77 protein-coding genes and 1 tRNA gene (1 of these 78 running past the window's edge) are annotated in these 85,058 nt (G+C 75.4%); 35 read left to right on the top strand and 43 right to left on the bottom strand.

The annotated features are described in order from the left end of the window. From SK069_RS15460 to SK069_RS15450, 3 genes are all read right to left on the bottom strand, one after another. The coding region (locus SK069_RS15460; protein ID WP_319955144.1) for an ATP-binding cassette domain-containing protein at positions 1 to 751 on the bottom strand (751 nt) is incomplete at its 3' end. A gap of 4 nt (positions 752 to 755) precedes the next feature. Further along, positions 756 to 1,553, bottom strand: a complete 798-nt coding sequence (locus SK069_RS15455) for an ABC transporter permease (protein WP_319955143.1) — start codon at positions 1,551 to 1,553, stop codon at positions 756 to 758. Positions 1,554 to 1,593: 40 nt separating this feature from the next. Next, positions 1,594 to 2,334, bottom strand: coding sequence for an MlaE family ABC transporter permease (locus SK069_RS15450; protein ID WP_319955146.1), 741 nt, complete (start codon positions 2,332 to 2,334; stop codon positions 1,594 to 1,596). A 395-nt stretch (positions 2,335 to 2,729) separates the two neighbouring features. On the opposite strand from SK069_RS15450, the gene SK069_RS15445 reads away from it, so the two are divergent. Then, positions 2,730 to 3,338, top strand: a complete 609-nt coding sequence (locus SK069_RS15445; protein ID WP_319955142.1) for a hypothetical protein — start codon at positions 2,730 to 2,732, stop codon at positions 3,336 to 3,338. Positions 3,339 to 3,567: 229 nt separating this feature from the next. On the opposite strand, the gene SK069_RS15440 is transcribed toward SK069_RS15445, so the two are convergent. Together SK069_RS15440 and SK069_RS15435 are read right to left on the bottom strand one after the other, a co-directional pair. Continuing rightward, positions 3,568 to 3,936 carry a P-II family nitrogen regulator gene (locus SK069_RS15440; RefSeq protein ID WP_319955141.1) on the bottom strand — a complete coding sequence of 123 codons (369 nt, stop codon included), beginning with the start codon at positions 3,934 to 3,936 and terminating at the stop codon, positions 3,568 to 3,570. A 3-nt stretch (positions 3,937 to 3,939) separates the two neighbouring features. Further along, on the bottom strand, positions 3,940 to 5,523 hold the full coding sequence (locus SK069_RS15435) for an ammonium transporter (RefSeq protein ID WP_319955140.1): 1,584 nt from the start codon (positions 5,521 to 5,523) through the stop codon (positions 3,940 to 3,942). A 272-nt stretch (positions 5,524 to 5,795) separates the two neighbouring features. Here SK069_RS15435 and SK069_RS15430 point away from each other — a divergent pair, with 272 nt between their 5' ends. Then, complete coding sequence (locus SK069_RS15430; protein WP_319955139.1) at positions 5,796 to 7,943, top strand: glutamine synthetase III family protein; 2,148 nt, start codon at positions 5,796 to 5,798, stop codon at positions 7,941 to 7,943. Positions 7,944 to 8,061: 118 nt separating this feature from the next. Here the strand turns inward: SK069_RS15430 and SK069_RS15425 are convergent, their stop codons facing one another. Beyond that, complete coding sequence (locus SK069_RS15425; RefSeq protein WP_319955138.1) at positions 8,062 to 8,508, bottom strand: DUF488 domain-containing protein; 447 nt, start codon at positions 8,506 to 8,508, stop codon at positions 8,062 to 8,064. 86 nt (positions 8,509 to 8,594) lie between these two features. On the opposite strand from SK069_RS15425, the gene SK069_RS15420 reads away from it, so the two are divergent. Further along, a complete protein-coding gene (locus tag SK069_RS15420) occupies positions 8,595 to 9,491 on the top strand; it encodes a DUF1963 domain-containing protein (protein WP_319955137.1) in 897 nt (298 codons plus the stop codon). Positions 9,492 to 9,519: 28 nt separating this feature from the next. On the opposite strand, the gene SK069_RS15415 is transcribed toward SK069_RS15420, so the two are convergent. Next, positions 9,520 to 10,239, bottom strand: coding sequence for an SDR family oxidoreductase (locus tag SK069_RS15415; RefSeq protein ID WP_319955136.1), 720 nt, complete (start codon positions 10,237 to 10,239; stop codon positions 9,520 to 9,522). 75 nt (positions 10,240 to 10,314) lie between these two features. On the opposite strand from SK069_RS15415, the gene SK069_RS15410 reads away from it, so the two are divergent. Beyond that, positions 10,315 to 10,797, top strand: a complete 483-nt coding sequence (locus tag SK069_RS15410; protein ID WP_319955135.1) for an RrF2 family transcriptional regulator — start codon at positions 10,315 to 10,317, stop codon at positions 10,795 to 10,797. Positions 10,798 to 10,810: 13 nt separating this feature from the next. Here the strand turns inward: SK069_RS15410 and SK069_RS15405 are convergent, their stop codons facing one another. Then, on the bottom strand, positions 10,811 to 11,560 hold the full coding sequence (locus SK069_RS15405; RefSeq protein ID WP_319955134.1) for a glutathione S-transferase family protein: 750 nt from the start codon (positions 11,558 to 11,560) through the stop codon (positions 10,811 to 10,813). A 72-nt stretch (positions 11,561 to 11,632) separates the two neighbouring features. Further along, positions 11,633 to 13,900 (bottom strand): catalase/peroxidase HPI, encoded by a 2,268-nt coding sequence (gene katG, locus SK069_RS15400; RefSeq protein WP_319955133.1) that lies wholly within the window; start codon positions 13,898 to 13,900, stop codon positions 11,633 to 11,635. 122 nt (positions 13,901 to 14,022) lie between these two features. Here katG and SK069_RS15395 point away from each other — a divergent pair, with 122 nt between their 5' ends. The 8 genes from SK069_RS15395 (at position 14,023) to SK069_RS15360 (ending at position 22,391) form a co-directional block, all read left to right on the top strand. Then, complete coding sequence (locus SK069_RS15395; RefSeq protein WP_319955132.1) at positions 14,023 to 17,667, top strand: methionine synthase; 3,645 nt, start codon at positions 14,023 to 14,025, stop codon at positions 17,665 to 17,667. Positions 17,668 to 17,750: 83 nt separating this feature from the next. Then, the gene (locus SK069_RS15390; RefSeq protein ID WP_319955131.1) at positions 17,751 to 18,110 is read left to right on the top strand and encodes an AAA family ATPase; all 360 of its coding nucleotides are present in this window, start codon (positions 17,751 to 17,753) and stop codon (positions 18,108 to 18,110) included. Positions 18,111 to 18,310: 200 nt separating this feature from the next. Beyond that, on the top strand, positions 18,311 to 18,937 hold the full coding sequence (locus tag SK069_RS15385) for a TetR/AcrR family transcriptional regulator (protein WP_319955130.1): 627 nt from the start codon (positions 18,311 to 18,313) through the stop codon (positions 18,935 to 18,937). A 50-nt stretch (positions 18,938 to 18,987) separates the two neighbouring features. After that, complete coding sequence (locus tag SK069_RS15380; RefSeq protein ID WP_319955129.1) at positions 18,988 to 19,836, top strand: hypothetical protein; 849 nt, start codon at positions 18,988 to 18,990, stop codon at positions 19,834 to 19,836. Next, the gene (locus SK069_RS15375) at positions 19,833 to 20,687 is read left to right on the top strand and encodes an MlaE family ABC transporter permease (RefSeq protein WP_319955128.1); all 855 of its coding nucleotides are present in this window, start codon (positions 19,833 to 19,835) and stop codon (positions 20,685 to 20,687) included. Before SK069_RS15380 ends, SK069_RS15375 begins: the two co-directional genes overlap by 4 nt. A 5-nt stretch (positions 20,688 to 20,692) precedes the next feature. After that, positions 20,693 to 21,532, top strand: a complete 840-nt coding sequence (locus SK069_RS15370; RefSeq protein ID WP_319955127.1) for an MlaE family ABC transporter permease — start codon at positions 20,693 to 20,695, stop codon at positions 21,530 to 21,532. 5 nt (positions 21,533 to 21,537) lie between these two features. After that, positions 21,538 to 22,116 carry a cytochrome c oxidase subunit 3 gene (locus SK069_RS15365; protein WP_319955126.1) on the top strand — a complete coding sequence of 193 codons (579 nt, stop codon included), beginning with the start codon at positions 21,538 to 21,540 and terminating at the stop codon, positions 22,114 to 22,116. Continuing rightward, complete coding sequence (locus SK069_RS15360) at positions 22,116 to 22,391, top strand: cytochrome C oxidase subunit IV family protein (protein ID WP_319955125.1); 276 nt, start codon at positions 22,116 to 22,118, stop codon at positions 22,389 to 22,391. The genes SK069_RS15365 and SK069_RS15360 overlap by 1 nt, the downstream gene beginning before the upstream one ends. A 43-nt stretch (positions 22,392 to 22,434) precedes the next feature. Here SK069_RS15360 and SK069_RS15355 read toward each other — a convergent pair whose 3' ends face one another. The 5 genes from SK069_RS15355 to SK069_RS15335 form a co-directional block, all read right to left on the bottom strand. Further along, a complete protein-coding gene (locus SK069_RS15355) occupies positions 22,435 to 23,376 on the bottom strand; it encodes an alpha/beta fold hydrolase (RefSeq protein ID WP_319955124.1) in 942 nt (313 codons plus the stop codon). 33 nt (positions 23,377 to 23,409) lie between these two features. Beyond that, complete coding sequence (locus SK069_RS15350; RefSeq protein WP_319955123.1) at positions 23,410 to 23,754, bottom strand: hypothetical protein; 345 nt, start codon at positions 23,752 to 23,754, stop codon at positions 23,410 to 23,412. A gap of 125 nt (positions 23,755 to 23,879) precedes the next feature. After that, on the bottom strand, positions 23,880 to 26,213 hold the full coding sequence (locus tag SK069_RS15345) for a lysylphosphatidylglycerol synthase domain-containing protein (protein WP_319955122.1): 2,334 nt from the start codon (positions 26,211 to 26,213) through the stop codon (positions 23,880 to 23,882). 273 nt (positions 26,214 to 26,486) lie between these two features. Beyond that, positions 26,487 to 27,818: a hypothetical protein gene (locus SK069_RS15340; protein ID WP_319955121.1), complete on the bottom strand. Its 1,332-nt coding sequence runs from the start codon at positions 27,816 to 27,818 to the stop codon at positions 26,487 to 26,489. A gap of 83 nt (positions 27,819 to 27,901) precedes the next feature. Then, complete coding sequence (locus SK069_RS15335) at positions 27,902 to 28,252, bottom strand: HesB/IscA family protein (RefSeq protein ID WP_319955120.1); 351 nt, start codon at positions 28,250 to 28,252, stop codon at positions 27,902 to 27,904. A gap of 224 nt (positions 28,253 to 28,476) precedes the next feature. Between SK069_RS15335 and SK069_RS15330 the strand changes: the two genes are divergently transcribed. From SK069_RS15330 to SK069_RS15310, 5 genes are all read left to right on the top strand, one after another. Continuing rightward, positions 28,477 to 28,698, top strand: a complete 222-nt coding sequence (locus SK069_RS15330) for a BolA/IbaG family iron-sulfur metabolism protein (protein WP_319955119.1) — start codon at positions 28,477 to 28,479, stop codon at positions 28,696 to 28,698. A gap of 10 nt (positions 28,699 to 28,708) precedes the next feature. Next, positions 28,709 to 29,104 (top strand): Grx4 family monothiol glutaredoxin, encoded by a 396-nt coding sequence (gene grxD, locus SK069_RS15325; protein ID WP_319955118.1) that lies wholly within the window; start codon positions 28,709 to 28,711, stop codon positions 29,102 to 29,104. Between the two features lie 23 nt (positions 29,105 to 29,127). Beyond that, positions 29,128 to 31,464, top strand: coding sequence for a M14 family zinc carboxypeptidase (locus SK069_RS15320; RefSeq protein ID WP_319955117.1), 2,337 nt, complete (start codon positions 29,128 to 29,130; stop codon positions 31,462 to 31,464). Between the two features lie 173 nt (positions 31,465 to 31,637). Then, on the top strand, positions 31,638 to 32,822 hold the full coding sequence (locus SK069_RS15315; protein WP_319955116.1) for a serine hydrolase domain-containing protein: 1,185 nt from the start codon (positions 31,638 to 31,640) through the stop codon (positions 32,820 to 32,822). A gap of 71 nt (positions 32,823 to 32,893) precedes the next feature. Beyond that, entirely contained in the window at positions 32,894 to 33,754 is an 861-nt protein-coding gene (locus SK069_RS15310) for a DegV family protein (RefSeq protein WP_319955115.1), read from the top strand. An 18-nt stretch (positions 33,755 to 33,772) separates the two neighbouring features. On the opposite strand, the gene SK069_RS15305 is transcribed toward SK069_RS15310, so the two are convergent. From SK069_RS15305 to SK069_RS15275, 7 genes are all read right to left on the bottom strand, one after another. Continuing rightward, entirely contained in the window at positions 33,773 to 33,994 is a 222-nt protein-coding gene (locus SK069_RS15305; protein ID WP_319955114.1) for a DUF3618 domain-containing protein, read from the bottom strand. Further along, a complete protein-coding gene (locus SK069_RS15300) occupies positions 33,991 to 34,455 on the bottom strand; it encodes a phage holin family protein (RefSeq protein WP_319955113.1) in 465 nt (154 codons plus the stop codon). The genes SK069_RS15305 and SK069_RS15300 overlap by 4 nt, the downstream gene beginning before the upstream one ends. Before the next feature lie 4 nt (positions 34,456 to 34,459). Continuing rightward, a complete protein-coding gene (locus SK069_RS15295; RefSeq protein WP_319955112.1) occupies positions 34,460 to 35,095 on the bottom strand; it encodes a hypothetical protein in 636 nt (211 codons plus the stop codon). Then, positions 35,092 to 35,226 (bottom strand): hypothetical protein, encoded by a 135-nt coding sequence (locus tag SK069_RS15290; RefSeq protein WP_319955111.1) that lies wholly within the window; start codon positions 35,224 to 35,226, stop codon positions 35,092 to 35,094. Before SK069_RS15290 ends, SK069_RS15295 begins: the two co-directional genes overlap by 4 nt. Positions 35,227 to 35,330: 104 nt before the next feature. Then, the gene (locus tag SK069_RS15285) at positions 35,331 to 35,939 is read right to left on the bottom strand and encodes a TetR/AcrR family transcriptional regulator (RefSeq protein ID WP_319955110.1); all 609 of its coding nucleotides are present in this window, start codon (positions 35,937 to 35,939) and stop codon (positions 35,331 to 35,333) included. Further along, positions 35,939 to 36,832, bottom strand: a complete 894-nt coding sequence (locus SK069_RS15280; RefSeq protein WP_319955109.1) for a carbon-nitrogen hydrolase family protein — start codon at positions 36,830 to 36,832, stop codon at positions 35,939 to 35,941. Before SK069_RS15280 ends, SK069_RS15285 begins: the two co-directional genes overlap by 1 nt. A gap of 54 nt (positions 36,833 to 36,886) precedes the next feature. Then, complete coding sequence (locus tag SK069_RS15275; RefSeq protein ID WP_319955108.1) at positions 36,887 to 37,648, bottom strand: MerR family transcriptional regulator; 762 nt, start codon at positions 37,646 to 37,648, stop codon at positions 36,887 to 36,889. Positions 37,649 to 39,061: 1,413 nt separating this feature from the next. Between SK069_RS15275 and SK069_RS15270 the strand changes: the two genes are divergently transcribed. Both SK069_RS15270 and SK069_RS15265 read left to right on the top strand, forming a co-directional pair. Beyond that, complete coding sequence (locus SK069_RS15270; RefSeq protein ID WP_319955107.1) at positions 39,062 to 39,853, top strand: ParA family protein; 792 nt, start codon at positions 39,062 to 39,064, stop codon at positions 39,851 to 39,853. Next, a complete protein-coding gene (locus SK069_RS15265; protein ID WP_319955106.1) occupies positions 39,853 to 40,641 on the top strand; it encodes a hypothetical protein in 789 nt (262 codons plus the stop codon). Before SK069_RS15270 ends, SK069_RS15265 begins: the two co-directional genes overlap by 1 nt. A gap of 244 nt (positions 40,642 to 40,885) precedes the next feature. Here the strand turns inward: SK069_RS15265 and SK069_RS15260 are convergent, their stop codons facing one another. Then, positions 40,886 to 41,683, bottom strand: coding sequence for an enoyl-CoA hydratase/isomerase family protein (locus SK069_RS15260; protein ID WP_319955105.1), 798 nt, complete (start codon positions 41,681 to 41,683; stop codon positions 40,886 to 40,888). Positions 41,684 to 42,009: 326 nt separating this feature from the next. Between SK069_RS15260 and SK069_RS15255 the strand changes: the two genes are divergently transcribed. The 4 genes from SK069_RS15255 (at position 42,010) to SK069_RS15240 (ending at position 45,891) form a co-directional block, all read left to right on the top strand. Continuing rightward, positions 42,010 to 43,194 (top strand): acyl-CoA dehydrogenase family protein, encoded by a 1,185-nt coding sequence (locus SK069_RS15255; protein WP_319955104.1) that lies wholly within the window; start codon positions 42,010 to 42,012, stop codon positions 43,192 to 43,194. A 9-nt stretch (positions 43,195 to 43,203) separates the two neighbouring features. Next, on the top strand, positions 43,204 to 44,487 hold the full coding sequence (locus tag SK069_RS15250) for an acyl-CoA dehydrogenase family protein (protein WP_319955103.1): 1,284 nt from the start codon (positions 43,204 to 43,206) through the stop codon (positions 44,485 to 44,487). A gap of 76 nt (positions 44,488 to 44,563) precedes the next feature. Beyond that, entirely contained in the window at positions 44,564 to 44,989 is a 426-nt protein-coding gene (locus SK069_RS15245) for a hypothetical protein (RefSeq protein ID WP_319955102.1), read from the top strand. A gap of 74 nt (positions 44,990 to 45,063) precedes the next feature. Further along, positions 45,064 to 45,891, top strand: coding sequence for an SDR family NAD(P)-dependent oxidoreductase (locus tag SK069_RS15240; protein WP_319955101.1), 828 nt, complete (start codon positions 45,064 to 45,066; stop codon positions 45,889 to 45,891). A gap of 11 nt (positions 45,892 to 45,902) precedes the next feature. On the opposite strand, the gene SK069_RS15235 is transcribed toward SK069_RS15240, so the two are convergent. From SK069_RS15235 to SK069_RS15225, 3 genes are all read right to left on the bottom strand, one after another. Further along, a complete protein-coding gene (locus tag SK069_RS15235; protein ID WP_319955100.1) occupies positions 45,903 to 46,514 on the bottom strand; it encodes a hypothetical protein in 612 nt (203 codons plus the stop codon). A gap of 663 nt (positions 46,515 to 47,177) precedes the next feature. Then, positions 47,178 to 48,656, bottom strand: a complete 1,479-nt coding sequence (gene glpK / locus SK069_RS15230; protein WP_319955099.1) for a glycerol kinase GlpK — start codon at positions 48,654 to 48,656, stop codon at positions 47,178 to 47,180. Continuing rightward, positions 48,653 to 49,732: an alpha/beta hydrolase gene (locus SK069_RS15225; RefSeq protein WP_319955098.1), complete on the bottom strand. Its 1,080-nt coding sequence runs from the start codon at positions 49,730 to 49,732 to the stop codon at positions 48,653 to 48,655. Before SK069_RS15225 ends, glpK begins: the two co-directional genes overlap by 4 nt. Positions 49,733 to 49,806: 74 nt before the next feature. Here SK069_RS15225 and SK069_RS15220 point away from each other — a divergent pair, with 74 nt between their 5' ends. Continuing rightward, positions 49,807 to 50,622: an exodeoxyribonuclease III gene (locus SK069_RS15220; RefSeq protein ID WP_319955097.1), complete on the top strand. Its 816-nt coding sequence runs from the start codon at positions 49,807 to 49,809 to the stop codon at positions 50,620 to 50,622. Positions 50,623 to 50,699: 77 nt separating this feature from the next. On the opposite strand, the gene SK069_RS15215 is transcribed toward SK069_RS15220, so the two are convergent. Further along, a complete protein-coding gene (locus tag SK069_RS15215) occupies positions 50,700 to 52,022 on the bottom strand; it encodes a mannosyltransferase family protein (protein ID WP_319955096.1) in 1,323 nt (440 codons plus the stop codon). A 123-nt stretch (positions 52,023 to 52,145) separates the two neighbouring features. On the opposite strand from SK069_RS15215, the gene SK069_RS15210 reads away from it, so the two are divergent. The 3 genes from SK069_RS15210 to SK069_RS15200 all read left to right on the top strand — a co-directional run bounded on the left by SK069_RS15210 (position 52,146) and on the right by SK069_RS15200 (position 54,972). Next, positions 52,146 to 52,769 (top strand): TetR/AcrR family transcriptional regulator, encoded by a 624-nt coding sequence (locus SK069_RS15210; protein ID WP_319955095.1) that lies wholly within the window; start codon positions 52,146 to 52,148, stop codon positions 52,767 to 52,769. A 120-nt stretch (positions 52,770 to 52,889) separates the two neighbouring features. After that, complete coding sequence (locus SK069_RS15205) at positions 52,890 to 54,332, top strand: DHA2 family efflux MFS transporter permease subunit (RefSeq protein WP_319955094.1); 1,443 nt, start codon at positions 52,890 to 52,892, stop codon at positions 54,330 to 54,332. Positions 54,333 to 54,435: 103 nt separating this feature from the next. Beyond that, complete coding sequence (locus SK069_RS15200; RefSeq protein WP_319955093.1) at positions 54,436 to 54,972, top strand: hypothetical protein; 537 nt, start codon at positions 54,436 to 54,438, stop codon at positions 54,970 to 54,972. 115 nt (positions 54,973 to 55,087) lie between these two features. Here the strand turns inward: SK069_RS15200 and SK069_RS15195 are convergent, their stop codons facing one another. Beyond that, entirely contained in the window at positions 55,088 to 55,252 is a 165-nt protein-coding gene (locus SK069_RS15195; protein ID WP_319955092.1) for a rubredoxin, read from the bottom strand. Positions 55,253 to 55,336: 84 nt separating this feature from the next. Here SK069_RS15195 and SK069_RS15190 point away from each other — a divergent pair, with 84 nt between their 5' ends. Further along, positions 55,337 to 55,978: an NUDIX hydrolase gene (locus SK069_RS15190; protein WP_319955091.1), complete on the top strand. Its 642-nt coding sequence runs from the start codon at positions 55,337 to 55,339 to the stop codon at positions 55,976 to 55,978. Positions 55,979 to 56,017: 39 nt separating this feature from the next. Here SK069_RS15190 and SK069_RS15185 read toward each other — a convergent pair whose 3' ends face one another. The 5 genes from SK069_RS15185 to SK069_RS15165 all read right to left on the bottom strand — a co-directional run bounded on the left by SK069_RS15185 (position 56,018) and on the right by SK069_RS15165 (position 61,400). Continuing rightward, positions 56,018 to 56,449 carry an SCP2 sterol-binding domain-containing protein gene (locus SK069_RS15185; RefSeq protein WP_319955090.1) on the bottom strand — a complete coding sequence of 144 codons (432 nt, stop codon included), beginning with the start codon at positions 56,447 to 56,449 and terminating at the stop codon, positions 56,018 to 56,020. A gap of 331 nt (positions 56,450 to 56,780) precedes the next feature. Next, positions 56,781 to 57,968: a beta-ketothiolase BktB gene (bktB, locus tag SK069_RS15180; RefSeq protein WP_319955089.1), complete on the bottom strand. Its 1,188-nt coding sequence runs from the start codon at positions 57,966 to 57,968 to the stop codon at positions 56,781 to 56,783. Between the two features lie 277 nt (positions 57,969 to 58,245). Further along, positions 58,246 to 59,067 (bottom strand): MBL fold metallo-hydrolase, encoded by an 822-nt coding sequence (locus SK069_RS15175; protein WP_319955088.1) that lies wholly within the window; start codon positions 59,065 to 59,067, stop codon positions 58,246 to 58,248. 149 nt (positions 59,068 to 59,216) lie between these two features. Further along, a complete protein-coding gene (locus tag SK069_RS15170) occupies positions 59,217 to 60,224 on the bottom strand; it encodes a glycosyltransferase family 2 protein (RefSeq protein ID WP_319955087.1) in 1,008 nt (335 codons plus the stop codon). Positions 60,225 to 60,335: 111 nt separating this feature from the next. Beyond that, positions 60,336 to 61,400 carry a TerC family protein gene (locus SK069_RS15165; RefSeq protein WP_319955086.1) on the bottom strand — a complete coding sequence of 355 codons (1,065 nt, stop codon included), beginning with the start codon at positions 61,398 to 61,400 and terminating at the stop codon, positions 60,336 to 60,338. A gap of 201 nt (positions 61,401 to 61,601) precedes the next feature. On the opposite strand from SK069_RS15165, the gene SK069_RS15160 reads away from it, so the two are divergent. After that, the gene (locus SK069_RS15160) at positions 61,602 to 63,464 is read left to right on the top strand and encodes a nicotinate phosphoribosyltransferase (RefSeq protein WP_319955085.1); all 1,863 of its coding nucleotides are present in this window, start codon (positions 61,602 to 61,604) and stop codon (positions 63,462 to 63,464) included. Between the two features lie 88 nt (positions 63,465 to 63,552). Here SK069_RS15160 and SK069_RS15155 read toward each other — a convergent pair whose 3' ends face one another. From SK069_RS15155 to SK069_RS15130, 6 genes are all read right to left on the bottom strand, one after another. Then, positions 63,553 to 64,107 (bottom strand): methylated-DNA--[protein]-cysteine S-methyltransferase, encoded by a 555-nt coding sequence (locus SK069_RS15155; RefSeq protein WP_319955084.1) that lies wholly within the window; start codon positions 64,105 to 64,107, stop codon positions 63,553 to 63,555. Then, entirely contained in the window at positions 64,104 to 65,633 is a 1,530-nt protein-coding gene (locus SK069_RS15150; protein ID WP_319955083.1) for a DNA-3-methyladenine glycosylase 2 family protein, read from the bottom strand. The genes SK069_RS15155 and SK069_RS15150 overlap by 4 nt, the downstream gene beginning before the upstream one ends. Positions 65,634 to 65,668: 35 nt before the next feature. Continuing rightward, positions 65,669 to 66,751 carry a nitronate monooxygenase gene (locus SK069_RS15145; protein ID WP_319955082.1) on the bottom strand — a complete coding sequence of 361 codons (1,083 nt, stop codon included), beginning with the start codon at positions 66,749 to 66,751 and terminating at the stop codon, positions 65,669 to 65,671. 95 nt (positions 66,752 to 66,846) lie between these two features. Continuing rightward, a tRNA-Pro gene (locus SK069_RS15140) sits at positions 66,847 to 66,920 on the bottom strand. Between the two features lie 118 nt (positions 66,921 to 67,038). Further along, positions 67,039 to 67,320, bottom strand: coding sequence for a hypothetical protein (locus SK069_RS15135; protein ID WP_319955081.1), 282 nt, complete (start codon positions 67,318 to 67,320; stop codon positions 67,039 to 67,041). Next, positions 67,313 to 69,190: a sigma-70 family RNA polymerase sigma factor gene (locus SK069_RS15130; RefSeq protein ID WP_319955080.1), complete on the bottom strand. Its 1,878-nt coding sequence runs from the start codon at positions 69,188 to 69,190 to the stop codon at positions 67,313 to 67,315. The genes SK069_RS15135 and SK069_RS15130 overlap by 8 nt, the downstream gene beginning before the upstream one ends. A gap of 163 nt (positions 69,191 to 69,353) precedes the next feature. Between SK069_RS15130 and SK069_RS15125 the strand changes: the two genes are divergently transcribed. From SK069_RS15125 to SK069_RS15100, 6 genes are all read left to right on the top strand, one after another. Beyond that, a complete protein-coding gene (locus tag SK069_RS15125; protein WP_319955079.1) occupies positions 69,354 to 70,124 on the top strand; it encodes a Nif3-like dinuclear metal center hexameric protein in 771 nt (256 codons plus the stop codon). 125 nt (positions 70,125 to 70,249) lie between these two features. Then, positions 70,250 to 72,028, top strand: a complete 1,779-nt coding sequence (locus SK069_RS15120) for an AMP-dependent synthetase/ligase (RefSeq protein WP_319955078.1) — start codon at positions 70,250 to 70,252, stop codon at positions 72,026 to 72,028. A gap of 54 nt (positions 72,029 to 72,082) precedes the next feature. Continuing rightward, positions 72,083 to 72,547: a hypothetical protein gene (locus tag SK069_RS15115; protein WP_319955077.1), complete on the top strand. Its 465-nt coding sequence runs from the start codon at positions 72,083 to 72,085 to the stop codon at positions 72,545 to 72,547. 1 nt (position 72,548) lies between these two features. Further along, a complete protein-coding gene (locus tag SK069_RS15110; RefSeq protein ID WP_319955076.1) occupies positions 72,549 to 73,649 on the top strand; it encodes a pyridoxal phosphate-dependent aminotransferase in 1,101 nt (366 codons plus the stop codon). Continuing rightward, positions 73,646 to 74,755, top strand: a complete 1,110-nt coding sequence (locus tag SK069_RS15105) for an adenylate/guanylate cyclase domain-containing protein (protein WP_319955075.1) — start codon at positions 73,646 to 73,648, stop codon at positions 74,753 to 74,755. The genes SK069_RS15110 and SK069_RS15105 overlap by 4 nt, the downstream gene beginning before the upstream one ends. 52 nt (positions 74,756 to 74,807) lie before the next feature. Beyond that, entirely contained in the window at positions 74,808 to 76,109 is a 1,302-nt protein-coding gene (locus SK069_RS15100; protein ID WP_319955074.1) for a D-alanyl-D-alanine carboxypeptidase/D-alanyl-D-alanine-endopeptidase, read from the top strand. A gap of 407 nt (positions 76,110 to 76,516) precedes the next feature. On the opposite strand, the gene ligA is transcribed toward SK069_RS15100, so the two are convergent. The 5 genes from ligA to SK069_RS15075 all read right to left on the bottom strand — a co-directional run. Then, positions 76,517 to 78,739, bottom strand: a complete 2,223-nt coding sequence (gene ligA / locus SK069_RS15095; protein WP_319955073.1) for an NAD-dependent DNA ligase LigA — start codon at positions 78,737 to 78,739, stop codon at positions 76,517 to 76,519. Between the two features lie 53 nt (positions 78,740 to 78,792). Next, complete coding sequence (gene surE, locus SK069_RS15090) at positions 78,793 to 79,653, bottom strand: 5'/3'-nucleotidase SurE (RefSeq protein ID WP_319955072.1); 861 nt, start codon at positions 79,651 to 79,653, stop codon at positions 78,793 to 78,795. Positions 79,654 to 79,711: 58 nt separating this feature from the next. Beyond that, positions 79,712 to 83,737, bottom strand: a complete 4,026-nt coding sequence (locus SK069_RS15085; RefSeq protein WP_319955071.1) for a pentapeptide repeat-containing protein — start codon at positions 83,735 to 83,737, stop codon at positions 79,712 to 79,714. A gap of 79 nt (positions 83,738 to 83,816) precedes the next feature. Next, positions 83,817 to 84,602 carry a tRNA pseudouridine synthase A gene (locus SK069_RS15080; RefSeq protein ID WP_319955070.1) on the bottom strand — a complete coding sequence of 262 codons (786 nt, stop codon included), beginning with the start codon at positions 84,600 to 84,602 and terminating at the stop codon, positions 83,817 to 83,819. 84 nt (positions 84,603 to 84,686) lie between these two features. Then, positions 84,687 to 85,058, bottom strand: the 3' portion of a protein-coding gene (locus SK069_RS15075; protein ID WP_319955069.1) for a DUF1707 SHOCT-like domain-containing protein. 90 nt of this gene lie beyond the right edge of the window; only the last 372 of its 462 coding nucleotides appear in the window; the start codon falls outside the window, past its right edge; its stop codon occupies positions 84,687 to 84,689.

Genomic DNA, 85,058 nt, shown 5'->3' with positions numbered 1-85,058 from the left:
CCTTGTCGGTGTGCTGCCGCAGCGGGAACGCGACGTTGTCGAAGATGTTCATCGACCCGAACAACGCGCCGTCCTGAAACAGCACCCCGAACTTCTTGCGCATCTCCAACAACGGCTCCAGCGGCATCGACGGCACCGAATCGCCGTGCACCAGCACATCACCCTCATCGGGATAGAGCAGGCCGACCATGTGCTTGATGCACACGCTCTTCCCCGTACCGGACGGGCCGAGGATCATCGAGATCATGCCCTCCGGCAGGCCCATGTTCAGACCACGAAGGATCCGGTTGCGCCCGAACGCCTTGTGCGTCTCCACGAACTCCACCGCATCCGGCTGACCCGTCGGATGCCGCACCCCCGTATGCCACGCGTACTCGTCGTCCGGGTCCACGGGGACCTCCTCGCGGACCACGGAGACGCCACCGGCCGGCGGCGCGCCCGTCGGCGCGTTCGTGGCGGCGGCCACGACGGGCTGCTCCTCGCGCTCGGCGGCCACCTCGACGCGCTCCTCCTCGGCCTCGTCGAAGCCCCAGGACACGGGATCCTTCGCCGGCTCGTCGGGCAGGTCGAGCTCGGTCTCCGACGTGTCCTGCGACACGGCCGGAGCGGCCTCGGCCGGCGCGGCGGCCGCCGGCTGCTCGACGGTCTCGTCCTGCGCGGCGGCCGAGGGCTGCTCGACGGTGTCGCCGGCGACGGCCTCGGGCCGGTCCTCCGGCTCCTCCTGGCGGCGACGGCGGGGGATGAACGGCATGGGCCTAGCCTCCGATTGGGGCTCGTGGGTTGGCGCCCCAGAAGAGCTGCGTACCGAGCATGCCCACCAGGTGCACCAGGATGAGGTTGACGACCATCGACTTCGCGGTCGCGGTCCCGACTCCGACGGGACCGCCACCCGCGTTATATCCGTAGTAGCAGCCGACGAGCACGATCAAGGTCGCCATGGTCATCGCCTTGGCGAGGCTGTACAGCAGGTCCGGCGGGTTCTGGAACATCCAGAAGATGAGCAGGTAGCCGCCCGAGGACACGTCGCCGATCTGCTCGACGACGGTGAGGTAGCTGGCGAAGAACCCGGCGCCGATCGACGCCACGTACATGAACGGCAGCACGAGCCAGGCGGCGAGCAGCCGCGTGGCGCAGAGGAAGAGGACGGAGTCGAAGCCCATGACCTCGAGGGCGTCGATCTCGTCCGAGATCCGCATCGACCCGAGCTCGGCGACGATGCCGGTCCCGACCTTCGCGGCCATCATGTAGCCGAAGGCGTAGGGCACGAGCTCGCGCAGGTCGCACCATGCGGCGAAGACGCCGGCGTAGGCGGGCGAGCCGATCGAGCGCGTGAAGTACGCGCCCTCGAGCCCGCACTGCAGGCCGATCACGAAGACGAGGCCCCAGATGACGGCCGTGGACCCGGTGATGAGGACGCCGGACTGCCGCAGGCCCTCGCCGAGGAACCGCAGCACGCGCAGCGAGACGACCTGCCCCACGACGCGGGCGGAGAACTTGCCCATCTCGCCGGTGACGGCGAGCAGCTCCTTGGGCTGGTTGAGCCAGGTGCTCATCGGCGGGCCTCGTGGGCGCGGCGCGCGGTCGACGACGTGCTCACTTGATCACCAGCATCTCGGGGTTGGTGGCCAGGAGCGTCTGGGTGAAGACGTAGTTGAAGGCGAAGACGCCGAGCATCGCGATGACGACCGCCTGGTTGACCGCGCGTCCGACGCCCTCGGCGCCGCCCTTCGCGGTCATCCCCTTGTAGCAGCAGATGACGGCGATGATCGCGCCGAACAAGGTGCATTTGACGAACGACCCCCAGAGGTCCGTCACCGACGCGTTCGAGAAGAACGTCGCCCAGAACGGCCCGAGCGGGGCGCCGTTGACGAGCGTCGCGACGATGCCGCCGAAGATGCCGAAGAGCAGGGCGTAGACGTCGAAGAGGCCCGTGACGATCATGAGCGCCAGGAAGCGCGGCACGACGAGGCTCTTCACCGGATCGACGCCGAGGACCTGGAGCGCGTCGAGCTCCTCGCGGATCTTCCGGGCGCCGAGGTCCGCGGTGATCGCGGTGCCCGCCACGCCGGCCATGACGATCGCCGTCACGAACGGCGCGAACTCGCGGATCGACGCGAGCACGAAGAAGCCGCCGAGGCGATCGAGCGCGCCGAACAGCACGAGGAAGTTCGCGGCCTGCAGGCCCGGTGCGCCGAAGCCGAAGGCGACGGTCGAGACGAGCAGCGGGAACCAGCAGAGCCGGAGCGCGAACAGGAACTGATGGACGAACTCGTCGCCGTAGGAATACGGTGGGCGGACGGCCGAGACCAGCACCTTGCCGGTCAGGATCATCACGTCGCCGATCTCCTCCAAGGCGCTCTTGGCGGGATCGAAGACGCGATTGGCGACGGTGCTGACCATGGACTCCTCGGGGCCTCCCAGTGCCCGGCCGCGGTCAGCCGGGCAGGTGCGCAGCCTACGCCATGCGGCGGGTGTGTGCCAGCGGCCACACTCCCGCTGCGGCGCGGGCGACGCGCAAACCCTACCGACGGTCGCGGAACCCTCGGACCCCGAGCGCCCGCCCGACCCCGGCCTCACCCGGGTGAGCCCCCGGGATGCCCCGGCGCGCCCCCGCTCGACCGCGCGTCGCGCGCCCCCGCGCACGCACGCGCGAGGACCGTTCCCCGCCACCCGGCGTTGACCGGACGACGGGTCCAGCGGGCTGGACGCCCTGTGTTAGCCTGCCGCGCGTGATGGAGGGGATCCGGGGCACCACGCGATATCGAGCGTCGACGCTGGCCCTGGCCGCCGGCCTGGCCCTGGGCGTCTCCGCCTGCGGCGGCGACGACCCGGAGATCGAGGACGCCGCGAAGGGCGAGCCGTTCCGCGTCGCCGTCAGCGCCTCCTTCCCGGAGCGCCAGCGCCTCGCCGACCAGCGGACGCTCGAGATCACGGTCCGCAACCAGGACAGCCGGCCCCTGCCGGACGTCGCCGTCGTGCTGAACGGCCTCGAGCGGCGCGTCGCCGGCGAGGACAACGGCGCCGGCCGGATCGCCGATCCGCGGCGCCCGATCTGGATCGTCGATCAGCCGCCGGCCGGCGGCCAGACCGCCTACGTCGACACGTGGGCGCTCGGGTCGCTGCCCGCCGGGGCCGAGCGGACGTTCCGCTGGAAGCTCACGCCGACGGTCGCCGGACGCCACACGGTGCGCTGGCGCGTCGCCGCCGCCGTCGAGCAGAACGGCGCGGTCCGGGCGAGCGGGGGACGCGCGTCGGGCACCTTCGACGTGCGGATCGACGGCAAGCCGGAGGAGACGACGATCGACCCGGACACCGGGAAGGTCGTCCCCGCCACCTGAGCCGCGCGCGCCGCGCGGCGCGCCACCGAGTCTCCGACGGCCGCCCACGAGGCGGCCGTCCGCGTTCCGGGGGCCGTGGCCGCCCCGAGGGCATGACCGGACCGGAGCGAGGCGAGGCGAGGCCGGAACGACGAAGCGCCGCCGGCTCGAGAGCCGACGGCGCGCGTCACGGAGTCCGGTCGGCCGCCCCGGAGGGCGACCGTGGGGCGTCAGCCCCGGTCGGCCGCCCTCAGGACGGCAGGTCCTCCGGGGAGTGCGTCTGGAGCGTCTCGGACCCCGACTCGCCGGTCCGGATCCGGTACGACTCCTCGATCGGCGCGACGAACACCTTGCCGTCGCCGACCGCACCGGTGCGGGCGTGCTTGAGGATCGTGTCGACGACCGTCTGCACGTCCGTGTCGTCGACGACCGTCTCGAGCTTCACCTTCGGCCGCAGGTAGTTCGTGATCTCGGCGCCGCGGTAGCGCTCCGTCACGCCCTTCTGCCGGCCCGAGCCCTTGACCTCGGAGATCGAGAGGCTCGGGAACCCGAGGCTCAGGAGCTCCCCACGGATGGGCTCGAAGGCCTCGTGGCGGATGAACGCGATGACCATCTTCATGACTCAGGCTCCCGTCTTGATCGGCGCCGGGGAGTAGCCGACGAGCTCGGCCTCCGGGATGAACTGCTCCGGGTAGCCGTACATGCCGTGCTCCGAGATGTCCAGTCCGGCGATCTCCTCCTCCTCGGAGACGCGCAGGCCGACCGTCTTCTTGATGAGCCAGAAGACCGCGAAGGAGGTGGCGAAGACCCAGAGGAAGGTCACGATCACCACGACCGCCTGGACGGCGAGCTGGTCGACGCCGCCGCCGGTGAACAGGCCACCGCTCGGGTCGCCGCCCAGGGCGTTGTACGCCTGGAGCTTCGGATCGAGGAAGAGGCCGACCGCGAGGGTGCCCCAGATGCCCGCCAGGCCGTGGGCCGACGTGGCGCCGACGGGATCGTCGATGCCGATGCGGTCGATGAAGAGGACGCCGAAGACGACGATCAGGCCGCCGATGAAGCCGATGATCGGGGCCGCCCACATCGCGACGTAGCCGGCGGGGGCGGTGATCGCCACGAGACCGGCGATCGCGCCGTTGCCGAGCATGCCGACGTCGAAGGTCTTCGTCTTGAGCCACATCGCGAGGCCGGCGCCGATGACGCCCGCCGCGGCCGAGAGGTTCGTCACGGCGATGACGTGGCCGAAGACGCCGCCGTCGGTGTTCAGCGTCGAGACGCCGTTGAAGCCGAACCAGCCGAGCCACAGGACGAGGACGCCGATGCCGAAGATCGGCATGGAGTGCCCCGGGATCGCCCGCGGCTTGCCGTCGGGACCGTACTTGCCCCGGCGCGGCCCGAGCACGAGGGTCGCGGCGAGGGCGGCGGTCGCACCGCAGAGGTGGACGACGCCGGAGCCGGCGAAGTCCAGCGCGCCGGCCGCGTCGCCGATCGTCAGGCCGTTGTCGCCGCCGAAGATGCCGACGCCCGACCACGTCGCGTGGGCGACCGGCGGGTAGATGATCGCGATGAAGACGAACGCGAAGATCGGGTAGGCGATGAACTTGATCCGCTCGAGCGTCGAGCCCCAGACGATCGCGAGCGAGACGGCCGCGAACGTGAACTGGAAGAAGAAGAACGGCCAGCCGCTCGCGTCGGGGACGCCCTCGCCGTCGAAGGTCAGCGAGTAGAAGAAGTCGCCCGAGCCGAGGATCTTGCCGCCGTCCGCGCCGAACGCGAAGGAGTAGCCGACGGCCCACCACACGACGGCGGCCACCGCGATGTTCACGATGATCTTCGCGACGCCGGAGCCGACGTTCTTGCCGCGGGAGAACCCGAGCTCGAGGCCGAGGAAGCCGACCTGCATGAAGAACACGAGCGCGGCGCCGAGGATGAGCCAGACGTAGTTCAGCTCGTTGACGAGGCCGAGGAGGTCCGTCGGGACCTTCCCCGCGTCGGCGCCGGTGTAGCCATTGTCGGGCGGGTAGAGCGCCCACGACGCGGCTGGCATCGCGATGAGCGACGTGATGATCGTGGTCAGCGCCGCGAAGCCGAGGCGCTTGCGCGACGGCATCTTCCAGCCGGCGGGCGGTCGGACGCGCGATGCGCGCTCCTGGGGCGGGGCGCCCGGCGCGTCGGTCGCGCCGTGCCCCCGAAGGGTCCGTGACATCCGTGATTCCTCCTTGATCGGACGAGACGGAAGGTTCGTGAGCAGGAGCGGCGGCGCGCCTGTCCGGTTGGCGAAAGACCGGATGTGCAGATGCTCCACATGGTGGGGCCCCCTCCGTTCCGGCGACCGCGGGCCCGGGACGTTTGGACATCGGGATAAGGTCCGGGTCGTCCGGGCCGACCTACGCTCGCCGCCGGTTCGCTTCCCGCGGGCGCGTCTTCCTGCGTCTCGACGACGGACCGGCCACTGAACCCGAGGAGCATCAGCACCCCATGACCCAGTCTCGCCAGAGGAACGTCTCCGCCGCGCGGTGGACCGCTGACGACGTCGCGTTCGGCGCCGACGACCTGACGCGTCCGCAGAACGTGGTGTTCGGCACGAACGTGTTCAGTCCGGCCGTCCAGCGCCAGCGCCTGCCGAAGGACGTCTACAAGCGCCTGCAGCGCACGCTCGAGCGCGGCGAGGCGCTCGACGTGAGCCTCGCCGACGCCGTCGCCTCCGCGATGAAGGACTGGGCCCTGGAGAAGGGCGCCACCCACTACACCCACTGGTTCCAGCCGCTGACCGGCCGGACGGCGGAGAAGCACGACAGCTTCTTCCGGCCGACCGGCGACGGCAACGCGCTGGCCGAGTTCTCGGGCAAGGAGCTCATCCAGGGCGAGCCCGACGCCTCCTCGTTCCCCAGCGGCGGCATCCGGGCGACGAACGAGGCCCGCGGCTACACCGCCTGGGATCCGACGTCGCCGGCGTTCATCCTCGAGAACCCGAACGGCGCGCTGCTCTGCATCCCGACGGCGTTCACGTCGTGGACGGGCGAGGCGCTGGACTCGAAGATCCCGCTCCTGCGCTCGATGGACGCGCTGAGCAAGTCCGCGATCGCGGCCCTCCGCGTCCTGGGCGACGACGCCCCGCAGCGGGTCTTCACCTCGATCGGCCCGGAGCAGGAGTACTTCCTCGTCGACGAGCAGTACTACTACGAGCGCCCGGACCTGCGGACCACTGGCCGGACGCTCTTCGGCGCGAAGCCGCCGAAGGGCCACGAGCTGGACGACCACTACTTCGGCGCGATCCCCGAGCGGGTCCTCGCCTACATGCTCGACGTCGAGCGCGAGCTCGCGAAGCTCGGCGTGCCGATCGTGACGCGCCACAACGAGGTCGCGCCGGGCCAGTACGAGATCGCCCCGCTGTACGAGGGCTCGAACATGGCCGCCGACCACCAGCACCTCGTGATGCAGGTGCTGGAGTCCACGGCGCCGCACTACGGGCTCGTCTGCCTCCTGCACGAGAAGCCGTTCGCGAACGTCAACGGCTCGGGCAAGCACAACAACTGGTCGATGACGACCGACCTCGGCGGGAACCTCATCGATCCGGGCGACACGCCGTACTCGAACCTCATCTTCCTGTTCTTCACGACGGCGGTCGTGCGGGCGGTCGACAAGTACGCGGGCCTGCTGCGCGCGACGGTCGCCAACATCGGCCAGGACCACCGGCTCGGCGCGAACGAGGCGCCGCCGGCGATCATCTCGATCTTCCTGGGCAGCGAGCTCGAGGGCGTCTTCGACGCGATCGTCCAGGGCGACGGCGACCCGTCGGCCCCCGGCTCGTTCCTCGGCCTCGGCACGCCGGTCCTGCCGCCGCTGCCGCGCCACGGCGGCGACCGCAACCGGACCTCGCCGTTCGCGTTCACCGGCAACAAGTTCGAGTTCCGCGCCCTGGGCTCCTCGCAGTCCCTGGGCCTGACGAACACCGTCCTGAACACGATCGCCGCCGAGTCGATCGACTACCTCGCCGGTCTCCTGAGCGAGAAGCTCGAGTCCGGCACGGAGCTCGCCGCGGCGGTGACCGAGCTCGTGCGCGAGGAGTACGCGAAGCACAGCCGCGTCGTGTTCGGCGGCGACGGCTACTCCGAGGAGTGGCAGGAGGAGGCGGCAAAGCGCGGCCTGCTGAACCTCCGCACGACGCCGGACGCCCTCCCGCAGATCGTGACGCCCGAGGCGATCGCGCTGTTCGAGAAGTACAACGTGCTCAACGAGCGCGAGACCGAGGCCCGCTACGAGATCCTCCTCGAGCAGTACGGCGTGAAGGTCAACATCGAGGCCGAGACGGCCGCGACGATGGCCCGGACGCTGATCTTCCCCGCCGCCACGCAGCACCTCACCGAGCTGCAGGTCGCCGGCCTCGACGGCCCCGCCGCCGAGACGAAGGCCCTCACCGAGGAGCTCTACGCGAAGATCCTGAAGCTCGAGGAGCTCAACGCGAAGGAGGGCGAGTTCACCGACCCCGAGTTCGTGACGTACCTCCGCGACGAGGTCCTCGTGGCGATGGACGAGCTCCGCGTCGTCGCCGACAAGCTCGAGAAGATCGTCAGCGACAAGATCTGGCCGCTCCCGCAGTACCAGGAGATGCTCTTCATCAAGTAGCGCTCGCCGCCGCCCTCCGAGGGCATCGGCAGGACCCGGAACCCCCGTCTGCGACGGGGGTTCCGCCGTCTCGGCCAGGGCGGCTCACCGATCGCGTCCCGGACGTGCGGCTCGCGCCTCAGAGGTCGACGACCTCGAGGTCCGGGATGCGGGCGGCGAGGGCCTCGGTGACGACCCGCCGGTGGCAGACGGCGGGGTCGTGCTCGAGGCAGAGCAGCGCGGTGCGCGGGCCCGGCGGGTCGGCCTGGAGCTCGTCGGCGAGGGCGTCGATCGCCTCGCCGGCGGTCTCCTCGAGGTGCTGGGCCATCCGCGCGCGACCCTGGGCGATCCGGCCCTGCTGGAAGTCGATCCGGATGTCCGGCGGCGTGCCGAGCGAGCGACGGTGCTCGTACGCGATCCGGCGGTCCGCCAGAGCCTCCCCCAGGCGGGTCTTCGACAGGCCGGCGCGGCGGGACTGCGGACGGAAGCGCACGTCGATCAGCCGCTCGATGCCGGCGTCCTCGAGCTCCTGCACGAGCTCGGGCGCCAGGAGCTTCTCGTAGCCGATGGTCCAGATCGTCGGCATCGACCGATCGTGACAGGCGCGGCACCCCTCGGTCGTTCGGCCAGTGCGGACGTCGGCCGGAGCCCTCGCGGTAGAACCCGGGACGCATGCGCCTGCGTCCCGTCCTCCTGCTCACCCTCCTGCTGGTGTCCGGGGCCACGCAGCAGGCCGCGGCCGCGCCGGTCCCCGACGACGCCGCCGAGCGCCGGGCCCTCGGACGGGAGCTCCGCGAGCGCGACCTGCCCGCGCGCGCCTCCGGGCGGCTCGTCGCCGCCGCCGAGTGGGGTGCGTTCGCGGTCCGTCGCACGGGCCCGGGCACGAGCCGGATCGGCGGCCGCGGCGTGCTCCCCGCCGGCGAGACGTGGCCCGTGCGCCGCGGCCGTCCCCTCGACTTCGTCGCGATCGTCGACCTGGCCGAGGTCCCCCGGTTCCCGCAGCGGGAGCTCCTGCCCGCCGACGGGACGCTCCTCTTCTTCGCCGCGCTCGAATCCCTCTGGGAGCCGACCGATTCGGGCAACCACGCGGGGAGCGCGCTCCGCGTCTGGTACGTCCCACCCGGCACGACGCTGCGACAGGCGACCCGGCCGCGGGCGACGCGCCGTGCCCCGAGCGACTCCGCCCCCGCCTCGGTGCCGCGCTTCCCGCTCGCCTGGCGTCCGCGCTTGACCCTGACGGACTCCTGGACGGCGCGGTACGACCGCCGCTACCGGCTCACGCGATCGCAGAGCCGCCGCTACGAGCGGGTCACGACGCGCTGGGCCGATCGCTGGGACGTCCCCCGGTACGGCCGGGACGACGGCCGCTCTGCCAACGCCATCCTCGGCATCCCGCAGACGGCCCAGGACGACCCTCGGGGCGTCGGCCAGGTCGCGGTGCTCACGGTCGTCCCGTGGACGTTCGGCGGCGAGTTCCTCGACGGTGGGGACGTCGCGTTCGTCATCGGGCGCGACGATCTCGCCGCGCGACGCTGGGACCGGGTCGACGCGGTGCCGTCCAGCAGCTGACCGTCCCGCCGCGCGCCGTCCCGGGCGGTCACGCCCGCGCCGCGAGCCAGGCGTCGAAGTCCCGGCCGGCGATCACGGCGTCGGGCCCCGGCAGCAGGACGCCGTGGCGGATGGCGTCGTTCGTCGGGCCGGGCTCGACGACGACCGTGCCCGCGGCGAGTCGCCGGCTCATCTCCGGCAGGCGCTCGCGACGCGGCCCGCCGAGCTCGACGAGCTCCGGCGTCTCCTCCGTCGCCAGGCGCAGCACCTGCCGGGCGACCTCCTCCAGGTCCACGGGCTGGACCGGCATGTCGGGCACGACGGCCCGCTCGCCGTCGCCCATCCAGTCGAGCATCTGCTGCGCGATCTCGTGGAACTGCGTCGCGCGCAGGATCCGCAGCCCCGGCGCGTGCTGCCGGTGGGCGACCTCGTGCTGGAGCTTCGCCGCGTAGTACGGGTTGTCCTCGGTCGCGAGGTCGACGCCGACGATCGAGACGAGCACCGTCCGGCGCACCCCGGCGTCCCGGGCCGCGGTCCCGAGCGTCCGCGCCACGTCGCGGAAGAACGCGGTGGCCTCCGCCTCGTCGAGCGTCGGCGGGTTCGCCGCGTCGACGACGACCTCGACCCCGGACAGGTCGAGCCCCTCGCCCGTCGTCAGGTCGACGCCCCGGCTGCGGGCGAGCTCGCGCACCTCGTGCCCCGCCTCGCGGAGGGTGGCGGTGATCCGGCGGCCGGCGTTGCCGGTGGCTCCTGCGACGGCGATCTGCATGAGGGACTCCTGAACTCGGATGATTGTTGTCCGAGTTCTACCACAACTCGGACAACGTCTATCCTCGTTGGGGCGATGAAGCTCTCCGGAGGCGTCGAATGGGGGCTGCACTGCTGCCTCTCGCTGAGCCAGGCCCGCGCGCCCGTGCCCGCCGCCCGGCTCGCCGAGCTGCACGGCGTGTCGCCGACGTACCTCGCCAAGCACCTCCAGGCGCTGGCCCGCGCCGGCCTCGTGCGCTCGACGCAGGGGAAGGACGGCGGCTACGCGCTGACGCGCGACGCGGCGGAGATCTCGCTGCTCGACGTCGTCCGCGCGATCGACGGCGAGGCCCCGGCGTTCCGCTGTACGGAGATCCGCCAGCGCGGGCCGCTCGCGGCGCCGCCGTCGGCCTGCGTCCGGCCGTGCGCGATCGCCCGCGCGATGCTCGCCGCCGAGGACGCCTGGCGCACGGCGCTCGCCGACGTCTCGATCGCGGATCTCGCCCAGGACGTGCAGGGCGACACGGCCGGCGCCGCGATGCCGCGCCTGCGCGCGTGGCTCGGCGGCGCGACGGCCTGAGCCGAGGAGGCGCTCAGGCGGTCGGCGTCCAGCCCTCGGGGTAGGCGCCGGCCGGGATCGCGACGGGCGCCGGCCGGAAGAACCGCTCGACGATCGACCAGCCCGGGCTGGCCTCCACGAGCGGCCGGACGTCCCCGACGACCGCGATGACCCGCAGCGTCGCCCCGACGTGGAGGTCGGCGGCGTTCGGCGCCTCGCCCCCGAGCACGCCCTCGTCGACGAGCTCGCCGATCTGCGCGAGCACGGCCGGCAGCCCGGCGAGGTCCTCCGCCAGCCGGGCGGCGCTCAGCCCGTGGTACTTCCACGCGGCCCGCACGAAGCGCATCGCGTAGTCGGTCCCGGCGGGGTCGAGCGGTCCCCCGCCGGCCAGGGCGGCGAGCCGCTCGGGGCGGAAGTGCAGCGCGCCCCACGGCAGCCGCCGGCCGAGGTCCTGCAGGTGCCCGTCGGCCCAGTCCTCGGCCTCGCGCACGCGGTCGGCGATCGGGTCCGGGTAGAGCGGCGCGACGTCGGGGCGCAGCTCCTCGAGCCGGCGCAGGATCGCCACCGTGCCGTGGACCGGGCGATCGTCGACGAGCAGGCCGGGGACCGTGCGGCGTCCCTCGCCGTAGACCTCCTCCACCGCGGCGTTGTGCCCGGCCATGTCGAGGTCGACGACCTCGGCCTCCAGCCCCTTGAGCCGCAGCGCGGCCCGGACCGTGGCGCACGGATGCGACGGCGGGAGTTGGTGCAGGACGAGCTTCGGCTGGTCGGTGGCGGTCGGCATGGCGCGAGCCTCGCACACCGCCCCGCCCCGCGCGGGCGTCGCCGGACGGCGCGCCCGCGCGGACCGCGCCGGTCAGGCCAGGTCGAACCGGTCGAGGTCCATGACCTTCGCCCACGCGGCGACGAAGTCGCGCACGAGGCGCTCCTGGCCCCCGGCGTCGGCGTAGACCTCGCTGATGGCGCGCAGCTGGGCGTGGGCACCGAACACGAGGTCGACCGAGGTCGCCGTGCCGACGACCTCGTCCGTCGCGCGCGAGCGCCCCTCGTAGCGGTGCTCGCCGACCGGCGACCAGCGCACGCCCGGATCGAGCAGGCGGACGAAGAAGTCGTTGGTCAGCGTCTCCGGTCGGTCGGTGAACGCCCCCTCCGGCGCGCCGCCGTGGTTGGCCCCGAGCACCCGCAGCCCGCCGAGCAGGACGGTCATCTCGGGCGCGCTGAGGCGCAGCATGTACGCGCGGTCGACGAGCAGCGTCTCCGGCGACAGCGGCTGGCCCTCGCGGATCCAGTTGCGGAAGCCGTCGGCGCGCGGCTCGAGCACCGCGAACGACGCGACGTCGGTCTGCTCCTGCGTCGCGTCCGTGCGTCCGGGCGAGAACGGCACCTCGACCTCGACGCCGGCCCGCCGCGCGGCCTCCTCGACCGCCGCCGCGCCGCCGAGGACGACGAGGTCGGCGAGCGACACCCGCGTGCCCCCGGACTGCGCCGCCTCGAAATCGCGCTGCACGCCCTCGAGCGCCTCGAGCACCCGCGCGAGGCGCTGCGGCTCGTTCACCTCCCAGTCCCGCTGGGGCGCGAGCCGGATCCGCGCGCCGTTGGCGCCGCCGCGCATGTCGGTCCCGCGGAAGCTCGACGCGGCCGCCCACGCCGTCGTCACGAGGTCCGCGACGCTCGGTCCCGCGTCGAGGATCGCCCGCTTCAGCGCCGCGACGTCGTCGGCGTCGACGAGCTCGTGGTCGACCGCCGGCACGGGGTCCTGCCAGAGCTGCGGCTCGGGCACCCACGGCCCGAGGTAGCGCGAGAGCGGCCCCATGTCGCGGTGCAGGAGCTTGAACCAGGCCTTCGCGAACGCCTGCTCGAACTCCTCGGGATGCTCGAGGAAGCGGCGCGAGATCCGCTCGTACTCCGGATCGTGGCGCAGCGCCAGGTCGGTCGTGAGCATCGTCGGGCGACGACGACGCTCGGGGTCGAACGGATCGGGCACCGTCGCCTCGGCGTCCTTGGCCACCCACTGGTGCGCGCCCGCGGGGCTCTGCTCGAGCTCCCACTCGTAGCCGAAGAGGTGCTCGAAGAAGTCGTTGGACCACCGGGTCGGGGTCGTCGTCCAGGTGACCTCGAGGCCGCTGGTGATCGTGTCGGGACCCGCGCCGGTGCCGTGGTCGCTGCGCCAGCCGAGCCCCTGCTGCTCCAGCGGCGCCGCCTCGGGCTCCGGCCCGACGTGCTGCGCGGCGTCGGCGGCGCCGTGCGTCTTGCCGAACGTGTGCCCGCCCGCGATGAGGGCGACCGTCTCCTCGTCGTCCATCGCCATCCGCGCGAACGTCTCGCGGATGAACGGGGCCGCGGCGGCCGGGTCGGGGACGCCGCGCGGACCCTCCGGATTGACGTAGATGAGGCCCATCTCCGTCGCGCCGACGTCCGCGGTCATCTCCGAGTCGCTCACGTAGCGCTCGTCCCCGAGCCACGCGTCCTCCGGGCCCCAGAAGATCTCCTCCGGCTCCCAGACGTCCTCGCGCCCGAAGCCGAAGCCGAAGGTCCGGAACCCCATCGACTCCAGCGCGACGTTGCCGGCGAGGACGAGGAGGTCCGCCCAGGAGATCGCCTGGCCGTGCTTCTGCTTGATCGGCCACAGCAGGCGGCGGGCCTTGTCGAGGTTCGCGTTGTCGGGCCAGCTGTTCAGCGGGGCGAAGCGCTGGGCGCCCTCGCCCCCGCCCCCGCGGCCGTCGGTCGTCCGGTAGGTCCCGGCCGCGTGCCAGCTCATGCGGATGAACAGGCCGCCGTAGTGGCCGAAGTCCGCCGGCCACCAGTCCTGCGAGTCCGTCATGAGCGCCAGGAGGTCGCGGCGGAGCTCCTCGACGTCGAGCCCGGCGAACGCCGCGCGGTAGTCGAACCCCGCGCCGAGGGGGCTCGCGCGCGGGTGGTGGACGTGCAGGACCGACAGGTCCAGGGCGTCGGGCCACCAGTCGCGGTTCGTGCGGGGGCGACTCGTCACCGGGGTCGGCGACGGCATGCCCGGGTTCTCGCTCTCGCTGCCGCGCTGCGTGACGCCGTCGTGCGCCACCGGGCAGCCGGCGCGCTCGGGCGGTCGGCCCTGCGGATCGGTCGGGGTGTCCGGGCGGTCGGTCATGTCGCTCCTCCGTGGGGGTCCACCAGGGTGGGTGCTACCCAGGTTCGAGGTCCGGCCACCGGTCGCGCGAACCTTGACACGCTTGTGTCAAGGTTTGGACGATCGTTGCTAGCCTTGACGCCATGGCCGAGCGCGATTACCTGGCAGCGGTGCGGGAGGGCGTCGTCGTCTTCGACGGCTCCATGGGCGCGCTGCTGGAGGACAAGAACCTCTCGCTGGAGAAGGACTACCGGCTCCCCGGCCGCGCGCACGAGGTCCTCGTCCTCAACCGGCCCGACGTCATCGAGGAGCTCCACACGACGATGCTCGACGCGGGCGCCGTCGTGCTGGAGACCGACTCGTTCCAGGCCTCCCGCCTGAAGCTCGACGAGTGGGGCCTCGCCGACCACACGCTGGAGATCAACCGTCGCGCCGCGGAGATCGCCCGCAAGGCCGCCGGGCCGGACCGCTTCGTCGCCGGCTCGATCGGCCCGACGGGCTTCCTGCCGGCCTCCGACGACCCGACGCTCGGCAACATCCGCTTCGGCGAGCTCGTCGAGGTCTTCGAGGAGCAGTCCCGCGGCCTCGTCGAGGGCGGCTCGGACCTCCTCATCATCGAGACCGCGCAGGACATCCTCGAGGTGAAGGCCGCGATCTTCGGCGCCCGCGAGGCGTTCAAGACGCTGGGCCGCTCGGTGCCGCTGCAGATCTCCGTGTCGCTGCTGCCCAACGGCGGCAAGATGCTGCTGGGCACCGACATCGCCGCGGTCCTCACGACGCTCGAGGCGCTGAAGGTCGACGTCATCGGCCTGAACTGCTCGACGGGCCCGGAGGACATGCGCGACGCGATCCGCTACCTCGGCGAGCACAGCTCCGTCCCGGTGCACTGCATCCCGAACGCCGGCATCCCGCAGCAGGGCGTCAACGGCGAGACGGTCTTCCCCGAGCAGCCCGAGCCCCTGGCCAAGGCGCTGGGCGAGTTCGTCGACCAGTACGGCGTGGCCGTCGTCGGCGGCTGCTGCGGCACGACGCCGGAGCACATCTCCGCGATCGCCGAGCGGGTCGCCTCCAAGCCGGCCGGCGCGACCTCGCACGACGCCGGGAAGGCGCAGCGCCCGACCGGCGGGATCAAGGTCTCCTCGATGATCGGGGCGGCCGACCTCGTGCAGGAGCCGCGGCCCACGATCGTCGGCGAGCGCGTGAACTCGCAGGGCTCGCGCAAGGCGAAGGAGCTCCTGCTCGCCGAGGACTACGACGCCCTGGTCGGCATCGCCGAGGGCCAGGTCGAGGGCGGCGCGCACGTCCTCGACGTCTGCGTCGCGCTCACGGAGCGCACGGACGAGGCCGAGCAGATGCGCCAGGTGGTCAAGCGCATCAGCCTCACGCAGCCCGCCCCGATCCAGATCGACTCGACCGAGCCCGACGTCATCAAGACGGCCCTGGAGCAGATCCCCGGCCGCGCGATCGTCAACTCGGTGAACCTCGAGGCCGGTCGCGACAAGATGGACGAGGTCATCCCGCTGGCGCTGCAGCACGGCGCCGCGGTGATCGCCCTGACCATCGACGAGGTCGGGATGGGCAAGACGGTCGAGCGCAAGCTCGAGATCGCCGAGCGGATCAAGCAGATCGCCTGCGACGAGCACGGGCTGGAGCCCGAGGCGCTGATCTTCGACCTGCTGACCTTCACCCTCACCACCGGCGACGAGGAGTGGAAGGACTCGGCGATCCAGACGATCGAGGCGATCCGCCAGATCCGCGACCGCCTGCCGGGCGTGAAGACGTCGCTCGGCGTGTCGAACGTCTCCTTCGGCGTCGGCCTGAAGGCCCGCTCGGTCCTGAACTCGGTCTTCCTCTACCACTGCGTCGAGGCCGGCCTGGACCTCGCGATGGTCAACCCGGCGCACATCATCCCGATGGGCGAGATCGACCCGACGGAGCGCCAGCTCGCCGAGGACCTCGTCTGGAACCGCAGCGACGACGCGCTGCCGAGGTTCATCAACCACTTCGAGTCCCAGGGCGCGGAGGAGGACGCCGGCCCGGCCGTCGACCCGACCGCCGAGATGGAGCCGGAGGAGGCGCTGCACTTCCGCATCCTCAAGCGCAAGCGCGACGGCGTCGAGGCCGACATCGATCGCGCCGTGGAGAAGCTCGGCGCCGTGCCGGTGCTCAACGACGTGCTGCTGCCGGCGATGAAGGAGGTCGGCGACAAGTTCGGTGCCGGCGAGCTCATCCTGCCGTTCGTCCTGCAGTCCGCCGAGGTGATGAAGCGCGCCGTCGCGCAGCTGGAGAACTACCTCGAGCGCACCGCGGACTACACGAAGGGCACCGTCGTCCTGGCGACGGTCTTCGGCGACGTCCACGACATCGGCAAGTCGCTCGTCAACACGATCCTGTCGAACAACGGCTACACCGTCGTCGACCTCGGCAAGCAGGTCCCGGTCGGCACGATCCTCGATGCGGCCAAGGAGCACGACGCCACGGCGATCGGCCTGTCGGCGCTGCTGGTGTCGACGTCCAAGCAGATGCCGCTGGCCGTCCAGGAGCTCCACGCCCAGGGCCTGAAGTACCCGGTCCTCATCGGCGGCGCGGCGATCAACCGCAACTTCTCCTACCGCGCGCTGCACCCCAACGGCCTGGACGACGACACGACCTACGAGGGCGGCGTCTTCTACTGCAAGGACGCCTTCGAGGGCCTCGGCGTGATGGACCGGATGGTCGACCGCGACGAGCACCCGCAGATGCTCGAGGAGATCCGCGCGGGCGCGATCAAGCTGCGCGACCAGGCGAAGGTCGAGAAGGACCTGCCGCCGACCGACGACGACACCGTCCGGTCCCCGGTCGCCACCGACGTGCCGATCCCGGAGCCGCCGTTCTGGGGCGTGCGCGAGATCCCCGTCGACATGGACGAGCTCTACCGCCACCTCGACACCCACGTGCTCTTCAAGCTCCACTGGGGCGGCAAGGGCATCAAGGGCGACGCCTGGAAGAAGCTCATCGAGGGCGACCCGTCGGACCCGGACGCCGGCGAGGGCTTCCGCCACAAGCTCGAGCGGATGTGGCGCGAGCAGACGTACCTGCACCCGCGGGCGCTGCTGGGGATCTTCCCCTGCTACGCCGCCGGCAACGAGATCGTCGTCCTCGACCCCGAGGACCGCGCGACCGAGCTGACGCGGTTCGTGACCCCGCGCCAGCAGGTCGGCGACCGGATGGCGAGCGCCGACTTCTTCCGTCCCGGGGTCCGGCAGGACGACGGGACCTGGAGCGCGCCGGAGGAGCTCGACGTCCTGGCCGTGCAGGCCCTGACCGTCGGCGACGAGGTCACCGAACTCATGGCGCAGCTCGAGAAGGACGGCGAGTACGCCGAGCAGCTGTTCGTCCACGGCCTCGGCGTGCAGACCGCCGAGGGCCTGTCGGAGTGGCTGCACTGGAAGCTCCGCGGCTGGTTCGGCATCCCCGAGACGCAGGGCCGCCGCCTCTCCTGGGGCTACCCGGCGATCCCCGACCAGTCCGAGCACGAGAAGGTGCGCGACCTGCTCGACATCTCGCAGATCGGGATGGCGCTCACCGACGGCTACTCCCCCACCCCGGAGCAGTCGACGCTGGCGATGGTCCTCCACCACCCGCAGGCCGTCTACTACGGCATGCGCAACGGCCGCTTCCTCGAGAACGGCTCGCCCGACGAGGTCATCCGCGGCACCTCCCGCGACGCGACGCGGATCGAGGCGGACTTCCTCGAGGCCGAGGTCGAGGACGGCGAGGCCGTCGAGGCCGAGGGCGCCGCCACCTGATCGGGCGCGTGATGACGAAGGGGGCGCGCCGGCGCGCGCGCCGCGGCCCCCTCGGTGCGGTCCGCTGCGCGTAGGCTGCCCGCGTGCAGCGGCTCGCGACCGAGGGCGGCGGGACCCTCTTGGAGCGCGGCGCCGTCCTCGAGGCGCTGCGCCGCGGCGCCGCGGTCCGACCCGGCGAGCCGGCGCGCGCGCTGCTGCTCACCGGTGCGGTGGGAATGGGCAAGACGAGCGTCGTGCGCGCGCTGGCGGCCACGTTCGACGACGGGGTCCGCGTCCTCCCGGCCCGGGGACGGCCGGGCGTCGCCGCGTGGCCCTTCGGCGTGGCGGCCGAGGCGCTCGGCCCGGCGGTTGCGGCCGATCCGGCGCTCCTGTCCGGACCCGCCCCCGTCGCCGCCCCGGCCGCCCAACGCCAGGGCGCAGGCCAGCGCCCCCGCCAGGAGTGATCGACGGCGACGGAGAGCTCTGGTGTTGCGCACGGGCGCACCTTAGGTGCGGGAGGCCGCGTTCTCCCCCGGGGGACCCCCCAGAGTTAGGGCCCATCCTCGTAGGGCCGCGGTTCGGGCGTGAGCGGGGCTCGCCCCGCGGTGCCCCGGCGGACGTGCAGCGACCGTCGGGTCCAAGCCCCCTCGAATAGGTTGGCGCGATGGCTGCTGCACCGAACCGGCGCGAGCGCAAGCGGGAGCAGACGCGCCGGGCCCTGACGCTCGCCGCGCTGCGGCTCTTCCGCGAGCAGGGGTTCGAGGCGACCACGGTCGAGGAGATCGCGGCCGCGTCGGACTTCCACCGCGCGACGTTCTTCCGGGTGTTCGAGTCCAAGGAGGACGTCCTCCTCGGCGACATCGTCGAACGCCTCGAGGACATGCGGGCGACGTTCCGCGCGGCGTCGCCGGCGGAGGACCCGTGGGCGATAGCGCGGCGCGTCCTCACCGCCGAGGCGACGAGCTTCGAGGACAGCGACGACGAGCTGGACCCCCTGCGCGTCCGCCTCCTGACGACCGATCCGGTCCTCCAGCCGCGCTTCACGGCGATGACCCTCGCCTGGGAGCGCGCCGTCGCCGAGCTCTTCGCCGCGTCGGCCGGCGTTGACCCCGACACCGACGTCACGAGCCAGGTCCTCGCCACGGCGATGATCGGCGTCGTGCGGACGGCGATGCTCACCGCCTCCCCGAGCGGCAAGAGCGCCCGTCAGATCCTCGAGGAGGGCTTCGATCTCCTCGAGGCGGGCGAGCTGGCGCGCGGCGGCTTGACGCGTCGGTCTCCACCTCTCTAATCTGCGACTCGAGTCGCACATGCGACTTGAGTCGCAATCTTGGAGGAGAGATGGACCGGAAGATCCAGCTGACGTGTGCGCTGACAGGGCTGCTCCTGACGGCGCTCTACGGACTCGGCGTCGCGGGGTTCGCGCGCATGATCCCGGTCAACGACCCCCAGGCGAGCGTCGCCACCGTCGTCGCGTCCTACGCCGAGCACAAGACCGGCGTGCTGGTCGGCATGTCGCTGCTGATGTTCGGGGCCTCGCTCATGATCGTGTGGGGCGCGGCCGTGGCCGTCCAGACCCGGCGCGCGGCGCCGCAGCACCCGATCCTGTTCCACATCCAGATCGCCGCCGCGGGGACGGCGTGCATGAACGGCATCCTGCTCTGCCTCGTCGGCGGCCTCGCGGCGTTCCGCGTCGGCAGCGTGCCGGGTGAGGTCACGCAGATGCTCAACGACCTGTTCTGGCTCCTCTGGGTCCTGCCGGGCGCGACCTTCGAGATCTGGTGCGTGGCCGCCGGTCTGGCGATCCTCGCCGACCGGCGCGCGCAGCCGGTGTTCCCGCGCTGGTCGGGGTACTTCAGCTTCCTCGTCGCGTTCAGCTTCCTCCCCGGGTTCACCGGCCTGCTGTTCCAGAGCGGGCCGTTCGCCTACAACGGCCTGAACCCCTGGTGGATCCCCACGATCATGTTCTTCCTCTGGGTGATGGCCATGACGCCGCTGACCGTGCGGGCCATCCACCGGGATGCGTCGCCCGATCCGCGCGCCGCCCTCCCGATCGCCGATCCGGCGGTCGCGACCGAGCTCGCGCGCCTCCGCGCCGAGATCGAGACCGAGCGACGCGCCCGCCACGAGCTCACGGCCGGGATCGCGCTCGACCCGGTCCGCCCGACCGTCGCGGCGGCCCGCGCATGAGCAACGTCGACGCCACCCGGCCCCCCCGCCCCGCCCCGCCCCGCGCCGCCGACGCCGTCGCGTCCTCGACGGCCTTCGGCTGGCTGCGGACCGCCGGCGGCATGGGCTGGCTCTTCCTCGTCGCCGCGCGCGAAGCCCTGACCCCACCCCGGGGCTACTGGCGCGCCGCCGTGGTGGAGATGTCGCTGACCGTCCAGCGGTGCGTCCTGCCGCTCGCGGTCGTCGCGACCGTCTTCGTGATCGGCTTCGGGTTCTTCGTCCTCGGCGGCATCACCGAGGTGCTCGGCGCGTCGGACCGCGAGGGCGGCGCCGTGATCGTCGGCCTCATGCGCGAGATGGCGATCTGGACGACGGGCATGGTCTTCGCCGGCGTGGCCGGCAGCGCCATGGCGGCGGACATCGGTTCGCGCAAGGCACGGGAGGAGCTCGACGCGCTGGACGTCCTCGGCGTCGACAAGATCCGGATGCTCGTCGTGCCGAAGGTCGTCGCCGGCGCCCTGATCTGCCCGGTGCTCGGGATGCTCTGCGTGCTGTTCCTCGAGCTCGCGAACGCCGTGCTGGCCCCGGGCCAGTTCGGGTACTCGCGCGAGGTCCTCTTCGCCTCCACGCGCGGGTCGCTGACCGCGCTGGACATCTACGGGGCGCTGATCCGCTTCGTGATCATCGGCGCGATGGTCGCCGTCGTCGCCTCGTACAAGGGGCTGACGGCCTCCGGCGGCACCGAGGGGGTCGGTCGCGCGGTGAACCAGACGATCGTCGTGTCATTCGCGTTGATCTGGGGGTTCGACGCCTTCTTCAACCTCGCGTACCTGTCGCTGTTCCCGGACGCCCAGGTCTCCTTCAAGGGGTAGTTGCCATGAGCACGACGACGACGACCACCGCCCCGGCGGAGGACCCGCCCGAGGCCGCCCCGCCCACGGAGCTCCGCGGCAGCGGGTTCCTCGTCGAGACGGGCCAGCTGGCGGCGTTCGCCGGCCAGGCGTTCCGGGCTCTTCCGGGAACCGTCCGCTACACGGCGGAGATCCTCCGCCAGGCGTCGGCCATCCTGCTGACGACGACGCCGTTGCTGCTGCTCATGTCGTTCTTCTTCGGCGTCATCACGCAGACCACCGGCTACTTCCTGCTCGCGCCGCTCGGCGCCGCCGACTACATGGGTGCGATCGTCGGCTTCGGGACCCACGTCTCGCCGGTGATGATGTTCGCCTGCACCTTCACCGCGAAGGTCGGCGGCGGCTACGCCGCCGAGCTCGGGGCGATGCGGATCAACCAGGAGATCGACGCGTACGAGACCACCGGCGTGGATCCCCTCCGCTACGTCGTCGGCACGCGCCTGCTGGCCACCGTCCTCTACATCCCGATCGGCGCCGTCGCCGTGCTGCTCGGCTACTACGCCGGCAGCTACCTCAACGGCCTCGTGATCCTCGAGGCGACCGACCTCGCGAACTTCTCCCGGTTCAGCTGGGCCAGCCAGAGCCCGCGCGACCTCGCATTCGTCTTCACGACGGTGGCGCTCACCGGCCTCACCACCGCGATCGTGGCCTGCCATTACGGGCTGCGGGCCTCCGGAGGACCGACGGCTGTCGGGACGGCCGTGGCGCAGGCGACGAAGCTCAACCTCGTCCTCTGCAACGTGATCATGGCGCTTACTGTGGTGCTCTGGTACTCGGTCGACGCCGGCGTCCCGATCGGCGGCTGACGGCGATGGCGACCGATCGGACCACGACCAGGCGGATCCCCGGCGAGGCGGGCACCTGGGTCTTCATCCTCGGCGATCTCGTGCTGTTCGCCGCGATGTTCGCGACCTTCCTCGTCTACCGTGCCGAGGACCTTCCGACCTACATCGCCGGGCACGAGGCGATGTCGCAGGCCAGCGGCGCGCTGATGACGCTGGCGCTCCTGGCGAGCTCCCTGGCGGCGGCGCTGGCGACGACCCGGCTGCGCGCCGGCGCCGTGCGCCCGGCGCGGCGGCTGCTCCTCGCCGCCGCGGGCCTCGGCGCCCTGTTCTGCGTGCTGAAGGGGTTCGAGTACCAGGCCAAGGTCGCCGCGGGCCACGGCCCCTCGGCGAGCGACTTCTGGACCTTCTACTTCGGCCTCACCGGCCTGCACCTCGCCCACGTGATCCTCGGGATCGCGGCCCTCTGCGCGGTCGCCCATGAGCTGCGCGACCGCGAGCGGCCCTCCCCCCGGCAGCTGGCGGGGGTCGAGAGCGTGACGACGTTCTGGCACATGGTGGACGCCGTCTGGATCGTGCTCCTCGCCCTCCTCTACCTCGCCCGCTGATGCGCCTGCTCCCCATCGAACGCCCCACGCTGCTCGTCTGGTCGATCCTCATCGTCGCCACGCTCCTCTCGTGGACGCTCGGCGACGGGCTCCTGCTGACCGGCGACGCCCGCCTCGCGACGGCCGCGATCCTCGTCGTCGCCTTCGTCAAGGTCCATCTCATCGCCGCGTACTTCATGGAGGTCCGGCACGCCCCGCGGGGCCTGCGGTTCCTCGTGGACGGGTACGTCGCGGGGGTCTGCGCCCTGCTCGTCACGCTCTACCTCGCGACCTGACCGGCGTCGCGGGCGCGCCCGCGACGGGACGGGGCGGGCGCGGTCAGTCGGCGCGGGCGGCGGTCTCCAGGGCGACCCGGACGGCGTCGTCCGGGCGCTCCCAGAAGAACAGGTGCCCGACGTCCTGGAGCGTCACGAGCTGCGCCCCGGGGATCGCCTCCGCGAGCACCGGGGCGTTCGGGTAGGGCAGCATCTGGTCGGCGGTGCCGTGGAGGACCGTCGTCGGCACGGCGATGTCGCCGAGCCGGCCGGAGGTGTCGTGGGTCCCGATCGCGTGCATCTGGGCGGAGATCACGCGCAGCGTCACCCGGTTGGCCTGGGTGACGGCGACGAACTCGTCGTAGACGTCGGTGCGCTCCGCGAACCCCGGCGAGACGTTGATCTCCCAGCTCGCGCGCATCGCCCGGGCGGCGTCGCCGCTCTGCAACGCGGCCACGAGGCCGCCCATGACCGCCTGCTCGGTCCAGGTGCCCAGCACGTGGCCGGGCGAGGTGCAGCCGAGCACGAGCGAGCGGACGCGGTCGGGATGGCGCAGCGCGAGCTCCTGGGCGGTCATGCCGCCCATCGAGATCCCGAAGACGTCGATCGGGCCGTCGACGCCGAGCGCGTCCAGGGCCGCCGCCTGCGCGTCGGCGAGGTCGGCGATCGCGTACGGGTCGCGCGAGCGCGACGACCCGGCGACGCCGACGTGGTTGATCGAGATCACCTCCCGCCCGGCGGCGAGCAGCCCCTCGAGGAACCAGCGGCCCCAGTGGCCGTGCCCGGCCGCCATGCCCTGGACGAGGAGCAGCGGCGCCCCCGAGCCGCGGCGCAGGACGGTGCGCTCGCTGCCGTCCGGCAGGACCACCGGCACGACCGCCTCGGGCCCGAGCAGCTCGGGGGACGGCAGGGCGGAGGCCCCGGCCTCGCTCGCCTGCCCGCGTGCGGCCCGTCGGTCCCCGCGCGCGCGGGGGCCGGGGGCGGGCAGGAGCGCGTCGGCGGGCATCGCGCCGGAAGGTAGAGCACCGCGCCCGGTGGCTCAGGGCGCCGTGGTGATGCTCCCCGCGGCCGGGGGGCCGGGGGCGGGCGTCGTCCCCCCGACGGGCGGGACCCCGTCGCCGGGGGTGGTGCCCGTCGGCGCGCCGGTGACCGGGTCGGTCGCGAATCGCCGCGGCGGATCGGGCGCGTCCTGCTCGGCCACCGGCGTCTGGCCGGGGAGGCCGGCGACGACGTCGAAGGCGCCGCGCCGATCGATGATCCGCACCTCGACCGGCGCGACGGAGCCGTCGCCGAACCGCACGGCGCAGCGCAGGCGCAGGCCGACGCGGACGCCGTCGCCGCCGTTGCAGCGCGCGGCGGCCGCGCGACCGGTCTGCTCGGCCACGACCACCGCGACCTGGTGGCCGGCGGCATCGCCGTCGACGACCTTCGTCGCGCAACCGGTCGCTCCGAGGACGGAGACCGCGGCGACCAGCAGGGCGGCCGTCCGGGCCGGCCGGGCGACGGGGCTCAGGACTCGACCTCCGCGCCGGCCCGGTGCTGGGCGGGCAGCGGCGGCAGGTCGACCGGGCTGGCGTGCAGGGCGCGCATCCGAACGTCGCGCCAGGTGACGCCCTCGGCGAGCATCGCCGGCATGCCGACGAGGAACGCCGTGACGAGCTCGACGGCCTGCAGCACGATGCCGTAGCCGAGCGCGTCGGCCTGGCCGACGCCGTAGCCGGCGCTGAGCACCGCGACGCAGGCCGCCTGGAAGACGCCGAGGTTCGACGGCGTCGCCGGCAGGACGGCGGTGACGTTCACCGCGAAGAGCACGGCCGCTGCGGCGCCGAGGCCCTCGTGGATGCCGAAGGCCCGCAGCAGCAGGTAGCAGCCGAGCCACTGCAGGGCCCACGCGAAGAGCTGGGCGCTGACGGCGATCGAGCCGTTGCGCGGCTGGATGAAGACGCGCAGGCCGTCGCGCAGCGCGTGGCTCCACCCGCGGACGCGCTGCTGGACGCTGCGCAGGCGGGGGTGGTGGAAGCGGCGTTGGCGCAGCAGGTACGGCACCGCGAGCACGAGCAGCAGCAGCGCGAGCGGCGCGATCGTGAGGGTCAGCAGCGCGCCGTCGCCGTCCTTGAACAACCGGATCGAGCTGATCATCACCGTGCCGAGCAGGATCAGCGCGAGGACGTTGATGAGCGTCTGCGACACGAGCGTGCCGAGCACGACGGGCAGCCGCTCGCGTGGTCGCCCGGCGCGGCGGGAGATGATGAGCGCGCGGGACGGCTCGCCGAGGCGGGCCGGCAGCGTCGCGGACATGAGCACGCCGATCGCCGTCGCGCGGAACGTGTCGACCTGACGCAGCGGCGCGTCGGGGATCGCGGCGCGCAGGATCGCGTGCCAGGAGATCGCCCGGAAGAGCATCGAGAGCGTGAAGACCGCGAGCGCCAGCAGCACCCACGGCGGCGACGAGCGGACGAAGCTCTCGGCGATCGAGTCCAGCCCGATCCGCTGGAGGCCGAGCGCCGCGAGGCCGACGGTCCCGACGCCGGCGGCGGCGACGAGGCCGCGCCGGGCGTAGCGGCGCCGGCGGGCGCGGCGTCCGGCGACGTCGTCGGCCGGCGGCGCGTCGGGCCGCGGCATCCGCTGCGGCGTGACGAGCTCGCGCCCGTCGGCGGGCCGCAGCCCGTGCTCGACGGCGAAGCGCGCGACCGCGCGGCTCGGCGCCGGCGCGGCCATCGCGTCCTCGTACGCGCCGACGACGCGCGAGGCGATCCGGGGCCAGGCGTAGCGGTGGGCGGAGCGGCGCGCCGCCTCGCTCATCGTCTGGCGGCGGGCCGGACGCAGCGCGAGATCGCGCAGCGCGTGCGCGAGGGCCTGGGCGTCGCCGGGCGGCACGAGCAGCCCGTCGCGTCCGGCCGAGACGACGTCGCGGTAGCCGACGATGTCGGACGCGACGACCGGCACGCCCTGGGCGAAGGCCTCCGTGAGGACCATCCCGAAGCTCTCGCCGCCGAGCGACGGCGCGCACAGCACGTCGGCATCGGCGAGCTCGCGGGCCTTCGTCTCGTCGTCGACGCGACCCAGGACGGTGACGCCGCGCAGGGACTCGTCGAAGGCGACCCGGCGGACCTCCTCCTCGGACGGGCCGATGACGACGAGCTCGACCGGCAGCTGCTCGCGCAGCGCGTCGAAGGCCCGCAGGAGCACCGGCAGGCCCTTGCGCTCGACGGCCTGGCCGACGAAGGCGATCCGCAGCCGGCCCGCGTCGCGCCGGGGGCGCTCCGGCGCGACCTCCGGGACGTGGACCCCGTTGGGGATCACGCGGTAGCGGCCGCCGTAGAAGCGCTGACCGGTCCACGCCGCGGCGTCGGACACCGCGATCCGCTCGTGCAGCCGGTGCATCTGCCGGGCCGCGCCGAACGCGACGCCGGCGCCGTTCGTCAGCGCGTTGGCCGAGAAGCAGTGGAAGGTGCCGACCATCGGCAGCCGGCAGGACGCCATGACGTCCCAGGACAGCAGCGGCGCGTTCGGCTCGTGGACGTGGACGACGTCGAAGCCGCCGGTCGCCAGCGCGTTGCGCAGCCGAGCGACCGCGGTCGGCGTCACGGCGAGGTTCGAGACCGCGCCGTTGGCGGGGACGCCGAACGTGCGGCCGAGCGGGATCAGCCAGTCCGGCGCCTCGCGCGCCTGTGGCTCCGCGCCGCGGTGCAGGCGCGTGGAGAGGCGGTCGACCGGGTCGAACGGCGCGAGCACGCGCGCGTCGTGGCCCTGGGCGTGCAGCTCGTGGGCCAGCGCCTCGATGTGGCGCGAGACGCCACCGGGGTAGGTCCAGGAGTACGGGGAGACGAGAGCGACGCGCATCGGATCACGCCGGGGGACGACGGGGGGTGACGGTTCGGTGCAGGGCCATCGCGGTCAGCACGCGGGACGACGCACGGGGCGGCGCAACCCGACCCACGCGCAATCGGTCCATCATCCTCGCAGACGCGCCGGATTCTCGGTAGGTCCGCGACGGCCCGAGCGGATGCGTCGCCCGTGCCCCGAGCGGGCGGTCGCCGGCACCTGGCACGCTGCCGCTCGTCGCGGATCGCCCGCCGCCGCCACGACCGCCTGTCCGCGCGGTCGGACCGCGGCTCAGCCGGGCGGCGCGGCCTCGCCGCGCGGCGCGCCGTCGCGACACGCGCGAGGCAGCTCCGGCGGCGGCGCCGTCGGATCCCGGGCACCCCACGCGCGCCAGACGTCGGCGACCGGGAACGTCCGCCGCAGCCGCTCGTCGAGCAGCCCGACGGGGAACGCCCGGTCCTCCCGCACGGAGTACTGGAACGCCGCCGCGACCCGCGGGGCGTGGTACCAGCGGACGAGCTGCTGGTGCATGAGCCGGCACTCCGCGCGGAGGATCGTCCCCGACGCGTCGCGCGCCCCGCCGGCGCGCGGCGCCCCGACGCCGGTCTCCGTGATCCACGCCGGCACGCCGTCGAGGCACCGACGGCGGTCGAGCGCCGCGAGCCCGGCGGCGATCGGCTCGCCCCGGCCCGAGCGCGGGCGCGCCTCGAGGTACCCGTGCAGCGACACGACGTCCGCGCGGCAGAGCACGTCGTCGGGCAGGGCGCGCAGGAACTCGTCGGCCGGCACGGCCCGGCGGCTCGGCGCCGCCCAGGCGGCGAGCTCGCCGACGACGAGCGGTCCGCGCGCGGGGCCGCCGGCGCGCAGCTCGGCGTCCATCGCGCGGACGAGCCGCCCGTAGGGCCCCACGGCGACCGGCTCCCCCGTGCCGTCGGCGTCGCAGGTGCTGCGCTGCGGATCCAGGAAGTACGGCGCGTTCGGCTCGTTCCACGGCGACCAGCCGTCGATCCGGGCCCCGGCCTGCGCGGCGGCCTCCGCCGCGGCGCGGATCGCGGCGCGGTAGGCGTCCTCGCGGCCCGGGGCCAGCGGACGCGCGCCCGCCCGCGCCGCGGCGGCCTCGCAGCCCGATCCCGGCGCGCCCGCCCACGTCGGCATCCCCCAGAAGCTCACGAGGACGCCGAAGCGCCCGGGACGCTCGCGCTGCCGCGCCGCGAGGGCGACGAGCGCGGCGCGCAGCGTCTGGGCGCCGCCGCAGGGCGGCACGCCGCCGCGACCGCAGCCGTCGCCGAGCGGCCGGTCGGGGTCCAGCGGCTGCTCGGCGGCGGGCTGCAGCAGGTCCCAGCGCACGTCGAGGCGCACCGTCCGGGGCGCGATCTCGCCGACGAGGCGCCGCGCGCCGTCGAAGGCGGGTGCGTCGGCGGCGGGCGGCGCCAGGAGCGTCGCCTCGGACGTGTCCAGGCCGACGGCGAGCTGCGGAGCCGTCGCGCGGACGTCGCGCCCGCCCGGCGCGGGACGGGCGCTGGGCGCGCCGTCCTCGGGCGCGGTGCCGCGACCGAGGAGGAAGCCGGCCCCGGCCGCCACGAGGACGACCGCGAGCGCGAGGAGGACGCGGGGGGCGCGCATCGCGCCCAGGATCCCGGACCGCTCCCGGCGACGCGTCGGTCACCGGGGCGGGCGGCGCGCCTGGAGGGCGCGGCCCGGCGCGATCAGACGGCGGAGACCTGCTCCTCGTCCTCCACGCGGAAGGACGAGCCGCAGCCGCACGCGGCGGTGACGTTCGGGTTCTCGACCTTGAAGCCGGCGCCCGTGAGCGCGTCGACGTAGTCGATCGTCGAGCCCGTGACGTACGGGAAGGACTGGCCGTCGCAGAGCACGGTGATCCCGTGCGAGCTGAAGCTCATGTCCCCCTCGCGCTTCGTGTCGAAGGCGAGGACGTACTGGAACCCCGAGCAGCCGCCGCCGCGGACGCCGACGCGCAGTCCGGCGTCGCCCTCCTGCGGGTTGCTGTCGAGGAACTCGCGGACCTTCTCCGCACCCCGGTCGGTGATGGTGATCATGACGTGGCTCCGAACCTCGATCCGGACGGCCGGGGACCCGTGAGGCCCGTCACCGTCCAATGCTTCACCGAGTGTAGCGACCCGTCGGCGGGTCCTCGACCGTCCGCCGAGCGCCCCCTGCCGCCGGGCCGCGGCGCGGCGGCGGAACCGCGACCGCGTCGCCGTAGGGGGTCGGCGACGGGGTCGGGCGAGGCCGCGGTCGCGAAGGGCTACGCTGTCCGGTGATGCCGACGGCCGACGAGCTCAAGCACCGCATCGAGGCGGCCCTGCCCGGGTCCGTCGCGGAGGTCGAGGGCGCCGACGGCGTCCACTTCGAGGCCGTCGTCACATCGCCGGACTTCGCAGGGCGCAGCCGGCTCCAGCAGCACAAGATGGTCATGGAGGTCTTCCGAGGCGAGCTCGGCGGCTCCATCCACGCGCTGGCCCTGAAGACCAAGACCCCCTAGAGGTGCACGCATGAGCGAGAACCCGCTCCGCGACGCGATCGCCGAGGCGATCAAGGACAACCGCATCATCCTCTTCATGAAGGGGACGCCCGAGGCCCCGTCGTGCGGCTTCTCCGCCCGCGCGGCCGGCGTCCTGCAGGCCCTCGACGTCCCGTTCGCGAGCGTCGACATCCTGCCCGACCCGCGGATCCGCCAGGAGCTCTCCGCGCTGTCGGACTGGCCCACGATCCCGCAGCTCTTCGTCGACGGCGAGCTCGTCGGCGGCAGCGACATCATCGTCGAGCTCTACGAGAGCGGCGAGCTGGCCGGCATCGTCGGCGCCGCCGGCGACGAGGCCCCCGCGCCCGTCGAGGCCCCCACGGGGGCCGACGCCGGGCTGCTGCAGCCCGAGAACCGGCTCGGCTGAGCCGCGCCGCCGGCGAGGACCGGGTGCCCGGACGGCGGACGACGACGGCGGCGCGCGCGCTGGCCGTCGCGCTGGCCGCCGGGGCCGGGCTCCCGGCGCTCGCCGCGCCGGCGCGCGCCGCGACGACGGCCGGCACCTGCCCGGCGGTCGCCGGCGCCGCGCGGGTGCCCACGCCCGAGGCGGTCCTCGGCCGCGCGCTCCGCGCGGGTCCCACGACGCCGGAGGAGACCGATCGGTACCTCCTGGCGCTCGACGCCGCCTCGCCGCGGATCCGGACCGACGTCGCCGGGACGACGCCCGGCGGGCGGCCGCTGCGCTACGCCCTCGTCGGGGATCCGGCGCAGCTGACGGACGCCGCGCTGCGCCGGACGACCGCCGCGGTCGCGCGGATCCGCGCCGGCGCGGTCGGCCCGAAGGCGATCGCCGCCGCGGTCCGCCGGCCCGCGCTGACGTGGATCGGCGGCGGCGTCCACGCCAACGAGCTGTCGGGACCCCCGGCCCTGCTCGAGTCGCTCGCCGCGCTCGCCACCGCCGACGACTGCCCCACCCGACGCGCGCTGCGCGGCGTGCTGGCGGTGGTCCAGCCGGACCAGAACCCGGACGGCCACGCCGCCGGCACGCGGACGAACGCCGCCGGCCTCGACCTCAACCGCGACTGGTTCGCGCGCACCCAGCCCGAGGCCCAGGCCCGGGCCGCCCTCCTGCGCCGGTTCCCGCCGACCGTCGCCCTCGACGTGCACGAGCAGGCGGGCAGCGCGTACTTCGTGCCGCCGTACGCCTCCCCCGTGCTGCGCGGGCTGCCCGAGGCCACGCGCCGGCTCGCCGACGGACCGGTCGGCGACGCGGTCGCGCGCGCGGTCGAGGGCGCCGGCGGCGTCGTCGCACGGCGGACCTACGACCTGCTCTACCCCGGCTACGCGGACACCGGCACGAGCCTCGCGCTGGGCAGCGGCGGCATGACGCTCGAGCAGGGCTCCGACCCGCCGCTGGGCGTGCGGATCGCCCGGCACCGGGCCGGCGTGCTCGGGGCGCTGCGGGCGCTCGGCGCCGACCCGCGCGGGGCCGTGCGGGCGTGGGCCGACGGCCAGCGGGCGGCCGTGGCCGACGGCCGGGCCGGCCGGGCCGACGCCGGCCGGGCGCCGCTCCACGGATGGGCGATCCGGACGGACGTCGCCGGCGCGGACGCGCTGGGCCTCGTCGCCTCGCTGCGCGATCTCGGCGTGCGCGCTCGCGCGCTGCGTCGCGCGACGACCCTGCGCCGCGTCGACCCCGTCGGCCCGGACGGGCGCGCCTCGCGCCGGCTGCCGGCCGGGACGGTCGTCGTGCGCGCCGACCAGCCCCTGCGGGCGTGGCTCGAGGCCCTGCTGGACCGCGACGCCGGCGAGGCCGGCGTCGCCGGGGAGGACACGTGGTCGCTGCCGCGACTCGGCGGCGCGTGGGTCGCCGCCCTCCGGGCGCCGCTGCCCAAGCGGCTCGCCCTGACGGGGGTGCCGAAGGCCGGCAGCGCGCGAGCCGGCGCGCGCGTGCGCCTCTCGGCGGACTCCGCGGCCGCGCTCGGCGTCGCGCTGCGCGCCCTGCGGCGCGGCACCCCGGTCGAGCGCACCGCGGACGGGCTGACGACGACCGCCACGCCGGAGCTCGTCGCCGATGCGCGCGCCGCCCGGGTCGCGCTGCGCCCGTCGGCGGCCACCGGCGCGCCCCTCCGGTCGCCGCAGGTGCTGCTCGCCGACGACGGCGCGCGCCCGCTCACGGGGACCCCCGCCCAGCTGCCGAGGGGCGAGCAGCCCGCCGGCTGGGTCCGGCAGGGCCTCGAGCGCCTCGGCCTCGCCCCCCGCCCGACGAGCGCCGCGGCCCTCGCCGGCGGCGTCCCGGCCGGCACCACGCACCTCGTCGTGGGTCCCGGCGGCGAGGCGGACCTCGGCCCCGCCCGGAGCGCGATGCAGGCCTTCGTCCGCGAGGGCGGCACGGTCGTGGCCGTCGGCACCGGCGGGATCGGCGCCGCGCGCGGGCTCGGCCTGAGCCGGGTCGGCGAGACCGCCGCGCCGGCCCGCGACGCCGTGAGCGTCGCGACCGCGACCGAGGCGCCGCTGGACGCCGTGGCTCCCGGCCTGCGCGTCGTCGTCGCCGGCGAGCCGCGGCTGCAGGCGCCGGCGGGCAGCCGCGTGCCGCTGCGCGCGGCGGACGGCCGGGCCCTCGACCCATCGGGCGCCGCCGGGGCGACGGCGGGCCTCGCGGGTCGGCCGCTCGTCGTCGACGAGGAGCTCGGCGCCGGGCACGTGCTGAGCGTCGGGTTCTCGCCGTTCTTCCGCTCGCAGTCCGCGGGCGGCGCGCGCGTGCTCGCGGCGCTCCTCCTCGGCTGAGCGCGACGCGCCGACCGCCCCCGCCGACCGCGCTGCTCGTCGCGTCCGGCCCGGCGTCTGTGGGCGAACGCCCTTGCCACGGGCGCCGGGGACGCGAGAGGCTGCGGCCCCCGGACCCGCCGGGGCGGGCCCGACGCCGCGTCGTGGTCCGGCACGCGCCCAGAGGAGCCCCCGTGTCCTTCGATCCCGCCCGACTCGACGCGATCCTGCAGCAGGCCGTCGATCGCTCCGCCGTCCCCGGCCTCAGCGCCGTGGTCGTCGACCGCGACGGCGTCCGCTACGCCGGGCACGCCGGAGCCCTGCGCGCGGACGGGCCCGCCGTCGACGACCGCACGCTCTTCCGCTGGGCGTCGACGACGAAGGCGCTCGCGAGCGTCGCCGCGCTCCAGCTCGTCGAGCAGGGCCGGCTCGGCCTCGACGACGACGCGGCCACCCACGTGCCGGAGATCGGCGCGCTGCAGGTCCTCGAGGGCTTCGACGGCGACGAGCCGCGCCTGCGCCCGCCGTCCCGCACCCCGACGGTCCGCGAGCTGCTCACCCACACCGCGGGCTTCGGCTACCACTTCCTGAACGCCGACCTGCTGCGCTACCTCGAGCTCACGGGCAAGCCGAGCGTCTTCACCGGCCAGAAGGCCGCCCTCACCGACGTCCCGATGGTCCGCGATCCGGGCCAGGCCTGGGAGTACGGGACGAACACCGACTGGCTCGGGCTCGTCGTCGAGGCGGTCAGCGGCCAGACGCTCGGCGCGTACCTGGCCGAGCACGTCCTGGGCCCGCTCGGCGCGGAGGACGTGACGTTCCGCCCGACGGGCGAGCAGCGGTCGCGGACGATGCCGATCCACGCCCGGACGCCGGACGGCGGGCTGCTGGAGATCCCGCTCGACCTCGCGCCCGACCCGGACTGGGAGGCCGGCGGCCACGGCCTCGTCGGCCCGGCGTCGGCGTACGCCAGGTTCCTGCAGTCGATGCTGCGCGACGGCGAGCTCGACGGGGCGCGGCTCCTGCGGCCGGAGACCGTCGCGCTGGCCTTCAGCGACCAGCTCGCCGGGGCCCCGATGCCCACCGACGGCATCCGCTCGGCGGACCCGCAGTTCTCCAACGACGTGCCGCCCTCGCCGGTGCCCGAGAGCTGGGGCCTGGGCTTCCACCTCGTGCACGCCGACGTGCCGGGCATGCGCAGCAGCGGCACGGGGGACTGGGCCGGGCTCTTCAACCTCTACTACTGGATCGACCGGGAGGCCGGCCTCGCCGGCATGGTGCTCACGCAGCTGCTGCCGTTCTTCGACGCGGCCGTCGTCGAGACGTTCCAGGCGCTCGAGGTCGAGAGCTACGCCCAGGCACGCGCCGCGGTGGCGTGAGCCGGGACGCGGGACCGCGGGCGGCGCGGTCCCGGCGGACCGGAGCGGCCCGGAGATAGGGTGATCGGGCCATGTCCGTCGCGGTCGTCACCGACTCCACGCACTACCTGCCCGCTGCCCTGCTGCAGCAGCACGACATCGGGCAGGTGAGCCTCTACGTCAACCGGGGCGGGGCGTCGACGCGCGAGAGCGAGATCGGCGACCTCGACGCGTTCTACGGCGAGCTGCGGGACGTCGCCCAGCTGCCCACGACCTCGCAGCCGTCGGTCGGCGACTTCCTCGCGGTCTACGAGCCGCTGCTCGCCGCCGGCCACGACGTCGTCTCGATCCACCTCGCCGGCGGCATCTCGGGGACCGTCGAGTCCGCCCGCCAGGCCGCTGCCACCGCGACGGCCGACGGCGGCCGGATCGAGGTCCTCGACTCCCGGATGGCGTGCGGCGCGCAGGGCCTCGCCGTCCTCGCCGCCGTCGCGGGCGGCACGCAGGGCACGGACGCCGCGGTGGCCGGGGCGCAGGCGGCGATCGACGCCCTGCGGCGGCGGTTCATCTTCGCGGTCGACACGCTGGAGTACCTGCGGCGCGGCGGCCGGATCGGCACCGCCCAGGCGTGGCTCGGCGGCGCGCTGCGGATCAAGCCGATCCTCACCCTCGACGGGGAGATCACGCCGATCGAGCGCGTGCGGACGTCGAAGCGGTCGTTCGAGCGGATGGTCCAGGTCGCCCGCGACCTCGCCGAGGCGGGCAGCGACGGCTGGTGCGTCCAGCACATCCAGGCGCCCGACGAGGCCGCGCGCCTCGCGGAGGCCGCGCAGGAGGTCATCGGCACGGCTCCGCGCTTCGTCAGCGAGGTCGGCCCCGTGATCGGCTCGCACGTCGGCCCCGGGCTCCTGGGCATCGGCGGCGTGCCGTCGTCGCTCCTGCCGCCGGCGTAGCGCCGGCGGCGGAGTCGGTCAGCGTCGGCGGCGACGACCGGTGAGCACGCCGATCCCGCCGGCGAGCACGAACCCGCCGACGCTCGCGGCGACGAGGACGGCGGTGCGGTGGCGCTGCACCTGCCGGCGCCAGTCCGAGAGCTCGGTGACGTCGGAGCGCAGGAGCTCGATCGAGTTCGAGAGCTCGCGCCGGTGCTCCTCGAGCGAGGCGCGGATCTCCGCGGGGGTCCGGGTGCTCATGGGCGGGGCTCCTGGGTCGACGACGGTGCGGCACCGGCCTCCGGCGACGCGGAGCCGGCGGCCTGGACGCTCTCGCGGATGAGCCGGGCCTCCTCGATCGCCTGGTCGGGGACCGGCGGAGCCCCCTTGCGCACCCACTTGTACGCGAGCAGCCCGCCGACGGCGGCCAGCAGGAACAGGAGGGCGGCCGTCACGAAGTAGCCCCAGTAGATGCTCCCGTTGAAGAGCTCCTGCCCGAGCAGGAACGCGAACCCGTGCAGCAGGAAGAGGCCGCCGAGCGCCACGAAGACGCCGGCGGCGGCGCCGACGGCGACGCCGCGGCCGATGCTGGCGACCTTCTCGGCGACCTCGGCCTTCGCGAGCTCGATCTCGTCGCGGACGATGTGCTGCGTCCGCTCCGTGACGGAGGCGAGGTTCTCGACGACCGACTTGAGGGACGCCTCGCGCGTGGGTGGGGTCATGTCGTCACCGGCGGACAAGGAACCGGAGGGCGATCGCGACCAGGGCGCCGCCGGCGAACGCGGCGGCGACCAGCAGCTCGGGGCGATCGTCGGCGATCGCGTCGGACTGCTGCCCGGTCTGGTGGGCGGGGGTCCCGGCGTCGGCCGGCGCGCCGGCGGACGCGGAGGACCAGGACGGGGCGGCCGGCGGGGCCTGGGGCTCCGCGGCGGCCGCCTCGGCGACCGGCGGGACCTGCGTGCCGGCGACCGACGGGATGGGGGCCTCGGCGGCGGCCGACTCGTCGACCGGCGCGCTCGTGACGCTCGGCGACGGCGCGGCGGCGGCCTCCTCGGCGGCCGCGGCCTCCTCGGCGACCTCGGTGGCGGCGTCCTCGGCGGCGGGGGCCTCGCCGGTCGCGGGCGTCTCGGCGGCGGCCTCCTGGACGGCGGTCGCCTCCTCGGCCGTCGCGGCGGACGGCGGCTCCTCGCTCACGGGCTCGGCGGTCGCCTCGACGTCCTCCTCGGCCGGCGCGTCGTCAGGGACCGCGGAGCCGGCGTCGACGAGCGCGTCGAACTCCGTCGTCGTGGTCGGCGGCGCCGGCTGGTCGGGCGACGGCACCCAGCCGCCGCCCTCGCGGGGCTGCTCGGGCTTCTCGCTCACTCCGGGGGCTCCTCTCCGAACACGCGGCGCCAGATGACGGCGGCGGTCCGCTGGGCGGCGATGCTGGCGACCACGCCGAGGCCGGCGACGAGGCCGGACCAGGCGAGCCGCTTGACGAGCTCGTTCTCCATCGGGGCGATCCTATCCACGATTCGGGTCATGTCCTGTGCGCACGGAGCGACCGCTACCCGCTGTCGGCCCGCGCCGCACGTCGGCGGCGGGCGCGCGCGAGCGCTCAGCGGGCGTCGAGGCCCCCGCAGAGCGTCTCCACGAGGTGCTCGACCGCCCGCCGGCGGTCGTCGGGCTCGGCCGGCATGAGGCCGAAGATCCACGACGTCAGGATCTGCTCGATCCCGCCGTAGAACACGATGCCCGCGAAGCTCGGCGGGATGTCGGGGCGCAGCTCGCCACGCGCCTGGGCGTCCGCGACGATCTGCGCGATCCCGTCGTGGCCGCGCTGGATCGTCGCCCAGTGGCGGCGCCCGAACGTGTTGGCCTGCCGGGTGACCTCGACGATCACCACCTGCATGACGTCGGGGCGGTGGCCGTAGCTCTCGACGATGAACGTCGCGACCTTCGCGAGCTTCTCGCGCGCGGTGAGCTCGGGGTCGGCCTGCGCCTGCTCGATGACCTCGAGCATGAGGCCCCAGCGCTCGAGGAAGACCTCGTCGAGCACCGCGTCCTTGTTCTTGAAGTAGTGGTAGACGAGCCCGTAGGCGACGCCCGCCTCGTCGGCGATGTCCGAGACGCGGCAGTGGTTGAAGCCGCGCTCCGCGAAGACGCGGATCGCGGCGTCGAGGATCGCCCGGCGCTTCTCGAGGTTCGCGGCGGATCGCGTGGCCATCAGGTCCGGGGCTCCTCGGGATCGGGGGGCGCGACGCGTCGCCAGCCGGCGGCCAGGTCGCCGTCGGGACGGCCGGCGAGGGCCGCGGCGACGTCGCCGCGTCGCTGGCGCAGGACGGGCAGCTGCGCACGCACCTCGTCCTGGGCGGCGAGGTCGAGGTCGGCGACCGCCACGCCCTCGTCCTCGTCCTCGAGGCGGGCCAGCACCGTGCCCCACGGGTCGACGATCATCGATCGCCCGCCGGTGCGCACCCGCTCGGCGTGCTGCCCGTGCTGGTTGGCGGCCAGGACGAACGCCCCGTTCTCGATCGCGCGGGCGCGCAGGAGGACCTCCCAGTGCGCCTCGGTCGTGCGCTCGGTGAAGGCGGCGGGCACGCCCAGGACCCGCGCGCCGGCGACGGCGAGCGCGCGATGCAGCTCCGGGAAGCGCAGGTCGTAGCAGACGGTCAGGCCGACGTCGGTCGCGCCGTCGGCGAGCCGGCTGACGACGAGCCGGTCGCCCGCGTCCTCGTCGTCGGACTCGCGGTAGCGGGTCCCGGCGACGTCGGCGTCGAACAGGTGGAGCTTCCCGTAGGTCGCCGCGATCCGGCCGTCGGGCGCGACGTGCACGGCGGTGTTCGCGCTGCGTCCGTCGGGTCGGCGCAGGGCGAGCGACCCGGCCAGCAGGTCGATGCCGAGCTCGCCGGCGGTCGCCCGAGCCCACGCGATCGCCGGGCCGTCGAGCGCCTCGGCGCCCGCGCGCACGTCGCGCGCCGGCCCGAGGAGGGGCCACTTCTCCGGGAGCAGCACGACGTCGGCGCCGTCGGCGGCGGCGCGGCGGACGAGGCGGTCGGCCGCGGCGAGGTTCGCCTCGCGGTCGAGGGTGCTGCGGAGCTGGACGACGGCGGCGCGCATGCGGACCCGGGGACGTCGACCGACTGACTGATCGGTCAATCGACGGGATCCATCCTAGCCGGTGCCGGCGGGGCGGTCGCCGTCGATCGCCCGCGCGATCTCGCGGCGGACGAGCTCGCCGTGGATCGCGCCGACGAGCTCGCGCAGCGGATCGACCGCGCCGAGCATGAGGTCGACGGCGTGGTCGACGTCGAGGTCCTCGTCGACGAGCCGCCGCAGGAAGGTCGTCGTCTCCTCGCGGACGAGCGGACCCAGCGCCTCGTAGTAGCGCAGGACGTCGTAGGCGGTGAAGCCGATCTCCTCGCCGAAGCCGGTGGCGCGGAAGCGCAGGATCGCCTCGACGATCCGCACCTCCTCCGCCGCATAGCCCTCCGTGCCGGGGCCGAGCACGCCGAGCTCGGCGAACTTGTCCAGCAGCGGCGCCGGGACGCCGGTGCGGGCGATCAGCGCGTCGCGCGGCTCGACGTCGAGGTGCCGGCGGACCTCGGGGCGCGCCCGGACGCGGTCGAGGATCTCGCCCTCGCGGGCCAGGAGCCGTCGCGCGTGGGCCTCCCCCTCGCCGCCGAGCAGCTCGCGGATCGCGCGCAGGGGCATGTACCGCTCCTCCTGCAGGCGCTTGACGAGACGGATCCGGTCGACGAACGCCGGCGGGTACCACGCCATGTTCCGCGAGGTCCGCACGACGCCCGGCTCGCCCGGGGCGGGGTCGAGCAGCCCCTCGCGCAGGTAGTGCTTCACCGTCGCCGGGCTGACCCCCGCGCGCTCGGCGAGGTCGGCCATCTTCAGCAGGCCGTCGGTGTCGGTCGGGGTCGCCATCGCCTCGTCGGCGAGGGTACAACCCGAGCGCGAGCGAGAGGTGCCACCTCCTACTTCCCGTCACGCGCCGACGGGCCGCCCGCGACCCCCTGGGTTGTCGATAAGCGGCAGAACACGACCACCTGGATCTCGCCCCGAGCCCCAGGTGTCGCGCCTTATCGCCCGCGGGCACGGCGATCCGGCGGCTCGGCCCCCGCGTGGGCCCACCGGACGGGATTCTGACGCGTCGCCACGACCCGCGGCGCTCCCGCCGGCGTCCCGAGCGGTCCCGGAACGGACACGGGACGCCTGGCGGCGACGCGCGGCGCGAGGACGGCCGCGGCGGGATCCGACCGTCGCGAGGGACGCGAAAAGGGCATCCGCGTCCGCAGCCGGGCGACGCCGAGAGCGCCCTCGCGCCGCGCGTCCCACCCTCGCAGCGCCCAGACGGCCGTCCCCCGGGGGAGGGCGCGCCGCCACGGCGGGATGCGGGGCGCGGACGCCCTGCGGCGTCCCGTGAACGGGGCCGGGGAGGCCTCCGCCGGCGGGAGCGGCGACCCCCGGCCACCGATCCGCGACGGGCGGCGCTCCCGCCGCGGGGCGCGGCACGGACGGCCGCGAGGAGCGCAGCTAGGGTCCGCGCGAGGGCGACCGCGAGGGTCCGGGTCCGGCGCGCGGCACGCGCGGACGAGCGACGGCGCGCCGCGCCGCGCGCGGCGGCGCCAGCGCCGGCGCCCGCGACCACCGACGGGTGGCCGGGCGGCCGGGCGCGCCGCCGGCCGCCCGGCCGCGGCCCCGTGCGTGGCAGGGCGCGCGCTGGTGGCCGCGCCCGTGCTCGCGTGCGTGCGGGGACGTCGGCGAGACCGCACGCGGGTCCGGGCGGCGATCCGACCGTCCGCGCGGGGACGCGAGCGGGACGACGACCGCGACTCCGGGGGCGCGACCGGCCGCCCGGCGGCCGGACCGGGCGGTCGACGGGGCGCACGCGCCACGGGGCGCGCGACCGTGCGGCCGGCGGCGTCGCCGCGCGACCGGCGCACCGGGCGGCCGCCCGGACCCCGGGCCGGTCGCGTGGAGCGCCGAGGGGTGGACCGCGACGCCGGCCGGCCGGCCGCACGGGCGGCCGCCCGGTCCGACGACCGCCCGGCCGACCGGAGGGCGGACCGGCCCGACGACCGGCGCGGCGCGCGAACGGACGTCCGCGGGAACGACCGCCCGACGGACCGGCCGGCGGCGCGCAGCGACGGCCGCCCGAGGCGACGCCCGACCGCGGGGCCGCGGGCGCGACCGGCGGGACCGACGGCCGGGGAGGCGATCGCGCGATCGCCGGGAAGGAGGTGCGACGCCGAGGACGAACTCCCCCACGACCAGGGTCCGGGCGCGCGGAGGTCCGTCGCCCCCGCCCTTCGCCCCGACCATGAGGACGCACACCCGATGACCCGCGTGATCGCCGTCGCCAACCAGAAGGGCGGCGCCGGCAAGAGCACCGTGACCGTGAACCTCGCGGTCGCCCTCGGCCAGGCCGGCCGCTCGACCCTCGTGGTCGACGTCGACCCGCAGTTCGACTCGACCGCGATGCTCGGCCACGCCCCCGAGGAGGCACCGGCGACGATCGCCGACGTGTTCCTCGGCGAGGCCGAGGCCGCCGACGCCCTGCTGCGCGACGCCGCGCCGGGGGTCGACCTCCTCGCCGGCGACGGCCGGATGGCCGACGTCGAGCTGACCCTCGTCTCGCAGGTCCGGCGGGAGGAGTTCCTCGCCGAGGCCCTGCACGAGGTCGTGGGCACCTACGACGTCGTGCTGCTCGACTGCCCGCCGAACCTCGGCCTCCTGACGGTCAACGCCTTCCTCGCCGCCGACGAGGTGCTCGTACCGATCTCGATGATCGACCGCAACGCCTACAAGGGCGCCGCGACCCTGCTGCGGACGCTCGCGACGCTGCGCCGCCGGCGCGTCGACGTCGCGACGCTCGGCCTGCTGCGCAACAACGTCGATCCGCGCCGCAACACGTACCAGACGCTGAACGACGCGCTCCCCGCGCTCGACGCGCCGCTCCTGGACGCCGAGATCCCGATGCGCTCGGGCTTCCACGACGCGACGACCGAGGGCATCCCGCTCGTCCTGCGCAAGCCCGACGGCCGTGCCGCCCAGGCCTTCCGCGAGCTCGCCCGGGAGATCGAGGCGCGCAGCGTCGCGCCGACCGCGACCCTGGCGGAGGTGGCGTGATGGCGCGCCTGAAGCTCTCCCCCAGCGGCCTGCGCGGCCCGCTGGACCTCGTGGCCGAGCCCGACGTCCCGGCCGTCGAGCCCGAGGCGCCGCGGATCGCCGTCGTGCCGTCCGCGAAGCCGAAGGCCACGCGGCGGCCGACGATCGTGGCGCCGATCGCCGACGAGGCGCCGGCCGCCCCCGCGCCGGCGGAGCCGGCCCCCGAGCCGACGACGCCCGAAGCCGCGACCCCGGCGACGACCGCCCCCGAGGCCGCGGTGCCGGAGCCGGCCGCACCCGAGCCGGTCGCCCCGGCGACGCCCGCCTCCCCCGGCGACCTGCCGGCGTGGGCGGCGGGCCTCGGCCGGGAGGCGCTGCAGCCCGGGCGCCTCCTCGGCCGGCCGAAGCAGACCGCGCTGATCCTCGATCGCGAGCTGTCGGCCCGCGCCGACGCGCTCGTCGCCGCCACCGGGCCGCGGGTGACGTTCGCCGCCCTCGTCACGGCGGTGCTGCACTTCCACCTCCCGGCCGACGGCGGTGACGCGGCCCGGACGATCGGCGCCTACCGGCGCCGGCGGCTCGAGTCGCTCGAGCAGCCGTGGGAGGAGCGCAACGCGCGGATCCCGGAGGCGCTGCGCGACGGCCTCGACGACGTCGTCGCCGGCGCGACGGGCAAGGTCGCGGCGGTCCGCCGATCGACCCTCGTGAACGCGCTGCTCGACGCGCACCTCCCGTCCGACGCCGACGACGCCGCGCGCCTCGTCACCCGGATGGAGATGGTCCGCGGCGGCGCCTTCCTCGAACTCTGAGGGAGAAGGGGGAGGGCCCCAGCCCGCGCGTCGGCCGTCACGACGCGTGGGCACGGTTCGGCCGGGCGCGGACGTCCCGCCGTGACCGCCGGGGCTTCTGGGGGCGGGCCCCCAGCCCGCGCATCGGCCGTCACGACGCGTGGGCACGGTTCGGCCGGGCGCGGACGTCCCGCCGGGGCCCCAGGGGACCCGTCCACCGCGGGAGCACGTCGCAAGCGCCGCCCTCCGGGCGGCGCTTCGCGGCTCAGCGGCCGCGCCACTCCGGGTCGCGCTTCTCGAAGAACGCCCGCACGCCCTCCTGGATGTCCTCGGTCGAGAACGCGAGCGCGAGCTGGCCGCGCAGGAAGTCCAGCGCGTCGTCGAGCCCCTGGTCCATCGAGCGGCTGATCGCGTCCTTGCCCAGGCCCATGAGCAGCGGCGAGCTCGCCGCGAGCTTCGTCGCCCAGGCGTCGACCGCCGCGTCGAGCTCGCTCGCCGGGACCACGCGGTTCACGATCCCGATCCGCTCCGCCTCGGCCGCCGAGACGCGCTCGCCCAGCAGCAGCAGCTCGGTGGCCTTCTTGCGCCCGACGTTGCGGAAGATCAGCGCCATGATCATGAACGGGAAGACCCCGACGTTGATCTCCGGGGTGCCGAACTGGACGTCCTCGTGGGCGACGATGAGGTCGCACGCCAGCGCCAGCCCGAGCGCCCCGGCGAGCACGTGCCCGTTCGCCCGGCAGATCGTCGGCTTGCGCAGGTCGAGGATCAGCCGGAACAGCCGCGGGAAGCGGTCGATCGACCGGTACTTGTGCACGAGCGGCAGCTGCTCGGCGAACCCCGCGAGGTTGCCGCCGGCCGAGAAGACCTTCTCGTGCGTCGAGGTCAGGACGACGACCCGCACCTCCTCGTCGTCGCGCGCCCGCTCGAACGCCGCGATCAGCGCGTCGAGCAGCTCGTCGGACAGCGCGTTGCGCGTCTCGGGCTGATCGAGCGCGATCGTCGCGACCCCGTCGGCGACGACGTAGCGCACCGGCTCCTGCGTGGTCTGGCTCTCGGACACGGCTCCCCCTCTGGGCCTGGAACGACGGACGTCGCGGCGATCCTCGCGCATTCGCGTCCCGGCGAACGGTGCGTACGCCACCGACCGTCCCGCCGGAGGAGGGGAATCCACCACGCGAGGCAGGCGACGCTACCTCCTACTTCGAGATGCGCCGCGAGCGGGCGCCTCGCGCATGCGGGGGATCGTCCGCGCGTGGCGCATCTCGAAGTAGGAGGTAGCACCTGCTACTTTCCCGTTCGGGGACGGGCCGACCGGCACCGCGCCCCGACACCGGCGCCGCGGGGAGACGCGCGCCGGTGCGCCGTTCCGAGGAGAGAGAGCACCGCGTGGCCACCGAGCAGGTCCCGAAGCCCGACCATGCCGCCCCCGGGCGGCATCCGATCTTCACCGACGAGCACGAGGCCATGCGGCTGGAGATCCGCCGGTTCGTGGAGACCGAGCTCGCCCCGCACGCCGACGAGTGGGAGGAGACGACCTTCCCCGACTCGGTCTTCCGGCGCCTGGGCGAGCTCGGGTTCCTCGGCCTCTCCTACCCCGAGGAGTACGGCGGCCAGGGCGGCGACTACGCCTACAACCTCGTCTTCGCGGAGGAGCTCGCGCGCTCCCATTCCGGCGGCCTCGTGATGGGCGTCGCCGTCCACACCGACATGGCGAACCCGCCGATCCGGATGCTCGGCACGCACGAGCAGAAGCTCCGGTACCTCGTGCCCGCGATGCGGGGCGAGAAGATCGCCTGCCTCGGCATCACGGAGCCCGACGCCGGCTCCGACGTCGCGGGCATCAAGACGACCGCGGTGCGCGACGGCGACGCGTTCGTCGTCAACGGCTCGAAGGTCTTCATCACCAACGGCCACCGCGCCGACTACATCGTCCTCGTGACGAAGACCGATCCCGACGCCGGCTACGGCGGGTTCAGCCTCTTCATCGTCGACATGGACTCCCCCGGGATCGTCCGCGAGAGGCGGCTCGAGAAGGCCGGGATGCACGCCTCCGACACGGCGCTGCTGTCGTTCACCGACGTCCGCGTGCCCGCCGAGAACCTGCTCGGCGAGGAGGGCAAGGGCTTCTACCACATCATGTGGGAGCTCCAGGGCGAGCGCCTGATCGGTGCCGTCGGGGCCGTCGCGTCGGCCGACCTGCTCATCGAGCGGACGCTGCGCTACGCCCAGGAGCGCCAGGCGTTCGGCCGCCCGATCGGCAAGTTCCAGGGCATCCGCTGGAAGTTCGCCGAGATGGCCACCCGCGTGGAGGCCGCCCGGCAGCTGAACTACGAGACCGCACGGCGGGTCATGGCCGGCGAGTACCCGGTCCGCGAGATCTCGATGGCGAAGCTCTACGCCAGCCGGATCGCCTGCGAGGTCGCCGACGAGTGCCTGCAGATCCACGGCGGCAACGGCTACATGCGGGAGTACGGCATCGAGCGGGCCTGGCGCGACCTGCGCCTGAACCGGATCGGCGCCGGCACGGACGAGACGCTGCTCGAGTACATCGGGCGCTCCTACGGGATCTGAGGGACGACGATGAGCACGACCGACAGCCGCTCCCCGGGAGCGAGCGGGGACGCGAATCCGGCGTCGACGGGGCTCGTGGGGCAGGGCCGCGGCCCGGCGGGCTGGGACCACCTCTTCGGCGAGGAGCACCATGCGCTGCGCCGATCGATCCGCGACTGGGTCACGCGCGAGCTGCGCCCGCACGTTCAGGCGTGGGAGGACGCCGAGTGGGTGCCCTCCTCCGTCTTCCGCCGCCTCGGCGAGACGGGCTTCGCCGCCACCCCGTACCCCGTCGAGCTGGGCGGGCAGGGCGGCGACCACCTGACGGACGCGATCTGGACCGAGGAGATCGCCCGCTCGGGCTCCGGCGGCCTCGCCGCGGCGCTCAGCGCGCCGACGACGATCGCCACGCCGCCGATCCTGAAGTTCGGCACGCCCGAGCAGCAGGAGCGGTGGGTGCCGCCGGTCCTGCGCGGCGAGCGCGTCGCGGCGCTCGCCATCACCGAGCCGGGGACCGGGAGCGACGTCGCCGGCATCCTGACCCGCGCCGAGCGGGTCGAGGGCGGCTTCCGGGTCAACGGCGAGAAGTGCTTCATCACCGGCGGCGTGCGCGCGCAGCACTACGTCACCGCGGTGAGGACGACGCAGGACGGCGGCCACGACGGGATCTCGTTCCTCGTCGTCGAACGCGGGCCGGAGCCCGAGGGGGCCGAGGACGATCCGGCGCTGCTCGGGGCCGACCGCGGCGACGGGATCAGCGCGAGCCCGATCGAGAAACTCGGCTGGCACGCCTCCGACACCGCCCTCGTGAGCTTCCAGGACGTCTTCGTGCCCGAGGACCACCTGCTCGGCGAGCTCCACGGCGGCTTCAAGCTCATCATGGCCAACTTCGGCTGGGAGCGGCTCTCGATGGCGCTCGGCGCGGTGGCCGGCATGGACCTCGCGTTCGAGCAGACCTGCGCCTACGTCGCGCAGCGGCGCGCGTTCGGCCGCCGGATCGCCGACTTCCAGGGCACCCGCTGGGCGCTGGCCGAGATCGGGATGGAGATCGAGGCGGCGCGCAGCCTGACCTACGAGACGCTGCGCCGGCACGTCGCGGGCGAGCAGGTGATCCGCGAGGTCTCGATGGCGAAGCTCCAGACCCAGCGGACCGCCGTCGACGTCATCGACCGCTGCCTGCAGCTGCACGGCGGCGCCGGCTACACGAAGGAGCAGGGCCTCGAGCGCGCCTGGCGCGACGCGCGCCTGGGCCCGATCGGCGGCGGCACCGACGAGATCATGAAGGACGTCATCGGTCGGCTCATGGGCTGCTGAGCGTCCGCCGCCGCCGCGGCACCCTCTCACGCGATGCTCATGCTCGCCGCGGCGCCACGGCCCTACGATCCAGGCCGTGTCCCCCGCTCGATCGCTCCTCCCCCTGCTGCTCGGCGCGCTGCTCGCGGCCCCGGCCGCCGCCGACGCCCGGCCGCCCGGGTCGTGGACCGCGGTGCGCAGCGACGCCTTCACCCACTACGCCTGCGTCGAGCGCCACCGCACCGACGGCCCGTGGTGGGTGCGCACGACGTCCGAGGCCACGCGGTCGTCCGGGCGTCGGGCCGTCGCGAACGGCATCGGGGTCTGGACCGTGATCACCCGGGGCAGCGACCGCAACCAGGTCTCGACGCAGTCGCGCGACGGCTGGTCCGACGGCCGCCTGCGGACGACGCTGCGCAAGGCGCGCAGCACCGACCGTCTCTGGATGCAGGGCGCCTACTACGGGCCGACCGAGCCCTGGCGGGACGGCATCCGGGTCGGGCGCCTCGCCGCCTGCGACTGACCGGCGCCGCGGTCGGGCGGAGCATAGGATCGCGCCACCGCGGGTCCGCCGCGGGCGACGACGGAAGGAACGGCATGGGCGTCCTCGACGGCAAGGTGGCGATCGTCACGGGCTCCGCCCGCGGCATCGGACGGGCGACGGCGGAGCTCCTCGTGGGCCACGGCGCCCGGGTGGTCGTCAACGACCTCGACCGCGACGCGGCGCAGGAGGCGGCCGACGACATCGGCGGCGAGACGACGATCTTCGCCGGCGACCTCACGAAGGACGGCGCGCCGGACGCGCTCGTCGCCCACGCGATCGACACGTGGGGGCAGCTCGACGTCGTCGTGAACAACGCCGGCTACACGCTCGACGCCGCCGCCCACCGGATCAGCGACGACTGGTGGCAGCGGATGCTCGACATCCACGTCACCGTCCCGTTCCGGGTGCTCCGCGCCGCTGCCCCGCACCTGCGCGAGCCGGCCAAGCGCGAGCGCGCCGAGGGCCTCGAGGTCTTCCGCAAGGTCGTGAACGTCAGCTCGATGTCCGGCACGATGGGCAATGCCGGGCAGGCGAACTACGCTGCCGGCAAGGCCGCCGTCGTCGGCCTGACGAAGACGCTGGCCAAGGAGTGGGGCCAGTTCAAGGTCAACGTCAACGCGGTCGCCTTCGGCTGGATCGAGACGCGCCTCACCGCCGCGAAGGACGCCGCCAACGTCACCGAGATCGACGGCCAGCAGGTCCAGCTCGGCATCCCGGAGGAGCTGCGCGAGGCCGCGCCGCTGCTCGTGCCGCTCGGCCGCCCCGGCACGCCCGAGGAGGCCGCCGGCGCGATCTTCTTCCTCTGCTCGCCGTGGTCGAACTACGTCCACGGCCAGACGCTGCACGTCACGGGCGGCCAGCTCGGCGGCATGACCGGCTGAGTCCGGCGCGCTCAGCGCGGCGTCGCGCCGCCCGAGACCGGCGCGGCCTCGACCGCGCCCGGCGCGGCGCCGCCGGAGGTCGCCGCCGGGCCTCCGGGCGCGTCGGCGACCGGCTTCGTCGACGCCGCCGCGGCCGCGAGCGTCGTGCGCCGCCCGGGCCGGTCCACCCGCAGCGCGTAGGGGATCGCGCCGCCGCCGTCGCACGCGCGACCGGCCGCGCAGCGCAGCGCGATCACGAGCCGCCCCGTCGGGACGCGAACCCGGACGCCGACCTCGCGCCCGTCGTCGACGGTGCGCCACCGCACCGGCGCCGCCGGCCCGGCGGCCGTCGCGACGCCGAGGCCGAGCGCCCGGTGGTCGACCTCGCCGCGGTGGCGCAGGCGGACCGTGACGGTCGCGCCGCGGCGCACGCGCACGACGAGGACGTCCACGTCGCGGTGCGCCGGCGGGCCGAGCACGATCTGCCCGGCGACGGTGCGGTCGACGGCGAGCCGCTCGGCGGTCGCCGGCGTCTCGTTGCCGCGGTCGGGCTCCAGCAGGTCGATGCCGGCCGTCGAGGCGCTCGCGCCGACGGGCACGGCGAGGCCCAGCAGCACGGAGACGATGGCGGCGCGGCGCAGCATGCCGGCAGCCTCGCCGGTCCCCGGGGCCGCAGCCGTGACCGCCGCCGGGCCACGGGTGAGGCATCGGTCACGCCCGCCCCGGGGCACGCCGCGACCCTGGGCGCCGAGGTCGTCCGGCGGACGACGGGAGAGATCGGCCATGCGCGGTGGTTCGCCGCCACGCCGTCGTGCTCCTCGCCCGGCGGGACCGGCGAACGGGCCCTTGCAGCACGGGCGACGCGTTGCAGCCCGGGCGTCCCGCCCCCACCCGTGCCTCGGCGGCTCGGGAGCGGCCCGGGCGGGGCCCGGTCCACCCGTGCCTCGGTGCCCGAGGCATCGCCGGCTCGCCGGGCGACGACGGGCCCGGCCGCGCCCGCCCCGCGTCGATCCTCCGTCGACGTCCCGCGCGGGTCGGGGCCGTACGGGCGTCCAGGCGGGTGCCCTCGCGCTGTTCGACCGGCCGGCCCGGGCCGATCGCTGCCCCATCACCCCGCGACCGGAAGGAGCCACCCGCGATGCACCACCGACTGGCCTGGGCCGCCGCCACGGCCGCCTACGTCGCGCTCTGGCGGGCCGCGTACCGCAACGTCGTCGCCGCCCCGGCCGCGCCGCTGCGCCTGCCCCGCTGATCCTGCGCCCGTCGCGCGTCCCCGTCCGGCCGTCGGTCGGGGGCCCGCGCCGCGGTCAGTCGCGCGCCTGACCGAGCGACCGCCCGACCGCGTCCCGCCAGCCGGCGTGGAGCTCCTCCGCGCGATCGCGCGACATCGTCGGCTCGTAGGTCGTCGCGGCGCGCCAGGTGCGGGTGACCTCGCGCTGGTTCCAGCGCCCCACCCCCACGCCGGCCATGAACGCCGCACCGAGCGCGGTCGTCTCGTGGATCGCCGGCACGACCACCGGCACGCCGAGCAGGTCGGCCTGGAACCGCATGAGCCAGCGGTTCGCGGTCGCACCGCCGTCGGCCTTCAGGACCCGCAGCGGCTGCGCCGCGACGGACTCCATCGCCCGCACCGCGTCGAGGGTCTGGAAGCCGATCGCCTCGAGCGTCGCGCGCGCGAGGTGCGCCCGCGTCGTGCCGCGCGTCAGCCCGGTGATCGTCCCGCGGGCGTAGGGATCCCAGTGCGGCGCGCCGAGCCCCGCGAACGCCGGCACGAGGTAGACGCCGTCGTTGCCCTCGAGCGAGTCGGCGAGCGGCTCGGTCTCCGCGGCGCTCGAGATGATCCCGAGCCCGTCGCGCAGCCACTGGACGGCGGCGCCGGTCGCGAAGACCGACGCCTCGTAGGCGAACATCCGCCGCTGCCCGATCTGCCAGCCGACCGTCCGCAGCAGGCCCTCGTGCTCGGCCGGCGGGGCGTCGCCCGCGTTGAGCAGCACGAACGAGCCGGTGCCGTAGGTGTTCTTGCCCTCCCCCGGGTCCAGGCACGCCTGGCCGTACAGCGCGGCCTGCTGGTCCCCCGCCACGCCGCCGACCGGGCAGGTCGCGTCGCCCAGGACGCCCGGGCGCACGGTCCCGAAGCCCCCGATCGAGGGTCGGACCTCCGGGAGCGCCCGGAGCGGCACGCCGAGCAGCGCGCAGAGCTCGTCGTCCCAGTCGCCGGCCTCCAGCCCGTAGAGCATCGTCCGCGACGCGTTGGACGGGTCGGTGACGTGCTCGCCGGTCAGCCGGAAGAGCAGCCACGAGTCGATCGTCCCGAAGACCGCGGTGCCCCGCTCGGCGCGCTCGCGCAGCTCCGGCGCGTGCTCGAGCAGCCAGGCGATCTTCGTGCCGGAGAAGTACGGGTCCAGCACGAGGCCGGTCCGCTCGCGGATGAGCTGCTCGTGCCCGGCCTCGCGCAGCCGCGCGCACATGGCGGCGGTCCGGCGGTCCTGCCAGACGATCGCCCGGTGCAGCGGCTCGCCGGTTGCGGGGTCCCACGCGCAGACGGTCTCGCGCTGGTTCGTGATCCCGATCGCCTGGAGGTCGGCGGGGGCGATCCCCGCGTCGTCGCAGGCTTCGAGCGCGACGCGGCGGGTGACCTCCCAGATCTCGGCCGCGTCGTGCTCGACCCACCCCGGTCGCGGGAAGTGCTGGGAGAACTCGCGGTAGCCCCGGCCGACGAGGTCGCCCTCGCCGTCGACCACGAGGCAGGTCGTGCCCGTCGTCCCCTGGTCGATCGCGAGGATCACGTCGTCGCTCCGGCGCTCTCGGGCTCGAGCCCGTCGGCGGTCGTCGTCTCGTCGCTCGTGGCCGCGGCGGCGTCGCGGCGGTCCGGTCGGTGCGCGGCGCCCTCGGGGAGCACGTCGGCCAGGAACGCGCCGACGCGCCGGGTCGCGTCGCGGCCCTCGGGCAGGTTGCCCCACATCGGCGGGACGTGCGGGACGTGCGCGAAGAGCTGCAGCTCGACCGGGACGCCGTTGCGGGCCAGCGCGTCGGCGACGCGGCGGGCGTCGTCGCGCAGGACCTCGGTCGAGCCCGCCTGGACGAGGGTCGGCGGCAGCCGGGCCTGGAGCGCGTCGGGGCCGAACAGCGGCGAGCAGCGCCAGTCGGCCGCGTCGAGGCCGGCGCACGCCACCCGGGCGCAGCGCCAGAGCGCGATCTCCGGGATGAACGGGTCGATCCCGTCGTTCGCGCGGACCGAGGGTCCGCTCATCGTCAGGTCGCTCCACGGCGAGAGCAGCACGAGGCCCGCGGGCATCGGCAGGCCCGCCTCGGCGGCGTGCAGCAGCAGGCCGTGCGCGAGGTTGCCGCCCGCGGAGTCGCCGGCGACGACGATCCGCTCCGGGGCGACCCGCTCCAGCAGCGCCCGGTAGACGACGAGGGCGTCCTCGATCGGCGCCGGCAGCGTCGCCACCGGCGGCAGCCGGTAGTCGGGGACGAGCACCGGGATGCCCAGGGCGTCGGAGAGCTGCGACGTCAGGACGCGGTGCGTGCGCGGTGAGCCGAAGACGTAGCCGCCGCCGTGCAGGTAGAGCAGCACCGGCTCGTCGTCGGTGCGCCGGGCGATCGCCCGCGGGCCGCGGACCCACTCGACCGGGACGCCGCCGATCGCCGTCACGTCGACCTGGCTGCCCTCCTTCGTGCGGATCCGGCGCCCGCGCGGCTCGCTGATCCGCTGGAGCCAGAGGACGCCGCGCGGCGTCATCCGCCAGCTCGCCGCCAGCGGGCGCATGACCCGCCGCAGTCGCCGCTCGAAGGCGAGCGTCTCGGGCCCGGGCGGGCCCAGCTCGCGGACGACCGGCGACCGGGGCGACGCAGCGACCATGGCGGGAGCCTATGGGGTGGCCGCGACCCACCCGCCACGCCGCGTCCGGGCCGGCGATCCGCGAGGATCGCCCCGTGCGCCTGATCTCGTGGAACGTCGCCTCGCTCCGCGCCCGGCTGCCGCGGGTGCTCGAGCTGCTGGAGGATCTGCGGCCCGACGTGCTCGCGCTGCAGGAGACGAAGTGCGGCCGCGACCAGCTGCCGCTGCTGGAGCTCGCCGCGGCCGGCTACGACGTCGTGGACCACTCGCAGGGCGCCTGGAACGGCGTGGCGATCCTCACCCGCCACGACGGCGCGGGCGAGCCGACCGACCCGCTGGGGGGCCTGCCCGGCGAGGACGACCCGACGGAGGCCCGCTGGATCGAGGCGACCGTCGGCGGGATCCGCGTCGCGAGCGTCTACGTCATCAACGGCAAGGCGCTGGACCACCCGGACTACCGGCGCAAGCTCTCCTTCCTGCGGGCGATGGCGGCGCGCGCCGAGACGCTCGCCGCGGCCGGCCCGACGGTGATCCTCGGCGACATGAACGTCTGCCCGACCGACGCCGACTGCTACGCGCCGGAGCGCTTCACCGGCACGACCCACACCTCGCCGGAGGAGCGCGCCGCGCTCGCCGGCGTCCTGGAGGCCGGCGGCCTCGTCGACGCGTTCATCCACCACCACGGCGAGGGGTTCCCGGCCGACGACCCGAAGGGCGTCGACGGTCCGCGGTACACGTGGTGGGACTACCGGGCCGGCAGCTTCCACAAGAACCTCGGCCTGCGGATCGACCTCGCGCTCGTGGACCGCGCCACCGCGGAGCGGATCGAGCGCGTCTGGGTCTCGCGCGAGCACCGCAAGGGCACGAAGCCCTCCGACCACGCGCCCCTCGTCGTCGACCTGCGCGACTGACGCCCGGGCCGGCGCGGGCGTCGCGGGGACGCCTCACTCCTCGGCGCGCGGCCGCCACGCGCGGACCGCGGCGCGGCTCAGGGTGCCCAGACCCAGCTGACGAAGAGGATCGCCCAGCCCGCCTGCAGCGCGAGCAGCAGCGGCGCGAGCCACCGCATCCGGCCGGGTCGCGCGTGCGCCCAGAGGCCGAGCGCGACGACGATCGGGAAGCACGCCATCGCGAAGCGCGGCAGCGACATCAGCGGCTGCTGGCTCGAGGGGACCGACAGCGGGTACGCCAGCGAGATGGCGCCCCACGCCAGCCAGCTCACGGGCATGCGGCGGCGGGCCCACCAGAGCGCGGCGATCGCGACGACGACGACGGCGAGCAGGACGGCGTCGCGCGCGAGCAGGAGCCCGGCCTGCTGCCCGTCGACGAGCGGCGGCATCGACCAGGCGCCGGCGAGCTCGCCGGTCCGGCCGACGACGGCCCAGACGCCGGCGCCCAGCCCGCCGATCGGGGTCAGGAACTGCCGCGCCCAGTCGCCCTGGGCCCGGACCGCCCCGAGCGGGTCGGCGGTCGCCAGGCCGAGGTACGTCGCGTAGGCGAGCAGCCCGAGCGGGACGAGCGCGATCCAGGCGACGTCGGCGCGCAGCGCGCGGTGGCGGATCGTCCAGCGGCCGACGGTCCGGGCGACGGTGCGGGCGTCGCTCCGGCGACCCCAGAGGACCTCCACGAGCAGGGGCAGCACGAGCAGCACCCCGATGCTGCGGCAGGACGACGCGAGCGCGCCGAGCGCGCCGGCGAGCAGCCAGCGGTCGCGGCGGGCGGCGGCGAGGCAGCCGAGCGAGAGCAGCAGGAAGAGCGACTCGGTGTAGATCGCCGAGAGGAAGACGGCCGGCGGGACGTACGCCGCGACCCGCACGACGGTGCGGGCGGTCGCCCGGTCCCGGGCGCGGGCCACGACCTGGTGCAGCGCGGTGAGGAACGCGATCGCCGCGCTCCACGACACGAGCAGCCCCGCGGGGACCAGCGCGCCCCCGAGCGGTGCGGAGACGATGCTCGTCAGCAGCGGGTAGAGCGGGAAGAACGCCGAGCGCGCGGGCTCGGCGGGGCTGTAGCCCGATCCCGCGATCGTCAGGTACCACGTGCTGTCCCACCGGCATCCCGGGGCGATCAGCGCGTCGAGCCCGCCGACCGCGGTCGGGCGGCACTCCCAGAGCGGGTCCAGGCGCGCGCCCCGCGATCCGGCCCAGCCGAAGAGGACGATCGTCAGCAGGCCGGCGATCCAGACGACGGCCCGCGAGAGCGCGAACGCGCGCACCGCCTCGCGCAGGGCGAGGACGAGATCGGCGCCGAAGGCCTCCTCGACGGTCGCGGCGAAGCGCGGCGTCGCGGCGCGGTCGCGGGGAGCGGCCATCGGCCACAGGATGCCGCGCGCGACCGATCCGGGCGTGTTCGGCCCGTGATCGCCGCGTCCCCTCGACGACCGGTGTCGCGCGACGGGCTTGACAGGTCAAGGAAGTGAGTGCACACTCACCTCGTGGCTCCGAGCACCCGCATGTCCGCCGAGGAGCGCCGCGAGCAGGTGATCGCGGTCGCGTCGCGCCTCATGGCCGAGCGCGGCATCGGCGCCACCCCGACCGCCGAGGTCGCCGAGGAGGCCGGGATCTCGCACGCGTACCTCTTCCGGCTCTTCCCGACGAAGCAGGCGCTCGTCACGGCCGTCGTGGAGCGCTGCAACGCCGAGATCCACGAGGCGTTCAAGACCGCCGCCGACCGAGCCCGCGCGACCGGCGAGGACGTCCTCCCGGCGATCGGCATGGCCTACGGCGGCCTGCTCAGCGACCCGCGCCGGCTGCTGCTGCAGCTCCACGCCCACGCGCTCTCCCCGCGGGACCCCGACGTCCGCGCGGCGATGCAGGCCTCGTTCCGCCGGCTGTTCGCGCTCATCCAGCGCGAGACGGACGCCACGCCCGACGAGATCCGGCGGTTCTTCGCGCAGGGCATGCTCATGAACGTCCTCGCCGCGACGGGGATCGCGACGCTCGACGAGCCCTTCGCCGACGTGCTGCGGACCGGCGAGCTCGACGGCGCCAGCTGCTTCCCCGACGACTTCACCGCGAGCCCGCTGGACCCGGTCGCCGAGGAGGCGCCGACGCCCTGAGCCCGCCCGGCCGCAGGCACCGCCGGCCCCGCGGCTCGTGCGGCCCGCAAGGAAGTAAGCACTCACCCACCTTCCCGTCGTTCCGTCCCGTTCCCGTCCCGTCCCACCAGGAGTCCCACCATGCCCGCCCCACCCGCGTTCCCCTTGCGCACGGTCGTGATCGTCGCGCTCGCCGTCTTCATGACCGCGCTGGACAATCTCGTCGTCGGCGTCGCGCTGCCGTCGATCCAGCGCGACCTCGGCGGCTCCCTCGAGTCCCTCGAGTGGACCGTCAACGCCTACACCCTCGCGTTCGCCGTCTTCCTGCTCACCGGCGCAGCGCTCGGCGACCGCTTCGGCCGGCGCCGGATGTTCCTCCTCGGCCTGGGGATCTTCACCGGCGCGAGCGCCGTGGCGGCGCTCGCCCCGTCGATCGAGCTGCTCGTCGCGGCGCGAGCGATCCAGGGCATCGGCGCGGCGATCGTCACCCCGCTGACGCTCACGATCCTCGCCGACGCGGTCCCGGCGCAGCGCCGCGGGCTGGCGATCGGCCTGTGGGGCGGCATCGGCGGCCTCGGCGTGGCGGTCGGCCCCGCCGTCGGCGGCGCCGTCGTCGAGGGGCTGCACTGGTCCTGGATCTTCTGGCTGAACGTCCCGATCGGCCTCGCGCTGCTGCCGATCGCGCGTCGGGAGCTGCGCGAGTCGTTCGGTCCGGGCGGTGCGAGCACGCCGCTGGACCGCCCGGGGCTGCTGCTCGTGACCGGCGGCCTGTTCGGCCTGACCTTCGGCGTCATCCGCAGCCAGGTCCTCGGCTGGGGCTCGACGACCGTCGTGGCCTCGCTGGCCGTCGGCGTGCTGCTGCTCGGCGCGTTCCTCGCGTGGGAGCGACGGACGCCCGCGCCGATGCTGCCGCTCGGGCTCTTCCGCTCCGTGCGGTTCAGCGCGACGAACGGGCTGTCCTTCGCGATGTTCTTCGGGATGTTCGGCTCGATCTTCCTGCTGAGCCAGTTCTTCCAGATCGCCCAGGGCTACGGCCCCCTGGAGGCCGGCCTGCGGACCCTGCCGTGGACCGGCATGCCGGTGCTCATCGCGCCGATCGCCGGGATCCTCAGCGACCGGATCGGCGCCCGGCCGCTGCTCGTCACGGGGATGGCGCTGCAGGCGGTCGCGCTCTTCTGGATCTCGCAGGTCTCGTCGCTCACGGTCCCCTACGGCGAGCTCGTTCCGCCGTTCGTCCTCGCCGGCGTCGGGATGGCGCTCGTCTTCGCCCCGGTCGCGGGCGCGGTGCTCGCTAGCGCGCCGCCGGAGCTCGCCGGCAAGGCGTCGGGCGCCACGAACGCGATCCGCGAGACCGGCGGCGTGTTCGGCGTGGCGGTGCTCGCGACGATCTTCGCCTCGCACGGCTCCCACGCCACCCCGCAGGGCTTCACCGACGGGCTGCTGGCGGCGCTGCCGGTCGGCGCCGCGGTCCTCGCCGTCGGCGCGGTGATCGGGCTGCTCGCGCCCGGGCGCCCGGCGCCGGCGGCCGCCGTGGCCGAGGGTGGCGGCGCGCCGGCGGGCGCCCCACTGGCCGACCCGGCGTGATCCTCGCCCGCCCGAGCCTGCGCGCATCGGGCGGGCCGCGGCGGACGCGTGGCGCGGGCGGCGCGTGATAGACCCCGTGCCCGGCCGATCCGCCGCCCGCCCGATGCCGACCCGCCCCGTCCTCCTCGCGCTCGTCGCGCTCGCCGTCCCGCTGGCGGGGTGCGGCGGCGACGCGCCGAACGCGATCAGCCCGTCGACGGTCGCCCCGCCGGCCGACGTCCCGGCCGACGCCGGGGCGTCGGTGCCCACGGCCCCGCGGCCCGCCCCGCTGACGCTCGCGGGCGGGCGCCGCGCGGACGCTGCCACCGCCCGCGAGGTCCGGGCGGTGCTGCGGCGGTTCGTCGTGGCGGTCGGCGAGCGGGACGTCGCGACGGCCTGCGCGACCGTCGTCGGGATCGAGCGGCTCGCGTCCCGGATCGGCCGCCGCGGGGTCGACTGCGAGGCGCTCATGGCCAACAGCGGCAACTCCTCCTCGCCGCCGCCCGCGTCGCTGCTGCGCGCGCTGCGCGGCGCGCGGGTCACCGTGCGCGGCGACCGGGCGGTGGTCGCCACCGCCGCCGGCGCACCGCCCCTGCGCCGCGTCGGCGGCACGTGGAAGGTCGACTACGGCGCCCTGGTGCAGGGCGCCGTCGGCGACTGAGGTCGGGCCCTCGGCCCCCACCGTGCCGGCGAGCATCATCGGACGCCCGCACCCCGCCGCGCACCGCACGGGGTCGTGGGGCCGACGTGCGGGCCGGGGCCCGCGATCCCCTCTCCTAGAGCTTCGTGAACTCGTTCTTGCGGGCGCCGCAGACCGGGCACATCCAGGTGTCCGGGATGTCCTCGAAGGCGGTTCCGGGCGGGATGCCGCCGTCCGGGTCGCCTTCGGCCGGGTCGTACACGAAGCCACAGGCCTCGCAGATCCACTGCTCGTCGCTCATGGACCGGGACGATACGACGAGCGGGGTCGTGCGCGGTGGCCGATCCGCCGCCCGTGCGGTGCAGGACGCACTACCGTTGACGGCGTGTCGAGCTCTTCCGCGCCGTCGTCCCCGGTCACCCCGCGTCCCGCGGCGGCGGTGGTGCCGATCCGCGACGGCGCCGCGGGGCTCGAGGTGCTCGTGGCGCAGCGCACCCCGAGCGCGCGGTTCATGGGCGGCTTCTGGGTCTTCCCGGGCGGGCGCGTCGAGCCGACCGACCCCGACGACGCGCACGCCGCGGCGCGCGAGCTGCGGGAGGAGACCGGGGTCCCGGTGGTGCCGGAGCTCCTCGTGCCGCTCGACCGCTGGATCACGCCGGCCGTCCTGCCGATCCGCTTCGACACGGCGTTCTTCCTCGGCCCGGTCGAGGGCGACCCGCCGGTGCGGATCGACGGCGAGGAGATCGTCGACGCGCGCTGGGCGACGCCCGCCGACCTGCTGGCCGAGTCGGCCGAGGGCCGCGCCACGATGGCGTTCCCGACCCTGCGGCAGCTCGAGGAGCTCGAGGGCTGGGAGACGGTCGCCGCGGCGCTGGAGGCGTGCCGCCGACGGGAGCCGCCGTCCACGACGCCGGAGCTGGAGCTCGAGGGCGACGAGGCGCGGCTGCTCATCGAGCGCGGCGGCGTGCGCCGGAGCTACCCCGCCGCGGACGTCCCCGCGGGCGAGCGCGGCCCGTCCGGGTCCTGAGGATGCGATCCGTCGCGGCGGCGGACCGCCGCCGGCGGCTCAGGCCGCGGCGGTGGTGAGCAGGTCCTCGCGCCCGGCGGCCCGGAGGAGCTGCTCGTAGCGCGGGACGATGTCGTTCGTCAGGCCGAGGAGGTCGATGACCTTGCGGCCGTCGCCCTTCGCCTGGATGAGGCCCCGGGCGATGCCGATGGCGACGTTCTGCTGACCGAGCCAGAGGTGATGGGCGACGTCGGCGTCCATCGTCAGGGTGACGTCGGGCTGCGGCACGTCGTCGCCCGGCTCGCCGACGACCACGCGCGGGGCGTCCGCCGCGCGGGCCACGAGGGTCACCGTCGCGTCCGGGTGCCGGCAGCGCAGCTGGAGCACGAGGTCCAGGTGCGTGAGGCGACTGCCCAGGTCGGGATCGTTCGCCAGCTCCTGGAGCAGGCGACCGAGATGGTCGTGGACGTCGTCGGCGGTGGTGAACAACACGGCAGGGGGGCGCGGGTCGGTGCGCCCTTCGGACCCTAACGCGCGGAGCGTCACTTCGCACGCCTGGCACCGCGCGACCGCCGCGGCCGGCCGCCCCCCGGGTTGTACCGGGTACACGCGACCGGCTCCGGCGGGCGGGGCATCGCCCGCCGGAGTCCCCGCGATCAGACGCGCTCGATGAGGAGGGCGATGGGCCGGGGGGGGATCGTCTCCGGCGGGCGGGGCATCGCCCGCCGGAGTCCCCGCGATCAGACGCGCTCGATGAGGAGGGCGATGGGCCGGGGGGGATCGTCTCCGGCGGGCGGGGCATCGCCCGCCGGAGTCCCCGCGATCAGACGCGCTCGATGAGGAGGGCGATGCCCTGCCCGCCCCCGATGCAGAGGGAGATGAGGCCGTACTGGGCGCCGGTGCGGTGCAGCTCGCTCAGGGCCTTGATCGTGACGATCGTGCCGGAGGCGCCGATCGGATGGCCGAGGGCGATCGCGCCGCCGTTCGGGTTCACGCGCGGGTCGTCGTCGGCGAGGCCGAGCTCGCGCGTGACGGCGAGCGACTGGGCGGCGAACGCCTCGTTCAGCTCGATGACGGCGATGTCGTCGAGGGCGACGCCGGTCCGGTCCAGGACCTTGCGGATCGCCGTGACGGGGCCGATGCCCATGATGTTCGGGTCCACGCCGGTGACGGCGTAGCCGAGGATCTTCGCCTTCGGCGTGATGCCGAGCTCGGCGGCCTTCGCCTCGCTGAGGAGCGTGACGGCGGCGCCGGCGTCGTTCAGGCCCGACGCGTTGCCGGCGGTGACCGTGCCGTCCTCGCGCTTGAACGCGGGCTTGAGCTTCGCGAGCGCCTCGAGCGAGATGTCCTCGCGGATGTGCTCGTCGGTGTCGAAGGAGACGTCGCCCTTCCGGCCCTTGATGACGACCGGCGTGATCTCCTCGGCGAACTTCCCGGCGGCGCGGGCCGCGGCGGCCTTCTGGTGGCTCGCGAACGCGAACGCGTCCTGGTCCCCGCGGGAGATGGTGTCGCGGACGGAGAGGTTCTCGGCCGTGACGCCCATGTGGATCTTGCGGAACGGGTCCGTGAGGCCGCCGACGACCGGGTCGACCATCGGCGACGGGCCCATCTTCGCGCCCCAGCGCGCGTTCGAGACCCAGTACGGCGCCTGCGACATCGACTCGGCACCGCCGGCGAGCGCGACGTCCACGTCCCCGGTCTGGATGTGCATCGTCGCGGTGACGATCGACTGCACGCCGGAGCCGCAGAGGCGGTTCACCGTCAGGGACGGGCTCTCCTGCGGGACGCCGGCGCCGATGCTGACCACGCGGGCCATGTACATGTCGTCGGTGTCCGTGTGGATGACGTTCCCGTAGACCGTGTGCTCGATCTGCTCGGGCTGGAGGCCGGCGCGCTCGATGGCGGCCTTCGCCGCGGTGATGCCGAGCTGCGTCGCGGGGACGTCCTTCAGCGACTTGCTGTAGCTGCCGATCGCGGTGCGGGCGGCCGAGGCGATGACGACACCGGTCATGGGGTCTCCTGCGGGTGGGTGGCGCGAGGGCGCCGGGGTGGTGACGCGCCGTGCGCGTCCGGGCACCAGCACCCTCGTGGGGTACTGACGAGTAGGTCCGGGAGCGTAGCGCCAGACGGCCGGCGCGCGGACCCCCCCCCACCCCCGACCGTCAACCCGACGGCGGTGGCGGCGAGCGCCGCGTGACCTGCGGGACGCGGGTGCCGCACCGACGCGTCGCGACCACGACGAGCCGGGCGTCGGACGGGAGGACCGCGAGCGCGGGGCCCCGCGGGACCTAGAGGCCGTCGAACCCGCCGAAGTCCTGCAGCTCGACGCCGTCGGGCAGCCGGTCCTCGTCGGCGAGCTTGTCGAGGTGGGTCCGCAGCGTCACCGCGGCGGCGAGGCGCAGGATGCCGGGAGCGTCGTCCCACACGCGGTCCAGCAGCTCGTCCGCGCCGCGCAGTCCCGCGTCGAGCGCGGCGACGAGCCGGCGCTCGCGGTCGCGGCGGTGCGCGAGGTACTCGTCGAGCTTCGCCGCCGGGTCGTCGACGACGGGCCCGTGGCCGGGCAGGAGCACCGCGAGGTCGAGCGCGCGCAGCCGCTCGAGCGCGGCGAGGTACCCCGCGAGCGCCCCCGCGTGCGGGACGAGCAGGACGCTGCCGGTCCCCAGGACGGTGTCCCCGGCGAAGAGCGCGTCACCGGCGCGGAAGACGACGTGATCGGCGGCGTGCCCCGGGGTCTCGTACACGGAGAACGGCCCGGCGACATCGCCCTCCGCGACCGCGAGCGCCGTCGTCCCGGCGGGCGCGCCCTCCGGGACCCAGCCGGTGCGCGAGGCCAGCGGCGCGGGTCCGGTGCGGCGCAGGAGCCCGGCCACGCCGGCTGCGTGGTCCTCGTGGCGGTGGGTCAGCGCGACGCCGAGCAGGCCGCCCGCGTCGGAGACCGCGGCGGCGACGGCGTCGAGGTGCTCCTCGAGATCGGGCCCCGGGTCGACGACCCAGGCGCCCTGCGCGCCCGCGACGATCCAGGTGTTCGTCCCGGTCAGGGTCTTCGGTCCCGGGTTGTCGGCCCGCACGAGCCGGATCCCGCGGTCCTCGAGCAGCGCCTCGCCGGCCATCACGGCAGCGTAGCTCGCCGCCGCCCGAACGCCCGGCCGGCGGCGCAGCCGGCTGAGGGCTGGCGGACGAGCGCGGTCCCCGACGTCGCCACGACGCACGCGCCGGCCGGCCGGACCGTGGTGCGGTCGTGAGACCCGTCTCCGGTCGCTCAGAGCATCGGGATCCGGTGGCGGACCGCGCCGGCGCCGATCGCGGCGACCTCGACGAGGTCGCACGCCAGGCGGTAGGGCGCCAGCAGCGGTCCCGTGCGGTAGTCGACGAGCCGCAGGACGTAGGGCATCGCGAGCCACCACCGCGCGAACGCCCAGCCGGCGCCGCGGCGGGGGCCCCGCAGGCCGCGAGTCCGCGCCGCGCGGGCCGGCGAGCGCGGCCGCAGGGCCAGCGCCGCCAGCGCCCGGAAGAGCCACCAGTGCAGCGGCCCCCAGAAGATCCCGGCGATGAGCGTCCGTCGCAGCCCGGGGTGGCGCCGGTAGACCGCCGGCACGTAGCGCCAGCGCCGGCCCTTGATCAGCCGTCCCCAGGGGCCCTGCTGGATCACGCCGTGGTGCACGAGCGCCTCGCCCGCCCACACGACGACCGCCCCGGCCTCGATCGCCCGCCAGCCGAGGTCGGTGTCCTCCCCGGCGATCACGAGGGACTCGTCGAACCCGCCGAGCCGCTCGAGCAGCGCCCGCGGGTAGGCGATGTTCGCCGTCTCGAACCGCGGCCCCGCCTCCGTGACCCAGAGCGTCGTCGAGAACGGTCCGAACTCGTGCGGATACTCCGACGGATCCGGGTCCACGCGGCCCTGCACGACGGCATCCCCCCGGTCGGCGCCGCGCGCCCAGGCGTCGAGCAGCGCCTCGAGCCACCGGGCCTCCGGGACGCAGTCGTCGTCGACGAACGCGACGAGCGTCCCCCGGGCCTGGCGCCAGGCGGTGTTGCGCGCGACCGCCGGCCCCCGCGGGACGTCGTGCCGAAGCACGCGCAGGTCGAGGTGCTCGCCCGCGCGGGTGAGGACGTCCGCGATCGAGGCGGCGGACGAGGCGTCGTCGCAGACGAGGACCTCGAAGCGCTCGACGCCGAGCGTCTGCGCCCGCAGGCCGTCGAGCAGGCGCGCGAGCCGCTCGGGGCGGTCGCGCGTGGGGACGACGACGGAGACGACGGGCGCGGCCACGGCGCCGCAAGTCTCCCAAGCGCGGCCACGATGTCGCCGCGTGCGCCCGGGACCCGCGGCGCGCCCGGGCCGGTCCGCCGCTGCGGACGGCCCGGTGGCGCGCGCGGTGACTCAGCTGATGGAGCTCGCGGCGGGCGTCGAGCCCGTCGCCGGCGGCGGCGGGCCGTCACCGTCGCCGGGGCCGTGGCCCTCGTCCTTCGGCCACCGCCGCGACGCCCAGGCGGCCACGATCAGCGTGCCGATGATGACGGTCAGCGAGATGCCGATCGGCATGTGGTAGACGTCGCTGATCAGCATCTTGATGCCGACGAAGCCGAGGATGAACGCCAGGCCGTAGCTCAGGAAGTGGAACCGCTCGAGCAGGCCGGCGATGAGGAAGAAGAGCGACGTCAGGCCCAGGAGCGCGAACGCGTTGGCGGCGAAGACGATGAACGTCTCGCGCGTCACCGCGAAGATCGCCGGGATCGAGTCGATCGCGAAGATCACGTCGAACGTCGCCACCATCGCGAGGGCCGCGACCATCGGCGTGCCGATCCGCTTGCCGTTCTCGCGGATGAAGATCTTCGAGCCCTCGTAGCGGTCCGTCATCGGGATGACCCGCCGGATGAGCTTCAGGACCGGGTTGTTCTCGGGGTGGACCTCCTCGTCGGAGTGCGTCGCCATGCGGATCGCGGTGATCACGAGGAACGCCCCGAAGACGTAGATCATCCAGTGGAACGCGTTGAGCAGCGCGCCGCCGACGAGGATGAAGATCGCGCGCAGGACGATCGCGCCGACGATGCCGTAGAAGAGGACCTTCCGCTGGGCGTAGATCGGGACGCTGAAGAAGCTGAAGAGGATCGTGAAGACGAAGAGGTTGTCCAGCGACAGGCTGCGCTCGATCACGTAGCCGGTGAGGTACTCGCCGGACTCCTTGCCGCCGAATCCGTCGTGGACGAGCGGGATGAGCGCGGTGAACGCGACCGCCAGGAGCGTCCAGCCGATCGACCAGATGACGCTCTGGCGGAACGGTGGGACGTGGGCGTCCTCCGCGCTGTCGCCCTCGCTGTGCCGGTGGACGACGAGGTCCAGCACGAGCATCGCGATGATGAACGCGGTGAACGCGATCCAGACGACCGGCGAGACGTCCGATCCGGTGCTCTCGTTCGAGGACGCGGCGAGCAGGGACAGGTTCATGGGTGAGACTCCGACCTCGTTGCAGGGTGTGGGCCGAAGGTCTCTCCCACCCCTGCCGGGGCCGACGCACCGGGTCCCCGCGGGGACCGGACTGACGGCGACGTCGCTTGCGGGATACTGCCCTTCTTCGCCCGAAGGCTACCGGACGAGCGGCACGGCGCCGTATGCTCGTCCTCGCGCCTGCGACGGCGCGCCTCGGCGATGAGCGTCCTGCGGACCGACCTCTACACGCTGACGATGGCCGACGGCTTCGTCCGCCACGGTCGGGACGACCTCGTGTCGTTCGAGGTCGTGGTGCGGCGCCGGTCGGAGGACCGCCCGTGGGTGATGCTCGCCGGCGTCCAGGAGGCCGTCACCGCGCTGCGGGAGCTGCGCGCGGATCCCGACGAGCTCGCGTGGCTGCGCCAGGACGGGCGCTTCTCGGCGGCGCTGCTCGCGCGGCTCGCCGCCCTGCGCTTCACCGGCACCGCGTGGGCGCTGCCGGAGGGGACGTGCCTGCCGGCCGAGGTCCCGCTCCTGCGGATCACCGCGCCGCGCGTCGAGGCGACCCTCGTCGAGCCCGTCGTCCTCGCCGCCCTGAACTACGGCACGCGGATCGCGACGAACGCCGCCGGCATCGTCGCGGCTGCCGGCGGGCGCCCGGTCCAGGACTTCTCGCTCCGACGCCTCGACGGCCCCGAGGCCGGGCTGGCGACCGCCCGTGCAGCGTGGCTCGCCGGGTTCGCCGGGACCGCGCTGCCCGAGGCCGGGGCCCGGTACGGGATCCCGACGCTCGGGACGATGGCGCACCACCAGGTCCTCGCCCGCGGCGAGGACCACGAGCAGGACGCGTTCGCCGAGGCGCTGCGCGATCACCCCGGCACCACGCTGCTCGTGGACAGCTTCGACGTCGACCGGGGCGTGGCGCGCGCGATCGCCGCCGCGCAGGAGGTCGGGGTGCCGCTGGCGGCCATCCGGATCGACTCCGGCGACCTCGCCGAGGAGGCGCGACGGGCGCGGGCGGCGCTCGACGCCGCCGGACAGGGCGCCACCCGGATCGTCCTGTCGGGCGACCTCGACGCCGCCGCGATCTCGTCGATCGTCGGCGCCGGCGCGCCGGTCGACGCGTTCGGCGTCGGCACGCGGCTGCGCTCCGGGGAGCCGCTGGGCGGCGTCTACAAGCTCTGCGCGCAGCACGACGAGCCCGATCCGCTGCGGCGCTGGGTCATGAAGCGCAGTCCCGGCAAGGAGACCGACCCGGGGGTCCATGGCGTGGCGCGCGTCGTCGCCGGCGACGTCGTCGGCCACCGGATCCACCTCGCCCACGAGGCGCAGCCCGGGACCGCGCTCATGCGACCCGTCCTGCGCCGCGGCGCGCCGGTCCCGGGCGCCCTCGACCTCGATGCGGCCCGCGAGCGGGCCGCCCGGGAGCGCGAGCTCGCCGGCCGGGCGACGTTCGCCCCGGTCGTCCGCTCCGCGCAGCTGCTGGCGCTCCGCGAGCGGCTCGCCCGGCCCGCGACCCTGCGCCCCGACGACGCGCTCGTCGTCGTCGACGTCCAGCACGACTTCCTGCCGGGCGGCGCGCTCGGCGTGCCGACCGGCGATCGGGTCCTCGCGCCGATCGCGCGACTGCTGCGCGCTGCCCGCGAGGGCGGTGCGACGATCGTCGCCTCGCGCGACTGGCACCCCGCCGATCACGTCTCCTTCGCCGAGCGGGGCGGGCCGTGGCCGCCGCACTGCGTGGCCGGCACGCCGGGCGCGGAGCTCCATCCGTCCCTCGATCTCGCCGGCGCGACGGTCGTCAGCAAGGCCGAGGACCGGGACCGCGACGCGTACTCGGCGTTCGACGGGACCGGGCTGCTGGAGCTCCTGCGGGAGCGGCGGGTGCGGCGCGTCGTCGTCTGCGGGCTGGCGACGGACTACTGCGTGCGCGCGACGGCGCTCGACGCGCTCGACGGCGGACTCGCCGTGGCCGTGGCGACCGACGCGATCGCCGCCGTCGAGGTGAGCCCGGGCGACGGCGACCGGACCCTCGCCGAGCTCCGCGAGGCCGGCGCATCGCTCGTCACCGCGCCGCCGGCCTGAGCGGCCGTTCCTCGGGGCCGCGCCGACCACGGCCGTGCCGGGCGCCGCACCGGCCGGGGACCGGCGGCTCCGGCGACCGGCGCGCCGGTCAGCGTGCGACCGGGACGCGGGCACCGGCGTGCTCGGCCTCGTGCGCGAGCAGCCAGCGCTTCACCGCCAGGCCCCAGCGGTAGCCCCCGAGCGCCCCGTCGCTGCGCAGAACGCGATGGCACGGCACGAACGGGGCCACGGCGTTGCGCGCGCAGGCCTGTCCCGCGGCGCGCGAGCCCCGATCGAGGCCGGCCGCGCGGGCGAGCCCGAGGTAGCTCGCCGGTGCGCCGGGCGGAACCTCGCGCAGGTGCCGGCGCAGGATCGCGGTCGCCGGGCGCTCGCGCTGCGCGACGGCGACGTCGTCCAGCGCGCCGAGCTCCCCGTCGAGGTAGGCGCGGACCGCCGCGACGGCGGGCGCCGTGGGCGCGTCGGCGTCGTCGGCGTCGACCGACCGCAGGGTGGCGGGCCGCTCGTCGGCCGGCAGCAGCGCCGCGACCTCGCCGACGTCGTCGGTGAAGCCGCTCGCACGCACGACGCCGGCGTCGTCGACGAGCAGCAGGAGCGGCCCGGCGGGCGTGTCGATCGTGGTCCGATGGAGGGTCTGGGGGGTCATCGCTGGTGCTCCGGGGTCGGGACGGGACGGGGCTCGAGGCTCGCCCAGAGGTGCTGGGCGGCGTAGGCGCGCCACGGCGCCCAGCGCGCGGCGCGGATCGCGAGCCCCGCTCCGTCCTCGGGCAGGCCGAGGTCGCGCGCGGCGGCGCGCAGGCCGAGGTCGGTGACGGGGATCGCGTCGGGGTCGCCGAGCCCGCGTGCGGCGAGGTACTCGACGGTCCAGGGGCCGATGCCCGGCAGCGCGAGGAGCCGCTCGCGCACGCGGCCGCGCTCGTCGCCGCCGTCGAGGTCGAGCGTGCCGTCGGCGACGGCGCGCGCGAGCCCGCGCAGCGCCGCGACCCGCCGGCGGGGCATCGGCAGCGCCTCGTCGGGCAGCGCGGCGACGACCTCCGGAGCCGGGAAGCCGCGCAGCGCCGGGACGCCGGGCGCGTCGTCGCCGACGGGCGCGCCGTGGGCGGCCACGAGCCGCCCGAGGATGGTGCGGGCCCCGGCGACCGAGACCTGCTGGCCGACCACCGTCCGCACCGCGAGCTCGTAGCCGTCGACGGTGCCCGGTAGCCGGCGACCGGGGGTGGCGTCCACGAGCCGCGCGAGCACCGGGTCCTCGCCGAGCCGGTCGTCGACGGCGAGCGGGTCGGCGTCGAGGTCCAGGAGCCGACGGCACCGCGCGACGGCCGCGGCGAGGTCCCGCAGGTCCTCGAGCCAGAGCCGGCAGCGGACCGCGTCGCCGTCGTCGGACAGCTCGCAGCGACCGGCGCCGCGCGGCAGGCGCAGCGCGCGCCGGTAGCTGGCGCCGACGACCTCCTCGAGCCCTGGGACCGCGCGACGCTCGAGGAACGCCACCAGGGCCGGCCAGGCGAACGGCTCGCGGCGACGCAGGCGCAGCTCGACGGCGCCCGCGGCGGCCGGCAGCGGCCGCCGGCCCGCCTCCCCGCGCAGCTCGGTCGGCGTGCGGCCGAAGACCCGGCGGATCGTGTCGTTGAACTGGCGCAGGCTGCCGAACCCCGCGGCGAACGCGACGTCGGTCAGGCGCAGGTCCCCGCTCTCGATGAGCAGCGCCGCGGTCCGGGCGCGGTGGGCGCGCGCGAGCGCGAGCGGGCCCGCGCCGAGCTCGTCGACGAGCAGGCGGTGCAGGTGACGGGGCGAGTACCCGAGGCGCCCCGCGAGTCCTGCGACGCCGTCCCGGTCCACGACGCCCTCCTCGATCAGGCGCACGGCGCGCCCGACCGCGTCGGCCCGCGCGTCCCAGTCCGGGGAGCCGGGCGCGGCCTCCGGCCGGCACCGCCGGCAGGCGCGGTAGCCCGCCTCCTGCGCGGCCGCCGCGGTGGCGTAGAACATGACGTTGCGGGGCAGCGGCGTCCGAGCCGGGCAGCTCGGCCGGCAGTAGATGCCGGTCGACCGCACTGCCGTCACGAAGCGCCCGTCGAAGCGCCGGTCCCGGCTGCGCACGGCGGCGTAGCGACGGTCGAACGCGCGCTCGCCGGGCCGCGTCGGGACCGGTTCGTGGGTGGGGGCGCTCGTCGGCATCGCCCGTCGATCGTCGCACCCGGGACCGCCGGGGACTAGCGGAGATCGGACACGGCCGTGGCAGCTCGGCAGCCGATCGCCGCCTGCAGCGCGGCGTCCGCCTCGGCGGTCAGCACGGCGACGAGCTCGGCCGCCGGCCGCGACGCGGCGAGCGGATGCGCCTGGCCGGCCCAGAGGCTCACCCGCTCCGCGTCGCCGGCCGCGCGCGCGGCCGCGCGGACCGGGGCCGTCAGGTGGTGGATCTGGGGATAGGCGACCGCCGCGGTGTCCTCGTGCTCGCGCGCGAATCGCGTCTCGAGGCCGCGGGCGCGCCGGCCGCTGAAGGCCCGCGTGAACGCCGTCGGGCGGTCCCCGCCCAGCAAGGCGCGGTGGCCGGCCCAGGTCCCCGCCTCCGGGCAGCCGAGGAACGCCGTGCCGAGCTGCGCGGCGGCCGCGCCGGCCGCGAGGACCGCCGCGAGGCCGGCCCCGGTGGCGATCCCCCCGGCCGCGATCAACGGCACCTCGACCGCGGCCCGGACGAGCTGCAACAGCGCGAGGACCCCCAGCGGCTCTCGCCCCGGCTCGTCGACGAACCCGCCCTGGTGGCCGCCCGCCTCGGCGCCCTGGACGATCAGCGCGTCGGCGCCGGCGGCGGCCGCCGCCCGCGCCTCCTCCGCGCTCGTCACCGTCACCCAGACCGCGCTACCCGCGGCGCGCAGCCGGGCGAGGACCTCGGCGGCGGGCAGCCCGAAGGTCACCGACACGACCGCGACCGGATCGCGCTCGAGCAGCGCGATCTTCTCGTTCCAGCCGTCGTCGTCGTGGCGCGGCGCGCCGGCAGCAACGCCGAGGGCCGACGCCTCGCGGGCGACGGCAGCCGCATGGGCGGCGATCCGCGTCGCCGGCACGGCCGGCGGCGGCGGGGCGAAGAGGTTCACGCCGATCGGCCGGCTCGTGCGCTCGCGCGTCCGGGCGAGGTCATCGGCCAGCGCGTCGGGCGCGCGGTAGCCCGCCGCGAGCGTCCCCAGGCCGCCGGCGTCGCTGACGGCCGCGGCGAGCGCCGGCGTCGACGGCCCCCCGGCCATCGGCGCCAGGACGATCGGCGCGGCGAGGGCGGCGGGATCCAGGGGCGAGGGCATGCCCATCGGGATACCAGAGCGCCGGGCGACCCCCGCCGGCACGGCGGAGAACGCACGAGGCCCGCCGTCGACGACGGCGGGCCTCGTGCTTGCAGTCGGGGCGCCCGGATTCGAACCGGGGACCTCACCGACCCGAACGGTGCGCGCTACCAGGCTGCGCCACGCCCCGAGTGCGCCGGTGAGTATGGCACGGTCGTGGCGCCGAGGCTCGCCGGGTGCCCGTCGCGACGACCGACCGCGGCCACGGCGTGCCGGGGACCGTCGGGAGCGGCGCTCGCGCGGCGCCGTCAGCCGACCGGTCGATCCACCGGCTCGGTCCGCCGGTCGGCGGTCACGGCCTCGTCGGCCAGCGCCGTGTAGAAGCGGATCGCGAGGCCCGTGACGAGGGTCTCGAACGCGTCCTGGACGGCGACGTCCTCGGCCGCGGCCCACGTGCGCAGGCCCGTGCGCTCGATCGCGTCCGCGTCCGCGAGCACGTCGTCGACGAGCTCGGGATGGCGGTCGCAGAAGTACGCGCCGATGGCGTAGAGGGTGGAGTGCGACGCGACGTCGAGGCCGGCGTCAGCCACCGACCGCACCCGTGCCGCCGTCGCCGACCGGCCCCTCGGACGAATCCTCCGGCGTGGCCGGCGAAGCGGCGATCGCGGGATCATTCGAGGTCGGCTCGTCGGTCGCGGCCGGCTCCTCGGTCGGGGCCGAGGCCGTCGGCTCGGGCGTCTCGACCTGGGGTGCGGGGTCCGCGACCTGCGGGATCGGGTCCGCCGTGATGGTGTCCTCAGGCGCAGTGAGCGCGGGCGCGGTCGGGTCGGATCCAGGCTCCTCCTCAGGAGCAGCCGGCGCGACCACGGGGTCTTCGCCAGTAGCGGGGTCCGCCCCGCCGGTCGTCCCCTCCCCGGTCACCGCGACCGGGTCGGGATCGCGCGTCGGGCCACCGACGGAGCCCGGCTCGACCGGCGAGGCCGGCAGGAGCGTCGGCGGACCGGGGGTGCCGGGCATCTCGACGGTCGGGCTCAGTTCCGGCGAGCCGCTCGGTCCGTCCGTCGAAACGACCGCTTCCGGATCGACCGTCGTCGGGGCCCGCTGCGCCGTGACCGGCGGCGTCGGCACGCCGGCCGTCGTCGTCGGACGCGACGTCTCGACGGCCACGCTCGATGAACTGCCCACGGACGGGGTCGAGACGGAGGCCGCGGTGGGGGGCAGCGGCACCACGGGGACCGGCGTGGCCGGCAGCGGCGGCAGCGGCGGAGCGGTGATCGCCGGCAGGTCGAGGGGCGGATGCGCCGCGATCTCGGTCGCGACCGCGCGACGGACGGCCGCCGCGACGGCGGCCGACGTCCCGAAGGGCGGGAGCCCCCTGCCGGTCCCACGCAGCTGGCTCCCAGGCAGGGCGACGCCTGTCCGCCCGCCCGGGGAGGTGGCGGGCGACTCGATGCGCGCAGTCCCGGCGACTCGCGGCGAGACGTCGCGCCCGGCGGGCGGGACGTCGGTGACGACGAGCCCGGTCCCGCCCGCCATGAGCGCCGCGCCGACCGCGAGCTTCGCGCTCAGCACGCCGCCGGCGGCGTCCCCGACCGGCGACGACGACCCCCCGCACGGCAGGCGCCGCAACAGCGGCAGCGGCAGCAGGAGCGCCGCACGCGCCATCGCGCCGACGCCCAGCAGGGAGAGGTCCACGCCGGCGCCGGCGGCGTAGCGGCGGCAGGACGCGCAGCTGCGCGCGTGGGCGCCGAGCCGGCGCCGATCGCGTCCTCCCAGCGGTCCCTCGGCGTCGCAGAGCCGCCGGGTCTCGGCGCAGCGCTCGCCGCTCTCCAGGGCGCGGTAGGCGACGGTCAGCGCGCGACGTCCGCGCGCCAGCTGACCCTCGACGACGGTGCGGCTCACGCCGAGCCGGTCGGCGATCTCGCTCGGGCTCCGCCCCTCGAGCTCGCGCTGGACGAGCACGTCGTGCTGCAGCGCGGGGAGCTCGCCGAACGCGGAGCGCAGGAGGCTCAGCGACTCCCGGTCGCCCGCGGGACGCAGCGCGGTCTCCTCGCTGATCGACAGCCGGTGCCGGTCGCGCGAGCTCAGCCCCTCCGGGTCGAGGCTGACCTCCGCCTGGCGCTGCTGCCCGCGCCACGCGTCGATGCAGGAACGGCGGGCGATCTCGTGCAGCCACGCCCGCAGGTGGACCGGGCGCTGTCCGACGCGCAGGGCGCGCAGGGCGGAGACGAACGTCTCCTGGACCGCGTCCTCGGCCCGCGCGTGATCGCCGAGCATCCGCGTGGCGTAGGCGAGCAGGCCGCGGCGGTGGCGCTCGACGAGCAGCTCGAACGCGCGGTGGTCGCCCGCGGCGGCCCGCTCCACGAGCTGGCGATCCGCGCTGCCGCCCGAGACGGGCGAGCGACCGCCGGCCGGCGGGGTGACCACGAGGGCCGAACCGAAGGAGGGGGTGGCGTGCATGCTGCGGGGGACGGCGCCGGCGGAGGGGCGCCGGGTGGGGAACGGCGACGTTCGCCGGACCCGGCCATCATAGACGCGCCCACGCGCGACCGCCACGGGTCTCGGCGACTTGAGGGAAATCCGCCGTCCGGCCTCGACGGGAGGGGTCTGCGACGATCCCGGCATGGCCCTGTTGCGGGACCTCCTGGCCGACCTCGACGACCTCCTGGAGCCCGGGAGGTACCGGGACTTCTGCCCGAACGGGTTGCAGGTGCCCCCGCCCGCGGGCCTCGATGCGGAGATCCGCACGGTCGTCACGGCCGTGAGCGCCGACCGCCAGGCGCTCGGCGAGGCCGTCGCGCTGGGGGGCGACCTCGTGATCGTCCATCACGGGCTGTTCTGGGACGGCGATCCCCGCGCGCTCGAGCCGCCGCTGGCGGAGCGGCTCCGGCTCGTCCTCGGCGCCGGGCTCGCCCTCGCCTCCTATCACCTGCCGCTGGACGGGCACCCGACCGTCGGCAACAACGCGCTGCTCGCCGAGGCGCTCGGCGCGTCCTCCGCGCCGTGGGCGGGCTCGGGCGATCCGGCGATCGGGGTCGAGGCGCGGTTCGAGGAGCCGCTGCCCCTCGCGGCCCTCGCGTCGCGCGTCGCGGTCGTCACCGGCCGCGAGCCGCTCGTGCTGCCCGGCGAGGCCGAGCGGCCCGTCGCGCGCCTCGGGATCGTGTCCGGCGCCGCCGCCGGGCTGCTCCCCCGAGCCGCCGAGGACGGCCTCGACGCGCTGCTCACCGGCGAGCCTCGGGAGCCCACGCGCGGCCTCGCCCTCGAGCTCGGCGTCCACGCGATCTGCGCCGGGCATCACGCGACGGAGACGCGCGGCGTCCAGGCGCTCGGCGCCCGTCTCGCGCGGCACCACGGCGTCTCGCACCGCTTCGTCGACACCGGCAACCCGGTCTGAGGACCGGCGGCGAGCGGCGCCGCGCCAGGACGACCGCGTCGAGATCGAACCCCCGCCGAACGCCGGGGCGCCTACGATCGCCCAGAGCGACCCTGGGGAGGGGTCGCCGCGACCGAGGAGGACGGATGTCGACGACGGCTGTGGGGACGACGATCGCGGACCTGGTGTTCCGCCTGCAGGACGAGCACGCCGAGCGTCGCGCCGTCCGCTACCAGGCGACGCCGGGCGAGTGGAGCGACCTCTCCTACGCGGAGCTCACCGACCACGCGATCGAGTTCGGCCTCGGCCTGCTCGACCTCGGGATCGAGCACGGCGACCGGATCGCCGTGCTCGGCAGCACCCGGCCGCTCTGGTCGATCGCCCACCTCGGCATCAGCGCGACGGGCGCCGTCCACGTGTCGGTCTACCCGACGAACTCCCCCGACGAGTGCGCCTGGGTCGTCGGCAACAGCGAGTCGCGCGCGATCGTCTGCGAGAACGCCGAGCAGGTCGCGAAGATCGACGCGGTCCGCGACCAGCTCCCGGACCTCGAGTGGATCGTCGTGCTCGACGGGACCGCGGAGGGCGCCATCGCGCTCGACGAGCTGCGCGAGCGCGGCCGGGGCCGCGACGCCGCCGAGCTGCGCGCCCGCGCGGAGGCGGTGACCCCCGACGACGCGTACGTCTTCATGTACACGTCGGGCACCACCGGGCCGCCGAAGGGCTGCGTGCTGAGCCACGGCAACTACCGCTGGATCCTCGGCGCGTCGTCGACGCTGGCGCCGCTGGACCGCGAGTCGGTGCTCTACCTCTTCCTGCCGCTGGCGCACGCCTTCGCGCTGCTCTTCCAGCTCATGGCGCTGGACCGCGGCGGGACGATCGCCTACTGGGGCGGCGACCCGACGAAGATCATCCCCGAGCTCATGCAGGTCCAGCCGACGCACCTGCCCTCGGTGCCGCGGATCTTCGAGAAGCTCTACACGCTCGCCGTCGGCTCGAAGCCGGCGGAGGAGCGCGAGCGGATCACCGCGGCGGCGCAGCTCGGGGTGCGGGTCCGCGAGCTGCAGCAGCGCGGCGAGCCGGTGCCCGCGGAGCTCCAGGAGCCCTTCGATCGCGCCGAGGCCGAGCTCTTCCAGAACGTCCGCAACCTCTTCGGCGGTCGCCTCGAGCGGGCGATCACCGGCGCCGCGCCGATCGCGAAGGAGATCCTCGAGTTCTTCTACGGCTGCGGGATCCCCGTCATGGAGGGCTACGGGATGACCGAGACGTCGACGGGCGCGTCGATCAACACGCCGGAGGCCCACCGGTTCGGCACGGTCGGCCGGCCGCTCCCCGGCGTCGAGGCGCGGATCGCCGACGACGGCGAGCTGCTGCTCAAGGGCGGCAACATCTTCCAGGGCTACTACAAGATGGAGGACGCGAGCTTCGGCGCCGTCCGCGACGGGTGGCTGCACACGGGCGACCTCGCCGAGATCGACGAGGACGGCTACGTCTCGATCATCGGCCGCAAGAAGGACATCATCATCACCGCGGGCGGGAAGAACCTCACCCCGGCGAACTTCGAGAACGACCTGAAGAGCTCGCCGCTCGTGAGCCAGGCCGTGATGCACGGCGACCGTCGCCCGTACCCGGTGGCGCTCATCACGCTCGACCCCGAGACCGTCGTGCCGTGGGCGGAGGCCCAGGGCCTGCCGACGGAGATCTCCGAGCTCGCCCGCCACCCGCAGGTGATCGCGGCGATCCAGGCCGAGGTCGACCGCGCGAACGCGAAGCTCGCGCGCGTGGAGCAGGTGAAGCGGTTCGTCATCGCCGATCGCGACCTCTCCCAGGAGACCGGCGAGCTCACGCCGACGCTGAAGGTGAAGCGCAACGTCGTCAACGAGCGGTTCGCCGAGAGCTTCGACGCGCTGTACGCGGAGGCCTGAGCCGGACGCGGGGAGCCGGTCCAGCCGGCACGCGACCCTCGGTACGATCCGGTCGTGCGCACCGATCCGACCGAGAACGGCGGCCTGTTCATCGGCCGCCGGCCCGGCACGGCGCCGGTCCGCTACGGCCGGCTGCCGGACACCGGCTCCCCCGCGCGGCAGGCCGTCGACCGGCTGCTCGCCGCCGTGACGCTCGCCGTCATGGTCCTCCTGACCGCCGCGGTCTGGGGTCCGGCGCCGCTGGCGGCGATGTGGGTCGCCTCGCAGCTCGTGCCGGACAACGCGGGGCTCTGGATCGTCGTCGCGTTCGCGCTCGTGCTCGCGTTCGTCTTCGGGGCCCTCTCCCTGCTGCGACGCGTCGACCAGCTCTGGATCCTCGTGCGCCGCGCGGGCGGGGTGGACCAGCGCGGCGGCGTGCTGGGGCGGGTCTTCGCCGCCACGACGTTCGTCGTCGTGCCGATCTTCGCGGTCTGGTTCCTGCTGCTCGGCGGCCTGCGGCCGACGCTCGGCGGGTTCTGACGTGGGCCTGCTGGACCGCTACCGCCAGTTCGAGGGCCTCAGCGAGGAGGAGGTCAACGCCGGCCTCCGGCGGGAGGCCAACGACCGCCGCACGCGCGAGCTCGCCCGCGCCGCCCCGCTGGACCTCTCCCGCACCACGTGGCCCGAGCTGCCGCCGCCCGAGGTCGTCTCCGCGATCACGTTCGCCGCCCGGCGGGCGCTCAACCGCTACGCGGAGGGCCGCGACGGCGAGCTGCGCGACGGCCTCGCCGCCCGGCACGGGGTCGCCGCCGAGCGGATCGTCGTGGGCGAGGGCGCGTCCGGCCTGCTGCAGCGCGCGTGCGCCGCCCTGCTCGGGCCCGGCGACGAGGTCCTGCTGCCGTGGCCGTGCTACCCGCTCTACCCGCTCGCGGTCCGCGACGCCGGCGCCCAGCCGGTCGCCGTCGACGGCCTGGATCCGGAGCGCCTGCTGGAGCGGGTCGGCCCCCGCACGCGGCTCGTGCTGCTCGGCGGTCCGAACGACCCCACGGGCGACCTGCTCGGCGTCGTCGCGGTGCGCGAGCTGCTGCGCCGGCTGCCCGCCGCGGTGACCGTCGTCGTCGACGAGGCGCTGCGCGAGTTCGTCGACCGGGAGGACCGCGACGCGCTCCTGCGGCTGACCGACGAGGATCCCCGGCTGATCGTGCTGCGCTCCTTCAGCAAGGCCTGGGGCCTGGCGAGCCTCCGCTGCGGCTTCGCCGTCGGCGCCGACGCGACCCGTCTCGCGGCGCTCGTGCCGCGGCTGGGCCTCCCCGGGCTGACGCTCGCCGGTGCCACCGCCGCGCTCGGCCACGCCGACGCGCTCGTCGATCGGCGGGTCCGCGCCGTGGCCGCCAACCGGGAGCGGGTCACCGGGGAGCTGACGGCCGCCGGCGCCCTCGTCCGGCCCTCCCAGAGCTGCGCCCTCTGGCTGCGCGCGCCCGGGCTCGACGCCGCGGCGCTGCGCTCCGGCCTGGAGCGCCACGGGGTGCTCGCGCAGTCCGGCGACGTCTTCGGCGATCGGGACCACGTGCGCCTGACGGTGCCGGCGGCGACCGACGTGCCACGGGTGCTGCGCGCCTACGCCGCGGTGGTGGCGGCGTGAGCGACGACGCCCTGCTCGGCGGCCTCGAGGGCGAGGCCGCGGAGGTCCGTCGCCGGCTCATCGCCGAGCTGCGCGCCGCCGGCCACGACGAGGCGGCGCTCGTCGACGCCGCGGCCCGTGGACGGCTGGCGCTGCTGCCGGCCGAGCGGGCCATCCGCGGCAACGCGACCCTCAGCACCGCCGACATGGTGCGCGAAACCGGCGTCGACCCCGACCTGCTCGAGCGCGTGATGCAGGCGGCCGGGGTCGCGATCCCGCGCCGGGACGAGGCCGCGTGGACCACTCGGGACGTCGGCCTGGCGCGGCTCGTCTGCGGACTGCTGGACGCGGGGATCGATCCGGCCGCGATCGTGAACCTCGGACGGACGCTCGGCGACCTCGGCGCCCGGCTCGGCGCCGCGGCGATCGTCGACCTCGGCTCGGGGCTCGCTCGCGAGGGCGACGACGAGCTCGAGCTGGCGCACCGCCTCGCGCGCGCGTCGGAGCAGACCGGGCAGCACCTCGTCGACGCGCTCGGGAGCGTCCTGCGCGACCGCGGGATCGAGCAGCTGCTCGCGATCGAGCTCGACGCCGGCGCGATCGCCGAGGGACGACTGGCCGGCGCGACGGTCGTCACGGTGGCCTTCGCCGACGTCGTCGGCTTCACCCGGCTCGGCGAGGAGCTCGGCGCCGAGCGGCTCGAGGGCGTCGCGTCCCAGCTCGCGACGCTCGGCAGCGCCGTCGTGGCCGGGACGACCGTCCGGATCGTGAAGACGATCGGCGATGCGCTGCTGCTGCTCGGTCAGCACCCGCGCGAGGTCGTCGACGTCGTGCTCGCGCTGCAGGACGCCGCCGAGGCCGACCCGGAGTTCCCGCGGCTGCGGTGCGGCGTGGCGACCGGCGACGCGGTGCCCCGCTCGGGCGACTGGTTCGGCCCCGCGATCAACCGCGCCTCGCGCGTCTGCTCGACCGCCCGGCCCGACAGCGTCGTCGTGGACGACGTGACGCGCGACCTGCTCGAGGACGAGGACGGCCTGGACTGGCGCCCGCTGGGCCGGCTGCGCCTGAAGGGCATCGGCCGCGTGGCGCTGCACCGGGTGCGGCACGCCGCCGCCGACGACGCCTGACGGCGGCGCCACCGGCTCGGGGTGCCGGGCGAGCCGCTACCGTCCGCCCGCGATGCTCGGGGCCCGTCGACCGACCACCGTCCTGCCGCGCGCGATCGTCGCGGTGCTCGCCGCGCTCGCGCTCGGGCTCGCGATCGCCGCCGCGCCCGCACCCGCGGCCATGCCGTCGACGTCGGGCCTCGGCGGGCGCTCCGGCGTCCTCGTCGTCGACCTCCGGACCGGCAAGACGCTGCTCCAGCGCCAGGCGAGCACGCGCCGGATCCCGGCGTCGGTGACGAAGCTCTTCACGGTCACCACCGCGCTGCGCACCCTCGGCCCCGGCTGGGCGCCCCGCACGCGGGTCCTCGCGACGGGCGCGGCCGAGGGCGACGCGTGGCGCGGCAACCTCTATCTCGTCGGCGGCGGCGATCCGACGCTCTCCCGGACGGGGCTGCGGGCGCTCGCGCAGCAGACCGCGCGGGCGCTCGGCGTCCGCACGCTGCACGGCAAGGTCCTCGCCGACGCGTCGGCGTTCGACGACTGGCAGGGGGGCGACCGGACCGGGCGGCACGTCGACGGCGACATGGGCGGACGGATCGGCGCGCTCGTGCTCGACCGGGGCAGCGGGCAGCCCGACCCGGCGCGGCGCGCCGCGTCGGTCTTCCGGTCGGCGCTCGGCTCCGCCGGCGTCGCGGTCACCGGGGCCCTCGGCGCCCGCGGCGCGCCGTCGACGGCGACGCAGGTCGCGGTCCTCCGCGGTCCGACGCTCGCGCAGCTCGCCGGCAGCATCCTCGTGCCGTCCGACAACTTCCAGGCCGAGATGCTCCTGAAGGCCGTCTTCGCCCGGGACGGCGTCGAGGGCGCCTGCCGCGTCGCCGCCGGCCTCGAGCCGGTGCCCGACGAGCCGCAGACCGACGTCGACCGCCCGTGCGTCGAGCAGGCCACGGCCGCGGCGCCGTCGACGCTCGCCTCCGCGATCGTCCGCGAGCGGGCGACGCTGCGCGCCTACATCGGCTCGACGCCGTCGCTGCGCGACGGCTCCGGCCTCACGCGACGCAACCGGGTCAGCCCGCTCCAGGTCGTGCGGCTGCTGCAGCGCGCCAACGGCGACCTCGGCCTCGGCCCGACGCTGCGCGCGGCGCTGCCGCAGGCGGGGCGGACCGGGACCCTCGCCCGCCGAATGCGCGGCACCGCCGCGGTCGGGCGCTGCCAGGCGAAGACGGGCACCATCAACGGCGTCTCCGCGCTGGCGGGCTTCTGCCGCACGATCCCGGGGCGCGACGTCGCGTTCGCGATCTTGCAGAACGGCGTGTCGCCGGCCTCGGCGCGCAGCGCGCAGGACCGCTTCGTCGCCGCGCTCGCGGCGCGCGGCTGATCGCGGGCGCCCCGGCGGCCCTCGGTGCCGGCGTCCGAGGGGCGCCGCTCCCCGGCGCTCGAGCGCGCGGGGCGCCGCCGGCCGGCCCCGGAACGCGGACGGGCGGACCCGAAGGTCCGCCCGCCTCGCCCGATCAGCGCCACCGCTAGAAACAAACGTCCCAGGACCTCGTGTCGAGCCTGGGCAGGCGGACACTCCCGATCCCCGAGGCAGTCCGCCGCACGGATGCGGCGCGGGACCCGGGCGAGGCTCGGAGCCTCAGATCGAGTGGGCGGCGTATCGGATGACCGACCGTACCACGCCCGCGCGAGCGGCTCGCCCAGACCTCGACGGGTGCCCGAGGCGCGCCGACCGGCCAGCGCCGCCCGACGGGGTCGGGCTCCCGCCGGCGGACGCGGCGGGGCCCCTCAGCTCCCGTCCGCTGCTGGACCGCCGTCGTCCGGTTCCGTGTCCTCGCCCCCGTCGTCGTCGTCGGCGTCCGGCGCCAGGATCCCGGGCCCCTCGACGAGCAACCGCCCGAGCCCCTCCTCGTCGAGGACGGGGACCCCCAGGCGCTCCGCCTTCTCGAGCTTCGAGCCGGCCGACTCGCCGGCCACGAGCGCCGACGTCTTCCGCGACACGGACGTCGTGACCCGCGCGCCAGCCGCCGTGAGGCGCTCCGTGGCCTGCTCGCGCGTGAGCGTCGGCAGGGTCCCGGTCAGCACGACGGTCAACCCGTCGAGCGCGCCCTCGCCCGGCGCCGGACCCTCCTGCTCGAGCTGGACGCCCGCGGCGCGGAGGCGGTCGACGAGCTCGCCGACCGCCGGGTCCGCGAGGCGCTCGGCGATGATCTCGGCCATCTTGCCCCCGACGCCCGGCGTCTCGGCGAGCTGCTCGGGCGTCGCCGCCCGGAGCGCGTCGATCGTCCGGAACCGGGCCGCGAGGTTGCGGCCGGTCACCTGGCCGACCTCCTCGAGGCCGATCGCGAAGAGGACGCGCGCGAACGGCTGCTCCTTGGAGCGGGCGATCGCGTCGACGACGCGGGTGGCCGAGATCTCGCCGTAGCCCTCGAGCTCGACGAGCTGCTCGGCGGTCAGGGCGTAGAGGTCCGCGGCGGTCCGCACGAGCCCCTGCTGCAGCAGCTGGAGGACCTGCTTCTCCCCCAGGCCCTCGATGTCCATCGCGCCGCGGCTGACGTAGTGCTTCAGCAGCTGGTACTGCTGGCCGGGGCAGCCGCCGCGGTTCGGGCAGCGGGTGAAGACCGAGTCCTCGGGCTTCTCCGTGGGGGTGTCGCAGGCCGGGCAGCGGGCCGGCGGCCGAGGCGGGTCGGCCCGGTCCTCGCGATCGACCTCGTGCGGGGCGGGCGAGACGACCTGCGGGATGACGTCGCCGGCGCGCAGGACGATCACCCGGTCGCCCGGGCGGACGTCCTTGCGGGCGAGGTCCTCCTCGTTGTGGAGCGTCGCCTGGCTCACCGTCACGCCGGAGACGACGACCGGGTCGAGCACCGCGTAGGGGTGGAGATCGCCGAACTTGCCGACGCTCCAGACGACGTCGAGGAGCGTCGTCACGGCGGTCCGCGGCGGGAACTTCCAGGCGATCGCCCACCGCGGGTCGCGCCCGACGCTGCCCAGACGACGCTGCAGCTCGTGGTCGTCGACCTTCACGACGACGCCGTCGATCTCGAAGTCCAGGCGGTCGCGGCGCTCCTGCCACTCGGCGCAGCGCGCGACGACGGCGGCCGGGTCGTCGTGCACGCGGACGTCCTCGTTGACCGGGAAGCCGCGCTCCCGGAGCCACAGCAGGACGGCGTGGTGTCCCTCGACCCCGAGGACCTCGCCGACGCTCGACGAGGTGCCGGCCGCGGCCGAGGCGGCGCCGTCGCCGGCGTCCGGCGCGTCGGCGCGGCTCGCCGCCACGACGCCGACGCCGTAGGCCCAGAACGAGAGCGGCCGGGTCTTCGCGAGCTTCGGATCGAGCTGGCGGATCGTGCCCGCCGCCGAGTTGCGCGGGTTCATGAACGTCGACTCGCCCGCCTGCGCGCGCCGCTCGTTCAGGCGCTCGAAGTCCTTCAGCGCCATGTAGATCTCGCCCCGGACCTCGAGCACCGCCGGCGCGTCGGGCACGTGCAGGGGAACGCTCGGGATCGTGCGGACGTTGTGCGTGACGTCCTCGCCGACCTCGCCGTCCCCGCGCGTGGCCGCGCGGACGAGGACGCCGTCCTCGTAGCGCAGGCTCATCGCGAGGCCGTCGACCTTCGGCTCGGTGACGAACCGGAACGCCGGGTCCTCGATCCCCTCCCGGGACAGGTGGTTGCGCATCCGGTCGACCCAGGCCTCGAGCTCCTCGGGCCGGTGGGCGTTGGCGAGCGAGAGCATCGGCTGCTCGTGCCGGACCTTCGTGAGCTTGTCCAGCGGCGCGCCGCCGACCCGCTTCGTCGGCGAGTCGGCCGCGTCGAGCTCCGGGTGCTCCTGCTCCAGCCGCTCGAGCTCGCCGAAGAGCGCGTCGTACTCCTCGTCGCCGATCTCCGGATCGTCCTGCTCGTAGTAGCGCCGCCGGTGGTGCTCGACGACGGTGCGCAGCCAGGCGACGCGCTCGGCCGGATCGTCGCCGGCGGGCGGGGCGGGCAGAGGGGACGTGTCCGCGCTCACGCCCCGGAGCTTAGGACCTCGCGCGGTGGGACCGGTCCCGCGCCGGCGGGCGCTCAGCCGCCCGCGGCCAGCTCGTCGAGCAGGCGCTCGAAGCCGTGGCCGGTGAGCGGCTCGATCGAGCTGTCGTGCGTGAGGTCCAGGTGCAGCGGCGTGATCGACGCGCGGCCCTCGCTCATCGCGTGCAGATCGGTGCCCGGGCGCGGCTCGAAGCCGTGGCGGGTGCCGTAGAGCCAGTACGTGCGGGTGCCGTCGGGGGCCGTGTCGACCGGCTCGAGCTCGTCGCGGTAGCGCCGCCGGCCCAGGCGCGTGACCTCGACGGCCGACACCTCGCCCTGCGGGACGTTGAGGTTGAGGATCGTGCGCTCGTCGAGCGGGACGATCGGCGCGCCGTCGTTCGCGGCCCCCGGCAGCAAACCGCGGTGCAGCTCGGCCACGACCCGCGCGGCGAGCTCGGCGGCGACGGTGAAGTCCCAGGTGAACTCGTCGCGGAGGTTCCAGTCGCCGTGCGGCGAGGCCATCGACACGGCGACGCCCGGGACGTCGTGGATCGCGGCCTCCAGCGCGGCCGCCACCGTCCCGGAGTACGTCACGTCCTCGCCGAGGTTCGCGCCGTGGTTGATGCCGCTGACGACGAGGTCCGGACGCCAGTCGCCGAAGACGCCGTGCATCGCCAGCCGCACGCAGTCCGTCGGCATGCCGTCGGTCGCCAGCCCGGTGCCGCCGTCCTCGAACGCCTCGTCCCGCACCGCGAGCGGACGCCGGACCGTGATCGAGCGCGCGGTCGCGGAGCGGTTGCCGTCGGGCGCCACGACGCGCAGGTCGATCCCGTCGAGGCGCAGCAGCGCCGCGCGCAGCGCCACGAGCCCGGTCGCGCGGATCCCGTCGTCGTTCGTCAGCAGGACGCGCGTGGCCATCCCCACCAGCGTAGAGCGCGGGAGCCGGCGGCCGATCGCCGGGCCCCGCCGCGGCGCGCTACGAGCAGCCCTTGGGCCGCCCCTTGGACTCCGGGAAGCGCGGCTGCCGCTCGCCCTCCCCGAACGGGTAGGCGAACGCGTGCACCCGGTCGTTGCCGCGGTCGACGACGAACACGTCGCCCGCGGTGTCGACGTCGATGTCGACCGGGTCCTCGAACTGCCCGTCGCCGCGCCCGCGGGTCCCGATCGTGCCGAGGAGCGTGAGGTCGTTGGAGTACTTGCGCACGACATCGGCGGCGGTGTCGGCGACGTAGACGTAGCCGTCCTGGTCGACGGCCACCCCCGCGGCCCCGGTCAGCGGCAGGCGGTACAGCTCGCACCCCGTCGCCCCGTCGTAGCGGCGCACGCGCGCGTCGTCGGACGCGTTGGACGTCACGAAGACGTCGCCGTAGGGCCCGACGGCGATCCCCTGGGGGTTCCGCGCGCCGGCGTACGTCTTCACCTTCTTGCCCTTGGGATCGTGCATCGTCACCGACGCCTCGTCGCGGTTCTGCTTCGCGGCGTCGCGCCCGGTCGCGTTGCGGGCCCGCGCGACGTAGTAGTTGCCGCTCTCGTCGACGTCGAGCGCCGCGCTGCGCGCGCCCACGCCGTCGACGCCGGCCCCGAGGTCCTCCGCCCCCAGGTCGCCCCCGATCCCGGCCCGCGAGGTCCCGTTGTGCGCCTGCACGGCGAACTGCACGAACGCCAGCGGGTTCGCGGTGAAGGCCCCGGCGAACGTCACCTGGCCCTCGACGCGGTCGCGATCGGTCGAGGTGGCCGGCGAGGTCGCCACGCCGCGGAAGCCGCCCTCGCGGTGGATGTCGCCGAGGTGCTTCGCGGTGAGCTGCCCTCCGGCGTACGCGAGCGAGAACTGCTGCAGCAGGCTGTTGCCCGGATCCACCACGAACGCGCGCGTCCCGTCCTTGCGGTACCGGTCGACCGTGAGCGCGCTCGGGCCCTTGAACCGCCCGCCACCGGACCCCGAGCCGCCGAACTGCCCGACCCAGGCCGGAATCCGCGCGCCCGGCGGCACGGCGGAGTAGACCGCCGGCGCGGGCTCGACGCCGTCCTGGACGCCGTTGCGGTTGGAGTCGGCGAGCTTCGGGTCCGTGCCCCGCGCGCCGCCGTCGGGATCCGACGCGCGGCTCTTGTCCTGCGGCGCGCGTCCGTGCTCGGCGGGGCCCTTCGGACACGGGTCATCGCGGGTCCCGGGTCCGGGACCGTCGGGGGAGCCGTCGTCGTCGGTGTCGCAGCCGCGGGGGTTCGAGAACACGCGGTAGTCGGGCTTGGGCTTCGCGGCGTCGGGCGGCCCCGGCAGCGGCACGCGCCAGCCGACGCGGGTCTCGATCCGATCGCTCAGCCCGTCGCCGTCGGTGTCCTTCGCCCGCTCGCTCGTGCCCTCGATCGTCTCAATCGTGCTCGGGACGCCGTCGTCGTCGCGGTCGGCGAGATACGTGAGCACGATGGTGTCGCCGGGGACGAGCTTCGCGTCGCGCAGCGGGACGTCGTCGACGGCGATCCCCTCGGCGGTGCCGCTCACCACCCAGGTGCCCTGGTTGGCGTCCTGGGCGTCGGCGACCCCGAGCAGCGAGACGAGCTTCGCCGCCGCCCCGCCGGGCTGGCCCTCCCGCCGGTGGGGACCGTACTTCGGCGACAGCTTCAGCCGCTCGAGCGCCGCGCCGACCGGGAGGCCCGCCGGCACCAGTCGACCGGCGTCGTCGCGGGCCTTGCGCACGCCGGCGGCGATCTGCATCTGGCGGACGCGCTGATCGTCGTCGCACGTGGCGTCCTGCTCCGGGCACGGCCCGAGGTCCACGATCACCGTCGCGGTCTTCGCGTCGACGGCCTGCAGGATCTTCTCGAACGGCTTCTGCTGGTCGTCGACGATCGAGAAGTTCCCCATGTGGATCGTCATCGGCGTCGGGTCGGCGAGGTACTCCTTCAGGACCTCCGAGCTCTGCTGCGCCCCGACGGACACGTTCTGGGTCGCGCCCGGAGCCAGCTGGATGGCCTGATCGGTGGCCTTCGGGCACGGCGCGCCGAAGTCGGCGGTGCCGGCCGTCGGGGAGAACGTCGCGAACGTCCGGGACTCCTCGGGCTTCTCCGGATCGGAGATCTCGCCGAGGAACTGCGGGGTCTCGGCGATCCGGAAGCCCACGCGCCCGGTGTTCGTGACCTTCACCGTGGCCTGGAGGCAGCCCTCGGGCTCGATCGTCGTCTCCCGCGAGGTCTCGAGCTCCTGGATCCGGCCGTACTCCTTCTCGACGCTGCTCGTGTCCTCCCACTTGTTCGTCGTGCTCGTGCTGATGCTCTGCTCCGAGCCGACCTTCGCGGTGACCTTCTCCTCGTCCTCCGGGACGCCGACCTCCGTCTCGGACTCGAACTCCTCGCTGAACTTCAGGCCGAGCTTCACGCCGAGGGAGTGGCTCTCGGTGTGCTCGCTGGACTTCAGGGTCGAGGTCGACCGCTCGTCGGACCTCGTCTCGCCGAGCTCGACGGTGATCGGGATGTCGATGTTCACCTGCGGCGCCTCGATCTTGAACCGCGGCAGATCGGCGACGAGGGGATCGAACGTCCCTTCGCCCTCGCGGATCTCCTCGGCGTCGCCCATGTCGTCGCCGTCGGTGTCGGACTCCACCGGGGACGTCCCCCAGCTGCCGACCTCGGCGCCGTCGAGCAGACGCTCGTCGACCGGTGCGCCTGCGATCCGGGCGTCGCCGTCGCTGTCGGCGTGGACCGGCGAGGCGCCGTAGGCCCCCTCGTCCGGGTCCCGGAGTCCGTCCCCGTCGGTGTCGGCCGACCGCGGATCGGTGCGCAGGGCCTGCTCGTCGCCGTCGCTCAGGCCGTCGCCGTCGGTGTCGGCCTTGGCGTGGCTGCTCGTGATGCCCGTGCGCTCGTGCTGCTCGCGGCCGGCGCGCAGGTCGTCGACGTTCGTGATCGTCAGCGACCGCTCCGTCTCCTCGAAGCAGTCGCTGAGGCCGTCGCCGTCCTCGTCGCGCGTGTTCGAGTAGAGGATGCAGAAGCCGGGTGCGGGAACGGGGGCGCGCAGTGCCGCCCGGGTCGTCCGGCGCGGCGCCCGGGCCTCGGCGGCGGACCCCGACGGGGCGTGGCGCGCCGCGGCGGCGCGGTCCCGAGCGCTCGTGCGGGCCGTCGACGCGACCGCCGCCGCCACGGCCGGCACCGTGCCGAGTCGGCGCGGGCCGACGCGCCGCGAGCGGGTCGGCGCGCGATCGCCGCAGTCGCGCATCGAGCGCGCGGAGCGGCCGGGCAGCAACGTCCGGCAGAGGTGCGCGCCGGCGAGGCGCGCGCCGCTCCGTCGGCCGAACTGCACCGTCGCGTCCGCGAGGTTGGCGCCCTCCAGCCGCGCGCCGCGCAGGTCCGCGGCGGTGAGGTCCGCGCCCCGCAGGTCGGCGCCTCGCAGGTCGGCCCCGGCGAGACTGGCCCGGTGCAGCGAGGCGCGGTGCAGATCGGCGCGCCGCAGGTCGGCGCCGCGGAGGTCGGCACCGAGGAGCGCGGCGAACGGCAGGCTCGCGTGCGGGCAGCGCGCCAGCGGCAGCGGCACGCACCGTCCCTGCGCGGTGACTCGCCGGCGCACGGTGATCCGGAGGGTTCGCGTGCTCCAGCGTCCCGCGCGCGCCCGTCGCACGGCGCGCAGCGACACCCGGTCCCCGTGGACGCGCGCCACCCGGGCGGTCACCGTGCGCCCGCCGGCCCGTAGCCGCAGCGACGCCGATCCGGCGAGGCCGTCGAGCGTCCGGGCGAGGGCGCGACCGTCGAGCCGGACCGTCTGGGGAGCGGTGCCGCGCTGGCGCAGGACGGCGCGCCGGGCGTTCGAGGCGGGCCGGACGTCGACCCGCCGACCGTCGCGCGCCACGGTCACCGAGCGGACCGGCAACGACAGGTCGAGGGTCGCCGACGCCGCGCGTGGGCGAACCGGCTCGAGCGGACCGGCTGCGCCCGACGGCGCCGGCGCGACCGCGAGCAGGGCGATGGCGGGGAGGGCCGCGCGGAGGAGCCCGCGACGCGCACCGGGGGGAGCGAGCATGCCGCGAGGCTCGCCGACGGCCGAGTCCGCGGCATCCCCCGTTCTGGTGATCGCGAAGGCGGGTGGCCGCGTCCCGGCGTCAGGCCCAGGGCGGGCGGCCCCATCCGTCCGGCGGCGACGCGGGCCCCCCGAACGCCTCGGGGTAGGCGATCCCGGCGAGGTGCAGGCCCTGCGGCGGCAGCGTGACGCCGGCCGCGGACCGCGGCGCGCCCTCGAGCAGCGCGGCGAAGGCCTCGGTCGTGCGCCGGCCGGCGGCGACCTCGAGCATCGTCCCGACGAGGATCCGGTTCATGTGGCGCATGAACGCGTCGGCCTCGATCCAGAACTCGAGCCACTCGCCGTCGCGTCGCCACGCGGCGTGCAGCACCCGCCGCCGGAAGCGGACGTGCTCGGTCCGGCTCGGGGTGAACGCGGTGAAGTCGGGCTCCCCGGCCGCCTCGAGGGCGTCCGCGCAGTCCCGCAGTCGCCCCTCGTCGACCCGGTGGGGCCACCAGAGGGCCTGCCGACGGCCGAACGGCGACGGCGTGCGCCGCGTGTGGAGGCGAAAGCAGTAGGTCCGGCTCGTCGCGACGCGGCGCGCGTCGAACCCGGAGTCCTGGACGGTCGCGGTGCGGACGGCGACGTCCCGCGGCAGCACGGCGTTCACGCCGCGCAGGTCGGGCGGGCCGCCCTCGTAGGAGGCCACCTGCGCGACCGCGTGGACCCCGCGGTCCGTGCGGCCGCCGACGGTCAGGCGCGTCTCGCGGCGCAGGACGATGCCGAGCGCGCGCTCGAGCTCTCCCTGCACCGTCCGCAAGCCGGGCTGCGCGGCCCAGCCGGCCAGCTCGGTGCCGTCGTACTCGATCTCCAGGCGGGTCGCGGTCACGCGCGGCGCATCCTCGCGCACCCGGCCGGTCGCGCGCGGCCCGGGAACGGCCCTTGCGCGTCGCAGGCACGGGCGCGGCCGCCGTCAGCGGGGGAGCGAGCCGGGACGGCCGTCGAGGCGCCGACGCACCGCACGCCGGACGCGAACGTGCCCGCCGAGCAGCAGCGTCGTCGGGACGAGGACGAGCGCCGGCCAGAAGGCGCCGGCGCCGCCGACCGCCCAGACGGCGAGGGCCCCGCCGTTCACGCCGCCGAAGGTCCAGGCGTGCCCGCGGATCGCCGCGCGGTCGGCCCGCCGCGCCAGCGCGCCGGCCCGACGGCGGACCGGCTCCCCGGCCACGCGGCGCAGCGCGCCCGGCAGGTCCAGCAGCAGCGGCACGACGTCCCCGCGCGTCCGCGCCGCGACGACGCGCGCCGAGCGCTCCTCGAGCTCGGCCGCGTCGAGCCGACCGGCCGC

Source organism: Patulibacter brassicae (genome assembly GCF_033949425.1).
Lineage (GTDB): Bacteria > Actinomycetota > Thermoleophilia > Solirubrobacterales > Solirubrobacteraceae > Patulibacter > Patulibacter brassicae.
This window is presented reverse-complemented; position numbering and strand designations above follow the sequence as displayed.

Coding starts and splice junctions, on each gene's coding strand:
- SK069_RS15455 (WP_319955143.1), bottom strand. CDS start 1,553: ATGAGCACCTGGCTCAACCAGCCCAAGGAGCTGCTCGCCGTCACCGGC.
- SK069_RS15440 (WP_319955141.1), bottom strand. CDS start 3,936: ATGAAGATGGTCATCGCGTTCATCCGCCACGAGGCCTTCGAGCCCATC.
- SK069_RS15435 (WP_319955140.1), bottom strand. CDS start 5,523: ATGTCACGGACCCTTCGGGGGCACGGCGCGACCGACGCGCCGGGCGCC.
- SK069_RS15430 (WP_319955139.1), top strand. CDS start 5,796: ATGACCCAGTCTCGCCAGAGGAACGTCTCCGCCGCGCGGTGGACCGCT.
- SK069_RS15425 (WP_319955138.1), bottom strand. CDS start 8,508: ATGCCGACGATCTGGACCATCGGCTACGAGAAGCTCCTGGCGCCCGAG.
- SK069_RS15420 (WP_319955137.1), top strand. CDS start 8,595: ATGCGCCTGCGTCCCGTCCTCCTGCTCACCCTCCTGCTGGTGTCCGGG.
- SK069_RS15415 (WP_319955136.1), bottom strand. CDS start 10,239: ATGCAGATCGCCGTCGCAGGAGCCACCGGCAACGCCGGCCGCCGGATC.
- SK069_RS15410 (WP_319955135.1), top strand. CDS start 10,315: ATGAAGCTCTCCGGAGGCGTCGAATGGGGGCTGCACTGCTGCCTCTCG.
- SK069_RS15405 (WP_319955134.1), bottom strand. CDS start 11,560: ATGCCGACCGCCACCGACCAGCCGAAGCTCGTCCTGCACCAACTCCCG.
- katG (WP_319955133.1), bottom strand. CDS start 13,900: ATGACCGACCGCCCGGACACCCCGACCGATCCGCAGGGCCGACCGCCC.
- SK069_RS15395 (WP_319955132.1), top strand. CDS start 14,023: ATGGCCGAGCGCGATTACCTGGCAGCGGTGCGGGAGGGCGTCGTCGTC.
- SK069_RS15385 (WP_319955130.1), top strand. CDS start 18,311: ATGGCTGCTGCACCGAACCGGCGCGAGCGCAAGCGGGAGCAGACGCGC.
- SK069_RS15380 (WP_319955129.1), top strand. CDS start 18,988: ATGGACCGGAAGATCCAGCTGACGTGTGCGCTGACAGGGCTGCTCCTG.
- SK069_RS15375 (WP_319955128.1), top strand. CDS start 19,833: ATGAGCAACGTCGACGCCACCCGGCCCCCCCGCCCCGCCCCGCCCCGC.
- SK069_RS15370 (WP_319955127.1), top strand. CDS start 20,693: ATGAGCACGACGACGACGACCACCGCCCCGGCGGAGGACCCGCCCGAG.
- SK069_RS15365 (WP_319955126.1), top strand. CDS start 21,538: ATGGCGACCGATCGGACCACGACCAGGCGGATCCCCGGCGAGGCGGGC.
- SK069_RS15360 (WP_319955125.1), top strand. CDS start 22,116: ATGCGCCTGCTCCCCATCGAACGCCCCACGCTGCTCGTCTGGTCGATC.
- SK069_RS15355 (WP_319955124.1), bottom strand. CDS start 23,376: ATGCCCGCCGACGCGCTCCTGCCCGCCCCCGGCCCCCGCGCGCGCGGG.
- SK069_RS15345 (WP_319955122.1), bottom strand. CDS start 26,213: ATGCGCGTCGCTCTCGTCTCCCCGTACTCCTGGACCTACCCCGGTGGC.
- SK069_RS15340 (WP_319955121.1), bottom strand. CDS start 27,818: ATGCGCGCCCCCCGCGTCCTCCTCGCGCTCGCGGTCGTCCTCGTGGCG.
- SK069_RS15335 (WP_319955120.1), bottom strand. CDS start 28,252: ATGATCACCATCACCGACCGGGGTGCGGAGAAGGTCCGCGAGTTCCTC.
- SK069_RS15330 (WP_319955119.1), top strand. CDS start 28,477: ATGCCGACGGCCGACGAGCTCAAGCACCGCATCGAGGCGGCCCTGCCC.
- grxD (WP_319955118.1), top strand. CDS start 28,709: ATGAGCGAGAACCCGCTCCGCGACGCGATCGCCGAGGCGATCAAGGAC.
- SK069_RS15310 (WP_319955115.1), top strand. CDS start 32,894: ATGTCCGTCGCGGTCGTCACCGACTCCACGCACTACCTGCCCGCTGCC.
- SK069_RS15305 (WP_319955114.1), bottom strand. CDS start 33,994: ATGAGCACCCGGACCCCCGCGGAGATCCGCGCCTCGCTCGAGGAGCAC.
- SK069_RS15300 (WP_319955113.1), bottom strand. CDS start 34,455: ATGACCCCACCCACGCGCGAGGCGTCCCTCAAGTCGGTCGTCGAGAAC.
- SK069_RS15290 (WP_319955111.1), bottom strand. CDS start 35,226: ATGGAGAACGAGCTCGTCAAGCGGCTCGCCTGGTCCGGCCTCGTCGCC.
- SK069_RS15285 (WP_319955110.1), bottom strand. CDS start 35,939: ATGGCCACGCGATCCGCCGCGAACCTCGAGAAGCGCCGGGCGATCCTC.
- SK069_RS15280 (WP_319955109.1), bottom strand. CDS start 36,832: ATGCGCGCCGCCGTCGTCCAGCTCCGCAGCACCCTCGACCGCGAGGCG.
- SK069_RS15275 (WP_319955108.1), bottom strand. CDS start 37,648: ATGGCGACCCCGACCGACACCGACGGCCTGCTGAAGATGGCCGACCTC.
- SK069_RS15270 (WP_319955107.1), top strand. CDS start 39,062: ATGACCCGCGTGATCGCCGTCGCCAACCAGAAGGGCGGCGCCGGCAAG.
- SK069_RS15265 (WP_319955106.1), top strand. CDS start 39,853: ATGGCGCGCCTGAAGCTCTCCCCCAGCGGCCTGCGCGGCCCGCTGGAC.
- SK069_RS15250 (WP_319955103.1), top strand. CDS start 43,204: ATGAGCACGACCGACAGCCGCTCCCCGGGAGCGAGCGGGGACGCGAAT.
- SK069_RS15240 (WP_319955101.1), top strand. CDS start 45,064: ATGGGCGTCCTCGACGGCAAGGTGGCGATCGTCACGGGCTCCGCCCGC.
- SK069_RS15235 (WP_319955100.1), bottom strand. CDS start 46,514: ATGCTGCGCCGCGCCGCCATCGTCTCCGTGCTGCTGGGCCTCGCCGTG.
- SK069_RS15225 (WP_319955098.1), bottom strand. CDS start 49,732: ATGGTCGCTGCGTCGCCCCGGTCGCCGGTCGTCCGCGAGCTGGGCCCG.
- SK069_RS15215 (WP_319955096.1), bottom strand. CDS start 52,022: ATGGCCGCTCCCCGCGACCGCGCCGCGACGCCGCGCTTCGCCGCGACC.
- SK069_RS15205 (WP_319955094.1), top strand. CDS start 52,890: ATGCCCGCCCCACCCGCGTTCCCCTTGCGCACGGTCGTGATCGTCGCG.
- SK069_RS15200 (WP_319955093.1), top strand. CDS start 54,436: ATGCCGACCCGCCCCGTCCTCCTCGCGCTCGTCGCGCTCGCCGTCCCG.
- SK069_RS15195 (WP_319955092.1), bottom strand. CDS start 55,252: ATGAGCGACGAGCAGTGGATCTGCGAGGCCTGTGGCTTCGTGTACGAC.
- bktB (WP_319955089.1), bottom strand. CDS start 57,968: ATGACCGGTGTCGTCATCGCCTCGGCCGCCCGCACCGCGATCGGCAGC.
- SK069_RS15175 (WP_319955088.1), bottom strand. CDS start 59,067: ATGGCCGGCGAGGCGCTGCTCGAGGACCGCGGGATCCGGCTCGTGCGG.
- SK069_RS15165 (WP_319955086.1), bottom strand. CDS start 61,400: ATGAACCTGTCCCTGCTCGCCGCGTCCTCGAACGAGAGCACCGGATCG.
- SK069_RS15160 (WP_319955085.1), top strand. CDS start 61,602: ATGAGCGTCCTGCGGACCGACCTCTACACGCTGACGATGGCCGACGGC.
- SK069_RS15155 (WP_319955084.1), bottom strand. CDS start 64,107: ATGACCCCCCAGACCCTCCATCGGACCACGATCGACACGCCCGCCGGG.
- SK069_RS15150 (WP_319955083.1), bottom strand. CDS start 65,633: ATGCCGACGAGCGCCCCCACCCACGAACCGGTCCCGACGCGGCCCGGC.
- SK069_RS15145 (WP_319955082.1), bottom strand. CDS start 66,751: ATGCCCTCGCCCCTGGATCCCGCCGCCCTCGCCGCGCCGATCGTCCTG.
- SK069_RS15130 (WP_319955080.1), bottom strand. CDS start 69,190: ATGCACGCCACCCCCTCCTTCGGTTCGGCCCTCGTGGTCACCCCGCCG.
- SK069_RS15125 (WP_319955079.1), top strand. CDS start 69,354: ATGGCCCTGTTGCGGGACCTCCTGGCCGACCTCGACGACCTCCTGGAG.
- SK069_RS15120 (WP_319955078.1), top strand. CDS start 70,250: ATGTCGACGACGGCTGTGGGGACGACGATCGCGGACCTGGTGTTCCGC.
- SK069_RS15100 (WP_319955074.1), top strand. CDS start 74,808: ATGCTCGGGGCCCGTCGACCGACCACCGTCCTGCCGCGCGCGATCGTC.
- surE (WP_319955072.1), bottom strand. CDS start 79,653: ATGGCCACGCGCGTCCTGCTGACGAACGACGACGGGATCCGCGCGACC.
- SK069_RS15085 (WP_319955071.1), bottom strand. CDS start 83,737: ATGCTCGCTCCCCCCGGTGCGCGTCGCGGGCTCCTCCGCGCGGCCCTC.